Annotated in this window: 102 protein-coding genes, 3 tRNA genes and 1 pseudogene (2 of these 106 running past the window's edge); 53 read left to right on the plus strand and 53 right to left on the minus strand. The window is 69.9% G+C overall.

Features of this window, described 5'->3' with window-relative positions; translation table 11 throughout:
• On the minus strand, positions 1-38 hold the 5' end (the start) of the coding sequence (locus tag IEY79_RS06275) for a hypothetical protein (RefSeq protein ID WP_189106292.1). It extends 337 nt beyond the left edge of the window; the window shows 38 of its 375 coding nt (coding positions 1-38); it begins with the start codon at positions 36-38; its stop codon lies off the left edge, out of view.
• Between the two features lie 137 nt (positions 39-175).
• Between IEY79_RS06275 and IEY79_RS06280 the strand changes: the two genes are divergently transcribed.
• Together IEY79_RS06280 and IEY79_RS06285 are read left to right on the plus strand one after the other, a co-directional pair.
• Positions 176-571 carry a hypothetical protein gene (locus tag IEY79_RS06280; RefSeq protein WP_189106293.1) on the plus strand — a complete coding sequence of 132 codons (396 nt, stop codon included), beginning with the start codon at positions 176-178 and terminating at the stop codon, positions 569-571.
• 271 nt (positions 572-842) lie between these two features.
• Positions 843-1,199 (plus strand): hypothetical protein, encoded by a 357-nt coding sequence (locus tag IEY79_RS06285; protein WP_189106294.1) that lies wholly within the window; start codon positions 843-845, stop codon positions 1,197-1,199.
• 182 nt (positions 1,200-1,381) lie between these two features.
• Here IEY79_RS06285 and IEY79_RS06290 read toward each other — a convergent pair whose 3' ends face one another.
• On the minus strand, positions 1,382-2,137 hold the full coding sequence (locus IEY79_RS06290; protein WP_189106295.1) for a 2-phosphosulfolactate phosphatase: 756 nt from the start codon (positions 2,135-2,137) through the stop codon (positions 1,382-1,384).
• A 102-nt stretch (positions 2,138-2,239) separates the two neighbouring features.
• Here IEY79_RS06290 and IEY79_RS06295 point away from each other — a divergent pair, with 102 nt between their 5' ends.
• Positions 2,240-2,767, plus strand: coding sequence for a GNAT family N-acetyltransferase (locus IEY79_RS06295; RefSeq protein WP_189106296.1), 528 nt, complete (start codon positions 2,240-2,242; stop codon positions 2,765-2,767).
• Between the two features lie 36 nt (positions 2,768-2,803).
• Here IEY79_RS06295 and IEY79_RS06300 read toward each other — a convergent pair whose 3' ends face one another.
• The 3 genes from IEY79_RS06300 to IEY79_RS06310 form a co-directional block, all read right to left on the minus strand.
• The gene (locus IEY79_RS06300; RefSeq protein WP_189106297.1) at positions 2,804-3,811 is read right to left on the minus strand and encodes a phosphotransferase; all 1,008 of its coding nucleotides are present in this window, start codon (positions 3,809-3,811) and stop codon (positions 2,804-2,806) included.
• Positions 3,812-3,840: 29 nt separating this feature from the next.
• Positions 3,841-4,461: a TIGR04222 domain-containing membrane protein gene (locus IEY79_RS06305; RefSeq protein WP_189106298.1), complete on the minus strand. Its 621-nt coding sequence runs from the start codon at positions 4,459-4,461 to the stop codon at positions 3,841-3,843.
• Positions 4,462-4,595: 134 nt separating this feature from the next.
• Complete coding sequence (locus tag IEY79_RS06310) at positions 4,596-5,918, minus strand: DUF418 domain-containing protein (RefSeq protein ID WP_189106299.1); 1,323 nt, start codon at positions 5,916-5,918, stop codon at positions 4,596-4,598.
• 188 nt (positions 5,919-6,106) lie between these two features.
• Between IEY79_RS06310 and IEY79_RS06315 the strand changes: the two genes are divergently transcribed.
• Positions 6,107-7,483 carry a serine hydrolase domain-containing protein gene (locus IEY79_RS06315; RefSeq protein ID WP_189106300.1) on the plus strand — a complete coding sequence of 459 codons (1,377 nt, stop codon included), beginning with the start codon at positions 6,107-6,109 and terminating at the stop codon, positions 7,481-7,483.
• Positions 7,484-7,733: 250 nt separating this feature from the next.
• Here IEY79_RS06315 and IEY79_RS06320 read toward each other — a convergent pair whose 3' ends face one another.
• Together IEY79_RS06320 and IEY79_RS06325 are read right to left on the minus strand one after the other, a co-directional pair.
• Positions 7,734-8,234, minus strand: coding sequence for a GNAT family N-acetyltransferase (locus tag IEY79_RS06320; protein ID WP_189106301.1), 501 nt, complete (start codon positions 8,232-8,234; stop codon positions 7,734-7,736).
• A 10-nt stretch (positions 8,235-8,244) separates the two neighbouring features.
• Positions 8,245-8,718 (minus strand): MarR family winged helix-turn-helix transcriptional regulator, encoded by a 474-nt coding sequence (locus IEY79_RS06325; protein ID WP_189106302.1) that lies wholly within the window; start codon positions 8,716-8,718, stop codon positions 8,245-8,247.
• A gap of 175 nt (positions 8,719-8,893) precedes the next feature.
• Between IEY79_RS06325 and IEY79_RS06330 the strand changes: the two genes are divergently transcribed.
• Positions 8,894-10,090: an MFS transporter gene (locus IEY79_RS06330; RefSeq protein WP_189106303.1), complete on the plus strand. Its 1,197-nt coding sequence runs from the start codon at positions 8,894-8,896 to the stop codon at positions 10,088-10,090.
• A 14-nt stretch (positions 10,091-10,104) separates the two neighbouring features.
• Here the strand turns inward: IEY79_RS06330 and IEY79_RS06335 are convergent, their stop codons facing one another.
• On the minus strand, positions 10,105-10,644 hold the full coding sequence (locus tag IEY79_RS06335) for a DUF2269 domain-containing protein (RefSeq protein ID WP_189106304.1): 540 nt from the start codon (positions 10,642-10,644) through the stop codon (positions 10,105-10,107).
• Between the two features lie 76 nt (positions 10,645-10,720).
• On the opposite strand from IEY79_RS06335, the gene IEY79_RS06340 reads away from it, so the two are divergent.
• Positions 10,721-11,401, plus strand: coding sequence for an HAD family hydrolase (locus IEY79_RS06340; protein WP_189106305.1), 681 nt, complete (start codon positions 10,721-10,723; stop codon positions 11,399-11,401).
• 73 nt (positions 11,402-11,474) lie between these two features.
• Here IEY79_RS06340 and IEY79_RS06345 read toward each other — a convergent pair whose 3' ends face one another.
• From IEY79_RS06345 to IEY79_RS06360, 4 genes are all read right to left on the minus strand, one after another.
• Entirely contained in the window at positions 11,475-11,954 is a 480-nt protein-coding gene (locus IEY79_RS06345) for an NUDIX domain-containing protein (RefSeq protein WP_189106306.1), read from the minus strand.
• 52 nt (positions 11,955-12,006) lie between these two features.
• Positions 12,007-12,900 carry a LysR family transcriptional regulator gene (locus tag IEY79_RS06350; RefSeq protein ID WP_189106307.1) on the minus strand — a complete coding sequence of 298 codons (894 nt, stop codon included), beginning with the start codon at positions 12,898-12,900 and terminating at the stop codon, positions 12,007-12,009.
• A gap of 221 nt (positions 12,901-13,121) precedes the next feature.
• On the minus strand, positions 13,122-14,279 hold the full coding sequence (locus IEY79_RS06355; RefSeq protein ID WP_189106308.1) for a cystathionine gamma-lyase: 1,158 nt from the start codon (positions 14,277-14,279) through the stop codon (positions 13,122-13,124).
• Between the two features lie 6 nt (positions 14,280-14,285).
• On the minus strand, positions 14,286-14,666 hold the full coding sequence (locus IEY79_RS06360) for a phage holin family protein (protein ID WP_189106309.1): 381 nt from the start codon (positions 14,664-14,666) through the stop codon (positions 14,286-14,288).
• A gap of 14 nt (positions 14,667-14,680) precedes the next feature.
• On the opposite strand from IEY79_RS06360, the gene IEY79_RS06365 reads away from it, so the two are divergent.
• From IEY79_RS06365 to IEY79_RS06380, 4 genes are all read left to right on the plus strand, one after another.
• Entirely contained in the window at positions 14,681-14,998 is a 318-nt protein-coding gene (locus IEY79_RS06365; RefSeq protein ID WP_189106310.1) for a cupin domain-containing protein, read from the plus strand.
• A gap of 219 nt (positions 14,999-15,217) precedes the next feature.
• A complete protein-coding gene (locus IEY79_RS06370; RefSeq protein ID WP_189106311.1) occupies positions 15,218-15,436 on the plus strand; it encodes a DUF5326 family protein in 219 nt (72 codons plus the stop codon).
• 195 nt (positions 15,437-15,631) lie between these two features.
• Positions 15,632-16,408 carry an IclR family transcriptional regulator gene (locus tag IEY79_RS06375; RefSeq protein ID WP_189106312.1) on the plus strand — a complete coding sequence of 259 codons (777 nt, stop codon included), beginning with the start codon at positions 15,632-15,634 and terminating at the stop codon, positions 16,406-16,408.
• 152 nt (positions 16,409-16,560) lie between these two features.
• Positions 16,561-16,995: an SsgA family sporulation/cell division regulator gene (locus IEY79_RS06380; RefSeq protein WP_189106313.1), complete on the plus strand. Its 435-nt coding sequence runs from the start codon at positions 16,561-16,563 to the stop codon at positions 16,993-16,995.
• A 58-nt stretch (positions 16,996-17,053) separates the two neighbouring features.
• On the opposite strand, the gene IEY79_RS06385 is transcribed toward IEY79_RS06380, so the two are convergent.
• Positions 17,054-18,358, minus strand: coding sequence for a YibE/F family protein (locus tag IEY79_RS06385; protein ID WP_189106314.1), 1,305 nt, complete (start codon positions 18,356-18,358; stop codon positions 17,054-17,056).
• Between the two features lie 207 nt (positions 18,359-18,565).
• Here IEY79_RS06385 and thiC point away from each other — a divergent pair, with 207 nt between their 5' ends.
• From thiC to IEY79_RS06430, 9 genes are all read left to right on the plus strand, one after another.
• Entirely contained in the window at positions 18,566-20,365 is a 1,800-nt protein-coding gene (gene thiC, locus IEY79_RS06390; RefSeq protein WP_229700689.1) for a phosphomethylpyrimidine synthase ThiC, read from the plus strand.
• A 246-nt stretch (positions 20,366-20,611) separates the two neighbouring features.
• Positions 20,612-22,075, plus strand: a complete 1,464-nt coding sequence (locus IEY79_RS06395) for an MFS transporter (RefSeq protein ID WP_189106315.1) — start codon at positions 20,612-20,614, stop codon at positions 22,073-22,075.
• Between the two features lie 24 nt (positions 22,076-22,099).
• Entirely contained in the window at positions 22,100-23,356 is a 1,257-nt protein-coding gene (locus IEY79_RS06400; RefSeq protein ID WP_189106316.1) for a ferritin-like domain-containing protein, read from the plus strand.
• Between the two features lie 78 nt (positions 23,357-23,434).
• A complete protein-coding gene (locus IEY79_RS06405; protein WP_189106317.1) occupies positions 23,435-23,953 on the plus strand; it encodes a PaaI family thioesterase in 519 nt (172 codons plus the stop codon).
• Between the two features lie 6 nt (positions 23,954-23,959).
• Positions 23,960-24,313, plus strand: a complete 354-nt coding sequence (locus tag IEY79_RS06410) for a phosphopantetheine-binding protein (RefSeq protein WP_189106318.1) — start codon at positions 23,960-23,962, stop codon at positions 24,311-24,313.
• Positions 24,289-26,022: a fatty acyl-AMP ligase gene (locus IEY79_RS06415; protein ID WP_229700690.1), complete on the plus strand. Its 1,734-nt coding sequence runs from the start codon at positions 24,289-24,291 to the stop codon at positions 26,020-26,022. Before IEY79_RS06410 ends, IEY79_RS06415 begins: the two co-directional genes overlap by 25 nt.
• Positions 26,019-26,621 carry a hypothetical protein gene (locus IEY79_RS06420; RefSeq protein ID WP_189106319.1) on the plus strand — a complete coding sequence of 201 codons (603 nt, stop codon included), beginning with the start codon at positions 26,019-26,021 and terminating at the stop codon, positions 26,619-26,621. Before IEY79_RS06415 ends, IEY79_RS06420 begins: the two co-directional genes overlap by 4 nt.
• A 157-nt stretch (positions 26,622-26,778) precedes the next feature.
• Complete coding sequence (locus tag IEY79_RS06425; RefSeq protein WP_189106320.1) at positions 26,779-27,876, plus strand: sensor histidine kinase; 1,098 nt, start codon at positions 26,779-26,781, stop codon at positions 27,874-27,876.
• Entirely contained in the window at positions 27,869-28,540 is a 672-nt protein-coding gene (locus IEY79_RS06430; protein ID WP_189106321.1) for a response regulator transcription factor, read from the plus strand. The genes IEY79_RS06425 and IEY79_RS06430 overlap by 8 nt, the downstream gene beginning before the upstream one ends.
• A 49-nt stretch (positions 28,541-28,589) precedes the next feature.
• Here IEY79_RS06430 and IEY79_RS06435 read toward each other — a convergent pair whose 3' ends face one another.
• The 3 genes from IEY79_RS06435 to IEY79_RS06445 form a co-directional block, all read right to left on the minus strand.
• Positions 28,590-29,408 (minus strand): hypothetical protein, encoded by an 819-nt coding sequence (locus IEY79_RS06435; protein ID WP_189106322.1) that lies wholly within the window; start codon positions 29,406-29,408, stop codon positions 28,590-28,592.
• A 147-nt stretch (positions 29,409-29,555) separates the two neighbouring features.
• Complete coding sequence (locus IEY79_RS06440) at positions 29,556-30,977, minus strand: metallophosphoesterase (RefSeq protein WP_229700691.1); 1,422 nt, start codon at positions 30,975-30,977, stop codon at positions 29,556-29,558.
• A 229-nt stretch (positions 30,978-31,206) separates the two neighbouring features.
• Positions 31,207-32,319: a LacI family DNA-binding transcriptional regulator gene (locus tag IEY79_RS06445; RefSeq protein WP_189106323.1), complete on the minus strand. Its 1,113-nt coding sequence runs from the start codon at positions 32,317-32,319 to the stop codon at positions 31,207-31,209.
• A 485-nt stretch (positions 32,320-32,804) separates the two neighbouring features.
• Between IEY79_RS06445 and hisC the strand changes: the two genes are divergently transcribed.
• The 5 genes from hisC to IEY79_RS06470 all read left to right on the plus strand — a co-directional run bounded on the left by hisC (position 32,805) and on the right by IEY79_RS06470 (position 42,099).
• Positions 32,805-33,884, plus strand: a complete 1,080-nt coding sequence (gene hisC, locus IEY79_RS06450; RefSeq protein WP_189106324.1) for a histidinol-phosphate transaminase — start codon at positions 32,805-32,807, stop codon at positions 33,882-33,884.
• A 211-nt stretch (positions 33,885-34,095) separates the two neighbouring features.
• Positions 34,096-35,625: a cytochrome ubiquinol oxidase subunit I gene (locus tag IEY79_RS06455; RefSeq protein WP_189106325.1), complete on the plus strand. Its 1,530-nt coding sequence runs from the start codon at positions 34,096-34,098 to the stop codon at positions 35,623-35,625.
• Between the two features lie 16 nt (positions 35,626-35,641).
• Positions 35,642-36,643: a cytochrome d ubiquinol oxidase subunit II gene (gene cydB / locus IEY79_RS06460; protein ID WP_189106326.1), complete on the plus strand. Its 1,002-nt coding sequence runs from the start codon at positions 35,642-35,644 to the stop codon at positions 36,641-36,643.
• Positions 36,644-36,734: 91 nt separating this feature from the next.
• Complete coding sequence (gene cydD / locus IEY79_RS06465) at positions 36,735-40,292, plus strand: thiol reductant ABC exporter subunit CydD (protein ID WP_189106327.1); 3,558 nt, start codon at positions 36,735-36,737, stop codon at positions 40,290-40,292.
• A gap of 10 nt (positions 40,293-40,302) precedes the next feature.
• Positions 40,303-42,099 (plus strand): sensor histidine kinase, encoded by a 1,797-nt coding sequence (locus IEY79_RS06470; RefSeq protein WP_189106328.1) that lies wholly within the window; start codon positions 40,303-40,305, stop codon positions 42,097-42,099.
• Here the strand turns inward: IEY79_RS06470 and IEY79_RS06475 are convergent.
• The 7 genes from IEY79_RS06475 to IEY79_RS06505 all read right to left on the minus strand — a co-directional run bounded on the left by IEY79_RS06475 (position 42,096) and on the right by IEY79_RS06505 (position 49,505).
• Complete coding sequence (locus IEY79_RS06475; RefSeq protein ID WP_189106329.1) at positions 42,096-42,965, minus strand: Cof-type HAD-IIB family hydrolase; 870 nt, start codon at positions 42,963-42,965, stop codon at positions 42,096-42,098. The two genes, IEY79_RS06470 and IEY79_RS06475, sit on opposite strands and share 4 nt — an antisense overlap.
• A gap of 91 nt (positions 42,966-43,056) precedes the next feature.
• On the minus strand, positions 43,057-43,962 hold the full coding sequence (locus tag IEY79_RS06480; RefSeq protein WP_189106330.1) for an LLM class flavin-dependent oxidoreductase: 906 nt from the start codon (positions 43,960-43,962) through the stop codon (positions 43,057-43,059).
• Positions 43,963-44,016: 54 nt separating this feature from the next.
• On the minus strand, positions 44,017-44,592 hold the full coding sequence (locus tag IEY79_RS06485; RefSeq protein WP_189106331.1) for an RNA 2'-phosphotransferase: 576 nt from the start codon (positions 44,590-44,592) through the stop codon (positions 44,017-44,019).
• A 163-nt stretch (positions 44,593-44,755) separates the two neighbouring features.
• Positions 44,756-45,718, minus strand: a complete 963-nt coding sequence (locus IEY79_RS06490; protein WP_189106332.1) for a MerR family transcriptional regulator — start codon at positions 45,716-45,718, stop codon at positions 44,756-44,758.
• Positions 45,719-45,748: 30 nt separating this feature from the next.
• Complete coding sequence (locus tag IEY79_RS06495) at positions 45,749-46,636, minus strand: metal-dependent hydrolase (protein WP_189106443.1); 888 nt, start codon at positions 46,634-46,636, stop codon at positions 45,749-45,751.
• 83 nt (positions 46,637-46,719) lie between these two features.
• The gene (locus IEY79_RS06500; protein WP_189106333.1) at positions 46,720-48,663 is read right to left on the minus strand and encodes an SDR family oxidoreductase; all 1,944 of its coding nucleotides are present in this window, start codon (positions 48,661-48,663) and stop codon (positions 46,720-46,722) included.
• On the minus strand, positions 48,663-49,505 hold the full coding sequence (locus IEY79_RS06505) for a M24 family metallopeptidase (RefSeq protein WP_189106334.1): 843 nt from the start codon (positions 49,503-49,505) through the stop codon (positions 48,663-48,665). Before IEY79_RS06505 ends, IEY79_RS06500 begins: the two co-directional genes overlap by 1 nt.
• A gap of 287 nt (positions 49,506-49,792) precedes the next feature.
• Here IEY79_RS06505 and IEY79_RS06510 point away from each other — a divergent pair, with 287 nt between their 5' ends.
• The 5 genes from IEY79_RS06510 to IEY79_RS06530 all read left to right on the plus strand — a co-directional run bounded on the left by IEY79_RS06510 (position 49,793) and on the right by IEY79_RS06530 (position 54,353).
• Positions 49,793-50,848, plus strand: coding sequence for an ABC transporter ATP-binding protein (locus IEY79_RS06510; protein WP_189106335.1), 1,056 nt, complete (start codon positions 49,793-49,795; stop codon positions 50,846-50,848).
• The gene (locus IEY79_RS06515; RefSeq protein WP_189106336.1) at positions 50,838-51,719 is read left to right on the plus strand and encodes an ABC transporter permease; all 882 of its coding nucleotides are present in this window, start codon (positions 50,838-50,840) and stop codon (positions 51,717-51,719) included. Before IEY79_RS06510 ends, IEY79_RS06515 begins: the two co-directional genes overlap by 11 nt.
• Positions 51,716-52,627 carry an ABC transporter ATP-binding protein gene (locus tag IEY79_RS06520; RefSeq protein WP_189106337.1) on the plus strand — a complete coding sequence of 304 codons (912 nt, stop codon included), beginning with the start codon at positions 51,716-51,718 and terminating at the stop codon, positions 52,625-52,627. Before IEY79_RS06515 ends, IEY79_RS06520 begins: the two co-directional genes overlap by 4 nt.
• Positions 52,628-52,656: 29 nt before the next feature.
• Positions 52,657-53,376, plus strand: coding sequence for an ABC transporter permease subunit (locus IEY79_RS06525; RefSeq protein WP_189106338.1), 720 nt, complete (start codon positions 52,657-52,659; stop codon positions 53,374-53,376).
• A 281-nt stretch (positions 53,377-53,657) separates the two neighbouring features.
• Positions 53,658-54,353, plus strand: a complete 696-nt coding sequence (locus IEY79_RS06530; RefSeq protein ID WP_189106339.1) for a hypothetical protein — start codon at positions 53,658-53,660, stop codon at positions 54,351-54,353.
• Positions 54,354-54,675: 322 nt separating this feature from the next.
• Here IEY79_RS06530 and IEY79_RS06535 read toward each other — a convergent pair whose 3' ends face one another.
• The 9 genes from IEY79_RS06535 to IEY79_RS06575 all read right to left on the minus strand — a co-directional run bounded on the left by IEY79_RS06535 (position 54,676) and on the right by IEY79_RS06575 (position 64,783).
• Positions 54,676-55,530 (minus strand): HAD family hydrolase, encoded by an 855-nt coding sequence (locus IEY79_RS06535; RefSeq protein WP_189106340.1) that lies wholly within the window; start codon positions 55,528-55,530, stop codon positions 54,676-54,678.
• Complete coding sequence (gene serS / locus IEY79_RS06540; protein WP_189106341.1) at positions 55,527-56,816, minus strand: serine--tRNA ligase; 1,290 nt, start codon at positions 56,814-56,816, stop codon at positions 55,527-55,529. Before serS ends, IEY79_RS06535 begins: the two co-directional genes overlap by 4 nt.
• 559 nt (positions 56,817-57,375) lie before the next feature.
• Positions 57,376-58,311: a prephenate dehydratase gene (gene pheA / locus IEY79_RS06545; protein WP_189106342.1), complete on the minus strand. Its 936-nt coding sequence runs from the start codon at positions 58,309-58,311 to the stop codon at positions 57,376-57,378.
• Positions 58,312-58,379: 68 nt separating this feature from the next.
• Positions 58,380-59,606, minus strand: coding sequence for an iron uptake transporter deferrochelatase/peroxidase subunit (efeB, locus tag IEY79_RS06550; RefSeq protein WP_229700716.1), 1,227 nt, complete (start codon positions 59,604-59,606; stop codon positions 58,380-58,382).
• A gap of 82 nt (positions 59,607-59,688) precedes the next feature.
• On the minus strand, positions 59,689-61,701 hold the full coding sequence (locus IEY79_RS06555) for a copper resistance CopC/CopD family protein (protein ID WP_189106344.1): 2,013 nt from the start codon (positions 61,699-61,701) through the stop codon (positions 59,689-59,691).
• A gap of 14 nt (positions 61,702-61,715) precedes the next feature.
• Positions 61,716-62,159, minus strand: coding sequence for a copper chaperone PCu(A)C (locus IEY79_RS06560; protein ID WP_229700692.1), 444 nt, complete (start codon positions 62,157-62,159; stop codon positions 61,716-61,718).
• Between the two features lie 59 nt (positions 62,160-62,218).
• Positions 62,219-62,881 (minus strand): SCO family protein, encoded by a 663-nt coding sequence (locus IEY79_RS06565; protein ID WP_189106345.1) that lies wholly within the window; start codon positions 62,879-62,881, stop codon positions 62,219-62,221.
• Positions 62,882-62,951: 70 nt separating this feature from the next.
• Positions 62,952-63,809 (minus strand): YcnI family copper-binding membrane protein, encoded by an 858-nt coding sequence (locus IEY79_RS06570; RefSeq protein ID WP_189106346.1) that lies wholly within the window; start codon positions 63,807-63,809, stop codon positions 62,952-62,954.
• Between the two features lie 107 nt (positions 63,810-63,916).
• Positions 63,917-64,783: a hypothetical protein gene (locus tag IEY79_RS06575; RefSeq protein WP_189106347.1), complete on the minus strand. Its 867-nt coding sequence runs from the start codon at positions 64,781-64,783 to the stop codon at positions 63,917-63,919.
• Between the two features lie 192 nt (positions 64,784-64,975).
• Here IEY79_RS06575 and IEY79_RS06580 point away from each other — a divergent pair, with 192 nt between their 5' ends.
• On the plus strand, positions 64,976-65,461 hold the full coding sequence (locus IEY79_RS06580; RefSeq protein WP_189106348.1) for an ATP-binding protein: 486 nt from the start codon (positions 64,976-64,978) through the stop codon (positions 65,459-65,461).
• A gap of 149 nt (positions 65,462-65,610) precedes the next feature.
• On the opposite strand, the gene IEY79_RS06585 is transcribed toward IEY79_RS06580, so the two are convergent.
• Together IEY79_RS06585 and IEY79_RS06590 are read right to left on the minus strand one after the other, a co-directional pair.
• The gene (locus tag IEY79_RS06585) at positions 65,611-67,134 is read right to left on the minus strand and encodes an aminopeptidase P family protein (RefSeq protein ID WP_189106349.1); all 1,524 of its coding nucleotides are present in this window, start codon (positions 67,132-67,134) and stop codon (positions 65,611-65,613) included.
• A gap of 145 nt (positions 67,135-67,279) precedes the next feature.
• Entirely contained in the window at positions 67,280-68,791 is a 1,512-nt protein-coding gene (locus tag IEY79_RS06590) for a PP2C family protein-serine/threonine phosphatase (RefSeq protein WP_189106350.1), read from the minus strand.
• Between the two features lie 521 nt (positions 68,792-69,312).
• Between IEY79_RS06590 and IEY79_RS06595 the strand changes: the two genes are divergently transcribed.
• Entirely contained in the window at positions 69,313-69,996 is a 684-nt protein-coding gene (locus IEY79_RS06595) for a bifunctional DNA primase/polymerase (protein WP_189106351.1), read from the plus strand.
• Positions 69,997-70,193: 197 nt separating this feature from the next.
• Positions 70,194-70,706 (plus strand): hypothetical protein, encoded by a 513-nt coding sequence (locus IEY79_RS06600; RefSeq protein ID WP_189106352.1) that lies wholly within the window; start codon positions 70,194-70,196, stop codon positions 70,704-70,706.
• Between the two features lie 272 nt (positions 70,707-70,978).
• Here the strand turns inward: IEY79_RS06600 and IEY79_RS06605 are convergent, their stop codons facing one another.
• The 3 genes from IEY79_RS06605 to IEY79_RS06615 all read right to left on the minus strand — a co-directional run bounded on the left by IEY79_RS06605 (position 70,979) and on the right by IEY79_RS06615 (position 73,687).
• Positions 70,979-71,959 (minus strand): DUF5926 family protein, encoded by a 981-nt coding sequence (locus IEY79_RS06605; protein WP_189106353.1) that lies wholly within the window; start codon positions 71,957-71,959, stop codon positions 70,979-70,981.
• Positions 71,960-72,199: 240 nt separating this feature from the next.
• Entirely contained in the window at positions 72,200-72,802 is a 603-nt protein-coding gene (locus IEY79_RS06610) for an ATP-binding protein (RefSeq protein WP_189106354.1), read from the minus strand.
• A 75-nt stretch (positions 72,803-72,877) separates the two neighbouring features.
• A complete protein-coding gene (locus IEY79_RS06615) occupies positions 72,878-73,687 on the minus strand; it encodes a glycerophosphodiester phosphodiesterase (RefSeq protein ID WP_189106355.1) in 810 nt (269 codons plus the stop codon).
• Positions 73,688-73,956: 269 nt separating this feature from the next.
• On the opposite strand from IEY79_RS06615, the gene IEY79_RS06620 reads away from it, so the two are divergent.
• On the plus strand, positions 73,957-75,456 hold the full coding sequence (locus tag IEY79_RS06620) for a S1C family serine protease (protein WP_189106356.1): 1,500 nt from the start codon (positions 73,957-73,959) through the stop codon (positions 75,454-75,456).
• Positions 75,457-75,696: 240 nt separating this feature from the next.
• Positions 75,697-76,815, plus strand: a complete 1,119-nt coding sequence (locus IEY79_RS06625; protein WP_189106357.1) for an asparaginase — start codon at positions 75,697-75,699, stop codon at positions 76,813-76,815.
• Positions 76,816-76,854: 39 nt separating this feature from the next.
• On the opposite strand, the gene IEY79_RS06630 is transcribed toward IEY79_RS06625, so the two are convergent.
• The 4 genes from IEY79_RS06630 to IEY79_RS06645 all read right to left on the minus strand — a co-directional run bounded on the left by IEY79_RS06630 (position 76,855) and on the right by IEY79_RS06645 (position 81,282).
• Complete coding sequence (locus tag IEY79_RS06630) at positions 76,855-78,180, minus strand: RNA polymerase sigma factor (RefSeq protein WP_308426651.1); 1,326 nt, start codon at positions 78,178-78,180, stop codon at positions 76,855-76,857.
• The gene (locus IEY79_RS06635; protein WP_189106358.1) at positions 78,177-78,515 is read right to left on the minus strand and encodes a YciI family protein; all 339 of its coding nucleotides are present in this window, start codon (positions 78,513-78,515) and stop codon (positions 78,177-78,179) included. Before IEY79_RS06635 ends, IEY79_RS06630 begins: the two co-directional genes overlap by 4 nt.
• A gap of 25 nt (positions 78,516-78,540) precedes the next feature.
• On the minus strand, positions 78,541-79,179 hold the full coding sequence (locus tag IEY79_RS06640; RefSeq protein ID WP_189106359.1) for a dihydrofolate reductase family protein: 639 nt from the start codon (positions 79,177-79,179) through the stop codon (positions 78,541-78,543).
• Positions 79,180-79,503: 324 nt separating this feature from the next.
• Positions 79,504-81,282: a hydrogenase maturation protein gene (locus IEY79_RS06645; protein WP_189106360.1), complete on the minus strand. Its 1,779-nt coding sequence runs from the start codon at positions 81,280-81,282 to the stop codon at positions 79,504-79,506.
• Between the two features lie 351 nt (positions 81,283-81,633).
• Here IEY79_RS06645 and qcrB point away from each other — a divergent pair, with 351 nt between their 5' ends.
• Positions 81,634-83,262, plus strand: coding sequence for a cytochrome bc1 complex cytochrome b subunit (qcrB, locus tag IEY79_RS06650; RefSeq protein WP_189106361.1), 1,629 nt, complete (start codon positions 81,634-81,636; stop codon positions 83,260-83,262).
• Positions 83,263-83,301: 39 nt separating this feature from the next.
• Here qcrB and IEY79_RS06655 read toward each other — a convergent pair whose 3' ends face one another.
• A complete protein-coding gene (locus IEY79_RS06655; protein WP_229700693.1) occupies positions 83,302-84,804 on the minus strand; it encodes a family 43 glycosylhydrolase in 1,503 nt (500 codons plus the stop codon).
• Between the two features lie 874 nt (positions 84,805-85,678).
• Here IEY79_RS06655 and IEY79_RS06660 point away from each other — a divergent pair.
• Positions 85,679-85,870, plus strand: coding sequence for a DUF397 domain-containing protein (locus IEY79_RS06660; RefSeq protein WP_189106362.1), 192 nt, complete (start codon positions 85,679-85,681; stop codon positions 85,868-85,870).
• 101 nt (positions 85,871-85,971) lie between these two features.
• Here the strand turns inward: IEY79_RS06660 and IEY79_RS06665 are convergent, their stop codons facing one another.
• Positions 85,972-86,856, minus strand: a complete 885-nt coding sequence (locus tag IEY79_RS06665) for a helix-turn-helix domain-containing protein (RefSeq protein ID WP_189106363.1) — start codon at positions 86,854-86,856, stop codon at positions 85,972-85,974.
• A 1,024-nt stretch (positions 86,857-87,880) separates the two neighbouring features.
• Here IEY79_RS06665 and IEY79_RS06670 point away from each other — a divergent pair.
• Positions 87,881-87,967: transfer RNA gene (locus IEY79_RS06670), tRNA-Ser, on the plus strand.
• Between the two features lie 339 nt (positions 87,968-88,306).
• Here the strand turns inward: IEY79_RS06670 and IEY79_RS06675 are convergent.
• Complete coding sequence (locus IEY79_RS06675) at positions 88,307-88,447, minus strand: hypothetical protein (protein WP_189106364.1); 141 nt, start codon at positions 88,445-88,447, stop codon at positions 88,307-88,309.
• Positions 88,448-89,496: 1,049 nt separating this feature from the next.
• Here IEY79_RS06675 and IEY79_RS06680 point away from each other — a divergent pair.
• Complete coding sequence (locus tag IEY79_RS06680; RefSeq protein ID WP_229700695.1) at positions 89,497-90,117, plus strand: hypothetical protein; 621 nt, start codon at positions 89,497-89,499, stop codon at positions 90,115-90,117.
• Positions 90,114-90,947 (plus strand): scabin-related ADP-ribosyltransferase, encoded by an 834-nt coding sequence (locus IEY79_RS06685; RefSeq protein ID WP_189106366.1) that lies wholly within the window; start codon positions 90,114-90,116, stop codon positions 90,945-90,947. The genes IEY79_RS06680 and IEY79_RS06685 overlap by 4 nt, the downstream gene beginning before the upstream one ends.
• Positions 90,948-91,159: 212 nt before the next feature.
• Here IEY79_RS06685 and IEY79_RS06690 read toward each other — a convergent pair whose 3' ends face one another.
• Positions 91,160-91,627, minus strand: a complete 468-nt coding sequence (locus tag IEY79_RS06690) for a hypothetical protein (protein ID WP_189106367.1) — start codon at positions 91,625-91,627, stop codon at positions 91,160-91,162.
• 477 nt (positions 91,628-92,104) lie between these two features.
• Between IEY79_RS06690 and IEY79_RS06695 the strand changes: the two genes are divergently transcribed.
• Together IEY79_RS06695 and IEY79_RS06700 are read left to right on the plus strand one after the other, a co-directional pair.
• Complete coding sequence (locus tag IEY79_RS06695) at positions 92,105-92,560, plus strand: lamin tail domain-containing protein (RefSeq protein ID WP_189106368.1); 456 nt, start codon at positions 92,105-92,107, stop codon at positions 92,558-92,560.
• Between the two features lie 181 nt (positions 92,561-92,741).
• Complete coding sequence (locus tag IEY79_RS06700; protein WP_189106369.1) at positions 92,742-93,677, plus strand: COG1361 family protein; 936 nt, start codon at positions 92,742-92,744, stop codon at positions 93,675-93,677.
• A gap of 75 nt (positions 93,678-93,752) precedes the next feature.
• Here IEY79_RS06700 and IEY79_RS06705 read toward each other — a convergent pair whose 3' ends face one another.
• Entirely contained in the window at positions 93,753-94,697 is a 945-nt protein-coding gene (locus IEY79_RS06705) for a bifunctional DNA primase/polymerase (protein WP_189106370.1), read from the minus strand.
• Positions 94,698-95,026: 329 nt separating this feature from the next.
• Here IEY79_RS06705 and IEY79_RS06710 point away from each other — a divergent pair, with 329 nt between their 5' ends.
• The 3 genes from IEY79_RS06710 to IEY79_RS06720 all read left to right on the plus strand — a co-directional run bounded on the left by IEY79_RS06710 (position 95,027) and on the right by IEY79_RS06720 (position 98,265).
• Positions 95,027-95,332: a hypothetical protein gene (locus IEY79_RS06710; protein ID WP_189106371.1), complete on the plus strand. Its 306-nt coding sequence runs from the start codon at positions 95,027-95,029 to the stop codon at positions 95,330-95,332.
• A 471-nt stretch (positions 95,333-95,803) separates the two neighbouring features.
• Complete coding sequence (locus tag IEY79_RS06715) at positions 95,804-96,412, plus strand: SigE family RNA polymerase sigma factor (RefSeq protein WP_189106372.1); 609 nt, start codon at positions 95,804-95,806, stop codon at positions 96,410-96,412.
• Positions 96,413-96,606: 194 nt separating this feature from the next.
• On the plus strand, positions 96,607-98,265 hold the full coding sequence (locus IEY79_RS06720; RefSeq protein ID WP_189106447.1) for a long-chain fatty acid--CoA ligase: 1,659 nt from the start codon (positions 96,607-96,609) through the stop codon (positions 98,263-98,265).
• 72 nt (positions 98,266-98,337) lie between these two features.
• Here IEY79_RS06720 and IEY79_RS06725 read toward each other — a convergent pair whose 3' ends face one another.
• Both IEY79_RS06725 and IEY79_RS06730 read right to left on the minus strand, forming a co-directional pair.
• Positions 98,338-102,567 (minus strand): hybrid sensor histidine kinase/response regulator, encoded by a 4,230-nt coding sequence (locus IEY79_RS06725; protein WP_189106373.1) that lies wholly within the window; start codon positions 102,565-102,567, stop codon positions 98,338-98,340.
• A gap of 218 nt (positions 102,568-102,785) precedes the next feature.
• On the minus strand, positions 102,786-103,271 hold the full coding sequence (locus IEY79_RS06730; RefSeq protein WP_229700696.1) for an SSI family serine proteinase inhibitor: 486 nt from the start codon (positions 103,269-103,271) through the stop codon (positions 102,786-102,788).
• A gap of 216 nt (positions 103,272-103,487) precedes the next feature.
• On the opposite strand from IEY79_RS06730, the gene IEY79_RS06735 reads away from it, so the two are divergent.
• Together IEY79_RS06735 and IEY79_RS06740 are read left to right on the plus strand one after the other, a co-directional pair.
• Positions 103,488-103,578, plus strand: a tRNA-Ser gene (locus tag IEY79_RS06735).
• Between the two features lie 174 nt (positions 103,579-103,752).
• Positions 103,753-103,825, plus strand: a tRNA-Arg gene (locus IEY79_RS06740).
• Positions 103,826-103,913: 88 nt separating this feature from the next.
• Here the strand turns inward: IEY79_RS06740 and IEY79_RS06745 are convergent.
• The 4 genes and pseudogenes from IEY79_RS06745 to IEY79_RS06760 all read right to left on the minus strand — a co-directional run.
• Positions 103,914-104,096 (minus strand): annotated as a pseudogene (locus IEY79_RS06745) (site-specific integrase); the annotation flags it as partial.
• Positions 104,097-105,230: 1,134 nt separating this feature from the next.
• Positions 105,231-105,473, minus strand: a complete 243-nt coding sequence (locus IEY79_RS06750; protein ID WP_189106375.1) for a hypothetical protein — start codon at positions 105,471-105,473, stop codon at positions 105,231-105,233.
• A gap of 192 nt (positions 105,474-105,665) precedes the next feature.
• Positions 105,666-105,875, minus strand: coding sequence for a hypothetical protein (locus IEY79_RS37255; protein ID WP_229700697.1), 210 nt, complete (start codon positions 105,873-105,875; stop codon positions 105,666-105,668).
• An 828-nt stretch (positions 105,876-106,703) separates the two neighbouring features.
• Entirely contained in the window at positions 106,704-107,930 is a 1,227-nt protein-coding gene (locus tag IEY79_RS06760; RefSeq protein WP_229700698.1) for a TerD family protein, read from the minus strand.
• Positions 107,931-108,321: 391 nt separating this feature from the next.
• Between IEY79_RS06760 and IEY79_RS06765 the strand changes: the two genes are divergently transcribed.
• The 4 genes from IEY79_RS06765 (at position 108,322) to IEY79_RS06780 (ending at position 112,382) form a co-directional block, all read left to right on the plus strand.
• A complete protein-coding gene (locus IEY79_RS06765) occupies positions 108,322-109,518 on the plus strand; it encodes an outer membrane protein assembly factor BamB family protein (RefSeq protein WP_229700699.1) in 1,197 nt (398 codons plus the stop codon).
• Between the two features lie 311 nt (positions 109,519-109,829).
• A complete protein-coding gene (locus IEY79_RS06770) occupies positions 109,830-110,945 on the plus strand; it encodes a glycosyltransferase family 39 protein (RefSeq protein ID WP_229700700.1) in 1,116 nt (371 codons plus the stop codon).
• 117 nt (positions 110,946-111,062) lie between these two features.
• On the plus strand, positions 111,063-111,626 hold the full coding sequence (locus tag IEY79_RS06775) for a dihydrofolate reductase family protein (RefSeq protein WP_189106377.1): 564 nt from the start codon (positions 111,063-111,065) through the stop codon (positions 111,624-111,626).
• 102 nt (positions 111,627-111,728) lie between these two features.
• Positions 111,729-112,382 carry a DUF6461 domain-containing protein gene (locus IEY79_RS06780; RefSeq protein ID WP_189106378.1) on the plus strand — a complete coding sequence of 218 codons (654 nt, stop codon included), beginning with the start codon at positions 111,729-111,731 and terminating at the stop codon, positions 112,380-112,382.
• Positions 112,383-112,421: 39 nt separating this feature from the next.
• Here the strand turns inward: IEY79_RS06780 and IEY79_RS06785 are convergent, their stop codons facing one another.
• Complete coding sequence (locus tag IEY79_RS06785) at positions 112,422-112,601, minus strand: hypothetical protein (protein ID WP_189106379.1); 180 nt, start codon at positions 112,599-112,601, stop codon at positions 112,422-112,424.
• 66 nt (positions 112,602-112,667) lie between these two features.
• On the opposite strand from IEY79_RS06785, the gene IEY79_RS06790 reads away from it, so the two are divergent.
• The 3 genes from IEY79_RS06790 to IEY79_RS06800 form a co-directional block, all read left to right on the plus strand.
• Positions 112,668-113,261: an isochorismatase family protein gene (locus tag IEY79_RS06790; RefSeq protein ID WP_189106380.1), complete on the plus strand. Its 594-nt coding sequence runs from the start codon at positions 112,668-112,670 to the stop codon at positions 113,259-113,261.
• 38 nt (positions 113,262-113,299) lie between these two features.
• On the plus strand, positions 113,300-114,205 hold the full coding sequence (locus tag IEY79_RS06795) for a DUF2797 domain-containing protein (RefSeq protein ID WP_189106381.1): 906 nt from the start codon (positions 113,300-113,302) through the stop codon (positions 114,203-114,205).
• Between the two features lie 69 nt (positions 114,206-114,274).
• Positions 114,275-114,315, plus strand: partial view of an amidohydrolase family protein gene (locus tag IEY79_RS06800; RefSeq protein WP_189106382.1) — the 5' end (the start) only. It continues 871 nt past the right edge of the window; the window shows 41 of its 912 coding nt (coding positions 1-41); its start codon is at positions 114,275-114,277; its stop codon lies beyond the right edge, outside the window.

Raw genomic sequence — 114,315 nt, forward strand, 5'->3', positions numbered from 1 at the left:
CCTCGCTCGATCGCTTCAGACGATGTGCTGTGGCTCATCGCGCGAGTGTCCCTGGTCGGAGCATCCATCTCAACCGAGATCCTCTGCCGCACTGCTGTCCGCGGTCAGAGCCGGGGACATTCGTCCGTACGCAACTGGGGAGGTTCGTATGCCGACACCGCGGAGGGTTCTTGGCATGACCCCGACCCTTCCCCGCACCGTCCGAGCCGTCGACACTGCTCAGCTCCTGGACCTGGCCCAGGAGGCCGCCGTGCATAGCTTCAGCCAGCGGCTCCCGGTCGACTGGCTACGAGAGCACCTCGCCGCAGAAGCGACGCACTACCTGTTCCCGACACTCGTGCAGCGGCTCACGCACCGTCCCGAGGTGCCGCTGCAGTGGAGGTGCCAGCAACTGCTGACCGTCAGCACCGGCGAGCAGATCTGGGGTCTCCTCGACGTCCTTCCCCACACCTTCGACAAGATCCCGGAGACCTTGGACACGGCGTCCAAGAAGGAGATCGTCAACCGCATCGAGCAAGCAGTGAAGGTGCGGGAGTGGATGGAACGGACGGCCGCCGATGCAGGTTCATGAGGTCCGGCGCAGCCGGCTGGGCAGTCTGAGGAAATGACATCGATCTGAGACAGCCGCTTGCCGACACGTCGTGAGACTGGAGGGGAACGTCCAGGTCATAGCGTCGGCGCCTGACACCGAAAGTGAGAACCTACAGGATGAAGCTCTATCGAGACCTGGCCTCTGGTGCAGCTCGGGTTGTTGGGACCTTCAGGGTGGGAGAGCAGCACGGTCACTGGTCGCGAAACCCGTTACCAGCACTCAGCTCTGCAGCGGCTGCCACCATGCTGGGATGGCCCACGGCATCGTGTTCTTCCTCGCTCCGGACGACGAGAGTGCCGCTGCTACGCGCCGACGGGGGCCTGGCCGGATGTTTGAGTCTGTGACCTGCCACTTCATAGAGCCCGATAGTGCCATCGCGGAGTGGGACATGTACTTCGAGGAGCCCTCTGCCGAAACCCCGCCGATCGAGCGGCTCCTTGCGTGGCCGTGGCCGGAGTGGGTCACTGCCCCCTTGAACGATGGCGTCGAGGTGTTCGCTCTGCCGCCGCGGTTGATCCGGGCATTGGCCGACGCCACTCCGTTGAGCTGGAGGAGCTGGCAGAGCGCTGGACCGCGAGGCTCAGGTCCGCCGACGGGGACGAAATGACCGACGATGATCTGCTGGCGGTCCTGCAGGGAGTGTCCCGGCTTGCGGCGTCTGCGGTGACCACGGGCCGCGGCCTCTACAGCTGGAGCTTCTGACCGTCCGGTGAACCTCGACGCAGTCCAGGGTCTCGCCGATGTCCTGCCTGAGCTGCGGAGCGGGGAAGGCCGGGTGACGATTCCCGCCTAGTCAGCGGCAACGAACGCTCCGCCGACGAGGACGGGGACGACCTCGCAAGCGTCCAGCTCTGTCGCGATGGCGACATCGTCCGCATAGCCGCTGTTGATGAGCTCGTGGCCCGATGCACAGGCCGCGACAGTGGCGCCCACGTCTGTCACGCCGTCGAAGGCCGCGGCCGCGACTGCCGCCTCCGGCGAGAGGTCGCTCCGGCCGGCTCGGCGCAGCGCGGCGATCACGGATCCGGCGCCGAGGAGATCTTCGAGCGCGGGCCTGAGGCTGCCGTCGGGCCAGCGCTCACCCGAGGCAATCACCAGTACAGGCTTCTCGGCCGTTCCATAGCCCCGATCCGCCAGCCATCGGCCGACAGCGGTCGCGTTCCTCAGTGCCCCGGCAACCACCATCGCCTCCCCCGCCACGGCGGCGATGGTGGATCCGTTGGGCGAAGGGAGCACCAGCCGCGAAGCGAAGGGAGCACGTCGCAGTGCGGCTGGAGACAACGACCACGGCGACGTCTCGCCGGCCATGCTCCGCCCCATGGCCAGCTGGGCCCCCACCTCGTCAGCGAAGGTCCCAGCGGTCTCGTCACGCCAGCGATAAGGGAACACCTGAGTCCCCGCCTCGACCGCGACCGTCACCGACGTCGTGAACGACAACACGTCGACGACGACAAGGCAGGCGGTGTCCTGCGCGAGAAGCTCCGCGCCGACTGGTCCCCACTCGAACCGCACCCCATGGCAAGCCTGCATGAACCAATCACCCATGAACGGAGATCATGGCAAAGACTCCCGAGTGGACTCCCCGATCGTCGACCGTCTCCGCTTATTGGTTTGCCGCCGGTCGGCCAGGTCGGATAGGAAGCCCGCATGCTACGAGGAAGCAAGGTCGGGCTCAGGGCCCGGCACCAAGAGGACATTCCGATCCTGGAGGCCGAACTCTACGACGACGTGGTCAACGCCTCGCGGGCGGAAGGCCGGCCGTGGCGGCCGATCACGCCCGGCTCGAAGGACTCGCGTGCCGCGGTGGACGACAAGGAGGAGGGGCACGCCCCGTTCTCCGTGGTGGCCTTGGACGGCGGCGCGCTGGTCGGCATCGCGAGCCTGTGGGACATCGACACCCACAACCGCTCCGCTCACGTCGGGCTGGGGCTGCTGCCGTCCGCGCGCGGCCGGGGGTACGGCACCGACGTGGTCGCGGTGCTGTGCCACTACGGCTTCGCCGTGCGCAGCCTGCACCGGTTGCAGATCGAGACGCTCTCGGACAACGTGGCGATGCTGCGCTCCGCCGAGCGCAACGGCTTCGTCCGCGAGGGTGTGCTGCGCTCTTCGGCGTGGGTGATGGGGGAGTTCCTGGACGAGGTGCTGCTCGGACTCCTGGTCGAGGACTGGAAGTAGTCGGGTCTCCCGAAGGCGCACCACGCGCGTCTGCCGCTACAGAGGTGGTTCGGCGAAGAGTTCAACCAGCCAGTGGGCACTCTCCGCGTCTTCCGGGGCTTCCGCGCTGTCGGATGTCCCGGGGAAGAGACGGCCCCATGAGCAGGCCCGGCCGATCGCCCCGAGCCGCCAGGCCAGGGTGACGGCGCGTCGCAGTTCCGCTGGTGCCTGGCCGGACCCTGTCCAGGGCTCCAGGTAAGCGTCCCGAAGTCGCGGCAGTACGTCGGAGCCGTACCGTGCGCGGGCCGCGAGGGCGGGGACCAGCAGGCTGCAGAAGGGGTGTGACACCGCCGCGTCGCCCCAGTCGAAGAAGGTGAAACGGCCCGGCTCGGGGGCGAAGAGCTGACCTTCGTGCAGATCGGAATGGTCGAGCGAATCGGCGATGCCGATTCCGGCCAGTTCCTCGCACCAGTCAACGAGGCGCGGACGTGAGGCGCGCAAGGTCCTGCGGTCGGCCGGCTCCAGCTTGGTGTTCCTGTCGACGACGCTGTCGAAGATCTCGGGGAGGTGGGCGGGGCGGGCGTTGGGTACGCCGAGCAATTCGATCTTCTCGGTGTACGGACGCAGGGCCAGCTGCATCTCGGCGTACTGGCGCAGCAGTTGCTCCCAGGCCCGTGGGCCGCCGGAACCACGGGCCAGTACGTCCCTGAAGAGCGGTCCGCCGTCCGGAAGCAGCGACCATCCACGCGCGGTGTCGACGGCGAGGGGCTTCAGTACGTGCTCGGGGACCCAGCCGGCCAACGCCTCGGTCAGTCCGCCTTCGAAGGCGCTGCCGGGCGGGTTGGCCTTGAACCACACGGTGTCATGTTCTTCGACGGGAATCCGCACCAGCACGGACCAGGGCCGCAGCCGTACCGTCCACCGTCCTGCTTCGCGCAGCCCATGGGCCGCGAGCTGCCGCTCCACCCAGCCGAGGGCTGCTTCCCGCCAACCGTCCTGTTCCCAGGGCGTCACCGCGTCCGGGTACTGCCCCCGGTCCGGGACCACCGAAGCATCGCGTCGCATCGGCCCATTCCATCAGTGTTCCCGGCGCCCTAGTCGCCGCCTCCACCGCCGCCCCCACCGCTCCCGCAGCTGAAGCCGCCCGGTTCCGAGGACGAGTGCGTGTCGGAGAAGTCCGGGTCGTGGGTGTAGTCGTAGTCGTTGTCCGGATCGGTCGCCCTGCCCATGCGTATCAGGGTGCGGCCCAGGCCGGACGGGAGTGAGGTACCCGCGACGAGGCGGCGCAGGCGTCGGTCCGGGTGGGCGGCGGGGCCGTCGAAGAGGTACGTGGGGAGCGTGGCGGCCTTCCTGGCCGTCGCCAACTGGCGCCTGCCCGCCGGGGTGAGCCGGTGGCGGCTCCGGGCGACGAGGCCGAGGGCCACCAGCTCGCGCTTGATCGCCGCGACGTCCGGGCCGCCCCGTACGGCGTTCGCGACGATCTTCAGGCTCCTCCCGCGCGGGCAACTCGCGAGGACCGCCCGTTCGACGGGGTGCTCGGCGAGCCGGTCGTCCTCCTCGACCGCGCGTACCCGGGGGCCGACGATCGTGACGGCCCCCCGGTCACGCAGCGCGAAGAGCGCGGCTTCCAGGACGCGTTGAGGTCCACCGGCCAGATAGGCCACTTCGTACGCTTCGAGTCGTCGCTCGGCCGCCGAGACGCGCCGCCGGTTCATGGTCCGCACAGGAGCCCCCGTCCCTGATGTCGTACCTGATGTCGTCTTTCGCCAGTATGGCCGCGATGCCGGGAACGGGGGTCGGCGCGGCGGCAGTTCAGAGGAAGACTTGAGGTACGGCCGTACGGCCCCGCTCAGGACGAGGCCCGGTACATCAGCCGCCGTAGCAGGGCCTCGACGGGCCCGCGGCGGCCGGCGCGTTCCAGGGCGTACGCCCCCGCCACCGTGATCAGCCAGACTCCGACCGCGACGAGTGCCATCGTGGCGCTCGTCAGGTGTTCGCCGAGCCCGAGGCCCCATGCCGCCAGAAGCGGGGCGAAGACGAGCGAGTGCGTGAGGTAGCAGGACAGGGAGCGTTTGCCGACCGCGGACACCGCCTCGACGGCTCGCGCGCCCCGGCGGGCCGGCCTCCGTGTCCACCAGTGCGCGAAGAGCGCGACGGCGGCGACGTAACCGAACCCGGCCGCGTTGCCGGTGACCTCCCTGATCGTGTAGAGGATCCCCGAATCGCTCTGCGCGTCGTCCGGGACGGTGATGGCGCCGATGTGCGCCAGCGCGGCGGGCAGGCCGCCGAGCCAGCCGACGGAGATACCGATGACGGCGGTACGGCGCAGCAGCTTCAGGTGCTGTCCTGGCTCTTCCAGGATCCGGCGCCGCGCCGCCCAGAAGCCGAGCAGGAAGATGACGTAGGCGCCCCCGATCAGGGATGCGGGGGCGGCGGCGAAGGTGACGAACAGTCCGGTGGTCACGCGGGTGCCGGCCGCGGTGAGCCAGTTCGCCTCGCCCGCCGCGTACGCGTCGGCGCCCGGCTCCACGCCGGCGTCACCCACGGCGCCGAGATCGCCCTGGAGCAGCACCGTCACGATCGGCTGTGCGGCGCTGACCGCCATCACCGTCGTCCCGATCCAGATCCACCACATGAGCGCGCGATCGCCGCGTCTGAGGAAGAGCCGGCCGAGTGCGAGGCTCAACAGGCCGTAGAAACCGACGATGTCGCCGGCCATCAGCAGGGTGGAGTGCAGCAGGCCGAGGACGATCAGCAGGACGCTGCGCCTGCGCAGGAGCTTGACGGCGTCGCGCTCGGCGTCGCGCTCGGCATCCCGCTCGGCGGTGCCCGAGGACTTCTGGCGCAGGAACAGCTGCGTCATCCCGTAGCCGAAGAGGAAGGCGAAGAGCGGATAGACCCGCAGGTCCAGGGTGGTGATCATGCTGAACTGCACGGCGCGGTCGAGCCATCCCCCGTCCACGGGCTGCCAGCCCGACGGCCCGTGCCGCGCCGCCCACAGATGGAACGCGGTGTTCGACAGCACGATGAACAGCAGCATGAGCCCGCGTGCGAGGTCGGGCGCGAGCGCCCGCTCCGAGGCCCGTACGGCCCCCCGCGCGGGCACCGGCACCGGCGCGGACCCGACCCCGGCGGCGACCGGCCCGCTGTCTTTCGTCGTCTCGGCTGTCATGCCCCAAACGCTAGGAACGGCGTCCGGGATCGGTAACCCGCCTTCTGTACAGCCTTGTCGGTCCAAGGTATGCCTCTCGGTCGACCCCGGCCGACGAAAGTACGCGCGGGGCACCGACCGGTGACCGGGCATCCCCGGCCCGCTGAAATGAGGTCGACGGACGGGGGCCCTACCGGTAGATGTGGACCATGACCTCACCTTTCGAAGACCTCCTCCCCGGTACCCGGCGGTCCCTGCTGCACCGCATCGCCACCGCGCAGTCCGAGGGCCGCGCACCCTCCCTCGTGGGCGCGGTCGCACGCGACGGCCGCACCGTCTGGTCGGGCGGGCGCAGTTGTGTGGACGGGCACGAGCCGGACGCGGACACCCAGTACCGGATCGGCTCGATCACCAAGTGCTTCACCGCGGTTCTCGTGCTGCGGCTCCGTGACGAGGGCCTGCTCGATCTGGCGGACCCGCTGGAGAAGCACCTTCCCGGCACCGGCGTCGGCGCGGTCACCATCGCCCAACTGCTCGGTCATGGGGCGGGGCTCGCGGCCGAGGCGCCGGCTCCCTGGTGGGAGCGCACACCGGGTACGACCCGCCCCGAGCTGGCCGATGTCCTCGGCGAGCATCCCGTGCTGCACCCCGCCGGCCGGCTGCACCACTACTCCAACCCCGGCTACACCCTGCTCGGTTCGCTGATCGAGGCGGTGCGTGGCGCGTCCTGGGAGGAGGTCCTGCGGCGGGAGGTTCTGGAGCCGCTGTCGCTGCACCGTACGACCACGCAGCCCGTCGCCCCGGCGGCGGGCGGCTGGGCCGTGCATCCCTGGGCCGACGCGATCCTGCCCGAACCCGCGGAGGATCTCGGGCTGATGGCCCCCGCCGGCCAGCTCTGGTCGACGGCCGAGGACCTGTGCCGCTTCGGCAGGTTCCTCGCCGAGGGCGACGACCGCGTTCTGAGCGCCGCGTCCCTGCGGGAGGCGCGGACACCCGCCACGCCGCCCGAGGGCGGGGAGTGGGACGGCGGTTACGGGCTGGGGGTGCAGCTCGCCCGCCGCGACGGCCGCACGCTCGCCGGACACACCGGCTCCCTGCCGGGCTTCGTCGCCGCGCTGTGGGTGAGTGTCGAGGACGGACTGGTGGCGGTCGCTCTCGCCAACGCCACCTCGGGACCGCTCACCGGCGCCGTCGCCGCCGACCTGATCGGCATCGTGGCGGACGCGGAGCCCCGTATCCCCGGGCCATGGCGCCCGTTGCCCGAGGTCGACCCGGCGCTGCTGGAGCTCACGGGGCCCTGGTACTGGGGCGCCACTCCGTTCGTACTGCGCCTGACGGCGGACGGCGGGCTGGACTTCCGGCCGCTGCGCGCGGCGGGCCGCCGCTCCCGGTTCACGGCGCGACCGGACGGGACATGGAAGGGCCTCGACGGTTACTACACGGGGGAGACGCTGCGGGTCGTCCGGCGCCCGGACGGCCGGGTGAGCCATCTCGACCTGGGCTCCTTCGTCTACACCCGCGAGCCGTACGAGCCGGGGGACGCGGTCCCGGGCGGGGTGGACGAGCAGGGCTGGCGCGGCCTGTGATGTTTCACGTGAAACCGGACCACAGCGCCCCCGGGCTGATCCCCGAGGCTCCGCCGGACGGGCCCTGGGTCCTGTCTTCAAGGTCCCGCCTGGCCCGCGACGCCCGGCACGGCACCTCGACGCGTTGGCAGCTTCCTCGAAGGCATCCGAGTACGCCCGGTACGAGGACGATCCTCCGCCTCGCGATGCACCGCGCCAGCCGCCGCGGGCCCCGCCCTGCGGGCGGACGGCGCTACTTCGAAGACACGGCCTAGACCCCGGACTCCAGGCTCAGCTTCAGTCCGACATGGGACGCCGTGAAGCCGAGCCGCTCGTAGAAGCGCAGGGCGTCCGTACGCGACGCGTCCGACGTCAGCTGGACCAGCTGGCAGCCCTGGCGCCCGGATTCGTCGATGGCCCACTGGATCAGCAGGGTGCCGAGGCCGGAGCCGCGCTCGTCGGAGTGCACCCGTACGCCTTCGATGACCGAACGCGTGGCGCCCCGGCGGGAGATCCCGGCGATGATCGTCAGCTGCAGTGTCCCGACGACTCGTCCGTCGCGCTCGGCGACGACCTGGTACTGATTCGGGTCGTCGGCGAGCCGCTCGAACGCCCTGCGGTACGGGGTGAGGTCGTCCGGCGACTCGCGCGCCGCGCCCAGCGGGTCGTCGGCGAGCATGGCGACGATCGCCGGGAGGTCGGCGGCGTCGGCCGGCCGTATGTGCAGGTCGCTGTGCGGATCGGTGTGCGGATCGGTGTGCGGAACGGTCATGGACGGCAGATTACGCCGGTGCCGACCGGGCCGGCACACGCAGCTCTTCCACGGCCTTGACCAGCGGCGCGAGCTCGGGATTCGCCGCCGCCGCGGTCAGCGCCTCGCGCAGCGCGGTGTCGTTCGTCGGCCGCGCCTCGGCCAGCAGCCGCAGGCCGGACTCGCTCACGTCCGTGTAGATCCCGCGCCGGTCGGTGGGGCAGAGATAACGGGTCAGGAGCCCGCGGTCCTCAAGCCGGGTGACCAGACGGGTGGTCGCGCTCTGGCTGAGGACCACCGCGTCGGCGACCTGCTTCATCTGGAGGTGACCGCCCTCGCCGTCGTGCTGGCGGCTGAGGACGTCGAGCAGTGAGTACTCGCGGACGCTGAGGTCGTGCCCGCTCTGCAGAGCCCGCTCGATGTGCGACTCGATCCTTCCGTGCAGCAGGGAGAGGGCCACCCAGCCCTGGGCGAGGGCGGTGAGTGCGGGGTCCGTGGCAGTCATGGCGTCGTCTTCCTCCGTCGTCTCCGCCGTCTCCATCGACCGGAGCTTCCTCGGCCCAGGATAGGGCACGTCTGCAATATAGCGCGCTTGCAATTAAACGGCGCCTGCAAGTATTGTCCACGCTCGTAAAGCGCCCACACAAGCGCTCTGTGTACTTCCGGGAAAGGCCACATCCATGCCACTCGCGCTCCTCGCCCTGGCCATCGGGGCGTTCGGGATCGGGACCACCGAATTCGTGATCATGGGGCTGCTCCCCGAGGTCGCCTCCGAGTACGGCGTCACCATCCCCACCGCGGGCCACCTGGTCAGCGGTTACGCCCTCGGAGTCGTACTCGGCGCGCCGGTCATGACCGTCCTGGGCACCCGCGTCAGCCGCAAGCGCATGCTGATGCTGCTGATGGGCCTGTTCATCGCGGGCAACGTGGTGTCCGCCCTCGCCCCCACCTTCGGTCTCATGCTCACCGGCCGCGTCGTCGCCTCGCTCGCCCACGGCGCGTTCTTCGGCATCGGGTCGGTCGTCGCCGCGGGGCTCGTCGCGCCGCACAAGCGGGCCGGCGCCATCGCGATGATGTTCACCGGTCTCACGCTCGCCAATGTCGTCGGCGTCCCGTTGGGTACGTATGTGGGCCAGACCACCGGCTGGCGCGCGACCTTCCTCCTTGTCGCGGGTCTGGGGGTCGTCGGTCTCGCCGGTGTCGCCAGGCTCGTACCGGAGCAGCCGCGCCCGAAGGGCGTACGGATACGCCACGAGGTGGCGGCGTTCCGCAATGTCCAGGTCCTGCTCGCCATGGGGATGACGGTCCTCGGCTTCGGCGGTGTCTTCGCCGCGATCACCTACATCACCCCGATGATGACGCGGACCGCCGGCTTCGCCGACTCCTCCGTCACCTGGCTCCTGGTCCTTCTCGGCCTCGGCATGGTCGTCGGCAACCTCGTCGGCGGCCGGTACGCCGACCGCCACCTCATGGCCATGCTGTACGTGTCGCTCGGCGCCCTGTCCGTGGTCCTGGCGCTGTTCACCCTCACCGCGCACGACAAGACCGCCGCGGCCGTCACCCTCTTCCTGATCGGCGCCCTCGGCTTCGCGACCGTACCGCCGCTCCAGAAGCGCGTCCTCGACCAGGCGTCGGGCGCCCCCACACTCGCCTCCGCCGTCAACATCGGCGCGTTCAACCTGGGCAACGCCCTCGCCGCCTGGCTCGGCGGCCTGGTCATCGGCGCCGGACTCGGCTACACCGCGCCCAACTGGGTCGGCGCCGCACTCGCCGCCTCCGCGCTGCTGCTCGCCGTGCTCTCGCACACCCTGGAACGCCGGGACGCCCGTGGCAGCGACGTGGCCACCACGGACACCACCACACCGACCCTGGTCTGACCGCCTCGCCCTCCTCAGGCGGCCGGGCTGAGGCGCTTCCCCGGCCCCGTCCCTCCGGTACGGGTGGCGCGTACGGCGTCCCGGTGCCGCCGCCCCCGGCGCGTCAGCCCCCACGGCTTCAGCACCGAGATGACGGTCATGAAGAGATACGCGCTGGTCGCCACCGTCGGCGCCGCGACCAGGCTGATGTCGGGCACACCGCCGCTGTCGGCGGCCCGCCCGATCCCCGGCCGCAGCGCGAAGACCGTCGCCGCGCCGGTGACGAGCGTGATCCAGAACTTGATCCAGACCCAGTGGTGCCGGGCCAGCCCCCAGGGCGTACCCAGCGAGAGCACCAGACCACTGACGAGCGTCACCACGACGATGGGCGCGAGCAGCCGGTCGGCGAAGACGTCCATCGCGCGGTAGGAGGCGTCGGTGAGAGTGGAGTCGCCGGTGGTGTAGGCGGTGACACCAAGCGTGAGCAGGCCGAGGGTGAGGCCCAGCCAGCTCACGGAGACGGCGACATGGACGACGAGGAGTGCCCGGCGGGCGGGCCGCTTGAGGGGTTTCACGTGGAACACGGTGTCGCGATTCACGCCGGAGGGCGTCTGACGGCGGGAGTAACCGCCCGTACTAACCTCGGCGTACATGGACAGCCCCGGGAAGCACATCGGCGACCGCCCCCGCACCCTGCACCTCTTCGACCTCGACGGCACGCTGATCCGGGGATCGGCCGCCGCGGTCGAGATATCCCGGCAGCTCGGGGTGAGTGCCGAGATCGCGGAGCTGGAGCGTGAGTTCCTGACCGCGGGACTGGCCCCGGACGAGTTCGCCGTAAGGGCCAGGGAGCTCTGGTCGGAGCTGACCGCCGCACAGGTGGAGGCGGCCTTCGAGGGAGCACCGTGGCTGGCCGGGATCCGGGAGGTCTGGGAGACCATCCGCGGCCGGGGCGACTACTGCGCCGTGATCACGCTCTCGCCGGACTTCTTCGTGGAGCGTCTGCTGCCGTGGGGCGCGCACGCCACGCACGGCTCGCGCTGGCCGGCTCTGCCCTTCACCGGGCCGGTGGACCGGGCGGGGATCCTCGACACGGCGGCCAAGGTCCGGATCGCCCAGGAGCTGTGCGCGCGGTTCGGGGTCCGGCCGGCGGACTGCGTCGCCTTCGGGGACTCGATGTCCGACGCGGCGATCTTCGCGTCCGTACCGCGTGCGGTGGCGGTGAACGCGGACCACCATCTGGCCGGGCTCGCCACGCACACGTACACGGGCGGCGACCTGCGGGAGGCGTTCGCGCTTCTCGACGCTCCGCTCGACGGTCCGCGAGCCTAGGTCGTGTCCTCAAAGTCCCGCCCGGCCCGCGACGCCCGGCACGGCACCTCGCCGCGTTGCCCTCTTTCCGGCGTCAGCCCAGGTCGGGCGCGTGCATCGCCCGTACGCCCTCGATGTTGCCGTCCAGATAGTGCCGCAGCGACAGCGGTACGAGATGGACGGCGGCGATCCCGACCCGGCTGAACGGCACCCGTACGATCTCGTACTCCCCGGACGGCTCGTCGATCTCCGGCCCGTGCCGCAGCGACGGATCCATCGATTCGAGCCGGCAGACGAAGAAGTGCTGCACCTTCACTCCGGTGACGCCGCCGTCCGCGATGTGCTCCACGGTGTCGACGAAACAGGGCACCACGTCGGTGACCTTGGCGCCCAGTTCCTCGTCGACCTCACGGTGGAGTGCCGCGACGACGGTGGCGTCGTCCGGCTCGACGCCGCCGCCGGGAGTCAGCCAGTACGGATCGACTCCCGGCTTGATGCGCTTGATGAGGACGAGATGATCGCCGTCGAGCAGGATGGCGCGTGCGGTGCGCTTGACCACGGGCCGTTCGGTCATGGGAAGAGCGTGGCCCGATACGGCCGGGTCGAAACTCCCCCGGGCCCGGCGGTCACCAGTCGACCGAAGCACGCAGCAGCCATTCGTGCGCCCGCGCGATGTGCGGCAGGGCGAGCGTGCCGGTGCGTACGACGAGGAAGTACGTGCGCAGCGGCGGCACCGGCGGGTCGTAGAGGGCGACGACCTCACCGCGTTCCAGCGCGGCTTCGCACAGATAGCGGGGCAGTACGGCCAGTCCGGCGCCCGCCGCCGCGCTCTCCAGGACGGCGCGCAGGTCGGGTGCGATGACGGCGCCCGCGGCGGCCGGCCGTGAGTCGAAGACCGAGCCCCAGTAGCGGGAGACGAGCGGCAGGGATTCGTGGACCTCCACCACCGGCAGCTGCTCCAGGACGACATGGCCCTTGCGCAGTACGTCGTGGCCCAGCCGCGCGGCCCAGCGGGGCGAGGCGACCAGGACGTGCTCCTCGTCGCAGAGCGGTGTCGAGGTGAGCAGCCCGCCGCGGGGCCGGGCGGTCGCGATGGCGAGGTCGTGGTGCCCGGCGGCGAGGCCGTCCAGGGTCTCCTCGGCGTTGCCGAAGAAGGAGGCGCGGAGCGCGAGGCCCTGGCTGATCAGCGGGGTGAGCGCGGGCAGGGCGCGTACGGAGGTGAACTCCGGCGGCCCGGCGAGATGGAGCGTCCGGACGCCCGACTCGTCGTCGAGCCCGGTCTCGGTGATCTCGACCAGGGCGTCGAGGTGGGGCGCGGCACGGTGGGCGAGTTCGTCGCCGATGGTGGTGGGGGTGACGCCCCGGGCCTGGCGCAGGAAGAGCGGGCGGCCCAACTGGCGTTCCAGGGTGCGTATCTGGCCGGTGACCGCGGGCTGGGAGAGTCCGAGCAGGGCGGCGGCGCGGGTGAAGGAGCCGGCCCGGTGGACGGTGACGAAGGTACGCAGCAGGGCCAGGTCCATGACAGCCCTCCTCAACTTCCGGCCCCACGCGGACCCGTCCCGGGATCCGTCGACGGAGCGTCCAACTATAAATAAGTCGATAGGCAGCTGTCGCTACTGTGATTGGACACTGACTCAGAGTCAACTAGCCTTGTGGACGTGGTTCTTCACGCGTGGAACCCAAGGGCGGTCCGAGCCACGAGGGGGGAGGCTCGGACCGCCCGTTCCGTTTCCGGACCGGGTCAGGCCGCCGCCTCCGTCAGTGCGCGCAGTACGTCGGCGATGAGGTCGTCGGGGTCCTCGGCGCCCACGGAGAACCGTACGAAGCCCTCCGGTACGGCGTCGCCGCCCCACCGCCCCCGGCGTTCGGCGGTCGAGCGCACCCCGCCGAAGCTCGTCGCGTCGTCCACCAGCCGCAGCCCGTCCAGGAAGCGCTCGGCGTGGTCCCGGTCGGGCAGGACGAAGGACACGACGCAGCCGTAGCGCCGCATCTGCGTGGTCGCGACGGCGTGCGAGGGATCGTCCGGCAGCCCGAGGTAGCGCAGCCCGCTCACGTCGGCCCGGCCGCTCAGCGCCCGCGCGAGCAGCAGCGCGTTCGCGCACTGCCGGTCGACACGCAGTTGGAGCGTGGCCAGTGAGCGGTGGGCGAGCCAGGCCTCCATCGGCCCGGGGATGGCGCCGGCGATCTTGCGCCAGCCCCGCACTCCCGCGGCCAGTTCGGGATCTTCGCAGGTCACATGGCCCAGGAGAATATCGCCGTGGCCCGTCATTCCCTTGGTGTCGCTGGCCACGGAGAAGTCCGCGCCGAGCTCCAGGGGCCGCTGGCCCAGCGGGGTCGCGAGCGTGTTGTCGACGGCGACGAGCGTGCCCTGCTCGTGTGCCGCCCGCGCCAGCCGGCGGATGTCGCAGACGTCGAGTCCGGGGTTGGACGGGGTCTCGATCCACAGCAGCCGGGCGCCCGCCAGGACGTCGAGCTGCGCGTCGCGGGCGGTGGGCGCGGTCCGCACCTCGATTCCGAATGCCGTGAGCTGCTCCCGTACCAGCGGCAGCGCCTGATACCCGTCGTCCGGCAGCACGACCGCGTCGCCGACGCGCAGCTGGGAGAAGAGGACCGCCGAGATCGCGGCCATGCCGGAGGCGAAGGCGACCGTCTCGACGTCCCGGCCGGGGGCCTCCAGCTCGCCGATGGCCCGTTCCAGATGGGTCCAGGTGGGGTTGGTGTCACGGCCGTAGGTGTACGGGCCGGTGGGCTCGCCCGGCAGATGGAAGTGAGCGGCGAACACCGGACCCGGCATGGTCGGCTCGTATTTGACCGGGTCGGGCAGCCCGGCCCGTACGGCACGCGTGCCGTCCCCGATCTCGTGGTGCGGACCCGGTCCGGCGGCTGTCCCGTGCTCCATGTGTGATCAGTCCTTGTCGTCGGGGAGCACGACGTTCAGCGCCCACGACACGATCGAGATGATGAGCCCGCCGAGCACGGCCGTCCAGAAGCCCTCGACATGGAAGCTCAGGTCGAGCTTGTCGGCGAACCAGGAGGTCAGCAGCAGCATCAGCGCGTTCACGATCAGCGTGAACAGGCCCAGGGTGACGATGAACAGCGGCAGCGTGAGCAGCTGGACGACCGGCTTGACGAGGAAATTGACCAGCCCGAAGATCAGCGCCACGACCACCAGCGCGAGGGCCTTCTTACCGGTGCTGTCACCGGTAAGGGTTATGTCATTGATCAACCAGATCGCCACGGCCAGCGCACCCGCGTTGGCGATCGTCTTGACTACGAAATTTCTCATGGTGTGATCGTGGCATGAAGGCATTCCGACTGGACGAGCTGGAGGCGGAACGTGCCGCCAACGACGGGGCGTATCTGCAGTTTGTACGGGAACGGAACATGTCCGTCGGCCTGTACGCGCTGGACGCCGGCACCATCGACCCGCAGCAGCCGCACCGCCAGGACGAGGTCTACCTGGTCATGAGCGGTCGCGCGTCGATCACCGTGGGCATGGAGACGACGCAGGTGGGGCGCGGCAGCGTCATCTACGTACCGGCCGGTGTGCCGCACAAGTTCCACCACATCACCGAGGACCTGCGGGTGATGGTCGTCTTCTCCCCGCCGGAGGGCTGAGCCGGGCGCGGAGCGGCCGGGCTGCCGGGCGCCGGGCGCACCCGGAGGGAACCGGAGGCCGACCCCCACCGATTTCGTCAGGGTCGGATCAGGGGAGTTCCAGGGCTCCGGGACCTCCGCTTCGGCCCGCGCCGCTCTAGCATCGGAGGAAGCGGGAACGTATCTCACGTATTCACGCTATCCGTATGCTTCAGGTACTCACGGAACGAGGTAAGGACGATGGCGGTACGGGAGATTGTCGCGGGAATGCCCTGGTGGGTGAAGTGGATCGCGTTGCCCGTGGTCGTTCTCGTGGTGTTCGGCGGGCTGATCGCGAGCATCGTCGGATTTGTGATCGCGCTGCTCTTCAAGGTGCTGATCCTGGTGGCCCTGGTCGGCGGACTCGTCTACGGCGTAAGGAAGTTCACGTCCTCCTCGTCCTCGCGTGGCGACTGGTAGAACCGCCGCCGCCCCTCACCGGGGCGGCCACGCACCCCCGCCGTTAGCCCGCGCGGGGGAATGACGGAGACGAAACCACGCCCGGCTCTGAGGCTGCCATTAGAGTGGCGAGCCTCCGCTACATCCTGCGAAAACAGCGTCGATGGTCGCTTTGACCAGCGCATTCTGCGAGTTCTCGGCGCCTGGGGGTGACCTTTGGCCACAGCGACCACGTCAGCTGCCCCTACCCTCATCGGTTCGGTGCGGCGTGCGCTGCGCCTGCTGGAGTCGGCCGGCACCCATCCGAACGGCGCGCCGGCGAAACAGCTGGCCCGTGAGGCCGGGCTCCCCCTCCCCACCGCCTATCACCTGCTGCGCACCCTGACCCACGAGGGATATCTGCGCCGGGAGAAGGGCGTGTTCTTCCTCGGTGACGCGGTGGGCCGCCTGGTGAGCGGCGAGTTCCCGGGGGCCGGCCGGGCCGGGCGCACGATGGCCGAGTCGATGCGGCACTGCCACGATCTGATCGGGGCGCCGGTGTATTTCGCGATCTACCGCGAGGGTGAGATCGAGATCGTCGCGGTGGCCGAGAGCCCCGCGGCGCCCGCCGTCGCCGAGTGGGCCGCCTTCCGCGAGACCGCGCACGCGCACGCGATCGGGCAGTGTCTGCTGAGCCAGCTCGACGAGGACGCCCGCCGGGACCATCTGGACCGGCACCCCGTGGGTCCGCTCACTCCCTACTCGGTCGCCGACCGGCGCACACTGCTCGCGCGCCTCGGCGCCATGGGGCGTACGGGACCGGTGCTGGAGCGCCAGGAGTACGCGCTCGGCCACGTCTGCGCCGCCGTACCGATCAGGGCGGGGGCGACGGTCGCGACCCTCGCGACGTCCGTGCCGCTGCACCAGGAGGAGAGACTGCTTCCGGCTGTCGAACTGCTGTCCAAGGAGATCGGAAGCATGATCGGCTCGCTGGAATTCTCTATCAGTATCTGAAATATCACTCCTTGTGATCCGCTGGAGCGTGCTGGACGATTAAGAAGAGGATCAAGGGGCATCAATACCGGACGTTTCACCCATCAAACCTTCGAAATCCCTCTGAATTTCTTACTCTCCGTAACTTTCCGTCATCCACTGCGGGGTACCTGATGCGCGAGTTGGTTCAGGCAGAAGTCCTGATGAGTTTCCTTGTCTCCGAAGAGCTCTCATTCCGAATTCCGGTGGAACTGCGTTACGAGACGGCGGACCCCTACGCGGTGCGGATGACGTTCCATCTGCCCGGCGACGCCCCGGTCACCTGGGCCTTCGGCCGTGAGCTGCTGATCGACGGCATCAACGAGCCCAGCGGCGACGGCGACGTGTACATCTCACCGACCGAGCCCGAGGAGCTCTCCGACGTCCACATCAGGCTCCAGGTGGGCGCGGAGCGCGCGCTGTTCCGGGCCAGCGCCCCGCCGCTGGTGGCCTTCCTCGACCGTACGGACCGGCTGGTCCCGCTCGGCCAGGAGATGGCGCTGGGGGACTTCGAGACCAACCTGGAGGAGACGCTGGGCCGTATCCTCGCCGAGGAGAACGCGGGCTGAGCGCCGCGCCCGCGCCGCGCCCGCCCCTCGCCCCAGCTGCCTCGCCCCCGCGCCGCGGCTACGCCTTCCGGCGCCGTCCCCCGCGGCGGCCCGCGCGCGGCTCCGACGACCCCGGCCGGTCCGCCGAGACCACCAGCGCCGCCAGCGCCGTGGTCACCGGCACCGACGCGACCAGACCGATCGACCCCACCAGGGTCCGTACGATCTCCTCGGCCACCAGCTCGCTGTTGGCCACCGTCCCCACGCTCGACTCCGCGATCGAGAAGAGCAGCAGCAGCGGCAGAGCCGCGCCCGCGTAGGCCAGTACGAGCGTGTTGACCACCGACGCGATGTGGTCGCGTCCGATCCGGATACCGGCCCGGTAAAGCGCGCGGGGCCCCATGTCGGGGTCCGCCTGACGCAGCTCCCACACCGCCGACGTCTGGGTGACCGTCACATCGTCCAGCACACCCAGCGATCCGATGATCACGCCGGCCAGCAGCAGACCGCTCATGTCGATCTCCGGAAACAGCCCGTGGATCAGCCCGGTGTTGTCGTCCGTGTTGCCCGTCAGACTCGCCCAGCCGATGAACAGCGAGCCCAGCAGCCCGATCAGCAGCAGGGAGATCAGCGTGCCGAGTACGGCGACGGAGGTACGGGCCGTCAGACCGTGGCACAGATACAGCGCGATCAGCATGATCGCGCTCGCGCCGACGACCGCGACGATCAGCGGGTTCGAGCCCTGGAGAATCGCCGGCAGGATGAACATCGTCAGCACGGCGAACGAGATGACGAGCGCGACCAGTGCCATCAGCCCGCGCAGCCGCCCCACCACGATCACCGCGAGAGCGAAGAGCCCGGCCAGCAACGCCATCGGCACCGTGCGGTCCACGTCCGTGACCGAGTACTGGAGATCCTTCGGCGCGTCGGGCGCGTAGGCCACCACGACGTCCTGATTCACATGAAACTGCCGGGGCGCGTCCGGCTGGACGACCTCGACGAACCTGCGCCCCTTGTCCTTGCCGCTCTTCACCTCCACCGTCGCCTTCTCGCAGTCCCCGTTCCGCGCGCGCTCCGCCTCCCGCCCCTGCGGCGCCGACGTGTCGCCCGTCGACGGGACTTGAGCGGCGTTCACATCACCGCAGTCGACCTGCTCGATCTTCACCACCTGGCCCTGCTGGGTCTGCCGGTCGAAGCCGACACCGGTGCGTTCATGGGCCGGGGTGCCGCCGGGCCAGAGCACGATCAGACCGACAACGACGGCTGTCGCGAAGGGAATCAGGACCGCGGCGATGACCTTGCGCAGGTGTCGGGAGACCGGCGCGGCCGGTCCATGACTGTGCGAGTGGCCGTGCGGATCGGGTGTCTGCGGGGATGGGGTCACCGACCGATCATCGCAAGAACGGTGGAGGCCCCCTGTTCAGCACGCCCGATGGGGAGTTAGCGTGGTAGTGCCTTTACACACGCGGGAGCTCGGAGCACCGGGCTGAGAGGACGCTGACTGTGGAGTCCGGGGTTTCCCCGGATCCCTGAGCTGCGTCGACCGCCGAACCTGTTACCGGGTAATGCCGGCGTAGGGAGTAGGTCTCACATGACCGTTCAGGACACACGCACGTCTGCCTCCAACAGCTCCAACGGCTCCAACGGCTCGGAGGACTCCGAGAGCTCCAGGGCCATCGGCTGGCACAAGGGATACGTCGAGGGCTCACGCCCCGATCTCCGGGTGCCGGTCCGGCAGGTGCATCTCACCAACGGCGACGACGTGACGCTGTACGACACGTCGGGGCCGTACACCGACCCCACCGTCGAAACCGACGTACGGCGCGGGCTCGCACCGCTCCGGGAGAACTGGATCATCGGCCGCGGCGACACCGAGGAGTACGCGGGCCGCCCCGTCCGCCCCGAGGACGACGGGCTCAAGCACACCTCGCCGCGCGGCGGGCTGCGCAATCTTGACGCGGTCTTCCCCGGCCGCCCGCGCCAGCCGCGCCGGGGCCGCGACGGGCAGGCGGTGACCCAACTCGCGTACGCCCGGCGCGGCGACATCACCCCGGAGATGGAGTACGTGGCGATCAGGGAGAACGTTGCGCCCGAGGTCGTACGGGACGAGATCGCGGCCGGCCGCGCCGTACTGCCGGCCAACGTCAACCATCCCGAGATCGAGCCGATGATCATCGGCAAGCGGTTCCTCGTGAAGGTCAACGCCAACATCGGCAACTCCGCGGTCACTTCCTCCATCGAGGAGGAGGTGGACAAGATGACCTGGGCCACCAAGTGGGGCGCCGACACGGTCATGGACCTCTCCACCGGCCGCAACATCCACACCACCCGCGAGTGGGTGCTGCGCAACTCCCCGGTCCCCATCGGCACCGTGCCGCTCTACCAGGCGCTGGAGAAGGTCGACGGCAAGGCCGAGGAGCTGACCTGGGAGATCTACAAGGACACGGTCGTCGAACAGGCCGAGCAGGGCGTCGACTACATGACCGTCCACGCGGGCGTGCTGCTGCGTTACGTGCCGCTGACGGCCCGCCGCAAGACCGGCATCGTCTCGCGCGGCGGCTCGATCATGGCGGCCTGGTGCCTGGCGCACCACAAGGAGTCGTTCCTGTACGAGAACTTCGAGGAGCTGTGCTCCATCCTCGCCTCGTACGACGTGACGTACTCCCTCGGCGACGGACTGCGGCCCGGCTCCATCGCCGACGCCAACGACGAGGCGCAGTTCGCCGAGTTGCGGACGCTGGGCGAGCTGAACACCATCGCCAAGCGGCACAACGTGCAGACCATGATCGAGGGTCCGGGCCATGTCCCGATGCACAAGATCAAGGAGAACATCGACCTCCAGCAGGAGATCTGCGAGGAGGCGCCCTTCTACACGCTCGGCCCGCTCACGACGGACGTCGCCCCGGCGTACGACCACATCACCTCCGGCATCGGCGCGGCGATGATCGCCTGGTGGGGCACGGCGATGCTCTGCTACGTGACCCCCAAGGAGCACCTGGGTCTGCCGAACCGCGACGACGTGAAGACCGGTGTCATCACGTACAAGATCGCGGCGCACGCGGCGGATCTGGCCAAGGGGCATCCGGGGGCGCAGGAGTGGGACGACGCGCTGTCGGACGCGCGGTTCGAGTTCCGCTGGGAGGACCAGTTCAATCTGGCGCTCGACCCCGACACGGCGCGGGAGTTCCACGACGAGACGCTGCCCGCCGAGCCGGCGAAGACCGCGCATTTCTGCTCGATGTGCGGGCCCAAGTTCTGCTCGATGCGGATCTCGCACGACATCCGGCGTGACCACGGAGGTTCGCAGGACGAGATCGAGGCGGGCATGGCGGCCAAGTCGAAGGAGTTCGCGGCGAGCGGCAACCGGGTCTATCTGCCGCTGGCGGAGTGACCGTCAGCCCCTGACGACGGATGCCCCCGACCGGAGGACCGGTCGGGGGCATCCGCCGTTCCGGCCGGCGGGGCTCCGTAGGTCGTAGCGGGGACTCCCACCAAAGTGGTGGTTGAGGCCGCGAAAGGTGGGGACGGGGCGGAATCCCTTGTACCGGGGAGTGGCCAACGTATCGGATGAGTCCTGCAGTCGGCAGGCGGCAGAGCGCATCACCGACAGCCCCAACGTCCCGGGGGACAGACCTGCATGGCCACAGAAGCCGGTACCGGACAAGCGACACCGACGCCCGACCCGACACCGAATCCCCTCTCACCGGCATCGGCACCGCCGCCGCACTCCGGACTCCTGCTCGGAATCCTGTCGTTGGCCGCCTTCATGGCCGGCCTCGATCTCTTCATCGTCAACGTCGGCTTCGACGCCATCGGCCGTGAATTCGACGGCGCCTCCCTCGCGGACCTCTCGTGGGTCCTCAACGCCTACGCCATCGTCTTCGCCGCACTGCTGGTGCCCCTGGGCCGGCTCTCCGACCGCTACGGCCGCAGGGCCGGATTCCTGCTCGGCGTCGCCCTGTTCACCGCGGCGTCCGCGGCCTGCGCCGTATCGACATCGCTCTGGCAGCTGGTCCTCTTCCGGGTGCTCCAGGCGGTCGGCGCCGCGGCGCTGACGCCCGCCAGTCTCGGTCTGCTGCTCTCGGCGTTCCCGCCGGAGCGCCGGGCCGGTGCCGTACGGATCTGGTCGGCGAGCGGCGCGCTGGCGGCGGCGGCCGGGCCGGTCTTCGGCGGTCTGCTGGTCAGCGCGTCATGGCGGTGGATCTTCCTGGTGAACATCCCCATCGGTGTCCTCGCGCTGGTCGTGGCCGTCCGTATCGTCCCCGACTCCAAGGAAGCGGCGATGACCCGGCTGCCCGATCTGCCGGGAGCCGCGCTGCTGACGGGTTCGATCGGGCTGCTGGCACTCGGCCTGGTGAAGATCAACGACTGGTCCGCGGTCCGGACGTCCGCCGTGCTGGCCGGTGCGGTCCTCGGGATCGCGGTGTTCTGGTTCCGGTCGCGGCGCCACGCCTCCCCGGTGATCGAACCGGCGCTGCTCCGGGTGCGGGCCTTCGTCTGGTCGAACCTGACGGCGATCGCCTTCAGCGCGGCGTTCGCCGCGAACCTGCTCACCGCGATCCTGTGGATGCAGCAGGTCTGGCACTACTCCGCACTGCGTACGGGACTCGGGATCGCCCCGGGCCCGCTGATGGTCCCGCTGGCCGCGATCGTCGCCGCGAAGCTGGCGGCACGCGTCCCGGCGTCCCGGATGGTCGCCGCCGGATGTCTGCTGTGCACCGTCGGTGTGCTGCTGATGGCGGCGAGCATGGGGCAGAGCCCGCACTACGCGAGCGAGTTGCTGCCCGGCTGGCTGGTCGGCGGGGCCGGGGTGGGCCTCGCGCTCCCCACGATCCTCGCGACGGCCACGACCGAACTGCCGGCGGCCCGGTTCTCCACGGGCAGCGCGGTGGTCAACATGAGCCGGCAGATCGGCAGCGTGCTGGGGATCAGCCTGCTGGTCGCGATCCTCGGCACCCCCCTCACCTACGACGCGACCCACGAGGCGTTCGTCAACGCCTGGATCGCGATCGGGATCTTCATGATGCTCGGCGCCGCGACCGCGTTCGGTATGACCTCGCGTCCTGCCGCCCTCGGATCCCGGGCGCCGGCGAGCACGTAACCATCTCCTTCGAGAGGAAACGTCATGACCACAGGCATCAACCTGGGCAGCGGCACCGACCTCGCCGCCGGCACCGACGGTGTGAGCACGAGCAAGACGCGCGTCGTCTTCGTCGACTGTCTGCCCGCGCTCACCCTCGGCCCGCAGCTCTCGCTGGCCCGCTTCGGTGAGATCGGCCTCGACCGGTCCACCCCCGACACCTTCGAGCGCTACCTGCACGACCTCGAACCGGGCACCGAACTGGCCGTCGCCTTCATCGGAGGCAGCGGTTCCTCGGCACCGGCGGCGGTACGGAGCCTGCGCGGTATGCGCGGCTTCGCCAAGACCCGGGTGTACGTCGTGGGCGACGGCGCCGGCGGCGCCGTACCCGGCTGGGCCGAGGTGCACGACGTCGAGGACATCATCGCCCCCGCGGCCTTCGACGGCTTCGGCTTCGCCGACACCGTCGAGATAGGCATGCGGGCCCACGGCTCGCTGATCCTCGACCCGCTGTACACCGACTTCTACCTCGACATGACGTGGAACAAGATCTTCGACTGGTTCGAGACCACCCGCTGGGACTGGCGTGAGCTGGACCTCGACAAGCTCAACCCCGAGCTGATGAGCGCCGAGGAGGTCGACTTCCTCACCGAGGCGGCGATCATCGAGTTCGGCACCCTGCCGGGCGCGCACAACTTCCTGCGCGAGTGGGAGGGCGAGACCAGCTTCTCGTCCTGGGCGCTCAGCTGGGGCGCGGAGGAGGCGCGGCACTCGCTCGTGCAGGCCCGCTGCCTCGACAAGCTGGGCGTCAAGGTCCGTTCCAAGCACGCGCTCTACAAGCGCGAGCCGTACCCGATCGGCGACACCCGCGTCGGCACCCTGATGATGAACATCATCTCCGAGGCCCGCGCCGCCGAGCTCTACCGCGCGCTCGCCGCCGAGACCAAGGAGCCCGTGGTCAGGGGCATCTGGAAGCTCCTCGGCCGCGACGAGTCCCGGCACGCCCGCGCGTTCTACGTCTTCACCCAGGAGCTGTGCGACGGCAACCGGGAGAGCCAGATCGCCGCGCTCAAGATGGCGTACGTCTGGCTGGCGGACCGCAGCGACGGCCTCAAGCACCCGGCCGGGCACTTCTACCCGCACTCGACCTCCGCGAAGGGTGTGCGGCGCATCGAGACGATCCAGGACGGCGCCACCGACGCCGCCGACGGCAAGGTCCTCTCCATGGTGCGACGGCTGGTCGAGGACGACTCCATCGAGTCGTCGAGGGACCTCAAGCGCAAGCTCCGCTCGCTCATCTGACCCGGCGTCGCCGCCGGTGCGAGCCGGCGGCCGGCGATCGGACAGCAGCCGACGACCGACGACCTGAGGAGCGGGGTTTTGCCCGAGTCAGCGTTCAACGACAGCGCCACCGGGGCGGCGGCCGACACGGCCAACTGCTTCGGCTGCGCTCCGCACAATCCCATCGGGCTGCGGCTGGTCTTCGAGGAGGAGGGCAACGGATTCGGTACCCGGATCAAGCTCGGCGCCGATTACGAGTCGTTCCCCGGCGTCATCCACGGCGGCATCGTCGCCGCGATCCTGGACGAGACGCTGGCCCAGGCCGTGTACCGGTCCGACCGGATCTCCGCCTTCACCACCGGTCTGCGCATTCGCTACGGCAGGCCCATGGAGACCGGAGCCGAGTACACGGCCCATGCCGAGATCACCAAGCGCGACGCCCTGTCGGTACGTGCCTCCGGGGAGATCCGGCTGCCGGGCGGCGATCTCGTGGCCGCCGCCGACGGCACGTTCCACCTGCTCACGGACGAAGTCCTCGGTACGTACGACAAGCGCCTGCCGACCGGACTCGTCGACGCGCTCCGCGCATCCAACAGAACCGTCACCCAGGGGGATTGACCACATATGGACACCACGGACATCGTCACCGCGACCGACGTCACCGAGACCGCAGTCACCGAGACTCCTGTCACCGAGGCCGCCGGCACCGAGGCCGCCGGCACCGGCGCCGAAGCCATTCGCGAGAAGATCTGTCAGATCATCGGCGACGAACTCGACACCCCGGCCGCCGGCCTGACGCCCGACCAGCACTTCCGCTCGCTCCCCAACGTCGACTCGATGCGCGTCCTCCAGATCGTCCTCAACACCGAGAAGGCGTTCGACATCGAGATAGAGGACGAGGTCACCTTCCGGGTCCAGACGATCGGGGAGTTCCAGGGCGTGGTGGAGGACCTGTGCCGGCAGAAGAACTCGGCATGAGCACGGGCGGCGGCGAGGGCGGGGGCGGGAGCCTGGTCGACGCGCTCGCCGCCGTCGCCGCCCGCGGCTCGGGCCACGGTATGCGGCTGTTCCGCGGGGACGAGGAGGCCGAGCGCGTCACGTTCGGCCAGTTGCACGCCGGGGCCGGGGAACTGGCCTGCGGGCTGCTGGAGCGCGGGGTCGTACGGGGGGAGCGGGTCGCGATCGCGCTCCCCACCTCGATCGACTTCGCCAGGGCGTTCTTCGGCGTGCTCGCCGCCGGTGCGGTGCCGGTGCCGGTGCCGCCGCCGGTGCGTTTCGCCTCGCTCGACATCCATCTGAAGCGGATCGCGCTCGTGATGCGCCAGTCGAAGGTACGCGTCGTGCTCTCGGACAAGGTGCTGGGCGGGCTCCTGGAGCCGACGCTCGGCGGCGCCGGCGGGGAGTTCCAGATCCTCGACGTGGCCATGACGCGCGCGCCGTCGGCGGTGTACGTGGACGTGGCGGCGGATGATCCGGCGCTCGTGCAGTACACCTCGGGGACCAGCGCGAGCCCGAAGGGCGTCGTGCTGACGCACGCCAATCTCCTCGCGAACGTCGATGCGATTGCCGGGGGGCTCGGCATCGACGACACCGATGTGAGCTGCAACTGGCTGCCGCTCTTCCACGACATGGGTCTGATCGGCGCGTTCCTCTCACCGGCGCTGAACGACGCCGAGACGTATCTGCTGCCCCCGGAGGACTTCCTCCGGGATCCCGGCAGGTGGCTGCGGATCATCAGCCGCTACGGGGTGACCGCGACGACGGCGCCCAACTCCGGCTATCTGTACGCCCTGCGGCGTACCCCGGCCGAGCGCGTACCCGAACTGGACCTGTCCCGCTGGCGGTTCGCGCTCAACGGGGCGGAGCTGATCGACCCCGACACGCTGCGCCGGTTCTCGGCGCACTTCGCGCCGGCCGGCTTCCGCGCCGACGCGTTCCTGCCGGTGTACGGCCTGGCGGAGGGCAGCCTCGCGGTGACCTTCGCGCCGACCGGCAGGGCGGTGCGCAGTACATGGGTACGGCGTGAGCCGCTCTCCCGGGGCAGGGTGGAGACGGCCCCCGCCGGAGCTGGTGGCGAGGGCACCGAGACAGGCCGGGAGATCGTCTCGGTCGGCGTCCCGGTGGCGAACACCGAGGTCAGGCTGGTCGGCGAGGACGGTGCGGAGCTGACCGACCCCTCGTGGGTCGGCGAGATCCAGATCCGCGGCGACTCGGTGATGCGCCGCTACGAGGACAACGAACCGGCGACCCGGGCCACCGTCCGGGCCGGCGGCTGGGTCTCCACCGGCGATCTGGGCTTCCGGCAGGACGGCGAACTCTTCATCGCCGGCCGGAAGAAGGAGGTGATCATCGTCTTCGGCCAGAACTACTACGCGAGCGACATCGAGTCCGTCGCGGGCAGGATCACCGGGGTCTCGAACGGCGCGGTCCTCGCGGCGGGAATGACGTTCCCCGACGGCGAGGGGCTGGTACTCGTCGCGGAGACGAAGGAGTCCGATGCCGCGGCCCGCGAGGAGCTCATCGCCCGGCTGCGGTTCGCCGTGTCGGACTCGCTCGGCCTCACACCGCGGGACATCGTTCTCGTACGCAGGGGGCGACTCCCGCGCACCTCCAGCGGGAAGCTTCAACGGCACGGGGTGGAAGAGGTGTTGGCGGAGGCCGGCACCGACCCCGTACGACCCGTATGACGACCGACGAAGAGAAGGTGACCCACCTCATGAGCGCGGACCCCACTCCGGCCACTCCCACGCGGGCGACCGGCACCCCGGCGACCGGCCCCACTCCGGAACTCACGGCGACGCAGCGCGAGGAGCTGCTGCGCCGCTCCTGGATGGCCACCGACGGGCTCTGGTACTACCAGACCGCGATGTCGGGCGGCATCGACGGCGCCAACGAGGCCAACATCGCGGTGGTGCGCGAGTTCGGGCGCCAGGAGATGGTCCGGCTCATGCGCGGTCTCGGCATCGAGAAGGTCGAGACCGTCGAGCAGTACCGCCGGCTGTTCCAGGCGGCCGTGGATCTCTATCTCGGCTCGCTGTTCGAGGCGGAGGAGTCGTTCGACGACGGCACGCACGACCTCAAGGTCATCACGTGTTTCGCCTACAAGGGCGTCAAGAAGGCGGGAATCGACAAGGTCTACCACTGCGGTCCGGGCGAGCGGCTGACCGGCTGGCTCAAGGCGATGGAGCTGCCGGACGACATCGATCCGGATGTCGGGCTCTGTCAGATGGCGCACACCGGGTCCTGCGGTTACCGGCTCAAAGTCGACCTGCCGCACGAATCGTGAGATCCCAGAACTTGACCTAACTCATAACAGAGTTTTACTACGGAATGTAGCTGTTTGGCGGAATTGTGGTGAATATTGTTTCTTGAAAGCCCCGCTTGGCCACGTATACTCCCTAAATATCACGTGGGAGGCTGCGGGATAATGGCGGGGGGCTGCCGTGGCGATCGATCCGGAAGGGCATGCCGGGAATTCCGGGCTGCCGAACAATGTTCGCGCGAACATTGTTGAGCCATTCTTCCAGCGATTGCGGGCGATGAACAGCCCGCTGCTCGAAGAACCTGAAATAAGTGCGTTACTTGTTAATCAAGTTGAATTACTCCTGGACGACATAGCGCGAGGTGCGCGGAACGGTTTTCGCACCAGAACGGCGCCGAGCCAGGAATCCCTTCGGGGGGCGGCCGAATTCAGCAGGACCCGGGCGTCGCGCGGCATCCATCCGACCGAGACCGTCCGCGCCGCCGAGCTGTTCTACGAGACGGCACTTCCCGTCGTCGTACGCGAGTTCCTGCCCGCCACACCCTCTCCGGACGAGTTCCTGGACACCGCGCTCACACTGAACGACGCGGTGATGACACAGATCGCGCTCGGCTGTGTCGGCTACATCAAATTCCTTCGCGAGAAACTGCACAGTTCCCATCTCGACGAACGTCACAGGCTGGCCAGGGACCTCCACGACCGGGTCGCCCACGAAGTCCTGGTGGCCATGCTCGAACTGGAGCTGTGCGAACCGCTGATCCAGAGCGAGAGCGCGGTCGTACGGTCGAAGCTGAAATCGGCCGAGGAAGCGCTCAAGGTGGCGCTGCGGGAAATCGGTGATCTCTCCGGCGAGCTGCGGGAATCGGTATCCGACACCAATCTTGAGCGTGCCCTCACCAAATTCATCGACTCGACGGTCCCGGACGGTGTCAGGGCCGAATTGACCGTCACCGGAAATGTCGACCAAATACCGGCGGCAGCGGCGGAAGAGCTCTACTTCATCATTCGTGAGGCGGCCAGAAACGCTCTGCGTCACTCCGACCCCGACGAGCTGTGGATCACGATCAGGGTCACGGAGACGCTGGTCCAGGCGTCCGTGATCGACGACGGCGCAGGCTTCGAGGTGGCCACCCTCGCCAAGACCCGGCGCGGTGGCCTGATCTCGATCCGCGAGCGGACCGAACTGCTCGGCGGAAACCCCAGCATCCACAGTTCGGTCGGTGGCGGGACGACGGTCAACGTCTCCATCCCGCTGATCAATTGGCGCCGGCATGGCTGACGCCGAGGGGCCCGCGAGAGCCGACGTCACCAGCGTCGTCGTGGCCGACGACCACACCCTCTTCCGGGAGCTGCTGGCCGATCTGCTCTCCCTGGAGGACTGGCTGGAAGTCGTCGCCCAGGGCGCGAGCGGCACCGAGGCCGTGGAGCTGGTCCGCAGACACCGGCCGGGCATCGCCGTACTCGACGTACAGATGCCGGGCCCGGGAATCCGGGAGACCGTACGGGAGATCGGCAGGCACTGCCCCGACACCCGCTGCATCGTGCTGACGATGCACGACGACCCCGTGCTGCTCAGGGACGTACTGGACGACGGCGCCACCGCGTACCTGCTGAAGTCGGTCTCCAGCCGGGAGCTGGTCACCTCGATCCACTCCGTGATCCGCGAGCCGGAGAGGATCCACTTCTCGGTCTCCCGGAACATGATCAAGGAGTTCGGCGGACCGGTCGCCGACCGGCTTCTCTCGGCGCGAGAGGTCGAGGTCCTGACGTACGTCGCACAGGCGCGCAGCAACGCGGAGATCGCCGCCGCGCTGTTCCTGGCCGAGACCACCGTCAAGCGGCATCTGACGAACGCCTACCGGAAGCTCGGCGCGGTGTCGCGGGTGGACGCGATCCGCCGGGCGATGGACGCCGGGATCATCGCCCCGTACCAGCTCCCGTGACTGGCTCCGGCCGTGACTCGCTCCCGGCGTGTCCCACGCCGGCCGTGACTCACTCCGGCCGGTGGTCCGGTCCGCCGAAGTCGGGGCTGGAGAAGTCCGGGCTGGAGTACGTGGGGCGCTGGCCGGTCGTCGCGCCGTCGTCCGGGCTGGAGAAGTCCGGGCGGCTGTAGCCCATCTTCGGCAGATGCCGCGCCGGGCGGACCTTCGGCGCCGGCTCCACGCCGGGCGCGGCCAGGGCCTCCCGCAGGAACGGCAGGATCCCCCGTTCCAGCAGGGCGGTGCGCCACGCCTCACGGGCCCGTGACACCTCGTCGGGCCACCCGCCGTCCGTCTGGCCGGCCGGGACCTGGGTCGGGCCGTTGCGCAGGGCCGTGATGAGCAGCCCGGCCCCGCCGGCGGCCAGGCCGACGGCCGTGACGGCACAGAAGAACAGGCCGACGGTCACCAGGGTGTCGGAGAACGCGGGCACCGGGCTGAGCACTCTCAGCATGAAGCCGACCAGCAGGAAGACAACCGCCGCCGCGCCCCCGAGAGCCGGGACCAGGACGGCGACGACGGCGGCCAGACCCGCGCCGGTCTCGCCGGCCCCCTGCACGGCCGGGCTCAGTACGGAGTTGCCCACCGGCGAGGCGGCCGCGGTACGGAATTCGTCGCGGACCTTCGCGTAATGCTCGTACTCGACTGCCGCGGCCGCGGTTATCAGAGACGTCGCGCCCAGAGCCATGGTGCGCAGTTGTTCGGTGTTGAGGCGCTGCCCGACAGCGGCCAGATCCGGACGGTCGTGCGCATGGCGCAGCGTCTCGTCGAGAATCCGCTCGTAATCGGCGCGATCCTCGTTCAGCAGATGCGGAGCGCTGTTCATGTGCATCCCCCGATGCTCCGTAGGGCCGGATTGTCCGCACGGCGCGGACGATTGGCGAAAACGGAGGAGAGCCTGCTACGGATGAGCCGATGGTAGAGCGGTTAAGGCACGGGGTGACAGGGGGTTCACCGAAAACACCTGCCCCCACTCTGTTCAGTTATGCAGGGGGAGCCGTACGACCAGAAGCTTTCCGGCCATGGTCACTCCGCCGTCCATGGCGATGGCGAGCCCGTCCGCGTACACATGCGGCCCGTCGACCACGGGCCCCGCGTTCTCCTCGCCGTCCGACGCGTCCTCCGTGCCGACTTCGCCGAGCAGATAGGGGATCGGGCTGTGGCCGTGGACGATGCGCCGCCCGCCGTACGCGGCCATCAGCTCCCTGGCCGCGTCCGAACCGCCGTTGTCGCGGAACGCGAAACGCTTGGTGAGCTTGCGGAAGATGTCCCAGCACTCGTCCGCGTCGTTGCGCGTGAGGATGGCGCGGACGTTGTCGTTGACGTCCTCGATGCTGGCGCCGTAGTCGAGATACGCGGTCGTGTCGGAGTGCATCAGCAGATGCCCGTCCTCCTCCACGAGGGCGTCGAGCCGGGACATCCACTGGAGATGGACGTCCTGGAGGCGTTCCATGTCGGTCTTCTGGCCGCCGTTCAGCAGCCAGGCGGCCTGGAAGGTGGCGGTGCCGGCACCGGAGTTGACGGGGGTGTCGCCGAAGCGGCGGGCGCCGAGCAGCAGCAGTTCGTGATTGCCCATCAGGGCCTTGCAGTAGCCGCCCGCGGCCGCCGCCTCGGCGGAGAGCCGCATGACGAGGTCGATGACGCCGACGCCGTCGGGGCCCCGGTCGGTGAAGTCGCCGAGGAACCAGAGGCGGGTGTTGCCCGCGGCCCAGCTGCCCTCGCTGTCGATGATGCCCTGTTCGGCGAGGGCGGCGACGAGTTCGTCGAGATAGCCGTGGACGTCGCCGACGACGAAGAGCGGGCCGAGGCCGTCCGCGGTGCCGGGGCCCTCGACCGGTTCGACGGTCACCTGGACGGTGTCACCGCGGTTGATCACCGGGAGGTCGCGCTCGGTGGGGGTGTAGCCCTCGGGGAGCTCGTCGCGGGGGACGGCGTTGCCGGGATGGTCGGTGGGGGTGACGTCGGCGACGGGCGCGGCGGGTGTCACGGCGGGTGGGGCTGCGGGCGCGGGGGGCGCCACGGCGGCCGTGGCGGGCCCGGCAGGGGCCGCGGGGGGCGTGCCTACGAGGCTGCGCGGATCGGGGTGTGACGGGCCGTCAGAAACCTTCGTGGCCACCGGCGTCGGCCCGGAGCCGGGCTCCGTCGCGTCGGGCGTTGGGAACGTGACGCCGCGTGGGTCCGTACGCGGCGCGATGCCGAGCCCCGCCGAAACGGCCGCGTCCGAGGTCGTCCGCGGCGCGGACTCGTCCGACTGACCGGACTCCCCGGCCGGTGCCGTCTCCTCGGGAAGCGCGGGCTGCCCCGGCCGCACGGGAACCTGCGTGTACGGCGGCACCCGGAAATCGCGCAGCGTCGCCGTGCGCACCACGGGTCCCTGACCGGTCCCGGCCCCCTGAGTCATCGACCCCTCCACCACCGTCGCGCCGCCGTACACCTCTCGGGTCCGCCTGTTCGGGCGGGACATCCCCACCGGAGGTAGGGAAAGGTCCGCGGTGTCGTGCGCCCATCATAGGAATGCAGCCACCCCTGTGTGACGCACCAGGGGTGGTCAATCCGATTCCACCCACGTTTCATCGCCTGTTTTCACGCGGATCGCCCGAATTGTGTGATGCGGAGCGTGTCCGTCCGCGTCAGTCCCGGGCGGGAGACCTCGGAGCGCTGACCGTGGTACGGGGCGGGCGCCGCTGGGACGAGGTCCGGACGATCAGCTCCGTCGGTATCACCTGTTCGACGGGACGCCCGGTGTCGATCCCCTCGATGGCGTCGATGAGCAGCTGGACGACGGCGGTGCCGATACGGCGCGGCTTGAGCGAGAGCGTCGTGACGGGCGGTTCGGTGGTCGCGTACACGGTGGACTCGCTGCAGCAGACCAGCAGCAGGTCCTCGGGCACCCGCAGGCCGTAGCGCCGCGCGGCGGCCAGCAGATCGGTGCCGTTGGGGTCGAAGAGCCCGTAGACCGCGTCGGGCCGGTCGGGCCGGGCGAGCAGCCGGTCGGCGGCGACGGCCCCGGCGCAGGGGTCGTGCGCGGGGTAGGACTCGTAGACGGGGTCCTGTCCGACCCGCTCGCACCAGCGCAGATACGCGGTGGTGGAGAGCCGGGTGTACGTGTCGGTGGTGGTCCCGGTGAGCAGCCCGATCCGGCGGGCACCGGCGGCGGCGAGATGGTCGAGCAGATCGAGTACGGCGGCCTCGTGGTCGTTGTCGACCCAGGCGGTGACGGGGAGGGTGCCGGCCGGGCGGCCGTCCGAGACGACGGGCAGGCCCTGGCGGACGAGCTCGGTGACGACCGGGTCGTGGTCGGAGGGGTCGATGACGACGGTGCCGTCGAGTGCGACGTTCGACCAGACGTCGTGGCGTGAGGTGGCGGGGAGGATGACGAGGGCGTAGCCGCGGGCGAGCGCCGCGGAGGTCGCGGCCCGTGCCATCTCGGCGAAGTAGGCGAATTCGGTGAAGGTGAAAGGTTCTTCCCCGTACGTGGTGACGGTCAGGCCGATCAGCCCTGACTTGCCGGTACGGAGGGTTCGGGCCGCGGCGGACGGGCGGTAGCCCAGCCGCTCGGCGACTTCTCGGACATGTCGGCGTGTGGCGTCGGGTAACCGCCCCTTGCCGTTGAGCGCGTCGGAGACGGTCGTGATGGAGACACCGGCTGCGGCGGCCACGTCCCGGATGCCCGCCCGACCTTGCCGGCTGCCCCGGCGGGATGTGTCCGTCCGGCTCACCTGGTGTTTCCCTGCTGGTGTCATGGCGAGCCGATAGTAGGTCTCATCAAGGGGGTGGGGTCGGTCGCACATTAACCTCCCAAGAGTCACGTTTCTGCATGATCAACAACGCTCAAAGGACGTGGAAATCAAGGTCGTTGAGCGATTCGGTTGTTGTCTGTCAAGCGTGGAGCTGGATGGGCCTGGCGACTGTCCGATGTTTCGAAGAGGTCTCAACTCACCCCCACGGGTGACGCGCGCCACGGAGTGAGCCACCGGCGCGCGTCAGGTCCGCGTGCGCTCCCCCCGTCGGAGCCCGGTCTCCCCGGGCCCGGCGCGGCCTCCGGGTCGGTTCCGGTCCCGGTCCGGGGCCCGGTTCCCGGGGCGGCGGGACGGCCGCCGGGGAGCCCGCTGACCGGAGGGGTATTCGCAGAGCCCGTCAATCCTCTTAAGGTGAGCAGTATTGGTACATCCGCATGAGATGGGCCGATCATGTGTACGGACCCCAGAGCGCCCGAGGAGGACCCGCGGTGAGCGACACGAGCCCGAAGCTGCGCGCCGAGCTTGACGGCATCCCGACCTACAAGCCCGGCAGGCCGGCCGCGGTGGGTGAGGCTGTCTCGTACAAGCTCTCGTCGAACGAGAACCCCTACCCGCCGCTGCCCGGCGTGATGGAGTCGGTGCTGGCCTCGGCCGGGGCGTTCAACCGCTACCCCGACATGGCGTGCACGGGGCTCACCAGCGAGCTGGCCGACCGCTTCGAGGTGCCTGTCTCGCACGTCGCGACGGGCACGGGCTCCGTCGGTGTCGCCCAGCAGCTGCTCCAGGCCACCTCGGGCCCCGGCGACGAGGTGATCTACGCGTGGCGTTCCTTCGAGGCGTACCCGATCATCACGCAGATCTCGGGCGCCGCGTCGGTGAAGGTGCCGCTGGACGCGGACGCGGTGCACGACCTGGACGCGATGGTGGACGCGATCACCGACCGGACTCGGATGATCTTCGTCTGCAACCCCAACAACCCCACCGGCACCGTGGTCCGCCGGGCCGAGCTGGAGCGGTTCCTCGACCGGGTGCCGACGGACATCCTGGTGGTGCTGGACGAGGCCTACCGCGAGTTCATCCGCGACACCGAGGTCCCCGACGGCGTCGAGATCTACCGGGAGCGCCCGAACGTGGCGGTGCTCCGTACCTTCTCCAAGGCGTACGGCCTGGCGGGTCTGCGGGTCGGTTTCGCCATCGCCCACGAGCGGGTGGCCGCCGCCCTGCGCAAGACCGCGGTGCCCTTCGGTGTGAGCCAGATCGCACAGGACGCGGCCGTCGCCTCGCTGCGCGCCGAGGAGGAGCTGCTGGAGCGGGTCGCGGAGCTGGTCGGTGAGCGCGCCCGGGTCTGTGAGGCGCTGCGCGGCCAGGGCTGGACCGTGCCCGATACGCACGCCAACTTCGTCTGGCTGGGGCTGGGGGAGCGTACGGCCGACTTCGCGGTGGAGTGCGAGCGGTCTGGTGTGACGGTCCGGCCGTTCGTGGGCGAGGGCGTACGGGTCACGATCGGCGAGTACAAGGCGAACGACCTGTTCCTGCGGACGGCCGAGTCCTTCCGCGAGGAGATCTGAGCGGGTCCCACGGCGCGCGGTCACGGCTGGATGTTCGAAGGGGACCCCCCCTTGAAGATCCGGTCGGGCCGTGCGCCATACTTTTGCTTGTGAATGTGAACGCGTTCACAAGCACGCTCGATGCTTCCTGTTTCGTCCAGTTCCTACCGGGACTTTCGGGACAGGCCGCAGCCCCCGGCGCGGGGCCCGTAAGGAGAAGGAGAGAGACGACGTGGACATCGCACTGGCCCCCGAGACTCTCGCGCGATGGCAGTTCGGCATCACCACCGTCTACCACTTCCTCTTCGTCCCCCTCACGATCTCGCTGGCCGCGCTGACCGCCGGCCTGGAGACCGCCTGGGTGCGGACGTCGAACCCGAAGTACCTCAGGGCGACGAAGTTCTGGGGCAAGCTCTTCCTGATCAACATAGCCATGGGCGTCGTCACCGGCATCGTGCAGGAGTTCCAGTTCGGCATGAACTGGTCGGACTACTCCCGCTTCGTCGGTGACGTGTTCGGCGCCCCGCTCGCCTTCGAGGCACTGATCGCCTTCTTCTTCGAGTCCACCTTCATCGGCCTGTGGATCTTCGGCTGGGACAAGCTCCCCAAGAAGATCCATCTGGCCTGCATATGGATGGTCTCGATCGGCACGATCCTCTCCGCCTACTTCATCCTGGCGGCCAACTCCTGGATGCAGCACCCGGTCGGCTACCGCATCAACGAGGAGCGCGGCCGGGCCGAGCTGACCGACTTCTGGGCCGTACTGACGCAGAACACCGCGCTCGCCCAGTTCTTCCACACCATGACGGCGGCCTTCATGGTCGGCGGCGCGTTCATGGTCGGCATCTCCGCCTTCCACCTCGCACGCCGTAAGCGCGAGGGCCACCGGAAGAACATCCCGGTGATGCGGACCTCGCTACGGCTCGGCCTGGTCACCCTGGTCACGGCCGGTCTGCTCACCGCCGTCAGCGGTGACACCCTCGGCAAGATCATGTACGAGCAGCAGCCGATGAAGATGGCCGCCGCCGAGGCCCTCTGGGACGGCGAGGCGCCCGCGCCCTTCTCGATCTTCGCGTACGGGGACGTGGACGAGGGCCACAACAAGGTCGCCATCGAACTCCCCGGCCTGCTGTCCTTCCTCGCCCACAGCGACTTCGACTCCTTCGTGCCCGGCATCAACGACGTGCAGAAGGCCGAGCAGGAGAAGTACGGTCCCGGCGACTACCGGCCCAACATCCCCGTCGCGTACTGGGGCTTCCGCTGGATGATCGGCTTCGGCATGGCGTCCCTGGGCATCGGCCTCTTCGGGCTCTGGCTGACCCGGCGGAAGTTCCTGCTGCCGAAGGCGATGCGGACCGGCGAGGACGAGGTGCCGAATCTCGTGCTCTTCCGGAACAAGGCGCTGAGCCCCCGGTTCGCCCATCTGTACTGGCTGGTCGCCCTGTGGACGATGCTCTTCCCGCTGATCGCCAACTCCTGGGGCTGGATCTTCACCGAGACCGGCCGGCAGCCCTGGGTCGTCTACGGGGTGCTGCGCACCGCCGACGCCGTCTCCCCCGGCACGTCGCAGGGTGAGGTGCTCACCTCGATGATCGTCTTCACCCTGCTCTACGCGGTGCTCGCCGTCGTCGAGGTCAAGCTGCTCGTGAAGTACGTCAAGGCGGGACCGCCCGACCTCACCGACGAGGACCTCGACCCACCCACGAAGATCGGCGGCCACGACTCGAAGGACGCCGACCGCCCGATGGCCTTCTCGTACTGAGGAGTTGAACCGAATCATGGAACTCCACGACGTCTGGTTCGCAGCGATCGCCGTCCTGTGGACCGGCTACTTCTTCCTTGAGGGCTTCGACTTCGGGATCGGCGTCCTGACGAAGCTGCTCGCGAAGGACCGCAAGGAGCGAAGGGTCCTGATCAACACCATCGGGCCCGTCTGGGACGGCAACGAGGTGTGGCTGCTGTCGGCGGGCGGCGCGACCTTCGCCGCGTTCCCCGAGTGGTACGCCACCCTTTTCTCCGGCTTCTATCTGCCCCTGCTGGTCATCCTGGTCTGCCTCATCGTGCGCGGTGTCGCCTTCGAGTACCGCGCCAAGCGGCCCGAGGAGCGCTGGCAGCGCAACTGGGAGCACGCGATCTTCTGGACCTCGCTGCTGCCGGCGGTGCTGTGGGGCGTGGCCTTCGGGAACATCGTGCGCGGCGTGAAGATCGACGCGGACATGGAGTACGTGGGCGACCTGGCCGATCTCCTCAACCCGTACGCGCTCCTCGGCGGGCTGGTGACGCTGACCCTCTTCACCTTCCACGGCGCGGTGTTCGCCGCGCTCAAGACGGTGGGGGACATCCGGGCGCGGGCGCGGAAGCTGGCGTTCGGGCTCGGGCTGGTCGCGGCCGTGCTGGCGCTCGGGTTCCTCGGCTGGACGCAGCTCGACAGCGGTGACGGCGGGAGCCTGGCCGCGATGGTCGTCGCCGTGCTCGCGCTGGCCGGTGCGGTCGTGGCCATCAGGGCGGGGCGTGAGGGGTGGTCGTTCGCGCTGTCCGGTCTGACGATCGTGGCCGCCGTCGCGATGCTCTTCCTGACGCTCTTCCCGAACGTCATGCCGTCCTCGCTCAACGCCGAGTGGAGCCTGACGGTGACGAACGCGTCGTCCACGCCGTACACCCTGAAGATCATGACCTGGTGCGCGGGCATCGCGACGCCGCTGGTCCTGCTCTATCAGGGCTGGACGTACTGGGTCTTCCGCAAGCGCATCGGTACGCATCACATCGCGGACGCGCACTAGGGCCTGTCCGGCGGATCTCCGGGCCCCCGGAGATCCGCCGGACAGGGCCTAGGGCCCCGGTGGCTCTCGAACTGGTGGGTGGGTGTTTCACGTGAAACCAATCGATCCGCGTCTGCTGCGGTACGCACGGGCCACCCGGCGCTTCCTGGTGGCGGTGGTGGTCCTCGGACTGGCCGGTGCGGGGCTGGTCGTGGCCCAGGCGATGATCATCGCCGAGGTGGTGGTGGGGGCTTTCGAGGACGGCCTCGACGTCTCCGGGCTCCGTACGCCTCTCCTTCTGCTGGGCGCGGTCGCCGTCGGGCGCGGCCTGGTCGCCTGGCTGACGGAGCTGGCCGCGCACCGCGCGAGTGCGGCGGTCAAGTCCGAGCTGCGGGGGCGGCTGCTGGAGCGGGCCGCGGAGCTGGGGCCGGGGTGGCTGAGCGGGCAGCGCACCGGTTCGCTCGTCGCGCTGGCGACGCGGGGCGTCGACGCACTGGACGACTACTTCGCGCGCTATCTGCCGCAGCTCGGGCTCGCGGTGGTGGTGCCGGTGGCGGTACTGGCGCGGATCGTCACCGACGACTGGGTGTCGGCGGGCGTCATCGTGCTGACCCTGCCGCTGATTCCGCTCTTCATGGTGCTCATCGGGTGGGCCACCCAGTCCCGGATGGACCGTCAGTGGCAGCTGCTGTCGCGCCTGTCGGGCCACTTCCTGGACGTGGTCGCCGGGCTGCCGACGCTGAAGGTCTTCGGGCGGGCGAAGGCGCAGGCGGAGTCGGTGCGGGAGATCACCTCCGAGTACCGGCGGGCCACCCTCCGTACGCTGCGCATCGCCTTCCTGTCGTCCTTTGCGCTGGAGCTGCTGTCGACCCTGTCGGTGGCGCTGGTCGCCGTGGGGATCGGGATGCGGCTGGTCCACGGGGACCTGGACCTCTACACGGGCCTGGTGGTGCTGATCCTGGCGCCGGAGGCGTATCTGCCGCTGCGGCAGGTGGGCGCGCAGTACCACGCGGCGGCGGAGGGGCTGGCGGCGGCGGAGGAGATCTTCGCGGTGCTGGAGACGGGGCCGTCGGGTACCGGCGGGGGCGCCGGCATACCGGGCTCGCCGCGGCTGGAGCTGGAAGGCGTGACGGTCCGCCACGAAGGCCGTACGGAACCGTCGTTGGACGCCGCGACGCTGGTGGTCGAGCCGGGGGAGACGGTCGCGCTGGTCGGACCCAGCGGTGCCGGCAAGACGACTCTGCTGAACGTGCTGCTCGGCTTCACCGCACCGACCGAGGGCCGCGTACGCGTGGGCGGCACCGACCTGTCGTCCCTGGACCTCGACCGGTGGCGCGAACAGATCGCCTGGGTGCCGCAGCACCCGTACCTCTTCGCGGGGACGATCGCCGAGAACGTACGCCTGGCCCGCCCGGACGCGGACGACGCCGCCGTACGCGACGCGCTGCGGGACGCGGGGGCGTACGACTTCGTGGCGGCGCTCCCCCAGGGTGTGGACACCGCGCTGGGCGAGGACGGTACGGGCCTGTCGGCCGGGCAGCGCCAACGTCTCGCCCTGGCCCGCGCGTTCCTCGCCGACCGCCCGCTGCTTCTGCTCGACGAGCCGACTGCGGCGCTGGACGGCGAGACGGAGGCGGGCATCGTGGAGGCGGTCCGCCGGCTGGCGGTGGGCCGCACCGTGGTGCTGGTGATCCACCGGCCCGCGCTGCTGTCGCTGGCGGACAAGGTGATCGAGCTGGGAGGAAGGGCGGCGGACGCGGGCGCGGAGTCCGTCGCGGCTGCCCGTCCGGATGGTGCGGCAGGCGGCTCGGCTCCTGGGGGACCGCGTGGGGGACTTGGCGAGGGCGCCGGTGACTCCGGGGCCGGGGCGGAGACGGGGACCCCGGCCGGGAGGCATCCCCTCGCCCGTATGCGCGCCGCCGTCGGCGCCCTGCGCGGGCGGTTCGTGCTGGCCCTGGTGCTGGGGAGCCTGGCCCTCGGGTCCGCCGTCGGGCTCATGGCCGTGTCCGGGTGGCTCATCTCACGGGCGTCCGAGCAGCCGCCCGTCCTGTATCTGATGGTCGCCGTGACCGCGACCCGCGCCTTCGGGATCGGGCGCGCCGTCTTCCGGTACGCCGAACGCCTCGTCTCCCACGACGCGGTGCTGCGGATGCTCGCCGACCTGCGGGTCTCCGTCTACCGGCGGCTCGAACGCCTGGCTCCGGCCGGGCTGCGCGAGGCCCGGCGCGGCGACCTGCTCTCCCGGCTCGTCGCCGACGTCGACGCCCTCCAGGACTACTGGCTCCGCTGGCTGCTGCCGGTCGGCTCCGCCCTGCTCGTCGGCGCGGGCGCCGTCGCATTCACCGGCTGGCTGCTCCCCGAGGCCGGCGCGGTACTGGCCGTCGGCCTGCTCGCCGCGGGCGTCGGCGTGCCCCTGGTCAGCGGCGCCCGCGCGCGCCGCGCCGAGCGGCGACTCGCCCCCGCGCGCGGCCTGCTCGCGACCCGGGTCGCCGAACTTCTCGACGGCTGCGCCGAACTGACCGTCGCCGGCGCCCTTCGGAGCCGTATCGCCGCGGCCCGAGACGCCGACACGGTGCTCACGGCCATCGCCTCGCGCGGGGCGACCGCCACCGCGCTCGGCGGCGGTCTGTCCGCGCTGATCTGTGGTCTGACGGTGGCGGCCGCCGCCTGCGCGGGTGCGGGCGCCGTGCACGACGGGCGGCTCGCGGGTGTCGCGCTGGCCGTCGTCGTTCTGACCCCGCTCGCCGCGTTCGAGGCGGTCGCCGGTCTGCCGCTCGCGGTGCAGTACCGGCAGCGGGCCGCGCGCGGCGCCGAGCGGGTGTACGAGGTGCTGGACGCACCCGTCCCCGTACGGGAGCCCGAGCGTCCGGCCGCCGCTCCCTCGACGCCGTTCCCGCTGGAGGTGCGGGGGCTCTCGGCCCGCTACGCGGGGCAGGAGGACGACGCGCTGACCGGCATCGACCTGACACTGACCGCCGGGAAGCGGGTCGCCGTCGTGGGCCCGTCCGGCGCCGGCAAGACGACCCTCGCGCAGGTGCTGTTGCGCTTCCTGGACGCGCGCGAGGGCGGCGTACGGCTCGGTGGGGCGGACGCGGCGGCGCTGGACGGCGACACGGTGCGGCGTTTCGTCGGGCTGTGCGCGCAGGACGCGCACCTCTTCGACAGTTCCGTACGCGAGAACCTCGCCCTCGCCCGCAGGGACGCGACCGAGGACGACCTGCGCGACGCCCTGCGCCGCGCCCGCCTGCTGGAGTGGGTCGACGCACTGCCCGCCGGGCTGGACACGCACGTCGGCGAGCACGGCGCGCGGCTCTCCGGAGGCCAGCGGCAGCGCCTGGCGCTGGCCCGCGCGCTCCTGGCCGACTTCCCCGTCCTTGTACTGGACGAGCCGGCCGAACACCTCGACCTGCCGACGGCCGACGCCTTGACGGCGGACCTGCTGGCGGTGACGGAAGGGCGTACGACGCTGCTGATCACCCACCGGCTCCAGGGTCTCGACGCGGTCGACGAGGTGATCGTGCTCGACGCGGGGCGGGTGGTGCAGCGCGGGCCGTACGCCGAGCTGGTGGCGGTGGAGGGGCCGCTGCGGAGAATGCGGGAACGTGAGCGGGGGCCGGCGGGACTGGTCGGCCACCGTCCCCGACTTTCCACCCTAAATGGGACTAACTAGTGTCGAGGGTATGAAGGCGCCCGAACCACAGGACTTCCCCGAGGACTTTCCTCAGGACGACCCCGACGACGGGACCGCCCCCCATGACAGCGGCACCGACACCGAGCGCCGGCTCCAGAGCAGATCCACCGAGCTCACCGCCCGCGTCCCGCAGCTGCTCGAAGCCATGCGCTCCGTCGGTACCGGCCTCGAACTGCACTCCACCCTCGACCGGATCTGCGAGACGGCGGCCCGCCTCGTCGGCGCCCGCTACGCGGCGCTCGGCGTCGTCGACGCGGCGGGCGGCCCGCTCACCGACTTCGTCACGTACGGCGCGGACGCGGATGCCGCGCGGCGGATCGGCCGCCGCCCCGACGGCCACAGCGGACTGCTCGGCGAGCTGATCCGCCACCCCGAACCCATCCGGCTCGCCGACCTCACCGCCGATCCGCGCGCGGTCGGATTTCCGCCGCACCATCCGCCGATGCGGACGTTTCTCGGTGTTCCCATCCGCGTCCAGGGCGAGGTCCTCGGGAATCTCTATGCCACCGAGAAGCACGACGGTGCCGAATTCACCGAACACGACCAGCACATGATGCGCGTGCTCGCGACCGAGGCCGGCCTCGCCATCGGCAACGCGCGGCTGTACGAGGCGGCGCGCCAGCGCGAGCGCTGGATCGACGGTTCGGTGGCCGTCACGACGGCCCTGCTGTCGGGAAAGGCGGCCGAGCCCCCGGACGGCACCGAGCACACCGACTACACCGAGCATGCCCACCACGCGCTCACCGTCGTCGCCGAACAGGCCCGCCGGCTCGCCGACTCGGCGGCGGGCTTCGTCCTGCTGCCCACGCCCGAGGGGGGACTGGAGGTCGTCGCCGTCTCGGCCGACGACCCGGAGGATTTCATCGGCGCCCGGATCCCGGGCAACAGCCCCGTCGTCGCCCGACTGCTCGCCGGCGAGGCGGTGTACGTGGTGGACCCCGGCACCGACCCGCGGCTGGTCTCCCCGCTGTCCGCCCGTTTCGGCCCGGCCATGCTGCTGCCGCTGCACAGCGACGGCCGGGTGCTCGGCGTACTGGTCACCCCTCGCGCGATCGGCGCCCGCCCCTACACCGAGGCGGAACGCACCCTCGGGACCCAGTTCGCCTCGCAGGCCGCTCTCGCGCTGATGATGGCCGAGGCGCAGCGCGACCGGGAACGGCTCGCGGTGTTCGAGGACCGCGACCGCATCGCCCGCGACCTCCACGACCTGGTCATCCAGCGACTGTTCGCCGCCGGGATGATGCTGGAGACCGCGCAGCGGCAGTCGGACGTGCCCGAGGTGCGATCCGGTGTGGGCAGGGCCGTCGACGAACTGGACGTCACCATCCAGGAGATCCGTACGGCCATCTTCGCCCTCCAACAGGGCCCGGCCGAGGCGCCGTCCGGGCTGCGCACCCGGGTACTTCGCGAGATCAACATGGCGGCCGTACCGCTCGGCTTCAGACCCACCCACCGCTTCGTGGGCGCGGTCGACTCGGCCGTCGGAGAACTCACCGGCAAGAACCTCATCGCGGCCCTCCGCGAAGCCCTGTCCAACACCTTCCGGCACGCGCGCGCGTCACGTATCCACATCACGCTCGACGCGAACGCCGAACTGCCCGACGGCACCCCCGCCGTACGCCTGTCGGTCGCCGACGACGGCGTGGGCATCCCGGAGGGCGGCAGGCGCAGCGGCCTGCGCAATCTGCGGCGGCGCGCCGAGTCGCTGGGCGGATCGAGCGAGGTCGGCCCGGGCCTGGGCGAGAACGGCGCGGGCACGACGGTGCTCTGGCAGGCCCCGCTCTAGGACGCGTCAGGCCTCTGCGCCCGTACGCGCGCGATCAGCCGCTCGATGATGACGGCGACGCCGTCCTCGTTGTTCGCCACGGTGCGGCCCGAGGCCGCGGCGATCACATCCGGATGCGCGTTGCCCATCGCGTACGACGTACCGGCCCACTCCAGCATCTCCACGTCGTTCGGCATGTCCCCGAAGGCCACGACCTCGTCGGAGGAGATGCCGCGCTCGGCGCAGCAGAGCGCGAGCGTGCTCGCCTTGCTGACCCCGAGGCCGCTGACTTCGAGCAGTGCGGTGGGGCTGGAACGCGTGAAGGAGGCCAGATGCCCGGCGGTGGTACGGGCCAGGGTGAGGAAACCGTCGGGCGTCAGGGTCGGGTGGAACGCCAGGAGCTTCACCACCGCGTCGCCGGCACCGTCCCCCGCCTCTTGGAGCAGCTTCTCGGCGGGGGCCACGTGTGCGCCCGGGTCGTCGATGAAGGGTGGGTACTCCGGCTCGTAGTTGAAGCTGCCCGTCGTCTCGACGGCGAAGACCGTGCCGGGCGCCGCGTCCCGCAGGGCCTGTACGACATCGAGCGCGGCGCCCCGGTCCAGCCCGCGAACCTTGACCAGCTCCCCACCGCCGTGCAGATCGACGACGACGGCCCCGTTCGCACAGATGGCGAGCCCGTGACGGTGCACATGGTCACTGACGACCCCCATCCAGCGGGCCGGCCGCCCGGTGACGAAGAACACCTCGATCCCGGCTTCCTCGGCATCGGCGAGCGCGGCGACGGTGCGCTCGGACACGGTCTTGTCGTCGCGCAGCAACGTTCCGTCAAGATCGGTGGCGATCAGCCGGGGGCGGGCGGGGAGCGAGGACTCGCTAGCTGAGGTCACCTGTCCATACTCCCGCACAGGTGTGCACGGGAGTGCGGAGGGGCGCACATCTGAGACCTACATCAGCCCCCTCCTGCTGTGCGCCGGGCGGTCAGCCGCCGAGCTGGGCGGGAGCCTCGGTGGCGATCTTCTCGAAGACGGCCTGGTCGGCTGCGAAGTCCGAATCGGGGATGGGCCAGTGGACGACCAGCTCCGTGAACCCGAGATCCTGGTGCCGGCCCGCGAAGTCGACGAACCGGTCCAGGGACTCCAGCGGGCGGGCGCGGTCCGGGGTGAAGCCGGTGAGCAGGATCTTGTCCAGCCCGGCGACATCCCGCCCGGCCTCCGCGCACGCGTTGCCGAGCTTCTCGATCTGGCCGCGGACGGCTTCCACCGACTGGGCCGGGGTGCCCTGCTCGTACAGACTCGGGTCGCCGGTGGTCACCCACGCCTGCCCGTAGCGTGCGGCGAGCCTCAGCCCGCGCGGGCCGGTCGCGGCGACGGCGAAGGGGAGCCGGGGGCGCTGCACGCAGCCGGGGATGTTCCGGGCCTCGACGGCGGAGTAGTGGGTGCCCTGACGGGTGACCGCGTCCTCGGTGAGCAACTGGTCGAGAAGTGGCAGAAACTCTCCGAACCGGTCGGCCCGCTCACGTGGACTCCATGCCTCCTGGCCCAGGGCGGTGGCATCGAACCCGCTGCCACCCGCGCCGATGCCCAGGGTGAACCGGCCGCCCGAGACGTCGTCGAGCGAGATCAGCTCCTTGGCGAGGGTCACCGGATGCCGGAAGTTGGGCGAGGTGACGAGGGTCCCCAGCCGAAGCCGCTCCGTGACGACCGCGGCGGCCGTGAGCGTGGGCAGTGCGCCGAACCAGGGGCCGTCACGGAAGGTCCGCCAGGAGAGATGGTCGTACGTGTAGGCGGCGTGGAGACCCAGCTCCTCGGCACGCTGCCACTTCGCGCGGCCTCCCTGCTGCCAGCGGTCGACAGGAAGGATCACGGTACTCAGACGCAGACTCATGCTCCGAGCGTACGTCCGCCTTTCCGGCGGCCGGGCGCCGGTCTCCCCGCCGGCTCAGGCGCTGAAGCGGAGGTAGCGCGGGGGTACGGCGTCGGCCAGCCAGACGCCGTTGGCGCTCACCCGGAAGACGTGGCCGTCGCGGTGCATCGCCGCCGCGTCCACGGGCAGGACGATCGGGCGGCCGCGCCGTGCGCCGACGCGCGTCGCTGTCTCGCGGTCGGGGGAGAGATGGACGTGGTGGCGGTTCATGGGGCGCAGGCCCTCGGCGCGGATCGCGTCGAGGCTGTGGGCGACCGTGCCGTGGTAGAGGTACGCGGGCGGTTCGGCCGGTGGCAGGTCCAGGTCGACCTCGACCGTGTGGCCCTGGTTGGCGCGGATCCTGGTGCCTTCGATCGTGAAGCGCCGTTTGTCGTTGACGGCCACGACGTGGTCGAGCTCGGCGCGGGTGATGGGGAAGCGGTGGTCGGCCGTCGCGCGGAGCAGGGCGTCGACCTCCACCCAGCCGTTCGCGTCGAGCGTGAGGCCGATGCGTTCGGGCTGGTGGCGCAGGTGTTTCGAGAGGTATTTCGACACCTTCACGGTGCGTCGTTCGTCGGGCGTTCCCGCGCCCGGGGTGTGTGTTCGGGTCATTCGCCCAGCGTGCCCGGTGGCGTCGGGCGGGCGCCACTTATTTCGGTCCGGTCCGACGCGCATCGATCCGATCGAAAACGATCACTCCGCAAATGTTTGATCCACAGTCAACTCAGGTTATCCACAGGTCAATTGATCAATCTGTGGACAACGGGAGCCCGGATTAGGTCTTTTGGTCAAGTTGCGTGTTCTGTCTGTGGGTTGTGGTGAGCAGGTCCAACGTCCGTGCCCGCAGCTCCCGTTCGGTGGCCGCCGCGATGAACGCCGGGATGCTCTCCTCCCCAACGAGCCCCTGGACAGCGTCGACCGTCCCGGCCGGGAGGGCCACGGAACGGGTCCCGTCTCCCGACTGCTCCTGCTCCCCCGACAGCAGGTGCCTCCTAAGACGCCGGGTCGCGAACAGCCGCATGGCACGCGCCAGTTCGGCATCGACGGTCTGCCGGGCGAGCGGGCGCAGGCGTCGTACGAGCGTCGCCGCTTCGGCCGCGTCCGTGTCCGTCGACGGGCGATGTCCCAGATACCGCGCGAAGACATGCTCGGTCGTGAACTCCAGGAAACGCGCGGCGATGTGCTCGACCTGCCCGCGAAGTTCCCGCAGATGGGCGGAGATCGCGGACAGCGGCACCCCGGCCGCGTACAACTCGGCCGCCACCGCCAGCTCTTGAGGGCTCGGTACGAGGAACTCGTCGTCCCGCCCGGGGACCCGCTCCAGCACCCCCAGCTCCACCGCCTCGGCGAGCGCCGCCTCGTCGGGGGAGCCGCCGAACCGCTCGTCCAGCTCCGCGCGGCTGATCCGGGTGGCCCGCTCGTCCGTCCACGGTCCGTGCACCTCGGCGACCAGGCCCAGCACCCCGCCCAGACCCCGCCCGGTGTCCCAGGCCTCCAGCAACTCCTTGATGGACGCCAGCGTGTAGCCCCGGTCGAGAAGGTCCGCGATCTGCCGCAGCCGGGCCAGGTGCGGGTCCCCGTACACATTCGCCCTGCCCTGCCGCTCCGGGGCGGGGAGCAGCCCGCGGTCCTGGTAGCCCCGGATGGTCCGGACGGTGGCGCCGCTCGCGTGCGCCAGGTCCTCGATCCGGTACCGGCCCCCGGCCCGGGGCCGCGACGTCCCCGAATCCTCCGACACGCTCACTCCTCCCACGGCCCCGGCACGCCGCTATCCCAGCGCCGTGCGGCCGACCGCCCCGGCAGCCGCGCGGGCCGCGGGCGAGGTCGCGAGATAGTCGACGGCCCTGCGGAGCGAGCCTTCCTGCGAGGGATGGTACGACCGCCGCAAGTACCGGGGCACCGCCGCGCCCAGCTCGCTCCACGTCGGCAACAGGCCCTTGGCCACGGCGCGGTTGTGCTCGCGCAGCGAGTAGCGCGGCCGGCCGGCGAGCCGCGGGTCGTGCCGGATCAGATACGCCGCCCCGCGCGCCCAGAACCAGAGCATCACCGGCGCCGCGACGACCATCGTTTCCACCCGGCGGGCGTAACGCACCGGATCGGGGCCGCCGCAGTGCTGGTACATGTCGAAGGCCACCGACCGGTGTTCGACCTCCTCGGCGCCGTGCCAGCGCAGCAGGTCGAGCATGACCTCGTCCGCCCCCGCGTGGTCCAGCGCGTCCGCGCGCAGCACCCAGTCCCCCAGGACCGCCGTGAACTGCTCGATCGCGGCGACGATCCCCAGTCTGAAGCGCAGCCAGCTCCCCGGCGGCCACGGCGGCCCGAACGGCGGCTTCTCGCCGAGGAGGATCTCGAAGAGATGGTCGACGTGCCGGGTGTACGGCTCGGTGTCCAGCCGCTGCTCCGCGAGATGCTTCAGCACATACGCGTGCTGCGCGCTGTGCGTCGCCTCCTGGCCCATGAACCCCTTGACGTCCTTCAGCAGCACCGGGTCCCGGACCAGCGGCAGGGCTTCCTTGAAGACCCTGACGAACCAGCGCTCGCCGGCCGGGAGCAGCAGATGCAGCACGTTGATGACGTGCGTGGCGGTGGGTTCGTCCGGTATCCAGTGCAGCGGCGTCTCGCGCCAGTCGAACGACACCCGCCGGGGAGCGATCACATACGGCCCGTCGGCCGCGCTCCCGTCGGGGGCCGGGGAGTCGCGGGCGTCTCCGTCCGGCGTCGCGGGCTCTGCTTCCCGGTTCACAGCGGGGGCTCCACACGGGCTATCGCGCGCAGTGCCCTGGGTGCGAGGCGGGACAGCAGCCGGGCGCCCCGGGCCTCCGGCGTGACCGGTACGACGGCCTCGTTGCGGACGACGGCCCGCAGGATCGCGTCGGCGACCTTCTCCGGCGGGTAGTTGCGCAGCCCGTACAGCCTGGCGGTCCGCTTCCGCCGTCGTTTCTCCTCCTCCGCCGAGACTCCGGTGAACCGCGCGGTTGCCGTGATGTTGGTGTTCACGAAGCCGGGACAGATCACGGAGACCCCGATGTCCTGTCCGGCGAGCTCGGCGCGCAGGCACTCGCTGAGCATCAGCACCGCCGCCTTGGAGGTGCTGTAGGCGGGCAGCGCGCGCGACGGCTGATAGGCCGCCGCCGACGCGGTGTTGACGATGTGCCCGCCCTCGCCGCGCGCCGCCATCTGCCCGCCGAATATCCGGCAGCCGTGGATGACGCCCCAGAGATTGACGTCCAGGACCCTCTTCCAGTCCTCGCTCGTGGTGTCCAGGAACGGCCCGGAGAGCCCGACCCCCGCGTTGTTCACCAGCACGTCCACCGTGCCGTACTCGGCGGCGACCTTCTGGGCCAGCTTCTCCATCGCCTCCTCGTCGCCGACATCGACGGTCTCGGCCCAGGCCTGCGGGGCGCCGATCAGCCGGGCCATCTCGGCGGTCCTGGCGACCCCTTCGGCGTCGCGGTCGACCGCGACGACCCGGGCGCCCGACTCGGCGAACGCGAACGCGGTCGCCCGCCCGATGCCGCTCGCCGCCCCGGTCACCAGGACCAGCTGCCCGCCGAACCGCTCTCCGTAGGGCCCGCTCGCCACCAGGTCCCGTGCCCGGCGGGCCCGGTTCTCCCGGCGGGCCTTCTCCGCCGGCCCGAGCGCCACACCCGCCGGTGCCACGCCCCCGAGCGCGGCCCTCTCCGCCCCGGTTTCCGGTTCCGGCTCGTGGGCCGTGACGAAGTCCGTGATCCAGGAGGCCAGCTGGTCCGGTCGCGTACGCGGCACCCAGTGCTTGGCCGGGAGCGTACGGCGCACCAGCTGCGGCACCCACCGCTCCAGATCGTCGTAGAGCCGCTCGGAGAGGAAGGCGTCCCCGGTCGGGGTGATCAGCTGGACGGGCGCGTGCGCGTGCGCGTCGGCGCGCGGTCTGCTCAGCCGGGCGTGGATGTTGTCCCGGTAGAGCCAGGCGCCGTGGGCGGCGTCGTCCGGCAGCGAGGCCGTCGGATAAGCGTCGGGCCGGTGCCCACTCGCGGACTCCGTCCCGCCGCCCGGTGCCTGGGGCCCCCGGCCCGACGGCACCTTCTCGAAGCGCTCGAGAAGTCTCGGCCACTGCCTCCCCAGCGGCCCGCGCCACGCGAGTTCGGGCAGGACCGGCGTATGCAGCAGATACACGTACCAGGACTTGGCGCCCTGGCCCAGCAGTTGGCCCAGCGCGCGCGGCGTCGGCCGGGTCAACCGCCGCTTGATCCAGTGTCCGAAGTGGTCCAGCGAAGGCCCCGACATCGAGGTGAAGGAGGCGATACGGCCCGATGTGCGCCGTACGGTCACGAACTCCCAGCCCTGCACGGACCCCCAGTCGTGCCCCACCAGATGGACCGGCCGGTGCGGGCTCACCGCGTCGGCGACCGCCAGGAAGTCGTCCGTCAGCTTCTCCAGGGTGAAGCCGCCGCGCAGCGGCTTCGGCGCCGTCGAGCCGCCGTGCCCCCGGACGTCGTACAGCACCACATGGAACCGCCCTGCGAGCCGCCCCGCGACCTGGGACCAGACCTCCTTGCTGTCCGGATAGCCGTGCACGAGCAGGACCGTCGGCCGCGCGGGGTCACCGAGCTCGGCCACGCACAGATCGATCCCGCCGGTGCGCACCCGGCGCTCACGTACCGCCACGAGCCCGCCCGACGGCGACGGAACAGACTGAAACGACATCACGCACCCTTCCCCCAACGCCGCACATGCGGCAGATCGTCATCCAGCCAGAACGCGCTCTCGGCCGGGTCCCTGGAGTCGGTGACCACCAGGATCTCCTCGAACTTGGCGCCCGTACCCCGGAATCCGAGGTGCGGCTCGACCGCCCACAGCCCGGGTCTCGGCGGGTGGTCGGAGAATCTGTACGGGCTCCACAGCGGCGACCAGCCGTCCCGGTGTCCGTGCAGCGCGTCGCTCGCAAGGCCCTTGAGCGCCTGCGTACCGAAGCCGAGAACACGCGGTGACCAGCGCCGGTCCTTCACGCGGTCGATCTTGTGGGCGATCACCCCGAAGGGGTAGGCCCGGTGTCTGTTCTCGTATCCCTGCCGGACCATCAGCCGGTCCACGTCCTCGTAGATCTCCCGCAGCGACCGCCGCTCCCGCACCTCGCGCAGCAGCAGCTCACGGTGCGCCCGGAGATCCGCGAGCAGTTTGTCGTGCAGCGGATTGGCACCCAGACAACCCGAGTAGCCGACGTCGGCGGTGAAACCCCCGTGGACCGGCGCCATGTCGAGGATGAACGGCATGCCCTCGGCCAGCGCGCGGTTGGTGGGGAAGAACTGGAGCGGGATCCGGAACCCCGTGAACGCCGTGCGGTCCCCGAACCAGGCGAAGGGCAGATGGAACCAGTCGCGCACCCCGCGCGCCCGCAGCCAGTCGCGCTGCATCCGGGCGGCCTCGCGCTCCGTGACACCCGGCCGCAGGCGCGCGGCCACCGCTTCGGCGCACTCGTAGGCCAGCCGCTGCACGGATCTGAATCCCCGCAGCTCCGTGGCCTGTTCGGCCGTCACCGCTGAAGCCATGCCACCCCTCCGTGCCGATCGCGGACGCGACGCCGGTCACGCCCGGTCACACCGCCCGATCACTCCGGGACGAATGCGGTACGCGTCCGTAACGTGACACAGATGAATGTGACAATGTCCGGCGGCTGCGTCAAGGGGCTCTCCCCGCCTGTGGAAAACCTCCCCGACCCGGAACCTTCGGCTTAACTTTTTATGCTGCCCTTACGGGTCCGTACGCCTCAAGGGGGACCCCGAGACAGCCGCCAGGGCTGACGTCCGCTGTGGTGTGCGCCACTACCGTCGTCAACGTGACTGTGATCGCCACTGAAGCCCTGAGTAAGCGGTTCCCCCGGGTAACCGCGCTTGACCGGCTCTCCTTGGACATCGGACCGGGCGTGACCGGTCTGGTGGGTGCCAACGGAGCCGGCAAGTCCACCATGATCAAGATCCTGCTGGGGCTGTCCCCCGCCACGGAAGGCCGGGCCGCCGTGCTCGGGTTCGACGTCGCCACCGACGGCGCCGCCATCCGCGAGAGCGTCGGATACATGCCCGAGCACGACTGCCTGCCGCCCGATGTCTCGGCGACCGAACTCGTCGTCCACATGGCGCGCATGTCCGGCCTCCCTCCGACCGCCGCCCGCGAACGCACCGCGGACACGCTGCGCCACGTCGGCCTGTACGAGGAGCGGTACCGCCCCATCGGCGGCTACTCGACCGGTATGAAACAGCGCGTCAAGCTCGCGCAGGCGCTGGTCCACGACCCCAAACTCGTCCTCCTCGACGAGCCGACGAACGGCCTCGACCCCGTCGGCCGCGACGAGATGCTCAACCTGATCCGGCGCGTGTACACGGAGTTCGGCATCTCCGTCCTCGTGACCTCGCACCTCCTCGGCGAGCTCGAACGCACCTGTGACCACGTCGTCGTCATCGACGGCGGCAAGCTGCTGCGCTCCAGCTCCACGAGTGACTTCACACAGAACACGGCGACGCTCGCGGTCGAGGTCACCGACACCGACACCCACCCGGACGGCACCCGCGCCCTGCGCGAGGCCCTCACCGCGGCCGGGCTCTCGCTCCACGTGGGTGAGGAGGACGGGCTGCCCGGCGCCGGCCACATCCTGCTCATCGAGGCGACGGGCGAGGAGACGTACGACGTCGTACGCGACACCGTCGCCGAACTCGGGCTCGGCCTCGTACGGATGGAACAGCGCCGTCACCACATCGCGGAGGTCTTCCGCGCCAAGGACGCCGAGCGGGAAGCCGCGCGGGACGCCCTGACGGCCGGTGACGGACAGGCCGTACCGGCACAGCCGGGCACCGCGGAATTCGCACTTCAGAAGGGAGGCGGCAGCGATGAGCGCTGATCTCACCCAGATCCACAACATCGGCTACCGCAACTACGACGGTCCGCGGCTCGGCCGCGCCTACGCCCGCCGCTCCCTCTACTCGCAGTCCCTGCGCGGCTCCTACGGCCTCGGCCGGTCCGCCAAGTCCAAGATCCTGCCGATGATCCTTTTCGCCGTGATGTGCGTGCCCGCGGCCATCATGGTGGCCGTCGCCGTCGCCACCAAGTCGAACGACCTGCCCGTCGAGTACACGCGGTACGCGATCTTCACCCAGGCCCTCATCGCGCTCTACCTCGCCGCCCAGGCGCCCCAGTCCGTCTCGCGCGACCTGCGCTTCAAGACGGTGCCGCTGTACTTCTCGCGCCCGATCGAGCGCTTCGACTACGTCGTCGCCAAGTACGGCGCGATGGCCTCGGCCCTCTTCATCCTGACCGCCGCGCCGCTGCTGGTCCTCTACATCGGCTCACTGCTCGCCAAGATGGACTTCGCCGACCAGACGAAGGGCTTCGGACAGGGACTCGTCTCCGTGGCGCTTCTCTCGCTGCTCTTCGGCGGACTCGGCCTGGTGATGGCCGCCCTCACCCCGCGCCGCGGCTTCGGTGTCGCCGCGGTGATCGCCACACTGACCATCACCTACGGCGCGGTCTCCACCGTCCAGGCGATCGCCTTCGAGACCGGATCCTCCGGCGCCGTCCAGTGGCTCGGCCTCTTCTCGCCCATCACGCTCATCGACGGCGTACAGACCGCGTTCCTCGGCGCCACCACGTCGTTCCCCGGCTCGGCCGGTCCCTCGGCCGGTGTCGGAGTCGTCTATCTGCTGGTCGTTCTGGCGCTCATCCTCGGCTCGTACGCCGTCCTCATGCGCCGTTACCGGAAGGTCGGGCTGTGACCACCATCAACATCGAGCACGCGTCGCGCTGGTTCGGCAACGTGGTCGCCGTCAACGACGTCACGATGACCGTCGGCCCCGGCGTCACCGGACTGCTCGGACCGAACGGCGCGGGCAAGTCCACGCTCATCAACATGATGGCCGGCTTCCTGGCGCCCTCCAACGGAAGCGTCACCCTCGACGGCGACACCATCTGGCGCAACGAGTCCATCTACCGCCAGGTCGGCATCGTCCCCGAACGCGAGGGGATGTACGACTTCCTCACCGGGCTCGACTTCGTCGTCGCCAACGCGGAACTGCACGGCCTCGGTAAGAAGGCGGCCCAGAAGGCGCTCGCGACCGTGGAGATGGAGTACGCGCAGGACCGCAAGATCGCGACGTACAGCAAGGGCATGCGGCAGCGCGTGAAGATGGCGTCCGCCCTCGTCCACGAACCGTCCGTGCTGCTCCTCGACGAGCCCTTCAACGGCATGGACCCGCGCCAGCGCATGCAACTGATGGAGCTGTTGCGGCGGATGGGCGACTCCGGCCGCACGGTCCTGTTCTCCTCGCACATCCTTGAGGAGGTCGAGCAACTGGCCTCGCACATCGAGGTGATCGTCGCGGGCCGGCACGCCGCGTCCGGCGACTTCCGCAAGATCCGCAGGCTGATGACCGACCGGCCGCACCGCTATCTCGTACGGTCCAGCGACGACCGCGTCCTCGCCGCCGCGCTGATCGCCGACCCCTCGACGGCCGGCATCGAGGTCGACGTCACCGAGGGCGCGCTGCGCATCCAGGCCGTCGACTTCGGGCGCTTCACCGAGCTGCTGCCGAGGGTCGCCCGTGAGCACTCCATCCGGCTGCTCACGGTCTCGCCGTCCGACGAGTCCCTCGAATCGGTCTTCTCGTACCTCGTAGCGGCCTGAGCGGCCTTGACAAGGAGCTGTGACGTCCCATGTACCACCCCACAGTCGCCCGGCTCACCTACCGGGCCCTGCTCGGCCGGCGCCGGGCCGCCGTCCTACTGATCCTGCCGGCGCTGCTGATCCTCATCGCCATGGCCGTACGGGCCTTCAACGGCGTGGACGACCAGATCGCCTCGGACGTCCTGGGCGGCTTCGCCCTCGCGACGATGATCCCGCTGATCGGTGTGATCGCCGGAACGGGCGCGATCGGTCCCGAGATCGACGACGGATCGATCGTCTACCTGCTGGCGAAGCCGGTCACCCGGCCGTCGATCATCTTCACCAAGCTGATCGTCGCGATCTCCGTGACCATGGTGTTCTCCGCGGTCCCCACCTTCATCGCCGGAATGATCCTCAACGGCAACGGCCAGCAGATCGCGGTGTCGTACACCATCGCCGCGCTGGTCGCCTCCATCGCCTACAGCGCGCTGTTCCTGCTGCTCGGCACGGTCAGCCGGCACGCGGTCGTCATCGGCCTCGTCTACGCGCTGGTGTGGGAGACGCTGTTCGGCAGCCTGGTCGCGGGCGCGCGGACGCTCAGCGTCCAGCAGTGGTCCCTGGCGGTCGCCGAGAAGACCAGCGGCGAGGGCATGATCGCCTCGGACGTCGGACTGCCGGCGGCCGTCGTGCTGCTGGTCGGCGTGACGGTGGCCGCGACCTGGTACGCGGGGCGGAAGCTGCGCACGCTGACGCTCGCGGGCGAGGAGTGAGCGAGGGTTTCCCACCGCCGTACATGATCGTGCGCGACGCCGCGACCCCCTCCCTCCGGGTGGGGGTTGCCGCGTAACTGTACGTTTATCGGCTCGTTGTTCCGTGTGCGTGGAGGCAACTGGAGTCCGTGACGTCGAGCGTTCGTGAAACTGGGGATTGCCGGTGCCGGATCGAAAGCCGCACCGGTCATTGAGTGAGTAGCCACCGTGAGCCGACCTCCGCCCCTGAAGCCCGGGGTTGAGGGCAGTCCATCACCGGTTCACGAATGGAAGGCACACTCATGCCATCGGAAGTCACCCTGCTCGAATCGCGCACCATGCGCGTCGAGCATCTGGGGCGCGTCGAAGCGCTCGACAAGGTGAAGGCCTTGGTCATGCTGCCGGACGGTATGCACATGCGTACAGAGGACGCGTCTCGGTACTTCGAAGTATCCACAGACGCCATCAGGCAGCTGGTCGCACGTCATCGCGCTGAGCTCACGGAGAATGGGATGCGCGTGCTGCGAGGCTCTGACCTGCGGCGATTTCATAGTGACATCTTGTCACTATGGGGCGCGGACCAGGGAGAAAGTTATCCACAGGCGGTCACTCAGCTCACGCTCTACACCCGCCGGGCCGTCCTCAACATCGCGATGCTTCTCCGCGACAGCGACATCGCCCGACGCGTCCGTACGTATCTCCTCGATGCCGAAGAAGGCTGGCGCGAGGGGTACGCGTCGCTCGACCGGCGCGTCACCGACGTGGAGTCCTGCCTCGGTGGTGTCGGCGTCGCGCTCCAGGAGCTGGGGCCGGTTCTGAACCGGATGTCGTACCGGCTCGACAGCCTGGACCGGCGGCTCGACGCCACCAACCAGGTCGTCGCGGCGATCAGCAACCGGCTCTGCCAGATGTCCGAGGACATCAACCGCGTGGATGCCAGGGTGGACGATGTCGTCCATCAGCTGAAGGATCTCCGCCGCGGCCGTAAGCGCCGCTGACCCGCTCCGGCAGGCTCGCGTCCGTCCGTGGCACTCTCACGGGCGGACGCGGGCCGTACACGGACCACCGCGGCCGGTCACGGATAACCGGTGGCGCCGAACTCCCGCCCCGGTGCACAGTGGTGGTGGCAGGTACCACTGGACCGGGAGCGGAGCGCGGCGATGACGAGTAGTTCCCGTCCGTCGAGTTCCCGACAGGGCAGTCCCGACCCGGCACCGGAGTAACCACTTCCGCTCCGTGCAGCCGACGGTGACCCGCCCAAGGGGGCGGTCGCTTCGAGCGCGCGTTCGCGCGGACCGCCCCCTCCCAGCCCGCTCGGCCTCAGCCCTGCTGAAGCAGCCTCTCCAGCACCACCGCGATGCCGTCGTCGTCGTTCGACGCCGTCACCTCGTCCGCCACGGCCTTCAGCGACTCGTGCGCGTTGGCCATCGCCACGCCGTGCCGCGCCCAGCCGAACATCGGGATGTCGTTGGGCATGTCGCCGAAGGCGATCGTGTCGGCCGCCGTCACACCGAGCCGCCGCGCGGCCAGCGAGAGCCCCGTCGCCTTGCTCAGACCCAACGGCAGGATCTCCACGACGCCCGGCCCCGCCATCACCACGGCGACCATGTTCCCGACGGTCTCCTGCGCGACCCTCGCCAACTCGTCGTCGCTCAGCCGCGGATGCTGGATGTAGACCTTGTTGATCGGCGCGGTCCACATCTCGGCGGGATCGTCCAGGAAGAGCGCGGGCAGCGGGCCGTCCTGCACCCGGTATCCGGGGCCGATCAGTACGTCGCCGTCGAGACCGTCACGGCTCGCGGCCAACGCCAGCGGGCCGACCTCCGCCTCGATCTTCGACAGCGCGAGGACGGCCACCTGACGGTCGAGAGTCACCGACGTCAGCAGTCTGTGCTCACCGGCGTGGTAAACCTGCGCGCCCTGGCCACAGACCGCCAGCCCGTCGTACCCGAGATCGTCGAGGATGGCCCGCGTCCACGGCACCGCCCGCCCGGTGACGATGATGTGCGCCGCGCCGGCCTCCGTGGCGGCGGCCAGCGCCTCACGCGTCCGTGCGGAGACCTCGTGGTCCTCGCGCAGCAGCGTGCCGTCGAGGTCGGTCGCGACGAGCTTGTACGGGAAGGCGGAGGCGGAGGCGGGAGCTGCCGCCGAGCCGGCCGCGGGGGCGGAGCTCACTTGGCGATCGGCTCCAGCGTCTCGCGCCCGCCCAGATACGGACGCAGCACCTCCGGCACCCACACAGAACCGTCCGCCTGCTGGTGGTTCTCCAGCAGCGCCACGATGGTACGCGTGACGGCGCAGAGCGTGCCGTTCAGCGTCGCGAGCGGCTTCACGTGCTGCTTGCCGTCCTGCGCGGCACGCATCCGTACGGAGAGCCGGCGGGCCTGGAAACCGTCGCAGTTGGACGCCGACGTCAGCTCGCGGTACTTGCCCTGCGTCGGGATCCACGCCTCGCAGTCGAACTTGCGCGAGGCCGACGCACCCAGGTCGCCCGTCGCCACGTCGATCACCTGGAAGGGCAGCCCGAGGCCGCTGAGCCACTGCTTCTCCCACTCCAGCAGCCGCGCGTGCTCGGACTCGGCGTCCGCGGGGTCGACGTACGAGAACATCTCGACCTTGTCGAACTGGTGCACCCGGAAGATGCCCCGGGTGTCCTTGCCGTACGTCCCCGCCTCACGGCGGAAGCACGGCGAGAAGCCCGCGTACCGCAGGGGCAGCTTGTCGGCGTCGATGATCTCGTCCATGTGGTACGCGGCGAGGGGCACCTCCGACGTACCGACCAGGTAGAAGTCGTCCTTCTCCAGGTGATACACGTTCTCCGCGGCCTGGCCGAGGAAGCCCGTGCCCTCCATCGCGCGCGGGCGCACCAGCGCGGGGGTCATCATCGGGATGAAGCCGGCCTCGGTGGCCTGCGCGATCGCCGCGTTCACCAGGGCGAGTTCGAGCAGCGCGCCGACGCCCGTCAGGTAGTAGAAGCGCGAGCCGGAGACCTTCGCGCCGCGCTCCATGTCGATGGCGCCGAGCGCCTCGCCGAGCTCCAGGTGGTCCTTGGGCTCGAAGCCCTCGGCGGCGAAGTCGCGCGGCGTGCCGACCGTCTCCAGGACGACGAAGTCCTCCTCGCCGCCCACGGGTACGTCAGGGTGCACGATGTTGCCCAGCTGGAGGAGCAGCCGTCTGGCCTCCTCGTCGGCCTCGTGCTGTACGACGTCGGCCGCCTTCACGGCCGCGGACAGCTCGCGCGTGCGGGCGAGCAGCTCGGACTTCTCGTCGCCGCTGGCCTTGGACACGAGTTTGCCGAGCGTCTTCTGCTCGGATCGCAGCTCGTCGAAGCGGACGCCGGAGGCCCTTCGCCGCTCGTCGGCGGAGAGCAGGGCGTCGACGACGCCGACGTCCTCTCCACGGGCGCGCTGCGAGGCGCGGACACGGTCGGGGTCGTCTCGGAGCAGGCGAAGGTCAATCACCCCACCAGGCTACCGGTGCGCGGTTCCGCCACCCCACCCCCTTTTCGAGTGCATGGCAGTTTGTCCGGATTGCCGCAATTGGGAACGGTGGGGAAAGAGCGAAAAGGAGGGGTCGCTTACGTCAATGGGAGGTTGCCAATTCCCCGGAAAGAGGCGCCGCCCGTGTGCCGTTGACTCATTTCCCTTGCGGCGCACGGCACTTGAGGTGGCGTTGTCCACAGAGGGGCGGACGCCCGGAAAGTTATCCACAGGCTGTGTGGGGGATCTGTGGATCGCGAGCGATATCGCGGTGAAGGCCCAAGTGGGGCCGAGGGGATTCTTCTCCTGAACCCGCCTCGCGCGCTCATTCGGGTGGGACTTGGTCCCTCTAACGAGTTGGGCAATGAAATGGGGGTGACGCAGGGCACTTCTATGTCCTGTGGATGGAAGAACGGTCGCTGAGGAGATTTGTCGACCGAGTCGGCCGGCGCTGTCGACTTGTCCCCAGGGGGAAGGGTCAGCCTGTGGATAACTTTGGGGACAACGGGGGCCGACCGCGTCCCCCACCGCCCCCGGCGGCTCAGATCCGGCCGTCCTGGCTCCGCGCCAGCCAGTCGGCGGCGTCCATGAACTCCGCGTCCGACGTCCCCGCGCGCAGCCGTCGCACGTCCTGCGGAGCCACACCCGCCCTCGGGTACGAGCCGAGGAAGCGCACCTTCGGGCTGATCCGCTTCAACCCCATCAGCGCCTCGCCCATCCGACGGTCCGCGATATGACCCTCGGCGTCCACGGCGAAGCAGTAGTTACCGATGCCCGCGCCCGTCGGACGCGACTGGATCAGCATCAGGTTGACCCCGCGCACGGCGAACTCCTGGAGCAGTTCCAGCAGCGCGCCCGGATGGTCGTCCCCGAGCCAGACCACGACCGATGTCTTGTCCGCGCCGGTCGGCGCCGACGGCCGCGCGGGCCGGCCCACCAGGACGAAGCGCGTCTCCGCGTTCTCGGCGTCGTGGATCTCGGTGACCAGGGCTTCGAGCCCGTACGTCGCCGCCGCGAACTCACCCGCGAAGGCGGCGTCGAACCGGCCCTCCTGGACCAGTCGCGCGCCGTCCGCGTTCGACGCGGCCGACTCCCACAGCGCGTTCGGCAGATTGGCCCGCAGCCAGTTGCGCACCTGCGGTTGCGCCACCGGGTGCCCGGTCACCGTCTTGATGTCGGTCAGCGACGTCCCGGGCCTGACGAGGAGCGCGAAGGCGATCGGCAGCACCACCTCGCGGTAGATCATCAGCTGCTCGCCCGACGCGAGTTCGTCGAGGGTCGCTGTGACACCGCCCTCCACCGAGTTCTCGATGGGTACGAGGGCGGCCGCGGCGTCCCCGTGCCGTACGGCGTCGAGGGCCGCGGGCACCGAGACCATCGGGATCAGCTCCCGGGTGGCGGCTTCCGGCAGGGTGCGGAGGGCGGCTTCGGTGAAGGTGCCCTCGGGGCCGAGGTACGTATAGCGCGTGGCCGACATGTGGTCACTTTAGTCCGACCGGCGGACAGCGCAGGACTCCGGCTCAAAGCCCCACCCCGCCCCCCGGCTCAGGACTCCAGCAGACGTTGCCCCACGTACTCGCCCTCGCGCGGTCCGCCCGGCACCGCGTACAGGCCGCTCGCCTCGTGCCGTACGAACGCCGACAGCGCGTCGCCCCGGTCGAGCTTGCGCTGCACGGGCACGAAGCCCTTCAGCGGATCGGCCTGCCAGCAGATGAACAGCAGGCCCGCGTCGGGCGTGCCGTCCGCGGCGATCCCGTCGTGGAAGGAGAACGGGCGGCGCAGCATCGCGGCCCCGCCGTTCTGCTCCGGCGCCGAGATCCGCGCGTGCGCGTTGTCCGGGATGACGAGCTTGCCGTCCGGACCGGTCTTGTCGAGGTCGAGCGCGGTCGTCTCCGTACCGCCGGTGAGCGGGGCGCCGTCGGACTTGCGGCGGCCGATGACAAGCTCCTGGCGGTCGACCGGCAGGGCCTCCCACTCGTCGAGCAGCATGCGGATGCGGCGTACGACGGCGTACGAGCCGCCCGCCATCCAGTCGGGTGTCCCGGTCGGCGGCTTCGCGGGGACGAAGATCCGCCGGTCGAAGTCGGGCTCCGCCGGTCTGGGGTTGTTGGTGCCGTCGACCTGGCCCATCAGATTGCGGGCCGTCATGGGACGGGCGGTGGCGCCGGGCGAACGGTTGAAGCCGTTCATCTGCCACCGCACGTGCGCCGCGTCGCCCGCCTCCTTGAGAAGCGTGCGCAGTGCGTGGAAGGCGACGAGCGCGTCGTCCGAACCGATCTGCACCCACAGATCGCCGTCGCTGCGGCGGGCGTCGAGGTGGTCCGACGAGAAGGCCGGCAGCGGGTCCAGCGCGGAGGGGCGCCGGGCGGCCAGCTTCGTACGGTCGAAGAACGTACGGCCGAAGCCGAAGGTGACCGTCAGCGCGGACGGCCCCGCGTCCAGGGCGACTCCTGTGTCGCGCTCGCCGGCCGGTTCGCCCGCCATGAGCCGCCGCGCGGTCTCCGACCAGCGGCGCAGCAGCGCGGCGGCCTCTCTGCGGCCCGCGCCCGGTGCGAGGTCGAGGGCGACCAGATGGCCGCGGGCCTGCATGGGCGTGGTGATACCGGCCTGGTGGGCGCCGTGGAAGGCGACGGAGGCCGAGCCGACGGTGGCGAGCGCGGTCGGCTCGTCGGGCCGGGTGGCGGCGTACGCGGCGCTCCCGCCGGCCGCTCCGGCGACGAGGCCCGCGGCGCCGGCCGCACCGGCCGTACCGATCAGCCGCCGCCGCGAGATCGCGCGGGTGGGGTCAGCTCCGCCGCCCCCGGTGCCGGTGCCGGAGGCGGCGTCGCTGGTCGTACGGGTGTCGCTCACGGGGTCAACCGATCTTCACGTTCTTCTCGATGGTGGTCTGGTCGATGTCCGAGGTCCGCACGGTCACCTGGAGATGCCAGTCGCCGGGCATCGGGATCTGTACGTTGCCGGAGCTCCAGTGTCCCGCCGCCAAGCGCTCCGGCACGACGGGGAGGGGGCCGATCTGCTCGGACCTGAGGGTGTACGAGACCTTCACCTCGGGCACGTCCATCGGCTTGCCGTCCGGGCCGTCGACCCAGACGTGCATGAGGTTGGCGCCGGGGCTCGCGGGGTCGAGGGTGAGCCGCAGGGTGCCCTTGCCCTTCACGCCGCCGGTGTCGAACGGCTCGGTGAGGCTGATGGGACCGGCGGGTGCCGCGGGCGCGGATGCCTGGGTGCCCGAGCGGCCGACCTCCTTCGCCTCCGTACGTCCGGGCTCGGTGCCCGTCAGCGCGGTCGTGACGGCGAGCACCACGAGGGCGATGCACGCCTCCGTAAGTACGGAGCGGCGCAGCCCGGACCGCTCGGTGTCGGCGTCGCGGACGCGCTTCTTGCGGGCGGTGGCCAACGCGGTTTGCTGGCGGGCGAGTTGAGCGGCACGCTCGGGGTCGGGCCCGGTCTCGGTTTCGGTCTCGGCCTCGGCGTCGTCCTCCGCATCGGCTTCCGCTTCGGTCTCGACGCCGGCCTCGGCCGCCGCCTCGACGCCTGCCTCCGCCTCGGTCCTCGCGCGCTCGCCGAGCAACCCCGTCCAGCGCCGCGAGAACCAGGCGGCACCGAGCAGTACGGCGATCAGCGCGACCTTGACCAGCAGGAGCTTCCCGTACGACGTGTCGGTCAGCGCCGACCACGAGCCGACCTGCCGCCACGCCTGGTAGAGCCCGGTCACGGCCAGGACGACGACGCTGCCGAAGGCGATCCGCGAGAAGCGCTGCACGGCGGCGCGTTCGATGTCCGGTGTCCGGTAGAGGGCGATCAGCAGCGACACGAGGCCCCCGAGCCAGGTGGCCACGGCCAGCAGATGCAGTACGTCGAGCGGCATGGCGAGACCGGTCTGGATCCCGGTCGACGCGTGTTCGGACAGCGCCCACGTCCCGGCGATGCCGGCGGCGACGACCGTGCCGCCCAGCCCCAGCCCGAAGGTGAGGTCGGCCTTCGCCTTGCCCGCATCGGCCCCCGTCCCGGCAGCGTCCCCGGACTCAGTTCCCGCTTCCGTTCCCGCTTCCGCTTCCGTGACGCGCTTCGCGTACGCGCCGAACAGCACGGCGATGAAGAGCGCGGCCGCGCCGAGCAGCAGCAGCCGCGAGACGAGCGCGGCGCCCGTCTTGGTGTCCAGCACGTCCGTCAGTCCGCCCAGGTCGAACGCGTCGCCGAGCTTGCCGGACCCGGTGTACGGCGTCCTCAGTAGGAGGAGGACGAGTGTCGCGGCGGTCAGCGTGACCCAGCCACCGACGACGAGCCGCTGCAACGGCCGCACGGACGCGCCGCGTTGCCAGCAGGCGAGGACGAACGCCGCACCGCCGACGAGGGCCACGAACCCGGCGTACGAGATGTAGCGCACCGTGTCGTACAGCAGGCCGACCACTCCGCCCCCGGCCTCCTGGTCGGGCACGGTGGCCGTCGTCTTCGACGGTGCTCCTACGGAGAAGGTGAACGCCCCCGACACGGGATGGCTGTCGGCGGAGACCGCCTGCCAGGCGACGGTGTACGTGCCGTCCGGCAGCCCGGTCTTGAGGTCGACGGCGTAGCGGACGGTGCCGCCCTCGCTCAGATCGCGCATCTTCGCGACGTCGACGCGCTTGCTGGTGGGGTCGAGGACCCGGATGGAGTCGTCGCCCATGGCGATCTGTTCGGAGAAGGTGAGTGTGACGTCCTTCGGAGCGACATCGACCACCGCCCCGTCCTTCGGGTCGCTGCCCGTCAGCGCCGCGTGCGCCGACGCCGTACCGGAGAGCGCGCCGAGGAGACCGACGATCAGTACGCCGGTGACGAGCAGCAGCCGTATGAGCCGTGTTCCGAAGCGGGGGGCGGTGGCCGTCATGGTGAGTCAGTCCCTCAGTGCTGCGTGGGGTTGTAGGTGGTCTCCTTCACGGGAAGGTCGACCTTGATCGGGTCGGTCTTCTCGAAGTGCAGTTCCACGGCGATCCGTTGGCCCTGTTCCGGCTTCTTCTTCAGGCCCATGAACATCAGATGGTTGCCGCCGCGGGCCAGATTCAGCTCGCCGCCGGCCGGGATGTCGAAGGACTTCACCTGCCGCATCTTCTGGTCCTTGGTCTCGTGGATCGTGACGTCGTCCGAGATGTCGCTGGTGACGGAGGTGAGTCTGTCCGCCGCGCCACCGCTGTTGGCGACCGTGAGGAAGCCGGACGCCATGTCGCTGACGGGCTGGGGCATGAAGGCCCCGCTGACCTTCAACCGAGGCTCGTCCTCGGAGGCGTCCGCCGACGAGCACCCGGCGAGCGAGACCAGTGACGCCAGTGACGCCGCGGACACCAGCACCGCCCGGGCGGCCGTGAGACGACTCGCCCCTCGGCGTACGGGACGGCCGCCGCACGCCCTCACGGGGTCTCGCCCTTGATGAGTTTCGGCAGGTCCTTCGTGTAGTCGTCGGCCGTCGTGTCCTCGCCGTACAGGACGTAACCGCCGTCGGTCTTCGGCGAGAACGCGATGACCTGCGCCCCGTGCATGGAGACGACGCTGCCGTCCTTCTCCTTCGTGGCCGGCTCGATGCCGATGCCGACCTGGCGCGCGCCGGCCTGGATGGTCGGGAAGTCGCCGGTGAGGCCGACGAAGGACGGGTCGCCCGCGCTCGGCAGCCACTTGGCGAGTTCGGCGGAGGTGTCCCGCTCGGGGTCGGTGGTGATGAACACGACCTGGAGCTTGTCCTGGTCGGCCTTGGGGAGCGCCTTCCTGGCGATGGCGATGTTGCTCATCGTCAGCGGGCAGACGTCGGGGCAGTGCGTGTAGCCGAAGTAGATCAGCGTCGGCTTGCCCTTGGTCTCCTCACGGAAGTCGTACGTCTTGCCCTTGGTGTCCTTCAGGACGAGGTTCGGCTTCTCGAAGGGCTTGTCGAGGACGGTCGCCGCCTTCGTCTTCGGCTGGGCGGAGACGTCCGCCACGGGCTTCGACGCGGTGTCGTCGTCGCCGCTTCCGCAGGCGGACAGGGTGAGTGCCGCGACCGCCGCGAGCGCGGCGGCGGTGAGCACGGTCTTCTTGTGCATGGAGGTAGTTCCCATTGGTGGAGTACGGGCTCCGGGCGCGGGGCCCGGCGAGGGGCCCCGCGCCCGCTGATCAGCTGGCGGGGGTGCCGGTGGACGAGGTGCGGCGGCGTCCGGCCAGGACGCCGTAGGCGACACCGGCGACGCCGATGACGATGCCGGCGATGCCGAGGCCACGGGCCGTGCCGTCGCTGCTGTCGGAGGCGGCGGCGTTCTCGCCGTCCCCGTCGTCACTCTCGGCCGATGCCTGGTCGGTCCCGGCCTTGGCGTCGTCGCCCGCCTTGTCCTCGCCCGCCTTGTCGTCGGCAGCCGCGCCGTGACCGTCCTCGGAGGCGGCGGTCAGGGTCAGCACCGGCGCCGGGCTCTCGGGCTCGGCGCCCTCGGTCGGGGCGTCGATCCAGCGCACGACCTCGTCGTTGTCGTACGTCTGGAGGGTCTTGAAGACCAGCTGGTCGGCGTCCTCGGGCAACTGGCCGACGGAGAGCGGGAACTGCTGGAAGTAGCCGGGCGCGACCCCGCCGCCCTTCGCGGCGGTCCAGGTGACCTTCGAGACGGCTTCGGTGATCTGCTTGCCGTGCATCTCGATCGGCTTGGCGAGCTTGCTCTTGGTGACGGCGATCTTCCAGCCGGGCACGGACTGCGGGGCCACCGAGGCCAGGGGGTGCTCGGTCGGGAAGTTCACTTCGAGCTTGACGGTCGAGGCGTCGTCGCGCTCGTTGGGCACCTTGAAGTTGACGGTCGCGTAACCGCCCTTGGCGGCCTCGCCGACCGGCTGCACGCTGACGTGCGCGAGGGCGGGACCGGCGAGCAGCACGACGGCCGACGCGGCGACGCCGCCGACGACTGCCACACGGCGCGTGATGCGGGTACGGCCGGTGGTGGACGCCCGCGAGACAGCGTGACGAGACGTGTTCGTACGAGAGGCGTTCATGACAGAAGACACTCCACGGTGTGGGGGAGACGATGGGCCGCGCGCGGATACGCGTCGGCATCGCGACGTCACCGCCCTACGTACTCCGTACGGAAGGTGTCGTCGCGTCAGGCGGCGAGAGTGAGTACGGCCGGCGGGCCGCGCCTGATCACCGAATGCTGGAGCGTCTCCCCCGTGTACGAGGGCGGAGCGTCGGGGCGCGGGCCGGGCGCGGCGGCCGGCCCGGGGGCGGGCGTGAGCGGCAGTCCGGCGCTCAGGGCGCGTACGAGGCCGAGGGCGGCCCGCAGGGCCCGCAGCCGCGCGTTGTCGGCGACGACTTCACCGAAGCCGTCGCCGAGGCTCTGGGAGGAAAGTGTGGCGAGCCGGGCGAGCGCGAGGTCGCCGCGGCGCATGAGCCAGCCGGTCGCGAGGGCCGCCAGCAGATGCGCGAGGAACATGGGCAGGGTCGGCAGTTCGGGCAGCAGCCCGGCGGTGCCACCGGCCCCTCCGGTTCCACCGGCCGCCGCCTGCGCGGCTGTTCCCGCCGCCGAGCCGTGCAGGTGACCGCCCTGCGCGAGCCCGCCGCCGACCGTGGCGGGGTCGATCCCGGCGTCGGTCACGATGCGGCGCGCGTCCCCCGCGCTCAGCGACGCCGGGCCGGCGCCGCAGATCAGCTTCGCCGCCATGCGGATCAGTACGTCGTCGGCGCCGCCGCGCATCGTGAGGTGGTGCTGGCTCATCCCGAACAGGGAGTGCAGCGCGAGCTGTCCACCGGTCAGCGCGAGTGCGATGGCGGGCAGTGAACGGGCGCGTCCGGCGAGCGGCGCGGCAACGGCGAACACACCGGCGAAACCGACGACGAGCGTCCACCAGGGGACGGCCTGACAGGCCGCGATCACATGTCCCGTCCCGGACAGCACGACACAGACCGCGGTGAACACCGCGGCCCTCAGGAGCCGCAGACCGGCTCCGGTGTGTGCGACACGATCCGGCATGGCCGGGTCATCATCGCACTGCGACCGGCGGCTTCGTACGGCAGGTCCGGAAGATCAGCTTCTGTCCCCTACAACGGCAGACATCTTATGCGCGTCCGCCGAATGAGTTCTTTCACGCGGACGATGTGCTTACGACTCACCTGCAAGGGCAATACGTATCGGTATGTCGAGCTGTGGCCAGGAGGCTGGAGCATGAGCATCTGGTGGTCCCTCCATTTGCGGCGCGAAGCCGCGAGCGTCCCGCTCGCACGCCGTCTTCTGATCGGCACGATGGAGACCGCGGGCGTCGACCCGGACATTTCCTTCGATCTGTCCATCGCACTGACCGAAGCATGCGCGAACGCCGTCGAGCACGGCGGCGACGACCTGCCCGGTGATCCGTCCCAGGCGTCGGCGGCATATCGGGTCACGGCCTATCTGGACGGCGAGAAGTGCCGTATCGAAGTGTCCGACTCCGGGCCCGGATTCCCTTCCCGCCGCTCCGTCCACCGGACCGCGGCCGTGGCCGCCCTCACCGCCGAGAACGGCCGGGGGCTCTCCCTGATCGAGCAGTTGTCCGACCACGTCCACTTCCGCAACCGGCCGGGGCGGGGAGCGGTGATCAGCTTCGACAAGATACTGAAGTGGCGCGAGGAGACCCCGCTGGTGGCCCTGGGCGGCACGACCGCCGGAGTCTGACCCGGTCTCACACACGCGCCCCACGCACGCGCCCCACGCACGTGCCTCATGAACCCGCATCATCCGCCTCATGGACGCGCCGGCCCGGCCGCGCGTGAGGCGCGGCCGGGCCGGCGACTGTCCGGAGCGGGGACCTGGACGTCCCCGGGTCAGCCCTGCTTGACGGCCGCCATCCATGTCTCCACGTCCGCGGACGTACGGGGCAGTCCCGCCGACAGATTCCGGTTGCCGTCCTCCGTGACCAGGATGTCGTCCTCGATCCGGACCCCGATGCCCCGGTACTCCTCCGGCACCGTGAGGTCGTCCGCCTGGAAGTACAGACCCGGCTCGACCGTCAGGCACATTCCGGGCTCCAGCGTGCCGTCCACATACGCCTCCGTGCGCGCCGCCGCGCAGTCGTGGACGTCCAGGCCGAGCATGTGCCCCGTGCCGTGCAGCGTCCAGCGGCGCTGGAGGCCCAGCTCCAGGACCCGTTCGACCGGGCCTTCGAGCAGACCCCACTCGACGAGCCTCTCGGCGAGCACACGCTGGGACGCGTCGTGGAAGTCCCGGTACTTCGCGCCCGGCTTCACCGCGGCGATACCGGCCTCCTGCGACTCGTACACCGCGTCGTAGATCTTGCGCTGGAGCTCGTCGAACCGGCCGTTGATCGGCAGCGTGCGTGTGACGTCGGCCGTGTAGAGGGTGTGGGTCTCCACGCCGGCGTCGAGCAGGAGCAGATCGCCGGGGCGTACGTCTCCGTCGTTGCGCACCCAGTGCAGGGTGGTGGCGTGCGGTCCTGCGGCGCAGATCGAGCCGTAGCCGATGTCGTTGCCCTCCACCCGGGCACGCAGGAAGAACGTTCCCTCGATGTAGCGCTCGCTGGTCGCCTCGGCCTTGTCGAGGATCCGTACGACGTCCTCGAAACCGCGGACGGTCGAGTCGACGGCCTTCTGGAGCTCGCCGACCTCGAAGTCGTCCTTCACCGCGCGCGCCTCGGACAGATAGACCCGCAACTCGTCGTCGCGCTCCGCCGTGACCTTGTCGGCCAGCGCGGCCTCGATGGACGAGTCGTGCCCGCGGACGACCCGCACCGGGCCCGTCGCCTCGCGCAGGGCCGCGGCCAGCTCCCGGACGTCCTTCGCGGGCAGGCCGAGCAACTGCTCGGCCTCGGCGAGCGAGTGCCGGCGGCCGACCCACAACTCGCCCTGGCGGCCGTCGAGCCAGAATTCGCCGTTCTCCCGGTTGGAGCGCGGGGTGAGATAGATCGTGGCCCGGTGGCCGTCGCCGCCGGGTGCCGGCTCCAGGACGAGGACGCCGTCCTCGGTCTGGTCGCCGGTGAGATACGCGTACTCGGTGGAGGGACGGAAGCTGTACTCCGTGTCGTTCGACCGGGTCTTCAGGCCGCCCGCGGGGATCACCAGGCGGTCGCCCGGGAATCGCGCGGACAGCGCGGCACGGCGGTCCGCCGCGTAGGGCGCCTGTGCGACGGGCTCCAGGTCGCGGAGCTCGGTGTCGGCCCAGCCCGACTTCATGTTCTCGGCCAGCTCGTCGGACACGCTCACATAGAGGCCGTTCTTGCGCTGCTTCACGGGCTTGCCGGCCGACGCCTCGTCGGCGTCGTCGAGCACTGTGTCCTGGTCTCCCAGCGTTTCCGGGGTCTCCGGTGTTTCCGGGATGAGCTCCTCGGCCACGGTCTGCCTCCTCTGTACGACATTGGACCTTTCGGGTCCCGGCACCATCGTATGTCTGTACGGGCGGCCGGCCAGGGGGCCTGTGGACAACTCCTCGGACGGCTGGACCACAGGGGCTCGTCGGACCGGAGAGGGCCGCTCCGGTTCAGTCGAAGCGGACGGCGAGAATCACGACGTCCTCCGCGCTCCCGCGCGCGCCGGGGCCGGACACGTCCGCCCCGCCGGGCAGCACCAGCCTCAGCACGTGGTCGGCGATCGCCCCCGGGTCGTCCCGGAGGCTCCTGGGCACGCTCGCGGCCGCCGCGTGCAGCCGGGCGAAGGCCCGGTCCATCGGGTCGCCGGTGCGGCGCAGCAGGCCGTCGGTGTACAGCAGCACCGTTTCTCCTTGCGCGGGCGACACCGCCACGCTCGGCGCCTCCCAGCAGGACAGCATCCCCAGCGGCGCCGACAGGCTCGTCTCGACGAACTCCGTACGCCGCTCCCCCACGATCAGCGGCGGCGCGTGCCCGGCACCCGCGAGCACGATCCTGCGCGACGCGGGTTCGGTGTGGGCGAAGAGCACGGTGGCGGTACGAGCCGGTTCGGTCAGCCGCAGCAGCAGTTCGAGGTCGGACAGTACGGCGACGGGGTCCTCGCCCTCCATCACCGCGTACGCCCGCAGGGAGGCCCGCAGCCGTCCCATCGCGGCCAGAGCGCTCGGCCCCGACCCGCTCACCGAGCCGACGGCCAGCCCCAGAGCGCCGTCGGGCAGCGGCAACGCGTCGTACCAGTCGCCGCCGTCGCCGCCCGCGCGGTGCCGTACCGCGAGCCGTACGCCGGGGACGCGGGGGAGCCGGCCGGGCAGCAGCTCGTCGGCGATCGTGCTCTCACGCGCGCGGGTCGACTCCAGCTCCAGGAGGCGCGCCAGATGCTCGGCGGCGTAGCGGGCGTAGAGACCCACCAGATGGCGCTGCCTTTCGACCGGTTCGGCGGGTTCGTCGTAAAACCAGCTCGCGGCGCCGATCCGGCCCGCCGTCTCGGCGGTGAGGGAGACCGCGTACGTGGCGCTGTAGCCGAGCCGGACGGCCACTTCACGGTGGCGCGGGTCCAGGCCCGGGTCGCCGAGTACGTCTCCCACGGACTCGGCGGCGGTCGCGGGCTCCGTGGTCTCGTCGAGGAGCCTTCCGTAGGAGGTCGCGGCGCGCGGCACGGTCTCCAGCTGTCCGAGGTCCCCGTGGCTGAAACCGAGTCCTACCGTCGTACGGGGAATGTGCTCGTCCGCGCGGGACGCCGGTTCGAGGACGACCAGACCGCGCGAGGAGCCGACGAGGGCCGCGCCCGCCCGGACGACCTCGTTGAGTGCCGCGTCCATCGAACCCGTCTTGGCCAGGCGTTCGGTGAGCTCGTGGAGGGTGGTCAGATCGGAGACCCAGCCGGCCAGCCGGTCCTGGATCATCACCACCGGCGCGCCGGGGGGCTCGTGGAGGGCCGCGACAGTGTGCGCGGGAGCCGGAAGTGCTGAATCGATTCCAGCCACTTTCGGCATGTGCGGAGCGCTCATGGCAACCGGCTTTCTGACTGGTGCGTTTCGCGCAATAGCATCGCAAACCACCAGATGATTCTGCGCCACTATCAGTGCATCCACATGTACACGCACAACTGAGGCGATGTCCAGCATTGTCCTGGCGGAACTACTGGTGTCTGTGCGACGGTCAACTTGGCCCGAAAATGACCCCGGCGCAGTATTCTGCGATCGACTGAGGGAACTCGACAGGGGCCTCCCCGGTGAAGCGCAGGCGACATCGAGGAGGAGCGTCATTCCGCACGTGATGGGTACGTGAACGGTGACGGACAGGGGCAGTTGGGACGGCCCCGGAACCTGACGGACGGCTCCGGCGTCTTAACCGCCGTAGCCCGCGCGCCATCCCGGAGTGGCGGGGCTGTCACAGCGGGACGACAGACCATTGAGTGCGCCACCCATCGCCACGCGTTTAATGAAGTACAGACTGCGTTCGGCCCAGGAGCGGCGAGTCCTGCCGCAGGTTGACGAAGTCCGACTGTGCCCCGTCCAAAGGGGCGGCGGAGCGTCGACGACACACGTCGACTGTACGCACAGCGATACGCACAGTGAAGCCATGCACACAGATTTACCGGTGTGGCATGTGGACCTCGGCGTTCAACGGAAAGGAACGAGCGCTCATGCGCGAGATCCTCGGAAGGCGACGCAGGCTCCTGTTCAGGCGCAAGGGGATGCCTGCCCCACTCGAAGCGGCGCTGACATGCGCCACGGCATGGCAGTGGCCCGTACTTCCCGGAGTCGGCCTCAAGACGTCCGGCGGACGGGGCGACCGCGGCCACGGCTGCGCCTGCCCGGATCCCGAGTGCGCCGTACCCGGCGCGCACCCCTTCGACCCAGGCCTGCTGGCCGCGACGACAGACGAACGCATGGTGCGCTGGTGGTGGGCCAACCGGCCCACGGCGCCGATCGTGCTCGCCAACGGAGACACCGCGCCGTGCGCGGTGAGTCTGCCCGCCGCCGCCGCGGAGCGTGCGCTGGTGGCACTGGACGAGATGGGTATGCGCCTCGGCCCGGTCGTGGCGACCCCCACCCGCTGGTCGCTGCTGGTGGCCCCGTACACCCTGGAACGGCTCGGCGAGCTGCTCTTCGCCAAGGACTGGGTGCCCAGTTCGCTCCGCTTCCACGGCGAGGGCGGCTATCTGGTGCTCCCGCCGTCCGAGGCGGCCGGCGGTCAGGTCCGCTGGGAGCGGGCGCCACTGCCCGGCTCGGCGTCGCCGTGGCTGCCCGACGTGGAGGCTGTCGTGGACGCGCTGGTCGAGGCGAGCACGAGCGCGCCGGACGGCGGCAGCAGGCTCGCTTACTGAACACCGGGTGCGTAGGCACCGACATTCCGGGCCGTGCCTGCCGAGGCGCGGCCCGGTTTCTGTTCCCTCCGTCACTCGTACGGGTGCGAGGTGGACCGGGTTGTACGGGAAATGGGCGCGCGGCGTGCCGGGCGCCCCGATCGCGCCGCTATCTTCGGCCGAGGTCAAGGATCTTCCCGGCAGCGGCAGGTGGGCCCATGAATCCTCGTGTGATCGGGCTCGCCACCGTGGTGGTGTTCACCGCCCTGCTGCCACTGGCCGCCTCGGCGGGGCCCGCGGGCGGCCCCACAGCGCGCTCCGCGCCCCCTGCCGCGCTCCAGGAGCCTCAGAAGCTCCACGAACCGGAGAACGGCGGGGCGCCCTCCGGCGAGCGCTGCGGCCCGGCGCTCACGTCGCGTGACGGGATCGAGGCCCAGACCTGCGTTCTGACCGAGAACGGGGACACCTGGGGCCGTACGTACTACCGGAATGCGTCAGGTGAGGAATTGCGTTCCGTGCTCAGCCTGATGGCACCCGAGGGGCGGACCGTTCAGTCCCACTGCGTGGTCGAAGACGGCGACGAGCCGGGTTCTTGTGAAACTCCGCGTGAACGTACGGCGGGAAAACCCGAGCGGTACTGGGCGGTGACGGAGTTCGCGGGAAGTGGTGACGGGACCGGGCCGCTGTTGCTCAGGTCCGGCAGCAACTCGGCAGCTCGGTCGGCCAGTTGAGGGGTCGCGTCCGCTTCGCGGTAGCGACGGCCGAGAGGCATCACAACGCCGCGACAACTCTGCAGTCTTCACTCCGGAAATTGCAGGAAGGGCGCCGGGGAACGAAGGCGCCCGGTCGCTGGCGACGGGGGATGCACCAGCGACCGGGCTTCTAGAACGGTAACAAGAGATCGGCGGTTAGCAAATTCGATCTGATGTATTCGGACAAGAAATTACTTGCCGGTACGGGCAGTTGTGACCACTGTCACTGTGAGCGACGAATTTCGTCACGCTCAGCTGAGGGTCACTTGGCGGTTGGTGAGCCCGCCCCTCGCGCGCCGCTCGTCCCCGGTCAGCGGAGCGTCCACCGCGAGGGCCGCCGCCAGCCGCTCCTGGAGCTCCGCGGCGGGCTTCTCGCAGTCCTCCGCGCGCATCGCGCTCGGCAGGTCCCAGACCGGGACCGTCAGCCCGTGCGCCCGGAAGGAGCCGACCAGCCGCGTCCCCTCGCCGAGACTCGACGTGCCGGCGGCGTGCAGCCGGGCGAGCGCGTCGAGCAGCTTCTCCTCGGGGTGCGGCATGACCCACCGCAGATGGTTCTTGTCGGGCGTCTCGCACCAGTACGCGGCGTCCGTGCCGGTGAGCTTCACCGTCGGGATCGCCGCGGCGTTGGCGCGCTCCAGCGACGCCGTCACCTCGGGGGTCGCGTTCTCGGCGTCCGGCACCCAGAACTCGAAGCCGGAGTGCACGACCGGCGCGAAATCGCCCTCCGGGTCCAGCAGGTCCTGCAGGCGCGGCCCGTCGGCCGGAACGCGCTGCGCGGCGACCGGGTTGCCGGGCTCGGCGGTCAGCGCCCGCTGGAGCGTGTCGGCGAGGTCGCGGCTGAGGTCGCCGGACGACGTGTCGTTCTGGAGGGCGAGCAGGACGGAGCCGTCGTCGCGGCGCAGCGCGGGCCAGGCCATCGGCAGGACGGTCGCGAGCGTCACGGACGGTACGCCGTCGGGCAGGCCGCCCTTGAGGGTCAGCTCGGCGGTCGCGGCGGGCACCAGCTCGCGCAGCGCGATCCAGTCGCACTCGCCGGCCAGCCCGTCGAAGGGGCGCTGGACCAGCTCGGTGACGGCATGGGCGGCGGCCCGGCCGTGACAGGCCTTGTAGCGGCGGCCCGAGCCGCACGGGCAGGGCTCGCGTGCGCCCACGACCGGAATGGGCCCGTCAGTGAGCTGAGCCTTGGCGGACTGAGCCTTCGCGGCCTTGGTCTGGGGGCGCTTCTTGGCCATGGTGGCTTCTCCCGATAGCGGCAGTGCGGTGTCGGCGCGAGCCTAGCCGTACCGCGTATTGCCGTGGGCGCAACGCCCCATCGGGGGAGGGTGGGTGGCGGCGCGTACGGGGCTCGTACGGACCCGGTGCGCACCGCTCCGCGTACGCGGCGGGCCGCCGGTATGTCGGCGGTGGGCCGGCTTCCGGTCCTGCCCGGCGAGGGCGCTCCTTCCGGCCCGCGCCGCGGTCCGCCCGTCAGATCAGTCGTCGGCCGGGTCGAACGCGTCGGCGAAGCCCAGATCAGAGACATCGACGCGCGTAGCGAAATCGTCGTGGTGGCGTCCTTCGGTGACGATGACCCAGACGGTCACCTCGCCGGCGGAGCCGTCCCGTACGCCCCAGTCCTGGGCGAGCGAGCTGATGATGTTGAGACCGCGGCCGCCGCGCGCGGTCACCGAGGGTGTGGCCGGAACCGGTCGCGTCGGCCCGCCGCCGTCCGTCACCTCGACGGTCAGCCGGCCCGCTCCGTCGACCTCCCAGGCCGCGCGTACGTCGCCGTCACCGATCTCTGCCCGGCCCAGCGGCCTGCCGTGCCGGCAGGCGTTGCTGAGAAGCTCGGAGAGGATCAGTACGGCGTCGTCGACGACCGCGTCCGACATTCCTCGGCGGCGCAACTGCTCGCGCATCCGATGCCTTGCCTGTCCCACGCCCGCAGGGCCATGGGGAACGGCCATGCTCGACGACGTGGGCACTTCCTGTGCCACCACAAACGCCACCCCCGAGACCTCCTTTGCCCCACGCCACGGTGTGAATGCCCCAATGGCCTGGACCGGAAACCGGCCAAGGTGAGACCAGTGACGCACTCAACAGGCTCGAACACTTACCGAACGCGCCGGTGCACTCCAAGTCACCCTCCGTGCACCCCAATTCCTGGCAAATCAGGCAAGGCGCCCCAGTTGGGACAGCACCTGTTTGGGGCGGTTGGTGATGATTGCCTCCACTCCGAGACTCACGCAGAGTTCGACGTCTTCCGGTTCGTTCACCGTCCACACGTGGACACGGTGGCCCGCTTTGTGCAGCCGTTCCACATAGCCCGGCTGATTGCGCACGATGCGGATGCCGGGCCCCGCGATCCGGGCTCCCGCCGGCAGCCGGCCGTCGCGCAGCCGGGGTGAGACGAACTGCATCAGATAGACCGTCGGCAGTTGCGGCGCCGCGTCGGCGATGCGGTGCAGCGAGCGGGCCGAGAAGCTCATGATGCGTACGGGCGACTCCCCGGGGGCCGGACCGTCGAGTCCGAAGCGCGCCAGCATCTGGAGCAGCCGCTCCTCCACCTGTCCGGCCCAGCGGGTGGGATGTTTGGTCTCGATGGCGAGCTCGATGCGCCGGTCGGTGTCGGCGATGAGTTCGAGCAGCCGCTCAAGCGTCAGTACGGAGGTGAGGGAGCGGTCCTTCCAGTCCGGGCTCTCCTCGCTGTCCATGGTCTCCATCCAGGAGCCGAAGTCGAGGGTGGCCAGATCGGCGAGCTCCAGGGCGGAGACGGCGCCGCGTCCGTTGGAGGTGCGGTTCACGCGACGGTCGTGTACGCACACGAGGTGCCCGTCGGCGGTCAGCCGTACATCGCATTCCAGTGCGTCGGCGCCGTCCTCGATGGCCTTCTTGTATGCGGCCAGAGTGTGTTCAGGGGCGTCCTCGGAGGCTCCTCGGTGGGCGACGACCTGGATGCTGGGCTGCCGTGCTTGAGTCACCCCGCCATGGTGTCACCGAGACGGGGTAAGCGTGCGGCGGTCCCCCTGCTGGGCCGAGCTGCGGATGCGTCCCGTTTGTCCAGTAATAAAGGATGGCGGGGAGACACACAGGTCCTGCTTACCGTGGCCTGACGTGCTGTGGGAAAAGCTGAGGGCAGAGACGTACGAGAGACATGTCCATGCCGAAGGGGTGTGCCGACACCTGAACGCGGCGGAAAACAGCGGAACTCTTGCCGAAGAATGATGCGGAACCTGAGGAGTAAAAGACTGTGAGCACCGAGAACGAGGGCACAGCGGTCCCGTCCGCCCCGTCCGTACCTCCCGTGCCGGTTGCCGCTCCCGAGGGCACGCCCGCGTCCGCTCCGAGGGAGTTCACCCACGAGCGGCAGCACGCGGGCCAGGGGGGCTACGCGAGTCACGGGGGTGACCCCGATCAGCCGGGGCGGCCCGGTGAGCCCGGTCACGGCTCCGAGCCCACCACGCAGTTGCCCGGAGCCGTACCGGCGTACCACCCCGGCTCGACGGGACCCAGGGGCTCGGCCCCCAACGCCGGATGGCCGCCGCCCCCGCCCCCGCCGAACCAGCCTCATTACGGAGGCGGTGGCGGATGGGGCGAGCCGCCCGCGTCCGGCCCCCAGCCGTCGCGTAAGCGGCCCGGCGGGCTGATCGCCGCGGTCCTCGCGTCGGCGCTGGTCGCCGGTGTGGTCGGCGGCGGGATCGGCTTCTGGGCGGCGGACAACAGTGACGACAGCGTCGGCGGCGGATCGTCCACGATCTCCGCGGCCGACCCCGCCCTCAAACGCGAGGCGGGCAGCACGGCCGCGGTGGCCGGCGAGGCGCTCCCGAGCGTGGTCACCATCACCGCGCAGGCGCAGGGCGGCGACGGCGGTACGGGCACGGGCTTCATCTACGACAAGCAGGGCCACATCCTCACGAACAACCACGTCGTGGCGTCGGCCGCCGACGGCGGAGACCTGACGGCGACGTTCTCCAACGGCAAGGAGTACGCGGCCGAGGTCGTCGGCCGCGCCGAGGGTTACGACGTCGCCGTGATGAAGCTGAAGGACCCGCCGTCCGGGCTGAAGCCGCTGGCGCTGGGCAATTCGGACAAGGTGGCCGTAGGTGATTCGACGATCGCGATCGGCGCGCCGTTCGGCCTCTCCAACACCGTCACCACGGGCATCATCAGCGCCAAGAACCGCCCGGTGGCCTCCGGCGACGGCACCAGCGACAAGAACTCGTACATGAGCGCCCTCCAGACCGACGCCTCGATCAACCCCGGCAACTCCGGCGGTCCGCTGCTGGACGCGCGCGGGGCCGTGATCGGCATGAACTCTGCCATCCAGCCCACGGGCGGTGGCGGTGGCGGTGGAGGCGCCCAGTCGGGCTCGGTCGGCCTCGGGTTCGCCATCCCGATCAACCAGGCGCGGACCGTCGCGGGGGAGCTCATCAAGACCGGCCAGCCCGTCTACCCGGTCATCGGCGCGACGGTCTCCATGACGGAGGGCGGCGACGGCGCGACGATCTCGGGCGACGACGCGGGCGGCACCCCGGCGGTGACGCCGGACGGGCCGGCCGCGAAGGCGGGGCTCAAGTCCGGTGACGTCATCACGAAGTTCAACAACGTGCAGATCGACAGCGGTCCGACGCTGATCAGCGAGATCTGGACACACAAGCCGGGCGACAAGATCAAGATCACGTATACGCGCGACGGCAAGGAGTCGCAGGTCGACGTCACCTTGGGCGAGCGCAAGGGCGACACCCGGTAGGGGCGACACGCAGGGGAGCGGGGGAAGGGCAGACGGACGGGGCGCCGGATGGGGGTTCGGCGCCCCGTCCGTCTGCCGGTCCGTCCGTCTGTCACAAGTGCCCGTCTGTCACGTGCGGCCGGTCGTCGTCGCCCGTCAGGTGCGAAACGCTGATTTAACCGTGACGGCCGGGCCGTGAAATATGCCTCGGACACCTTTCTCCCAGATCTGACGTGATGACCCGTCCGGGAGAGGTACGGCATGCGAGGAATCCTGCGTCGAACCGCGTTGCTGACGGCGGTCGTTGCCCTGACCGCCGGCACAGCCACCGCCGCCGAACAGCACAAGTCCCCAGCCAAGCGCCCCAAGGTGGCGGTCATCGGCACCGGAGGAACGATCGCCGGGGTGAGCGACAGCAGGGTGGACTTCCAGGACTACCAGTCCGGCAAGATCCCCGTCTCCGAGCTTGTCGGTGACCTCAAGCCCGAGGTGAACGAGATAGCCGACGTGTCCACCGTGCAGTTCGGCAACAAGGGCTCCGGCAGCTACTCCATAGCCGACTTCCGCGAGTTGACCCTGGCGGTCGACAAAGCCCTCCGTACGAATGACGCGGCCGTCGTCACCACCGGCACGGACACGATGGAGGAGTTCGCCTACTGGCTCGATCTGACGGTCCGCAGCGACAAGCCGGTGATTCTCACCGGGGCCATGCGCCCGTGGACCGTCCTCGGTACGGACGGCCCCGCGAACCTGTACAACGCGATCCAGCTCGCTGCCGGCGGGAAGACCACCTGCTTCGGCAGCGTCATCATGCTCAACGACGAGATCCAGGCCGCGCGTGAGGTGCGCAAGACGGACGCGCTGCGCATGGACACCTTCAACAGCGGCGCGAGCGGGTCGCTGGGCGTCGTTGACCAGGACCGCGTCCGGATCAACAGGGCGCCCGCACGCATCGAGAAGTGCGGGAAGCCGAGCTGGCGCACCCCCTTCGACGTCGGCCGCATCGCGGAGAAGGACCTGCCGAAGGTCGAGATCGCGTACAGCTACCAGGGCGCGGGCGGCGAGGCGGTGAAGGCGTTCGCCGACGCGGGCGCGGACGGTGTCGTCACAGCGGGTACGGGCGCGGGCGGCATCTCGTCCTCGATGTCGGCGGCCCGCACCGATGCCACCAAGCAGGGCGTGGTGTTCGCGTCCACCACCCGTACGGGCAACGGCGCCGTCTACGACGGAGGTGACGGCGCGGTGGTCGGGGCGGCCGACCTCAGCCCGCAGAAGGCCCGCATCCTGCTGCTGCTCTCGCTGGCGAAGACGGACGATGTGGAGAAGATCCGCGGGTGGTTCACGACCCTGGGGACGGCGGAGTTCAACAGCCACGGGTAGGTGACAGGGGCCGGGGCCGCGGTCGGCGAGGGGCGGGCGTCAGCGCGGGCGGTCGACCTCGGCGAGACGATCGCGGAGGAAGGCGCGCTCGGCGTCGTTGTCGGACAGCGCGATGGCCCGCTCGTACGCGACTGCGGCGTCCCCGGTCCGCCCCAGCCGCCGCAGCAGATCGGCCTTGACGGCGGGCAGATAGCGGTAGCCGGCCAGGCGTTGATCCTGTTCGAGGGCCTCGACCTCGGCGAGCGCGGTGGCCGGCCCGTCGACCATGGCGACGACGACCGCCCGGTTGAGCGCGACGACCGGCGACGACCACACCGTCAGCAGCGCGTCGTACAGGACCAGGATCTGTTCCCAGTCCGTCGCGGCGTACGTCGGCGCGGACGCGTGCAGCGCGGCGATGGCCGCCTGGAGTCCGTATCGGCCGGGCGCGCCGCCCCGGAGCGCGCCGATCACCAGTTCGTGCGCCTCGGCGATGGCCTCCTGGTCCCAGGCCGTACGGTCCTGCTCCTCCAGCCTCGACGGGCGCCCGTCCTCGGTCGTACGGGTGGCCCGGCGGGCGTGGTTGGCGAGGAGCAGCGCCAGGAGCCCCCGCACCTCCCGCTCGTCCGGCAGGAGTTCGTGCAGCATCCGGGCGAGGTCGAGCGCGTGCCCGGCGATGTCGTCCCTGGTCAGGGCGGTGCCTGCGGGTGCGATGTGGCCGGTGGTGAAGAGGAGATGGATGGTGGCGAGGGCGGAGTCGAGGCGGTCCGGCAGCTCGGCCGGGGTGGGCATACGGAAGGGGATGCGCGCGGCCACGATCTTCTTCTTCGCGCGGGTGATGCGGGCCGCCATGGTGGGCTCGGAGACGAGGAACGCCGTCGCGATGTCGGGGGTCGGCACGCCGCAGACGAGGCGCAGGGTGAGGGCGATCTGGGCGCCGGGGGTGAGGGCGGGGTGGCAGCAGAGGAAGACGAGCCGGAGGCGGTCGTCGGGAAGGGACCTCGGCTCGGGCCCGGCCTCCGATTCCGCGGCCTCCGGTTCCGCGGCCTCCGGCTCCGGCTCGACCAGCAGATGAAGCTTCGACCGGAGGGTCCGGGCCCGGCGCAGGGCGTCGAGCGCGTTGTGCCGGGCGGCGGTCGTCAACCAGGCGCCGGGCCTGTCCGGTACTCCGCCGCGAGCCCAGTCGACGAGGGCGGCTGCGTACGCGTCCTGGACGCACTCCTCCGCCAGGTCGAGGTCGCGGGTGACGCGTACCGTCGCGGCGAGCACCGTGGCCCACTCACGACGGTGCGCGTCCTCGACCGCGACCTGGACCGCGTCCTTGCCCGCCACCCGGATCCGAGCCGGGTCCGGGGCCCCGTACGCGTCGTCCGGGCCCGCTGTCACCCGGCGGGGAGCAGCGGCCGTACCTCGACGGCGCCATCCATGATCGGGAGCAACTTGCCGATGGCGAGCGCCGTTTCGAAGTCCTCGGTCTCCACCACGAAGAACCCGGCGATCACTTCCCTGCTCTCGATGAACGGCCCGTCGGTGACCAGCCCGTCCTTGTGGATCGTCCGCGTGGCCGTGCTGGGTTCGAGCCCCTGCTCATGGACGACGCGCGCGCCCATCGCGGCGACCTGCTCCCCGACGCGCATGTTGGCCTCCATGACGTCGGGCGGGATGTCCGCGACGCCGCCCGGGGTCTCCTTCTCGTAGATCAGAATCGCGTACTGCGGCATGCCACTCGCCCTCCGGTCCGCCCACTCACAGTTCGGTCCGCCAGTTGTCCGTCTCCGGGCCCATCGCCCCGTACTCGACCTTGCCACCCCGCGCGTACGTGCTGACGACGACTCCGCTCTCGGACTTGGTGGTGTCGATGAGCTTCAGCCCGGCCGGGACGGTGCCCTTCCCGAAGAGCCGCTTGCCGGAGCCGATGAGTACCGGGAAGAACAGCAGGTGGTACTCGTCCACGAGGTCGTGCTCGATCAGTGTCTGAAGCAGATCACAGCTGCCGTGCACCTGGATCTCCCCGCCGTCGCCCTCCTTGAGCGCGGCGACGGCCTCGGCGACGTCGCCGGTCAGCAGCGTCGAGTTCTGCCACGACACGGAGTCCAGTCTCCTCGACGCGACGTACTTCGGCATGGTGTTCAGCTTCGACCCGATCGGATCGTCGTCGGCGGCGAGCGGCCAGGCCTCCGCGAAGATCTCGTACGTCCTGCGCCCGAGAAGCAGGGCGTCGGCGCGCCCGATCACCTCGGCCATCCGATCGAGGAGATCCATCCGGAAGAGCGGCGCGGACCAACCCCCGTGCTCGAATCCGCCGTCACGATCCTCGTCCGTGCCACCGGGGGCCTGCATGACCCCGTCGAGGGAGAGGAATGTGGTCACCATCAGCTTTCGCATGCGCGTTTCCTTCGCTCGTAAGCTCGCAAGCTCTTCAGTTCGTACGCTTGTGCCGCTCCGGTACCGGCGGCCTCACTGACAACGGCGAACGGGATTGCCGCAATCGACAGGGCGAGAGAAACAAATATTCAGGCGCGGACACGAGGTGTACGGCGCCGCCCGAGCGACACCAGGAGATGACCGGCCGAATCCCCCCGTCAGCGGCAGAAGACGTACGGAGCGCCTCCTACCGAGGACGCGTACCGAAGACCGCGTACGGAGCCCCTCCTACAGAAGACATCGCACGGAGGACCTCCTACGGAAGGCAGCCTCTTACGGCCGTCCTCAGCCCCGGCGCGACACCCCGGCCCGGAGATGGTCCGGCGTTGACGAGGGCTTCGTCTTCCGTACGAAGGCGGACCGCAGGGCGTGGTACGGCGCGCCGGGATCGAAGAACGTCTCCCGCATCTCGGCCAGTTCCGCCTCCCGGTACGAGCTCAGCGGCGCGACGGCCTCGTCCCGTTCGCGCGCCGCCTTCTTCTCGCTGACGCGCCGCTGCGTCCCCGGCGCCGACGCGAGCCGCGAGGCGTGGCGCGCGACCGCGGAGCCGAAGCCCTGGGGCGTGCTGTCGATGACCACGTCCACCAGGCCGATCTCCCGCGCGCGGGCCGCCGTCACCGGAAGGGCGCGCCGCGTCAGACGCTCGGCCTCCTCGTTCCCCACCCGGCGGGGCAGCGTGTACGTCCAGTACTCCGACCCGTACAGCCCCATCAGCCGGTAGTGCGGGTTGAGTACGGCTCCGGCCCGGCACCAGACCTCGTCCGCCGCCAGGGCCAGCATGGCGCCGCCCGCCGCCGCGTTGCCGCCGAGCGCGCTCACGAGCAGCCGGTCCGTCGTGGTCAGCAGGGCCTCCACGAGGTCGTCCATGGCGTTGATGTTGTCCCAGGACTCCCGCGCGGGGTCGGCGGACCCCTCGATGACATTCAGCTGGATGCCGTTGGAGAAGAAGTCCCGGCCCCCGCCGAGGACCAGCACCGTGGCCGGCCGCGTGCGGGCGAACTCGTACGCCCGGAGCAGGCGCCGGCACTGCCCCGTGCTCATCGCACCGCCCGCGAAGGCGAACGACAGGAAGCCGACCGGCCCCTCCTCGCGGTAGCGGATGTCACTCCACGTCCGCCGCCCGGCGGGCAGTTCCCAGGGGACGTCGGCCTCGGGCAGCACCGGCATCCGGTCGCCGAGGGCCATGACCGCGGGCAGTTTGAAGGTGGCCGGGCCGCCGGCCTTCCGCCGGGCCCGCAGCTCCGGGATCCACACCGCACCGTCCACGGTCGCCCGGCAGATCGCACCCGACCTGGTGGCGAGCAGCTCTCCGGGCTTCCCGCGCAGGGTGTCCTCGGGGTGGCCGCCGTGCAGGTACCACTCCTCTTCGAGGAGTACGTCCAGCACGCCTGGCTGCGAGTCCGCGCCGCGCAGCTTGCGTACGACGGTCTCGGTCGGGTCCGACGCCCAGTCGACGCGCCGGAGACTCTGCCCGAAGTACGGCCGAGTGCGAACCGCTCCGGCGCGCACCGCCGCCGTGCCCACCGCGGTGCCCTCGGCCGTGCCCGTCGCGGTGTCCTTGGCCGCTCCCGCAGGGCCGGTGTCCTGCGGCCGAGGTACGTAGGTCCCGGAGGCGAAGCGCTCCACCGCGAGCAGCACGGCTTCGAGGGCGGCGTCGGACACCTCGTTGCGGTAGAGGTCGCTCTTCCCGATCGCCGCCGGCACGTCACACCGGGCCGAGGCCCACACGTCCCCGCCGTCCATCTCCGCGGCGGCTTGCAGGACGGTGACGCCCCATTCGGCGGCGCCCGTGTGAACAGCCCAGTCCAGGGAGGACGGCCCGCGGTCGCCGACCGGTCCCGGATGGACGATCAGACAGACGTGCGCGGACCAGATGTCGGCCGGGATCGCGGTCTTGAGCATGGGGGCGATGACGAGATCGGGGGTGGTACGTCGTACGGCTTCGCGCAAGGGCTCGTCACCCAGGGCCAGTTCGACGCGGACGGTGTGCCCGCGGTCCCCGAGTTCGGCGAATACACGCTGGGTCAGACTGTTGAACGCACTCGCGACCAGCAGGATGTCCACGACAAGCTCCCTCACGCCGATCGGCCGAGGCGGCCCGTACGCCACCCGCCGCCGATCATGACGCACCCGGCCCGCCGGGCCGGGGAGCCCCGCCCGGACGGTCGCGCCCCGTCCGATCCGCCGCCGATCCGCCGCCAGCCCGCCGCCGGCCCGCCGCCGGCCCGCCGCCGACCCGCCAAACGGCGGAGTGCGGCGCCTTCAGCGCGACCGCCAGGTCTTGTCCCCGCCGCGGAATGTGCCCCGTACTGGTGAAAGAGGCCCCGGCACCCATTGGTCGCAGCCGTACGCGGTATTGATCTCCCGGGCGAGGACCGCATCGAGTACCCCCCACCGCAAGAGGGGTAGAAGCAGATGAGTACAGATCACGGACCGGCCGAGCCCCGGCAAGCTCGTCAAGACCATCACGAGCGCCAAGAGCCCACAAAACGTACGGGCGAGAAACTCGCGGACTGGGCGGACGGCCGACTCGGCTTCCACAAAGTCGTCAGGGCCACGATGCGGAAGGCTTTCCCGGATCACTGGTCCTTCATGCTGGGTGAGATCTGTCTCTACAGCTTCGTCGTCATCGTCCTCACGGGTGTGTATCTGACGTTCTACTTCCATCCGTCATCCGCACAGATGACGTACGACGGCAGTTATGCGCCTCTGCGCGGGCAACTGGTCTCGGAGGCATACGCCTCGGCGCTGGACATCTCCTTCGACGTCCGCGGCGGCCTGCTCATCCGGCAGGCCCACCACTGGGCGGCGCTGGTGTTCGTCGCCGCCGTGCTGGTGCACATGATGCGCGTCTTCTTCACCGGCGCGTTCCGCAAGCCCCGCGAGGTCAACTGGCTTCTCGGATTCGCACTGCTGATCCTCGCCATGTTCGCGGGGCTGACCGGATACGACCTGCCGGACGATCAACTGTCCGGGACCGGGCTCGCGATCGTCAACGGAACGCTTCTCTCCACGCCGATCGTCGGCTCGTACTTGTCGATGTTCCTCTTCGGCGGGGATTTCCCGGGGAACGATCTGATCGCGCGCTTCAACACCATCCATATCCTTGTGCTCCCGGGCCTCATGGCGGCACTCCTGGTCGGCCATCTGGCGCTGTTGCTCTATCACAAGCACACGCAGTACGCCGGACCGGGCCGCACGAAGAACAATGTGGTCGGTCTGCCCGTTCAGGTATACGTCGCGAAGACGGCCGGGTATTTCTTCATGGTCACCGGCGTGATCTTCATCGTCGCGGCCATCGCGCAGATCAACCCCATCTGGGCTTACGGCCCTTACCGGCCCGACCAGGTTTCGGCGGGGTCGCAGCCCGACTGGTACATGGGTGTGGCGGACGGCTTTCTCCGTGTGATGCCCGGCTGGGAGATCAATCTCTGGGGCCACACCCTGGCCATCGACAACTTTCTCCCCCTGCTGGTCGGCGTCGGCCTCTTCCTGGCCATGGGCGTCTACCCCTTCATCGAAGCCTGGGTCACCGGCGACGACCGGGAACAGAACCTCCTCGACAGACCCCGCGACCGCCCGGTCCGCACCGGGCTGGGGGTCGCGTGGCTGAGCGTGTACCTGGTGGCACTGCTCGGCGCCGCGAACGACCTGATCGCCACGCACTTCCATCTCTCCGTCAACACGGTGACGTGGGCGGTCCGGTTCGGCCTCTTCGCGGTCCCGCTGGTCGCCTACGTGGTCGCGAAGCGCTGCGCCCTGGGCCTCCAGCGCCGCGACCGCGAGAAGGTGCTGCACGGTCGCGAGACGGGCGTCATCAAGCGCCTCTCGTACGGCGAGTTCGTCGAGGTGCACGAACGACTCACCCCGGAACAGCTGCACGCGCTCACGGCCCACGAACAGTACGAGCCCCTCCCCCCGGGCAACGATCGCGCCTGGACCCAGCGCCTGCGCGTCAGACTCAGCCGCGGCTACTACGGCGCCGACGCGCAGATCGCCAAACCCACGGCCCGCGAATACGAGGAGATCACTCGCGGGCACTGATACGGCAGAGGGCGGGGCAGGGCAGAGCGGGTCTGCGGCTCAGCCGGCCTTGTCGACGGAGACGTTGTCGAAGTCCGCGGCGGTGTTGAAGACCCGTACGCCGTTGGCCCCGCTGCCGTAGGTGGCATCGGTCACCGAGATCTTCGGCCTGGCCATGTCGTCGACGTACACCTTGATCTCGGAGCCGACGGCGGAGATTCGCACGTGGTGGGACGGGCCGGCGGGGCGGGAGATCTTGGCGGACCCCAACTGAGTCCAGGAGTCGTTCACCCGGCCGAGTACCACCGTGCCGGCCGGGCTGACGCCCGCGTAGTAGCCGGTGTAGCTGTCGACGCCGACCGCCGGGCGTGTGGCGCGGAAGATCAGCCCCGCGTCACCGCGCCCCGAGGTGACCTTGACGTCGGCGTCGTAGGTGAAGTCGGCGAAGTTCGTGTCGAGTAGCGCCTTGCCGCCTGGGGAAGCGGCTGCTCGATAGCGTCCGCCGTCGACCGACCACGAGCCTCCGTAGGTCTTCCACCCCAGCGCGTTGCCGTCGGCGAAGTTGTCCTCGACCTCCATCGTGACGGGCTCGATCGTGCCGTCCGCGTTGAAGTACATACGGTCGTAGGCCAGTTGGCGGTTGTTTCCGGCGGTCTCGCTCAGTGGCCTGCGGTGATAGACGATGTACCAGATGTCCGTGCCGGGCACATTGACCACGGAGTTGTGGCCGGAGCCCTTGGCCACGGCGGGGTCCTGGGCGAGTACCTTCTCGATCTTGGCGAAGGGGCCGGTCGGTGAGTCGGACATGGCGTAGGAGACCGAGTAGTTCGGGCCGGTCCAGCCTCCCTCGGACCACATCAGGTAGTACTTGCCGTCGCGCTTGAACATCTGCGAGCCCTCGACATAGTCCGCGGGCGTGATCTCCTTGTACGTACTGCCGTCGGGGAACGTGCCGAGGCTGGTCATGTCGTCATTGAGTTTGACGACGTTCGCGTGTCCCCAGCCTCCGTAGTACATGTAGGCCTGACCGTCGTCGTCGATGAAGACGTCCTGGTCGATGGGCTGGGCGCCGTTGTGGAACTGTCCGATCAGCGGGTGGCCGAGGGCGTCGGCGTACGGGCCCTCAGGCTTGTCCGCGACGGCGACGCCGATACCGCCGAGGCTGTCGTTGTCCTGGATGTCGTTGGCCGCGAAGAACAGGTAGTACTTGCCGTCGCGCTCGACCGGCGCCGGCGCCCACACGGCGTACTCGGCCCAGGAGATGTCGGCGGTGGTCAGCACCTTCTCGTGCTTGGTCCAGTTGACCATGTCGGTCGAGGAGAAGGCGTCGAGGTAGGTCTGCTCCGCGTACGTCTTCGACGTGGTCGGATACACCCAGTAGGTGTCGTCGTACACGACAGTGTCCGGATCCGCGTACCAGCCGTCGACGAACGGATTGCCCGCCCCGACGACTTGCCGCGCGGGCACCGCGACGGCGGCACCGGGCGAGAACATGGCGACCAGGCAGCCCACGAGCAGTGCGGCTACGGCCTTTGCGTGGAGTCTGAGCACTCGAGCGTCCATCGTCGGCAGCTCCGCATGTGGGGGTGGGCAGCACGAACACCGGTCTCGGCAGAACATTCCCGCACAGTAAGTAACAGGACCGTACACGTTCCACCAATGCTGCCCGCCCACCTGAGCGGCCGTCAATACCCGCGCGACCGTGCCGCGGGCGCACCCCGGGCGTCCGCATCGCCAACAGCGGAGGCCTTGATCAGGCCTCCGCTGCGTCATACGGGATCCGCTACCTCATGAAGTGGGGCAGTACGACCGTCCCGGCGAATTCGACGGCTTCTGGTGCTGTAGCGGCTACTACAGCGATCAGTGTGCACAGCCGTAACGTTTTTCCCCAGCTCTGCAGAGCCGTAGTCAGGATATTGCCGGCACTACTACGTCTCACTTCAACCTCCTCTCCTGTGATCGCGCATCGTCGCTGCTGCGCTCAGCCGTGATCCTGGCACGGGAGCCGGGACAAGTCAGGGGCGCACACAGGGCGATCAAAGGCAGAGCGCGAGGTGCCCCATTCAGGCCATATGACCCGGGAATGAAGAACCTCGCGCTCTTGTCCTTGGTAGCCGCCAAGGACGTGCTGCCCCTACCACAGCAGGCAGCGGATCCAACGACAAGTATGGGACCGACCGGGCAACTTGCCAAGCGGCGGAAAGCGTGCAGTCATGACTATCCCCGCTCGCTACCGGCTGTGACCGACTCCGGCCGGTTGTCGGGGACGGGGACCAGGTCGTGACATCGAAAGCTCGGGGCAATTTCATCGCTGATCGAGCTTCTCGGGGACATCTGTTGTGAAAGGATCACCGAGGGGATGGCTCTGATGTTCATCCGCGCTCAACAGGTCTCACCGTGGGCGATGAAGTCCCGTCAGAAAGTAGTATAAGTAAGAATGTCGGATCTGTATGTAGCTCGCTGGAAGAAAAGCTCTTTCAGTGAAGAAGAAAACTGTGTTGAAATCGCTACGGGGAGTACTGTCCTGGTTCGTGACAGTAAGCGTGCTGTGATGGATTCACATCTCTCTTTTGATTATGGCGCGTGGCGAGCATTCGTTGGGCTCTGTAAAGCAGGAGATCAAAGCTAGTCGCTGTTCGGTGTGACAGTCGTCTGATTTACGGGCGCCCGCCCGGCTTCGCTCGGTTCGCGTAGATTCTGGTGAAGTCGGGCGGGCGCCCGCGGTCAACTTCAGAAGTCACGCATGGCGTTCTGTAGCAATTTGGTCGTGGATTCCTTGCTGACGTCCTGTTCGAGCCCCCAGAAGGCTTCCAAGAAATAACTGGGAGTCTCGTCGTGAGGCGCGGAATCCAAGTCTTCTCTTGTGATGAAGGACATCCCTGAACTGCGCTCTATGTACAGAGCGTTACCATTCTTCCCGCCGTCAGGGAATTCGAAGATGACGTAAGACTTATTGAACAGACGGTAGGCTGCGCGAGAGAACGGCACGACGCGGATCTTCACTCTCTGGTCATCCATGAGGTCCAGTAGGTGGCGGAGTTGTCGACGCATGGTCGAGCGCAGCTCCGCGGCACGGCAGATGACACTCTGGTCAAGAATGAAGTGCAATTCTTTTTCGGGAAGCTCGAGCACCCTGGCCTGACGTTCCGCCCGCAGGTCCAGAAGTGCCTTCTCCCTCTTCGGGTCGTTCTCCAGGAAAAGATTGCGAGAGATCTCTCTCGTGTAGTCCTCGATCTGCAACAGGCCGGGCACGACCCTGGGCTCGTAGTTCCTTATCAGGGTTGCGGAGTTTTCGTAGCTCAAGAAGGTGCGGAACTGGGGCGTGGTGAACTCCCTGTACTCCTCCCACCACGCGTGACTCTTCATTCGCGCCAGCCGGGCCAACTGCACAAAATCCGCCACGGTCCCAGGATCGGATATACCGTAAAGTGGAAGCAGGGCGCGGATGTCGTTGACCGCTATCCCGACCCTCCCGGCTTCGATCCTAATGATTTTCGATGTGGACCATTCCATCTCCTCCGCCACCTCACGCTGTGTCAATCCGGAGGCTTCTCTGGCCGACCTCAACCTGTCCCTCAGGCGTCCCCTGGTAAATAGCGGCTCCCGAGACGACATGATTAACTCCAGGTGGCAGCGGTCACATCATTAACCAGCGCATCAGCGGCGTAAACTATCTGCCGCGTGGCCTAAAGCGTCGTTGCAAGTGGCCGCGTGGCAGTTGGCCGTGAAAATCTGAGTGTCTAGCATATAAAGGCGCTCGGCAATAGACCCGCGGCGGAGCACATATGCCAGCTGAAGCGGTGAGGGCGCGCGGTGGCACCAGGCAATGAAGTTGTGCGCCTGCTGCATAGATCGCGGGCGCCAGAAGGATCCCGAGAAGTAATCGATCTCGCACAGAGCTGCACGAATTACGGTCTCCGCTGTCGCGACAAGGCTTGACGCGTCGCCGTAGTACGTCGCCCGCACGGGTGCGACGAGTGGACCTGGCCTGCGCGCCGATCGCGGCCGGGCGGAACCCGGTCGCGAGGACGTTGGCCTGAGTCGTGGCGCTTCTCCACGGCATGGTGGTCCCGCTGCTCCTTCTTGTCGGGCTGACCGCCGTCCTCGCCCTTGCCGGCTACGGATTCGGGGGACTCGGCCGGGTTGGCTTCCGTCATGCCGACGCCGCGGTGTGGCTGTCGCCGGCGCGGTCGTCCAGGCGGAGGACGGCGGCACCAATTCGCCACCCGCTCCGCCCTGCCGGTGGTCGCCCAAGGCGGAGCGTGTCATCGCCTGCACGGTGGACTCCGGTTCGTCCGCGAGACGACGGAACCCGGAGGGTTCAATCCGGCCGCGCTGGGCTTCGCCCTCGCGTCCGCCCTGTGCGCTGCCGCGTTGGCTCTCGGATCGGTCCCGGACTGATTTCGGAGCCGTCAGCCGACCCGACCTGTAGTACGTCCGGCGGACACGCGGGACGAGTGCGCTGTACCCGCAGGAGCGTTTCGCTGACCACGCTTTGACCGTGCTGCCGTTAGCGCCATCAATGAGTTCGACGAGGGTCCTCGTGGTGACCCTACGGACCCCCAGGGAGGGACCAACGCCACGGGCCCGGCCGCAGCCGGTAGGCTGTAGCCGCTCCGTCGCTGGTGGGCGGGGCGTGGGTGGGTTGCCCGAGCGGCCTAAGGGAACGGTCTTGAAAACCGTCGTGGCAGCGATGTCACCGTGGGTTCAAATCCCACACCCACCGCGCAGGTGAAACGGCCTCTGACCAGGTGACACGGTCGGGGGCCGTTCCCGTGTCCGGCCCCGCGACCGACCGTCATTTCCCCCTTGGCTTTCCAGCCGAGTCGGCACGCCAGGGACACGGCAGTAGGTCAGATGGCGGCCGAAGCCCCAGATGCGTCCTGCGGCGGCGTCGCCACCCGGCCGATGTCTCCCAACGCGGATCCTGGTCAAACATGACGAGCCCAGATCGGGCCAGATCCGCCGTCGCTGCGGCGGCCCAGATTCTGAAGACGGCCGACCCCGCTTGGCGGGGGTGGCCACCCGGTGTGAGGCGGTTCAACTCCCGGAGCAACACCGTCAGTTACGTACCGGTGCCAGCGCTCGACGGTGAGACGTAGCCGTTGTTCTGGTACTGCCCGCCCTCGCGCTCCGAGCGCTTCGTCCAACCGGCGATCCTGCGCAACGCGGCTGCCTCGCTGTTCGTCCACCCGATGTCGTTCAACGAAGGGGATAGGACCTGAGGCCCGTGGTGGGCCCGATGTGGGCCCGACGTGGGTCCGGGGGCCCTGCGGATTGGGTCCGGCGACTACATAGCGTGGCGGCATACGCGTCACGGCTGGACCGGGGGAGCCTGACTTATTCAGTGGGTTGTTGGAAAGGTTTCTCTGTTGTCCGATTCACAGGGCCTGGCGTTCCAGGGCGGCCTACCGCAGCGCCGCTGGGAGTTGCCGCGATCGCTCGCCGGGACCCGAATTCTGTTGTATCTGATGTTCGCTCTCACGCTGCTGGGCGCCGTCGATGTACTCAACTCGCTGCTGGAGCTCGGCACCCGAATCACGCTGACGCTCAGTCTGGCGGCCGTGTACGCGATCGCGCCGGGAATCGCCGCTGTGATCCTGGCGCGTCGTCTGTGGACGGGTGGGAAGGTCGTCTGGTTCGCGTTGATCGCGCTTCAGGCGTGGTTGCTGGTCGGCAGCGTTGTCAATCTGTACGCGGGTTCGGCGCGCGGGGTCAGCCAGCTGCTGCTGCCAGGTGTGCTGTTGGCGCTGGTCAGTGTGGGTGCGAGCCGGGCTTGGTTCGAGCTGCCGGCGGAGCAGCGTGCTGTACGGCCGCGTTGGACGCGTGAGCGGGTGCGTCGGGCGATCCCGTCCATTCCGCGGATGATCGGGTGGCGCAGGAGCGGCGGTCAGTCGACGGTCGAGTACGCGGGCATGGTGGGTCTGGTTGCCCTGATCATTGGCACGCTTCTTTTCGGCGGCGTGGGAACCCAGCTGGCGGGCGGTCTCCAGACCGCGGTCTGCAACATCCTCGGCGGCGACTGCGAGAGCGACACGGTCGCCGGGGACGGGGGTGACTCGGGCGGTAGTGGATCTGTCGGTGGAGGGTCTGTCGGTGGTGGTTCTGACGGTGGCGGGTCCAACGGCGGGTCCAACGGCGGGTTCGACAGCGGTGGTTCGGACGGTGGTGGTTCGGACGGTGGCGGTTCGGACGGGGGTGGTTCGGACGGCGGTGGGGTGAACGGCGGGTCTGACGGCGGTGGGTCCGACAGCGGTGGTTCTGTCGGTGGCGGGTCTGACGGCGGCGCGGAACACGGTGGTTCTGTCGGTGGCGGGTCTGATACCGGTGGGGCGAACGGCGGGTCTGACGGTGGTGGAGCGGTCGCAGGTGGTGCGGCGGCTGCGGCTGGCGGGGCGGTTGCTGGTGGCGCTGCGGCTGGTGGCTCGGCTGCGGCCGGTGGTGCTGCAGCTAGTGGTGGTGCTGCGGCCGGTGGAGCGGTCGCTGGCGGGGCGGTTGTTGGTGGTGCTGCGGCTGGTGGCTCGGCTGCGGCTGGTGGTGCTGCAGCTAGTGGTGGTGCTGCCGCTGCCGGTGGTGCGGCTGGTGGCTCGGCTGCGGCTGGCGGCGCTGCCGCCGCTGGTGGTGCGGCTGCAGCCGGTGGAGCGGTTGCCGGTGGCGCTGCAGCCAGTGGTGGTGCTGCTGCCGCTGGTGGTGCGGCCGGTGGCTCTGCTGCTGCCGGCGGTGGCGCCGCTGCCGGTGGGGGGTCCAGCAGTGGTGGGTCGGACGGGGGTGCGTCCGATGGCGGTTCGGAGGGTGACACCGAAGACAGCGACGTCCCCGAAGACAGCGAGACGGAATGCCCGAACGCCTCCAACGTCGCCTTCTTCGGCAGTGTGACCACCGGCGGGCCAGGCAGCGGGCGCTACACGCTCGCCTCGGCCGAGGCCCGGCGGGTTTACCTCAGCGGCGCTGCGCTCGCAGCCGCTCCCGGTGCCCCGAACGCCATGGCTCTGGCGCGGTCGGTATCGGGGGCCTCGCTTCCTGGCGTCGGTACGTTCCAAGACGTCAAGCACAAATTCGTCGTCGCTATTGGACTCAGCGAGCCGGCTCCGCCGACCAGGCCGGATCCGGAGCCCGATCCGGAGCCAGAGCCCCAGCCGGAGCCGGAGCCCGATCCCCAGCCGGAACCCGAGCCGGAACCCCAGCCCGGGTCCGAAATCGAGCAGGGGCAGACAGACTGCTCGGTCGCCAACCCCGGGAAGAACCCTCATCCGGAAGTCGCGGTCACGGACGTTGACACGTCTGGCCTGCCGAAGGATGTGAAGTGGCGTGACTCGGACGAGCCTCTGTACCGCTTCGACGACCGTCCCCCGAGCGAGATCTTCGTGGAGGACTTCGAGCCGAAGAATCCGGACAACTCGAACCTGTGGGACTTCACCAGGAGCAACACCGATTCGGCGTTCGTCTCGACGACAACGAGCGATGAACCGGATGATTTCTACACGACGAAGTACCGCTACGACATCGATCCGCCGGGTGGCATCGACATCAACGAGACCCTCGGGGACGAAAGCCGGTATCCACACGAGAAGGAGATCGCCTTCCCCGGCGGGATCCAGTCGAAGTACATCAAGGGCGCCTGGGAGCTCGACTCGAACGGCAAACCTACGGGTGAGTTCATAGAGAACCCGTATTACGAGACACCGGAGGAGCGGCTGGAGGACTGACGGCCGCCGCGGCGCGGTACCGGCTACCGCTCACCACCGGGTCGTGGGATTCCCACGGCCCGGTGGTCCGTTTTCCGCCCCGGAGTGCGTCGGGCGATGACGAGACAGGTCAGGCCCTGGGTCTTCTGAGGTTCCTGAGGCAGGTTGCCTTCGCCGCGGCAACCACAGGGTCCGCTCCCGGTGCGACCTCAACGAGGCGCGGGGGCTGGCCCTTAGCCCGCCAGGAGCAGGTAGGCGACGACGCAGGCCATGATGCCCTGCCCCGCGACGGTCAGCCGCAGCCCCCAGATGTACTCACCGCTGTGGTATTTCCAGACGCCCGCGCTGCCTGCCCACAATTCGCGGGCGTGCCGAGCATTCGCTGAGGCCAGGCATCTGACCAGTGCCATCCGAGCCCTATGTATGGCTTGCACATACCTGAAAAAGAGTGCGGCTCCGCTCAGCGCTATCCCGACGCCGAGGACCAGGATGATCCGAAGGGCGAGCGGTAGCCCGAGCAGCTTGGAGAACGGGAGTTGCGTCAACGTCACCAATATGGACGTGAGCGAGACAGTCACGTACATATTGACGTGCTTGGCATCTTCACCGGCGATTTCTACCAGCGCCGTTATGTACTGCAACTTCCGTTCTTCCGGCCCCTCAAGATCTGAGTGATCTGTGGGAAATGAGTGAACTGCCACGGCGCCCCCCGGGTATGGCTGTTGGGTGAGAATGCCCGGAGCCGTGGTGGCGCACACCAGCGACTGTGGGGAGAGTCGGTCGGACGGCGTGAGATGGGCGTGGATCCGCAGGATGACCCCTAGGTCGGCTCGGCCGTCTGAGCATGGGGTTCCTCCCGGAGGGTTGGCGTTCACCTGCTCGGCGTCCCGCATCCGCCGGGGGGATTAGGGGGGGACAGCCTTCGACGCACGCCGGCCGGAGCGCTCCCAGCAGCCTCGGCACGTTCTTTCCGATCGTGATCAGGAGTAGTACTCGGGCAGAGTCGCGAAGCTGGCCTCGCCCCAGTCGCGAAATGGGCTTCACGGTACGGCAGTTGGTTCCTCTACCGGTCAGTATGTCCTTGTTCTCGAAAAGGCAACCGGTTCTGGACGCTTGGTCATAATCTGGGCGCCTGCCGGGCCCTTTGGGGGGTGCCCGGCCTCGATCAGAGGACGCACATGCGCTATTCCCGCACGCTTTCCACCGTCGCCGCCACGGCGGCGGTGGTCGCCGGAACGGTCCTGCTGCCTACGCAGGCCCAGGCCGTCGGGTCGGTTCATCTGTACAAGATCCACTACGACAGTCCCGGCACGGACAGCCGCTCCAACGCCAGTCTCAACGGTGAGTACGTGCAGATCCGCAACACCACCACCAGGGCCGTCAGTCTGACGGGCTGGACGGTCGTCGACGGTGCGAGTCACAAGTACACCTTCGGCAGTTACTCGCTCGCCCGGGGCAAGACGGTGACCGTACGCACGGGTTCGGGAACGAACACCGCCGCGAACCGCTACCAGCGGCGTGCCGCGTACATCTGGAACAACGACCGGGACAAGGCCACGCTCAAGGAGTCGACCGGGGCCTTGGTGGACACCTGCTCGTACAACTCGACTCGCGTCGACTACAAGATCTGCTGACCGTCCGGCCGTGAACGTCGGCGCCCGTCCTCGCGTCCCGTACGTCGCGGGGGAGGGCGGGCGCCGGCCCCGGTCATCGTTCCTCCACATCGGTGAGCACAACCAGGCGTGGAATTTCGGTGTCTAGCAGGTGACCAACGGGACGCGTAGTCCCGTCTCCGCATGTTCGAGGAGACCCACCGTGCACCACCACAAGCGCCTCTCGCGCCTCTCGCGCCTGACATCAACAGCCGTGGCGGCAGCCGCGGTTGCCACGGCTCTGCCGATCGCGCTCGCGCCCGGCGCGTACGCGGACGAGCCCATCGCGCCGGAGCTGACCGTGTCTGAGCTGTCGGGGAATCAGCTCAGGCCCGGCGAGGTCCGCACCGACTCCGTCACCCTCACCAACAACGGCACGGCCGCCACCGACGGTGTCACCTTCCGGCTGCGGCTCACGCGCGGGCTGGCCTTCACCGAGCCCGTCGACGGCTGCACGTACTCGACGGTCGGGGACAAGATCAAGCAGGCGCTGTGCGAGCTCGACGTCGGCATCGCGCCGGGCGAGAGCTACACCGTGCCGGTGACGTACAAGGTGCTGAAGACGGCGCTGATGGAGGTTGTCGAGTACGGCACGGGCCGTACCGGCGAGGCCCCGGGCGAGGGTTACGACGAGGCCCACCGCCGGCTCGCGCTGAACACGGACAGCTCGGCCGATCTCGTCGCGACGGGGGACGAGGCCGCGGGGAAGCCCGGCGGCAAGGTCGTCGTCACACCCTCGATCCGCAACGACGGACCGGGCTGGATCCAGAACAACGAGAGCGACGACCACCCCGCGCTCCTCGTGAACATCCCCAAGGGCACGACGGCCGTCGAAGTCCCCGAGGAGTGCAAGCCGTTCGGGATCGACGGGCCGACCGGGCCGTCGGAGCCGGGGCATCCGAAGTACGTCTGCCAGGAGGACGACTACACCCTGGAGGTCGGTGAGATCGAGGCGTTCGCCATCGTTCTGAAGATCGACAAGGGGCGGCGGGCCGATACCTCCGGTGAGGTCAAGGCCACGTCGAACTACGACATCGAGCCCGTCTACGACACCGACAAGTCCAACAACAAGGCCGCGTTGAGCATCGACGTGCGGTAGCCATCAGCGAGGTGGAGGGGCGTTCACCCGTTCGATGCCGTTGAGCGCCCCTCTTCTGTCTTTGTGCGTACGGCGCTACGCGGGCCCGGCCGTCAGGCGTGACGCCGAGGCGATCGTCGCGCGCGCCTCGTGTTCGGCGAGGCCCGTGCGCACGGCGGCGTCGACCAGTGACTCCACGAGCGCCTCGCCGAAGCCGTGCTCGTACGCCCGGCACGCCGCCCAGAACAGCCGGGTGTTGCGCTGGCCCGCGTGCGCGGCGAGTACGAACTGCACCAGGCCGTGGCCCTGCGCCGGGCGGCCCCGGCGTCCGCCCGGTCCCGCGTGGCGGACGCGCTCGGGGGGCGTGAGCAGGCGCAGCAGGGCGCGTGGGCAAGGCGCGGGGGTGAGTCCGGCCGAGCCGGGGGCCAGCCGGTACGCGCCACGGGCGGAGACGGAGCCGGGCCCGACGAGATAGCCGCCCGCGCCCCGTACGTCGATACCGGGCGCCAGGCGGCCGGCCGAGTTGGGGACCGTGACTCCGGCCGGGCCCGACAGCCAGATGTGCCGGCCGCCGCTCGGGGTGAGCACGACGACGGTCTCGGGCAGCGTGAACAGATGCTGGAAGGCGAGCTGCTGGAGCGCGGCCACCGAGTCCGGCGTGGCGTCGACGCCCATGCCCTCGCCCAAGCCCGGCCCCGCGCCCACCCCCGCCGTCGCGGTCGTCGGCGTGACGTCCAGGTCGATGCCGACCAGATGGTGCGGCGCCCGTCCGCAGGCGATGCCGTAACCCGTCGCCCAGGGCGCGGCGGCGAACAGTGCCCGTACGGCGGCCGGGTCGGTCGTGGCGTCGTGCACGCCGTGACCAGGGAGGCCGCACTCACCGCGGCAGGGGCCGGAGCCGGAGCCGGGCCGGTCCCGATGCGGTGAGCGCAGGGCGGGGAGCTTGCTGGGGGACAGCGGGATGACGGGGAACCCGCTTTCGGCTGCTGAGAGCGCGTACGCGAGGGCCAGGGTGGTCGAGTGCGGGGCAGTGATGGCCATGGATCCATGTTCGCACTGTTGTTCGAAGAACGGGAGTGGGAAAGATTGGCCGAAAGTGTGCCGAAACGCTTCACCTCTTGCCTGAACCGGGCCCTGACGCGCTCCGTACGGGTGCATACCGACCGAACTGGCCCGTTGATGTCGTGAAGGGGGTTTATCGATATGTCCTCACGCTTGCGAGGGAATAACCCGCTCAGGGCTGGTTCGCGGGGGATTCGGTGGGCAACTCTTGATCCGCGACGTCGAGAACAGCGTCGGGGCGGTCGGCCAACTGCCCTGGCAAGAGCCGTACTTCTCGTTCAGAAGATCTCGTTCCTGGAGGAACTGACATGGCAAGCTTCCGTACCGCCCGCGTCTTCGCCGCCGTCGCAGCTCTGCCGCTCGCCGCGGCACTGTTCACCGGCTCGGCAACGGCCGACGACTTCGCGGACGACGGATCGAACGCCAGCGTGGCCACGATCGTCGGCAGTGGTGTGGGCGACGACAACTCCGGCAACTCGACGACCACACAGCAGACGGCGACCGGCGCGGGCGCGTCGAATCAGAACAACACCGCCAACGTCAACGGCTCCGGCTTCACCGTGATCGACCAGTCCAACGAGAACATCGCGGTGAACTTCTTCGACCTCTTCTAGCGCGCGGCCCGACGGGGGTGTGACTGAGGGGTGAGCGGCGGTCCGCACGACGGCACTTGGGTGTCACCGTGCGGACCGCCCTCGTTTTCCCGCTGCCCGCTGCCCGCTGCCCGCTGCCCGCTGCCCCAGCCCGCCCCTCCCCCTCAGTCCCTGGCCGCCCCCGGGACGACACGCCGCGGCGTGTCCCACCCTCATCACCCAGGTGTACGGCTCCGACACCCCCGCCCTCGCGTGCGTGGCCCGCACCGCTCCCACCTGCGGATTCAGTCCCCCCAAGCCCTCGGGGCCACCCCACGGCACCGCGCCGAAGATCCACAGCGATCCCCCGTCTCCGGGGCCGACCCTGACGAGAGTGATCCCCTCCTCCATCTTCAGGAGGTGTGGTCGGCACCACTTCTACTCCCTGAGGCGGACGTACCTTCGGGACCTGGGGCCGATCCCCTGCGAGGGGCCCGCTCCTAGCGTGGAGCCATGACCACGCCTGTCTGCACGAGCGCCTCCAAGGCCGTCTCGTATTCGCCGTACCACCCGAACTCGCATCCACCCGCTCACACCCACCCGCACCAGCAGTCCCACCCGCACACGCCGTACAAGTCCTTCTCGTCGTACGTACGGGCGCGGGGGCCCGTGCTGCTGCGTACCGCGCGCTCGCTCACCGCGAATCCGAGCGACGCCGAGGACCTTCTGCAGACGGCCCTCACCAAGACGTACGTCGCCTGGGACCGGATCGAGGACCATCGCGCCCTCGACGGCTATGTCCGCCGGGCCCTCGTCAACACCCGCACCTCGCAGTGGCGCAAGCGCAAGGTCGACGAGTTCGCCTGCGAGGAGCTGCCCGAACCGGCCGGTCTTCCCGCGCCCGACCCGGCCGACGAGCAGGTGCTCCACGACGCGATGTGGCGCGCCGTGATGAAGCTGCCGGACAGACAGCGCGCGATGGTGGTGCTCCGTTATTACGAGGATCTGAGCGAGGTCCAGACCGCCGAGGTGCTCGGGGTCTCCGTCGGCACGGTGAAGAGCGCGGTGTCGCGTGCGCTCGGGAAGCTGCGCGAGGACCCGGAGCTGACGCCCGTCCGCTGACTCACCACCGTTGAACCGCAGCCGCAGGGAAAACCCCGGCGGACAAGCCCGGCGCATGCCGGGTCCCGCTCCGCGGACTGTTTTGTACTCCCGGGTAGTGACATACCGAGTGGTATGTGAGCAGAATCTCCGCAAACCTTTTCTGCCACACCGCGCCGCTGTCGCCTGGCGCCAGCGCCCACCGGGAGGACGCCGTGCTGAGCACCATGCAGGACGTACCGCTGACTGTGACCCGCATCCTGCACCACGGGATGACCATCCACGCGAAGTCGCAGGTCACCACCTGGACCGGGGAGAGTGAGCCGCAGCGCCGCAGTTTCGCCGAGATCGGCGCACGCGCGGCACAGCTCGCCGGCGCCCTGCGCGACGAGCTCGGTGTCAGCGGCGACGACCGGGTCGCGACTCTCATGTGGAACAACTCTGAACATGTCGAGGCATACTTCGCGATTCCCTCGATGGGGGCCGTCCTCCACACGCTCAACCTGCGCCTGCCCCCGGAGCAGTTGGTCTGGATCGTCCGGCACGCGGCCGACCGCGTCGTCCTGGTGAACGGTTCCCTGCTGCCGCTCCTCGCGCCGCTCCTTCCCCATCTGACGACCGTCGAGCACGTCGTCGTGTCCGGTCCCGGCGACCGGGGCCCGCTGACGGAGGCCGCCGCGGGCAGCGCTGTCCAGGTGCACGAGTACGAGGACCTGATCGCCGGGCGGCCCACCACGTACGACTGGCCCGAGCTGGACGAACGCACCGCCGCCGCCATGTGTTACACCTCCGGCACCACCGGTGAGCCGAAGGGTGTCGTCTACTCGCACCGTTCGATCTATCTGCACTCGATGCAGATCAACCTGGCCGAGTCGATGGGGCTGACCGACAAGGACACGACCCTCATCGTCGTACCGCAGTTCCACGTCAACGCCTGGGGCCTGCCGCACGCGACCTTCATGACCGGCGTCGGCATGCTCATGCCCGACCGCTTCCTCCAGCCCGCGCCGCTCGCCGACATGATCGAGAGCGAGAAGCCCTCGCACGCCGCTGCCGTGCCGACGATCTGGCAGGGCCTCCTCGCCGAAGTCCTCGCCAAGCCGCGCGATCTGACCTCCATGGCCCGCGTCACCATCGGCGGCGCGGCCTGTCCGCCCGCGCTGATGGAGGCGTACGACAAGCTCGGCGTACGGCTCTGCCATGCCTGGGGTATGACGGAGACCTCGCCGCTCGGTACGACGTCCAACCCGCCCGCCGGTCTCACCGCCGAGGAGGAGTGGCCGTACCGCATCACCCAGGGCCGTTTCCCCGTCGGCGTCGAGGCGCGGCTGACCGGTCCCGACGGCGACACGCTGCCGTGGGACAACGAGTCGGCCGGTGAGCTGGAGGTGCGCGGGCCCTGGATCGCGACCTCCTACTACGGCGGCGCCGGCGCCGAACCGCTCAGGCCCGAGGACAAGTTCAGCGAGGACGGCTGGCTGAAGACGGGCGACGTCGGCGTCATAAGCCCCGACGGCTATCTCACCCTCACCGACCGCGCGAAGGACGTCATCAAGTCCGGTGGCGAGTGGATCTCCAGCGTGGCGCTGGAGAACGCGCTGATGGCGCATCCGGACATCGCCGAGGCCGCCGTCGTTGCCGTGCCCGACGAGAAGTGGGGCGAACGGCCGCTCGCGACCGTCGTGTTGAAGGAGGGCGCGAGCGCCGACTACGAGTCGCTGAAGGCCTTCCTCGCCGAGAAGGTCGCCAAGTGGCAGCTGCCGGAGCGGTGGTCGGTGGTGGAGTCGGTGCCGAAGACGAGCGTCGGGAAGTTCGACAAGAAGGTGATCCGCAAGCAGTACGCGGACGGGGAGCTGGACGTCACCGAGGTGTAGGTCCACGGGCCGCGGGCCCTGCCGTTCACGGCGCCGCGCGCCTTGCCGGTACCAACTGGCCCCGCAGGAGGGTCAGTTGGTACCGATCTTCGCGAGCAGGTCCACGATCCGCGCCTGCACGTCCTCGCTCGTGGACCGCTCGGCGAGGAACAGCACGGTCTCCCCGGCGGACAGCTGCGGCAGTTCGGCACGGTTGATGCCGGTGGAGGTGTAGACGACCAGCGGCGTACGGTTCAACTGGCCGTTCGCGCGCAGCCAGTCGATGATCCCCGCGCGCCGGCGCCGTACCTGCATCAGGTCCATGACCACCAGATTCGGCCGCATCTGACCCGCGAGCGTCACCGCTTCGCTGTCCGTCCCCGCGCGCGCCACCTGCATGCCACGGCGCTCCAGCGTCGCCGTCAGCGCGAGCGCGATCTCCTCGCTCTCCTCGATCAACAGAACGCGCGGCGGGTGCTGTTCGCTGTCGCGCGGCGCCAGAGCCTTGAGGAGTACGGCGGGGTCCGCCCCGTACGCCGCCTCGCGCGTCGCCTGCCCGAGCCCGGCCGTCACCAGCACCGGGACCTCGGCGGCGACCGCCGCTTGGCGCAGCGACTGGAGCGCGGTGCGGGTGATCGGGCCGGTCAGCGGGTCCACGAACAGCGCCGCGGGGAAGGCCGCGATCTGCGCGTCGACCTCCTCGCGGGAGTGGACGATCACCGGGCGGTAGCCGCGGTCGCTCAGGGCCTGCTGGGTGGAGACGTCGGGGGCGGGCCAGACCAGCAGCCGACGCGGGTTGTCCAGCGGCTCGGGGGGCAGTTCGTCGTCGACGGGCCGGGGCTGGGGACGGTTCGCGACCTCGACCGCGCCGCCGGGGCCGTCGAGCGGCTGGGGGCCTTCGGCGCCCTCGTCGGGGGCTCCTATGGCGTAGGCGCGGCCCTCGGAGTGGGGGCCGTGGCCGAGGGATCCGCCCTGGCCGCCGTGGGAGGGGCCGGAGGCGGTGGAGCCGGTGCCGGTGCCGGTGTCCTCGGAGTCGTGCGGGTCGTGCGGGGAGGAGAGCCTGCGGCGGCGGCCGGAGCCGAGGCTCTGGTTCTGCTGCTTGGTGATCTGCTGCGAGAAGGGCACGCCCTGGCCGAGCGTACGGACGCTGAACGCCCGGCTCTGCGTGGAGTCCGCCGGCATCGGCTCCTCCTCGGGGAGCAGCTGGGCGGGGGGCAACGGCTGTGCGGCGCGGGGGTCCTGGTGGGTGGCGCCGGTGCGGTCGCCGTTCGCCGCCGGGGCGTTGCCGGGGCCGCGGTTACCGGTGCTCGCGGTGCTCCCGGTACTCCCGGTGCCGTCGGTGCCATCGGTGTCGTCGTCCGAGTGCTTGTGCTGCTCGGGCGCCGGTACGGCGCCGGGTACCGGCCACGAGGGCTGACCAGGACTGCCTTGGCCGGGTGCCGCCGAACCGGGCGCGCCGGGCATCACGCCGACGCCCGAGGCGGTGGGCATCGCGGGCGCCCAGCTGTTGGGGTCCGCGGCGGGCGCGCCGTTGTCGCCGGGCTCCGGCGCGAGCGCCCGGCGGGGGTCCTTCGTACGTTGGTCCTTCGTACGCGGGTCGGTCCTGCGGGGGTCGTTGGGGCGTACGGGGGCATCCGTGAGCCCTCCGCGCCGGGGGCCGGTCGGGGCCGCGACGGGGTGCGGCTTCAGCGGTGTGTGGTCCGCGCGGGGGTCCGCCCCCACGGCGTCGTGGCGCCCCGGCAGCGAGGCGTCGGGCACGCCCTGGGTACCGGGCGCCGACGCGCGGTCCGCATCGGCCGGGGGGAGCGCGAACTGCGCGCGGGCGGGCGCGGCGTCGCCACCGGGCGCGGGCGCGGGCGCCGGTGCGGGCTCGGGCCGCTGCTGCGTAGGCGCCAGCGCGCGCCGGGGGCGCCGGACGGCCGGTTGCTGCTGTGCCGGAACGGGGTGCGGCGCCGCCTGCTGCTGAGCCGGAACTTGTCGCGGGGTCTGCTGCGGGGTCTGTTGCGGTACCGGTCGCGGGGTCTGCCGCGAAACCTGCCGGGGCGCCTGTTCCGGTGCAGGCGACGGACCCGAGGGCAGGGCCGGGAGGGCGTTCTGGCCACCGTGCCGGGCACGGCGCCCCGCACCGGCCGCCGCGGCCTCCTGCTGTGCGCCCTGCGGGACGCCCTGCGGCGGGACGGCCTGGCCGAAGGCCGCGCGCCCGTTCGGATGCGCCCCCTCGGCGGCCGTCACGACCGATCCCTCGGAAGCGGCGGCCGACAGTGCGGGGGGAGCGGGCGAAGCGGGGGGCGTGGGAGGAGCCTGCGGGCCCGACAGCGCGAGCTCGGCGCCGGGCGCGGCACCGGCCGCGTTCTCCGCCGGGCTCGGCCGGCCACGCCGGCGGCCCGTACCCCCGCCGCCGCTCTCCCCGGTGTCCTGCGCCGGTACCGACACCGGCCCCGGCCCCGAGTCCGCGCCCGGGGCCGCCTCCGTACGAGCCCTGCGCCGCCCCGTGGGCTCGCCTGCGGGCTCCTCGCCAGGGGCCCCGAGGAACGCGTCCGTCGAAGCCCGCCGCGCACGCCGTCGCCCACCGCCGCCGGGCCGGCCGGAGTCACCCGTCGACCCGGGCGCCGGCTCCTGCTGCACCGGCTGCGCCGGCGCCTGGCTCTCGTCGGGCGCCGGCGGGTGGTACGTCCCCGCCCCCTCCCCCAGGGGCACTTCGAGGACATACGCGCTGCCGCCCATGCCCGGCATCTCGTGCGTCTGCAACACCCCGCCGTGTGCCCGCACGATCCCGCGCACGATCGGCTCGTGCACCGGATCGCCGCCCGCGAACGGCCCGCGTACCTCGATCCGTACGACATCCCCGCGCTGCGCCGCCGCCACCACGATCGTGGAGTCGACGTAACCGCCGCCCGGCACCACCCGCGTACGCCCCGTGGAGTCGACCCCGGCCACGTCCGCCGTGAGATGCGCGAGCGCCGTCGCGAGCCGTACTGGGTCGACCTCCGCCTCGATCGGCGGCGCGTGCACGGCGAACTGGGCCCGGCCCGGACCGATCAGCTCGATCGCGCCCTCGACACCGGCCGCCACGACCCCGTCGAGCAGCACGTTCACCTTGGTCAGCCGCTCCAGGCCCTCGTCGAGCCGCTGGTAGCCGAGAACGTTGTCCACCAGCGTCGTCATCCGCGCGTAGCCGGCCGACAGATGGTGCAGCATCTGGTTGGCCTCGGGCCACAGTTGCCCGGCCGGGTCGGCGGCGAGCGTCGCCAGCTCCCCGCGCAGCTCCTCCAGCGGACCGCGCAGCGCGCCGCCCAGGACGGCGGTCAGCTGGTGGTGCCGGCGGGCGGTGTTGTCGTACCGCTCCGCGAGCTCCTCGATCTCGGCCGCGTACCGGTCACTTCGGTCGGCGAGTTCGGCGGTGTGCCGCTCGATCGCCTCGTCGAGTTCGGCCGTATGGCGCGCGATGGTCTCCGCGAGCTCCGCCGCGTGCCGCTCGGCCGTCTCGGTGGCCTCGTTCGCGTGCGCCTCGACCAGCTCTTCGTAAGGACGCCGGTCGGTGAAGGTCATCACCGCGCCGACCAGTTGCTCCCCGTCCCGTACGGGCGCGGTGGTCAGGTCGACGGGCACCTGCTTGCCGTTCTTCGCCCACAGCACCTGCCCGCGCACCCGGTGCTTGCGCCCCGACTTGAGGGTGTCGGCGAGGGGCGAGTCCTCGTACGGGAACGGCTCCCCGTCCCCGCGCGAGTGCAGGATCAGCGGATGCAGCTCCTGGCCGCCCAGATCGCTGGCCCGGAAGCCGAGGATCTGCGCGGCGGCGGGGTTGACGAGGACGACGCGGCCGTCGGTGTCCGTACCGACCACGCCCTCGGCGGCGGCCCGCAGGATCATCTCGGTCTGGCGCTGCGAACGCGCCAGCTCCGCCTCGGTGTCGACGGTGCCCGAGAGATCGCGGACGACGAGCATCAGCAGCTCGTCGCCGGTGTAGTTGTGCAGGTCGTTGTAGGCCTGCTGGCCGTCCTCCAGATTGGCGCTGGTGACCTCGACGGGGAACTCGCTGCCGTCCGTGCGGCGGGCGATCATCCGGGTCGGCTTCGTACGGCCCCGCTCGTCGGAGGCCTCGGGCCGGCGCATCGAACCGGGGATCAGGCGCGGGTCGAACTGCGGCAGCAGATCGAGCAGACCGCGCCCAACCAGGGCCGTACCAGGGGTTTCGAAGGTTTCGAGGGCGATGGTGTTGGCGTTGACGACGGTGCCGTTGCTGTTGACGAGCACCAGTCCGTCGGGAAGCGCGTCAAGTATCGCCGCGAGGCGAGCAGCGCCTCGGGATGGCCTGCTGCTCACGACGACGCTTCCTCCCTGACCCACTGCACCTTGCGGACGGCCGGTCCCATCTTGCCCCTCGGAGTCTCAGCCTGTCACTGGAGGGAGTCTAAGGGCTGGGGGCGGGGCGGGGCGGCGGATGAGGGGGAGCTCTCACCAAGGTTGTGTGCGGACCCGGTACGCACGCCCTCTCCGCGCTCCCCCGCCCGCCCTGCCCGCGCCCGCGTGCGACGTCTGGCTCAGCCCCGGGCGGCGGGAAGTACGGGGACGAGGTTCTGCCAGCGGGAGATCTCGCAGCCGTTCTTACGGCTGAACGTCGCGTCCACGCTCCGGCCCTGCCACGTCCCGGTGACCCGCGCGGTGGCGGGCCCGCCCATCTGCATGGTGCACATCTGGCCCTTGGGCACCGGCGTGAACGGGTCCTTGCCGTCGGCGGCGATCTCGTCCAGCCGCGCACACGCGGAGGCCGCCTCGGGGTGCGTACCGGCGGCGGGCCCGCAGCGCAGCTCGTACGTACCGTCGGCGCGGGTGATGTTGGTGTCGACGACGGTCACCGTGAGCCGGTCCTGCTCCCGCGCCTGTCCCTGCTCCTGGAACAGCGACTGAAGCGGCAGCGGCGCGAGGTCGAACGGGCCGACGGCGGCCGCGGCGGGCGCGGCGGCCCCCACGGCGGCGAGCGAGGCGGCGACGCCGGCGGTGACGGTGAGGGAGAAACGACGCGACACGGGAACTCCAGACGGCAGACGATTCCGAAGGGCCCGCCGGAGCGCGCCCGGCATCACTAACGCGCGTGGGGCCCAGTCGTTGCGCACGGACCGGGGGCGCGAAGAAGTGCTTTGCCCTGCGGGCTTCCCGCCTAGTACCGTGGGCGGCGATTGGTGACACCGCGCTCGGCTGTGTCATCATCTGACACGCACCATCCGCGCCCGCGCGGGTGTGCTGGAGGCGTCGCCTAGTCCGGTCTATGGCGCCGCACTGCTAATGCGGTTTGGGTCTTAAAGCCCATCGAGGGTTCAAATCCCTCCGCCTCCGCGCATCGATCACCGAAGCCCCGTCCACCAGGCCGGGGCTTCGGCCGTTCGGGGCGCCTGTTCGGGTCGTTTCCGCAGCTCAGGCGGGGTGCGGCTAATGGATTTCACGTGACGCCGCAGGTCATGTAATGTTGTTCTCGCAACGCGGAGGGGCCCAAAAAGCCCAGCACGGCACGCACTCGTAGCTTAACGGATAGAGCATCTGACTACGGATCAGAAGGTTGCAGGTTCGAATCCTGCCGAGTGCACAGCAGCCCAGAGGCCCCGGACGATGAGTCCGGGGCCTCTGGCGTTGGGCGGTACTGCGGCGAAGTACAGCAACCGCGTCAACCGCTGTCAGCCAATACCGCCCATGGCGTCCGACAGCTTCCCGATCGCGGCGCGTACTTGTTCCTCGCTCGCCTCGGTGTAGACCTCCATCGTCATCGCGATCTGTGAGTGCCGGAGGATGCGTTCAGCAATCTTCGGGTGCACCGTGAGAGCGACCAGGAGCGAGTTGCACGTGTGCCGGGTGTTCCGTTGGGTTGAGCTCGGCTCTGCCGAGTCTCGTCCTGTTCCTCTCCGCCGCCGTAGGCCTCAAGTACGTGGCAGCCGCTCTATCTGGCCCCGCAAACGATGAGACCGACTTGGAGGGAGACCGCATGAGTGCAACCGGAAGCACGATGAAGAGTTGGGCGGCAACCGCTCTCGATGTCATCGCAGACCTGATGGTTGGCTACGCGGGAGGAGCAGCGCCGAGCTGAACCCGACGGCGTTTCCCCTGCCACTACCGCGCCAGATGGGGCGGGGAACTCACAGGGCACTGCGGCTGCTAGCGAGGGCTAAAGCTCGACAGCGCTGACGTCGACTTCTTGCAGGCCAGACTTCGACTGCCCCCACCTAGCTCCTGAAGCGGTGGTCGGTGGCGGTCCCGTGCCCTTCGCGTGCCCATCATTCCGGGCCGATCACCGAGGACGGCAGCCGCACGGGCCCACGCGGCCCTCGTTGTGGGGGCACTTCGAGCAGAGTCTCTGAAGATTGACGCCGACCCGAACGCTGCGCTGCCTCGCCTGGGCGCCAGCGACGATCTTCGCCCGTGGCTGATCGCCGGTTGCTCGGTGTTGGCCGCGATTTTCGTGGGCGGCTGGCATCGGGTAGGCAGGTTCTGGAACTGCTGCCGGGCAGGTGACTTCACCTGGGTGCGCAGTGCCCACCGTTCCGCGACCTCGTTAGCGCAGCACCGCGGCTGGTCCATGTCCCGAGTGAGTGTCTGACCGCGTGACAACGCCCACGAACAGCTTTGAACATGGGCGAATTCCTGCGGACCGTCAGCGCAGGCGAGCGATGCACTCGCCTAAGCAGCGCCCCCGCCCAAGGTGCTTCGGGACGAAGAGGTCGTGGGTTCAAATCCCGCCGCCCTGACTGCGTCCCCCAAGGACATTCCAGCCGTCGGGCTCTGACCTGCGGTTACTACCTGACAGTGACCGATGGGGCGCCTCCCGCGTACCTCTCACTCCTTCAAGATCACACCCAGTTCACACCCACGATCGGCAGAAGTACGTGAGACATATCCGCAGGTCAGGGAGCGTGCAACATGACGGCCTACACCCCGCCCGCCTTCGCGACGCCTGGCACGCGCGCTTCGCTGTCGGAGCCCCGCCGGGAACGCTCTGACTACTCGTCGCGGGCGTTACCGGTGTCGCGGGGGCCGAGGCCTCTGCCGGGGTCCCCGGCGTTGCCGGTCTTGTCGGCGTCCCCGGCGTTGCGGGCGTTACCGGTGTCGCCGGCGTTGGGGCCGCTACCGGTGTCGCCGGCGTTGCTGGTCCTTTCGGCGACCCCGGCGTTTTCGCCCCTCTTCTTCTTCGCCTGGTCGGCGAGCGCCCGCGACTTTTCCTTGAACCGATCGGCGAGACCCATGGGATGCCACTCCTCGAAGTCTGGTGAAGCCCGTGGAGAAGTCCCGGGCCCCGGAACTTACACGCCCCGACATTGAGGCTATTACAACCGATTTTACCCCGTATGCTCCCGCTCGTCAGGCGCCTCACCCGCCCTCAGGAGCCCCCGGGGGTCGACGCCCGAACTGGGTGCCGTACCCGAAACCGAGAGCACCTACAGGCCCCCACCCAGGACGTGAGCCAGCGTCGCCGCCCGCTCCGCCATCGACCGCTTCCACTCCGCATCGTCCTCGTCGGCGATCTCCCGCCACAGGGCCGCGGTAGCCAGACCGAACGCGCCCAGGACTTCGGGCGCCGCACTGCGCCACGACGGGAAGCGGGCCACGAAGGCGAGGGCCGAGTCCACCGGGTGGCCGACATCCATGAGGCGCAGCGCCAGGGCGCCCGGTCGGCCGGGGCCGTGACCCCTTGCAGCTCGGCGAGAGCCGCTTCCACGAGCGGCACGTCCGGCGACCCGGGCGCGTAGTCGGCGTGCCACGGCCCTCGACTACCTCGTAGCCCAGCAGGCTCCAGCCGTCCAGCTCCAGGTGCCAGTACAGGCGAGGGCAGGACGTTGGCAGGTGCGGGGCCACGGCGGCCTCGCGGCGCTGTGCGCCGACCTGCGGGTGGTCGACCGGGATGCCCTTCACGAAGACGCTACCGCTGTCAGTCTCCAGGACCGAGGCGATGCCGGAGTTCATGCCGCCGCTCGCGGTCACCGCCTGATGCACGGCGCCGATCTTGTCGGCGACGGCCTGGCGGACGTCGTCGGGAACCTGCTCGAAGGGGATACGGGACATGGACACGCGCCGCGGTCGACGTGGCACGCATGCGCGAGGTGCTGCCGCACATCCTGGCGTACGGGCGTCCAGGTGCGTACCCGAGGCTGATCAACCTGTAGCGAGTACAGCAGCGCCGTACAGCAACCCCAGCAACCGAGCCCGACCGGTGGCACCCTCGAAGAGCCGCGTCGGGACCGGTATGACCACCAACAGCCGCTCCGCATAGAGCTACGGACCAGAAGGTTGCAGGTTCGAATCCTGCCGAGTGCACAGCAGGCGAGAGGCCCCGGACGGAGAGTCCGGGGCCTCTCGCCTATGCCGTGGCGGAAGTGCCTGACTCCGATAACTCGCAGTGCGTCGCCTACGCCCCCGAGCCCCCACACGGCTAAAGGCGACGAGCCAGGTGGGTTCTGCCCTCGTATCGTCGCCGGCTACCCGGTCTTGAATTCGATCCGTCCAGTTCCCATCAAGAAGCTTCCGTTCGAGTACAGCGTGGGACGGGCCTCCTCGTGGTCGTCGCTGTACTTCTCCACGTGCCGGATCTGGGCGCCGCCGGGCACGGTGAAGTCGATGAGGGCAATGGCAACCCAGTAGGACAAGTTGCGGTCGTTGAACAGCGGCACCGTCACCGTGGAGCCCCGCCCGTCGGTGATCACTGCCCGTGCCCCGTACGACTTGAACGAACCCGTGCCGTTCTCCACGGCGCTGTAGGCACACAGAAGCACGTAGCCCTGGAGGTCGGGCCGTCGGATGGTGATGGTCTCGCGGCCTGGCACCTGGGAGTCGCCGTCCAGGGCGATGTAGGGCGGACGAGAGACTGATCCGAGATGCCGGTAGTAGACGACCTCGTCCGACTTGTTGGGGCGCTCGCCGTGTGGAGTGACAGAACTTCCGGGGATGTACAGGCCGTACAGGTCCAGGTCCGCGCCGGCTTGTTGTCTGGCAGCGCTTCCACCGTTCCACTCAAGTGCGGCCGTCACGACGAGACTTGTGTCGTCCTTGCGCATGTCGATGGTCGCTTGGCCTGCCTTGGCGAGGGCGACCTTGCCGAGCGGGACGAGGGGGCGCGGCGGCCTGGTGGGCGAGTGCTGGGCTTGTGCCGCCGGCGACGCGGGCGGAGTCTTGGCCGCCGACGGCCCGGGGTCGTCCACAACGATGCCGAAGTCGGACGCGAGACCTGCGAGTCCGGTGTCCCATCCCTGACCAACAGCCCGTGCTTTCCAGTCGCCTGCACGTCGGTAGAGCTCGATCAGGATGGCCACCGTCTCCCGATGTGCGAGCGGAGGTGGAGTGAACGTGATTCGTGACCTCCCGCACTCGATGACCGCGTGGGGGGTGTTGTCCGCGTCGAAGTGGGTTGCCCGCAGCTCTGGGTCGATGCTGGCGACAACCGCGATGCGGTCGACCGTGGCGGGCACTGTGGCCAGATCCGCGACGATCGTCTGCCCTTTCAGCGCGACCCCGTCCTGCGACGGATGGTTGTAGAAGACGAGCCCGTCGTCACTCCGTACCTTGCCGTTCTGTCCGAGCAGGACGGCGGAGACGTCGATGCCCGTGGTGGGTGAAGTGAGGGTGACGCGGCAGACCGCCGCGGACAAGGCTGTATTGCCGCCTTTGGTAAGAGCTGTAGTCATGTATGGCCTCTCACGGTGGTACATCCATCGTGGCGCTTCTGACTAGCTCATGTATGACAAACGCGGATTCATGCGATTAAGTCCTGCCGCCTGAGCGGCGTGCGCCGTGTCGCGAGCCTTGTGGAGTCTGCGGTGCCATCAGGTGGCCGTGCTCTCGCCGCGGGCGGATCTGGACGGCATCGGACACCAGGACGCCGGGTCGTCGATTCCCACCCCCAACTCGCGGCCATATGGCGGGGTGACCGCACTCGATGGGGATCGCGGGCGCCCGCTCACGACCGACAACTAACCGCGCAGAGAGGGCAGTTGCGAGGTCCTTCGAGGACTACGGGCCTCGAAGTGGGGCACCGGAGCGGGGAACTTGTTCGGGCTGGGTGCATCGCCTTCGCGGTGCTCGATGATGAGGGATCCTTGAGTGAAACTTCGAAGAACCGTCGCCTCCCTGTTCGATGCGGTGTTCTCGGTCGTCGTGCTCGTGACGCCCGCCGGGGCGCGACCGGTGGAGCCGAGTCAGACCGGCGTCTCGACCACCTACCAGATCAACGCACGGCACGACGGCAGTCTCCTCGACTCCGCCGTGGGCGCGCCGCCCCTCAGTCAGAAGTGGTCACGCGACCTGGGCGGGAACGTCTCCTACCCGATCGTCGCCGGCGGGCGCGTCTTCGCCACCGCGGCCTCGCCGAACGGGTACGGCACCGTCCTCCACGCCATCGACGCGGCCACCGGCGACAATGCCTGGGAGCCCGTTGACCTCGGTGGCACCTACCGGTGGTCCGCGCTCGCCTATGGGGGCGGCCGGCTCTACGCGCAGAACTACGACGGCGTGCTCACGGCGTTCAACCCGGCCACAGGGGCGGAGATCTGGACCGTCAAGCTGCCCGACCAGTACGCCTTCACCTCGCCGCCCACTTTCGCCGGCGGTGTGGTGTACACGGGCGGCGCCGGCTCGGGCGGCACGCTGTACGCGGTGAACGCCGCCAGCGGCGCGGTGCTCTGGACCCGGCCCGTCGCGAACGGGGACAACAGCTCGCCCGCCGTCACTGCCGACGGGGTCTACGTGTCGTACGCCTGCGAGCAGACCTACGCCTTCGACCCCAAGTCGGGCGAACCGATCTGGCACCACGAGACGGGCTGTGGCGGCGGCGGTGGCCGTACCCCTGTTCTCGCGGACGGCGGTGTCTGGGTACGCGACGATGCCGGGATGACTCCCGCGGTCCTCAATGTCGCCGACGGGAAGGTCCGCGGCACTTACGAGGCGACCGACGGGGCGCCCGCACCGGCCTTCGACGGCCGGCAGGGCTACTTCGTCGATGAGGGTGTCCTTCAGGAGCGACACAGCCGCACGCTGGACACACGCTGGAAGTTCGAGGGCGACGGCCAGATCAGTACGGCGCCGATCGTCGTCAACGGCTACGTCTACGTCGGCTCCCTGACCGGTCGGCTGTGGGCGCTCAACGGCGCCACCGGTCAGTCGGTGTGGTCCACCGACGTCGGCGCGCCGATCAACAAGCCCGACGAGCACAACGTGTCCGAGCCACTGACCGGCCTCGGCGCCGGCGGCGGGCTCGTGGTGGTTCCGGCCACCAACTCGCTGGTCGCGTACGGGAAGTGAGCCGCGGGGATGGTGGTCGGTCCCGACGACCACCCCTTGGCCGCCCGGCGACCGTTGACCATGGGCCTGAGCGCCGACGGACGATTCCTGGCCGCCACGGGCGAGGTGATCCTGCCGTACCGGCTTACTGGGGTGTCCGGCGCCCTCCCTATCATGCTGAGGGCTTGCGGCTCATCTTCTCCAGAGGACGTCGGCCGGACAGGTCACCTCATGAGTAGAGTCGGATGAAATCAGGTCGGATGTCGATGCGGTCGGCTGAGGGCGGTCAGGTCTCAGTTACGAGGGGATTCGTCGCGCGGGCTTCTGGCGCGATGAACCGCGAAATGCCGCGCGTCGTCGCGGTGTTCTGCGCGGTGCGCCTCTTCTGCCTTCTGGTGCTGGGGATCTGGTCGCGAGCCGCCGGGGCGAGCACGCATGAATTGCTCTCCCAGCGGTGGGACTCCCTCTGGTACGAACGCGTAGCCCGGCATGGATACGACTTCTCGCTGGTCGCGCCCGATGGGCGGCATCTGTCGAGTACGGCGTTCTTTCCCATGCTGCCGTGGCTTGAGAAAGGAGTTTCGGCGGCTTCCGGTACGGACCTCGCGGATGCGGGGCTGGTGATCAGTGCCGTCGCGTCCGTCTTCGCGGCCTGTGGGATCTATCTGATCGCGGAACATCTCTACAGCAAGCCCGTTGCCCTGATTTCGGTCTGTCTTTGGGCCGCTCTTCCGGTCAGCATCGTGCAGTCCATGGCCTACAGCGAGTCGCTGTTCGTGGCCTTGGCCGCGTGGGCGCTGTACTCGGTCATGCGGGGCAGGTGGTTGTCCGCGGGGTTCCTTGCCTGCGCCGCTGGGCTGACGCGGCCGGTGGGGCTCGCGGTGGCCGCGGCCGTTGTTTTCGCCGGGGTGCGGGAGGTTCTGCGCCGGAGGAGGGAACCTGCCGCCGGGGGAGCGGAGTTGTGGCGCGTCGTGGTGGCTGGGGTCGTGGCGCCCCTGGGAGCCGTTGGGTTTGTTCTCTGGGTGGGTGTTCGGCAAGGCGATGTGTTCGGGTACCTCGATGTCCAGGCCCAGTGGGGCAACGGATTCGACGGCGGGGTCTCCTTCTCGCGCTTCGTGGCGTCAGGCGTTGGTGTCGAGGGAGTCTGGCCGCTGTTGCTGGTGGCGATGATTGTTGCTGTCTTCTCTGTCCATCGAATAATTCTCAGGCAGTCGCGGTCCCACTTGTTGGTCATTTACTCGGCCATTGTGGTCGCGATGGCGATCGGTGCCTCCGGGTATTTCGGATCGAAGCCGAGACTGCTCATGCCCGCCTTCCCGTTGCTGCTTCCGTTGGCTGCGGCGATGGTCAAGGCCAAACCGCTTCTCGTCTACGTGATAGTGGGTGGGGAGATACTTGTCGCGGCTCTTTACGGCGCGTTCTGGCTCAACGGGTCGGGGCCGCCCTAACTCCGGACGAGGTGCCGCGGGGTGAACGGTCGTGGCCGCTGTCGAGAAGTCCGGTGTGGCTCCGACGTCTTCTGTGTGGGTGGGGTCGTCCACCCCCAGGAGCTTTGAGGAGCAGCTGTGCGGACACTGACTGTCGATATCTTCGTCTCGGTCGACGGATGGGCCGGCGGGGAGAACTCCCCCGGTTACTTCGGCTACCACGGCCCCGACCTGGAGGAGTGGATCACCACAGAGGCTGCCGAGCCGCAGCTGGTCGTCTTCGGGCGGCGGACGTACGAGGCGCTGGCGGGGCTGCCCGAGGAGGCGCGGGACGAGTCGTGGCAGCGGATGAGTGATCTGAACGCGGTGGTGTTCTCCAGGACGCTGGAGACGGTCTCGTGGCCGAACACCCGCGTCTGCCGTGACGACCTCGTCGGCGAGATCGGCCGGCTCAAGGCGGAGAGCGACGTACCGCTGCGCACCATGGGAAGTCTCTCCGTCGCCCGGCAGCTTCTCGACGCGGGCCTGGTCGACCGGCTGCGGCTGATGACGTTCCCCCTGCTCGTGGGGTCATCGGGCCGCGAACCGTTCTTCGCGGGCGTGGCGGCGGCGGAGCTGGAACTGGTCGGCCGGCGGGTCCTGGACGGCCGGGTGCTGCTGGTCGAGTACCGGCAGACCGGGCGGGACATTCCGCGGGCGTGAGCGCGCGGGGGAGCCGTCACCGCTGCCCGCCACGTGCGCGGAGCCGTCACCGCTGCCCTGCGCGCCGGTCGACCGCCCGGAGCCCGTAGAGTGCGCCGCTCGATGGCGGAAGTGCTCGACTCCAGGGACCAGGGAGACGTCGCGGTGTGGGAAGACCTCGTTGCTCGGTACGCGTGGGCCGATTCGGAGACGCCGGAGGCGTACACCTTCTCCGTGGTCGCCGGGAAGTCCGAGGACGAGGTGATCCGGGCGTTCGGCGGCGATCCCGGGGAATCACGGCTCATGACGTTCGCCGAGGCCGCCGACGAACAGGCGGACCATCTCTACGAGGACTACGAGCTGCTTCGCGTGGTCACCGCCAAGGAGCACGTCGTCGCCATCGAGTGGGGGTATCACGGCAGCCTTCCGGAGATCGGCCGGCGGGCTTCGGCGGGAGACGGCGAGTTCTTCAGCTTCCACGTGGACGTCAACGCCCGCTATCAGCTCCTGCGCGCGGTCGACGGCCGGGTGGACGGCGCCTTCGACCCCTCCGAGATGGAGGACGCGGACTGGCTGGACCCCCGGCCGGAGGTCCCCGCGTGGGCGGAGGACGTCGCCTTTCACATGGGCCGCCTCTGCGCGGAGTCCCTCGCGCTCATGGAACGTACGACGGGCCTCGCCTTCGATCCGGCCTGGATCGGGACTCCGCTCCGCACGGTGCGCCTCGCCGCCCCCGGGGAGCTGTTCGGCGGCCCCGACAGCACGTGGCTCCAATGACCGCGTAGGGCGGTTTCGTCGACAGTGGGCAGTACGCGGTCAGTAGTTGGACAACGCGACGGCGATGCCGCCCGGTACCACAAGAAGCCCCGGCGCCGGCACCGCGACGGCGAGCAGCACCGCGAGGATCTTCATTGCCGTCCAGCCGGAACGAGTCGCACGTTCCGCGCGGGCCGGCGCCTCGTGGTACGTGTCGTCGTCCCGGTCGCGCTCCGTCATGGCATCTTCCCTGTTGGGGAACTTAACCGTTTGTGAGGACCGGCCGCGGGCGGCGATCATCGCTGGATGAGTGACGACGCGGGAGTGCGGGCACTGGTTGTGGTCGATGTGCAGAGTGCCTTCTTCACCGGGGAGGGGGCCGTCCCCGCGGCCCGGCCCGTGCGGGAAGCGATCGAGGGGTTGCTGCGGCGGGCGCGGGAGCGTGGGGTGCTCGTCGTGCATCTGCAGAACGACGGGCCCGCCGGGGCCGACGACGAAGTCGGCACCCCGGGCTGGGAGCTCGCTCTGCCCGTGGTCGAGGGGGAGCGCGAGGTGGTCGTGCGGAAGAGGCGGGACGACGGGTTCGAAGGGACGCCGCTCGGCGGGCTGCTGGTGGCGGCCGGGGCGAGGGGGATCGTCGTGTGCGGGGTGATGTCCGAGATGTGCGTATCGGCCACCGCGCGGACCGCGCTGGCGCGGGGGTACCGGGTCGTCCTGCCGCACGACGCCCACGCTACGTACGACGCCCCCGCCGCCGAGGGCATCAGCGACGTCGTCCCGGCGGCGACGGTGTCACGGGTCGCCGAGTGGGCGCTCGGGGACGAGGTGGAGGTCGTCGCGCGGGCGGCCGATGTCTCCTTCGAGCCGGTCGTCGAGGCCGCGCACGGCGCGGCCGGCTGACACCCTGGGTCGGCCGACACCCAGAGCGAGGAGTGCGTATGGCCTGGCGGTGCCAGGGGCTGCGGTGGAGTCCCGGCGGAGGTGAGCTCGTGTGGCGGGACGGTGCGCGGGAGCGGCGCAGTGCGCTCGTGTACGGGCGGGAGCTCGGGTTCCGGGTCGTCGGAGAGCGGCGCTGTGCCGGGGTACGGGGGATGGAGTGCCCGCTCGGGGCCGTCGTGGGCGGGCGGAGTACCGGGGGGCAGTGCGCCGACTGCGCGCGGCTCGACCGGTCGCGGTCCGTGGCCGCCGACACCGTCGCCGACGACCCCCAGCCGTACACCGTCTACCTGGCGTGGTTCGGGCCCGGCATGGTCAAGGTCGGGATCACCGCCGAGGCGCGCGGGGCCGCCCGGCTGCTCGAACAGGGCGCCGTCGTGTTCACCCGGCTCGGGCGCGGGCCGCTGATGGCCGCGCGGCGGACCGAGGAGCTGCTGCGGACGGCGCTGGGGGTGCCGGACCGCGTTCCGTACGCCGCGAAGCGCGCCGTACGCGCCGCCCTGCCCACCGTCCCCGCCGAACGCGCCCAGGAGGTGAGGGAGTTGTACGAGCGGGCTGTCGCCCTCACCGGGTGGCCCGAGTCGTTGGAGCGCGCCGCTCTCGAACCCGTCGACCATGTCGGTGTCTTCGGCCTGGCAGGGACCCCGCCCGTCACCGGTGTGATCGGCGAACTGGTCGACGGCGGGCGTGTCGCCGGGCGGCTCGTGGCCGCCGCCGGGCCCGATCTGCATCTGGAGTGCGGGGAGGGCGCGCTGCTCGTCCTCGACACCCGGCTCCTGCGGGGCTGGGAGCTCACCGGAGCCGCCACCGGAGCCGCCACCGGAGCCGGCGACGGCGGCGTCTCCGTGACCGTGCCCGTACGCGACGTGGCCGGCGCCGACCCCGTCGTACAGGACGGGCTCTTCTGACCGCTCCACCCACCGCGGCGACAACGACGGCTGCTGGACAGCACGCCCTCCGGGTCGGAGGCTGGAGGGATGGATGATCAAGCAGCCGCGGAGATCGAGGCCGTGCGGGA

Origin of the sequence: Streptomyces camponoticapitis (assembly GCF_014646115.1) — a bacterium.
GTDB classification, from domain to species: domain Bacteria; phylum Actinomycetota; class Actinomycetes; order Streptomycetales; family Streptomycetaceae; genus Streptomyces; species Streptomyces camponoticapitis.

Excerpts from the sequence above, each read along its gene's own strand:
- IEY79_RS06280 (WP_189106293.1), top strand. The coding sequence starts at position 176 with ATGACCCCGACCCTTCCCCGCACCGTCCGAGCCGTCGACACTGCTCAG.
- IEY79_RS06285 (WP_189106294.1), top strand. The coding sequence starts at position 843 with ATGGCCCACGGCATCGTGTTCTTCCTCGCTCCGGACGACGAGAGTGCC.
- IEY79_RS06290 (WP_189106295.1), bottom strand. The coding sequence starts at position 2,137 with ATGGGTGATTGGTTCATGCAGGCTTGCCATGGGGTGCGGTTCGAGTGG.
- IEY79_RS06295 (WP_189106296.1), top strand. The coding sequence starts at position 2,240 with ATGCTACGAGGAAGCAAGGTCGGGCTCAGGGCCCGGCACCAAGAGGAC.
- IEY79_RS06300 (WP_189106297.1), bottom strand. The coding sequence starts at position 3,811 with ATGCGACGCGATGCTTCGGTGGTCCCGGACCGGGGGCAGTACCCGGAC.
- IEY79_RS06305 (WP_189106298.1), bottom strand. The coding sequence starts at position 4,461 with ATGAACCGGCGGCGCGTCTCGGCGGCCGAGCGACGACTCGAAGCGTAC.
- IEY79_RS06310 (WP_189106299.1), bottom strand. The coding sequence starts at position 5,918 with ATGACAGCCGAGACGACGAAAGACAGCGGGCCGGTCGCCGCCGGGGTC.
- IEY79_RS06315 (WP_189106300.1), top strand. The coding sequence starts at position 6,107 with ATGACCTCACCTTTCGAAGACCTCCTCCCCGGTACCCGGCGGTCCCTG.
- IEY79_RS06320 (WP_189106301.1), bottom strand. The coding sequence starts at position 8,234 with ATGACCGTTCCGCACACCGATCCGCACACCGATCCGCACAGCGACCTG.
- IEY79_RS06325 (WP_189106302.1), bottom strand. The coding sequence starts at position 8,718 with ATGACTGCCACGGACCCCGCACTCACCGCCCTCGCCCAGGGCTGGGTG.
- IEY79_RS06330 (WP_189106303.1), top strand. The coding sequence starts at position 8,894 with ATGCCACTCGCGCTCCTCGCCCTGGCCATCGGGGCGTTCGGGATCGGG.
- IEY79_RS06340 (WP_189106305.1), top strand. The coding sequence starts at position 10,721 with ATGGACAGCCCCGGGAAGCACATCGGCGACCGCCCCCGCACCCTGCAC.
- IEY79_RS06345 (WP_189106306.1), bottom strand. The coding sequence starts at position 11,954 with ATGACCGAACGGCCCGTGGTCAAGCGCACCGCACGCGCCATCCTGCTC.
- IEY79_RS06350 (WP_189106307.1), bottom strand. The coding sequence starts at position 12,900 with ATGGACCTGGCCCTGCTGCGTACCTTCGTCACCGTCCACCGGGCCGGC.
- IEY79_RS06355 (WP_189106308.1), bottom strand. The coding sequence starts at position 14,279 with ATGGAGCACGGGACAGCCGCCGGACCGGGTCCGCACCACGAGATCGGG.
- IEY79_RS06360 (WP_189106309.1), bottom strand. The coding sequence starts at position 14,666 with ATGAGAAATTTCGTAGTCAAGACGATCGCCAACGCGGGTGCGCTGGCC.
- IEY79_RS06365 (WP_189106310.1), top strand. The coding sequence starts at position 14,681 with ATGAAGGCATTCCGACTGGACGAGCTGGAGGCGGAACGTGCCGCCAAC.
- IEY79_RS06370 (WP_189106311.1), top strand. The coding sequence starts at position 15,218 with ATGGCGGTACGGGAGATTGTCGCGGGAATGCCCTGGTGGGTGAAGTGG.
- IEY79_RS06380 (WP_189106313.1), top strand. The coding sequence starts at position 16,561 with ATGCGCGAGTTGGTTCAGGCAGAAGTCCTGATGAGTTTCCTTGTCTCC.
- thiC (WP_229700689.1), top strand. The coding sequence starts at position 18,566 with ATGACCGTTCAGGACACACGCACGTCTGCCTCCAACAGCTCCAACGGC.
- IEY79_RS06395 (WP_189106315.1), top strand. The coding sequence starts at position 20,612 with ATGGCCACAGAAGCCGGTACCGGACAAGCGACACCGACGCCCGACCCG.
- IEY79_RS06400 (WP_189106316.1), top strand. The coding sequence starts at position 22,100 with ATGACCACAGGCATCAACCTGGGCAGCGGCACCGACCTCGCCGCCGGC.
- IEY79_RS06410 (WP_189106318.1), top strand. The coding sequence starts at position 23,960 with ATGGACACCACGGACATCGTCACCGCGACCGACGTCACCGAGACCGCA.
- IEY79_RS06420 (WP_189106319.1), top strand. The coding sequence starts at position 26,019 with ATGACGACCGACGAAGAGAAGGTGACCCACCTCATGAGCGCGGACCCC.
- IEY79_RS06430 (WP_189106321.1), top strand. The coding sequence starts at position 27,869 with ATGGCTGACGCCGAGGGGCCCGCGAGAGCCGACGTCACCAGCGTCGTC.
- IEY79_RS06435 (WP_189106322.1), bottom strand. The coding sequence starts at position 29,408 with ATGCACATGAACAGCGCTCCGCATCTGCTGAACGAGGATCGCGCCGAT.
- IEY79_RS06440 (WP_229700691.1), bottom strand. The coding sequence starts at position 30,977 with ATGACTCAGGGGGCCGGGACCGGTCAGGGACCCGTGGTGCGCACGGCG.
- IEY79_RS06445 (WP_189106323.1), bottom strand. The coding sequence starts at position 32,319 with ATGACACCAGCAGGGAAACACCAGGTGAGCCGGACGGACACATCCCGC.
- cydB (WP_189106326.1), top strand. The coding sequence starts at position 35,642 with ATGGAACTCCACGACGTCTGGTTCGCAGCGATCGCCGTCCTGTGGACC.
- IEY79_RS06470 (WP_189106328.1), top strand. The coding sequence starts at position 40,303 with ATGAAGGCGCCCGAACCACAGGACTTCCCCGAGGACTTTCCTCAGGAC.
- IEY79_RS06480 (WP_189106330.1), bottom strand. The coding sequence starts at position 43,962 with ATGAGTCTGCGTCTGAGTACCGTGATCCTTCCTGTCGACCGCTGGCAG.
- IEY79_RS06485 (WP_189106331.1), bottom strand. The coding sequence starts at position 44,592 with ATGACCCGAACACACACCCCGGGCGCGGGAACGCCCGACGAACGACGC.
- IEY79_RS06500 (WP_189106333.1), bottom strand. The coding sequence starts at position 48,663 with ATGTCGTTTCAGTCTGTTCCGTCGCCGTCGGGCGGGCTCGTGGCGGTA.
- IEY79_RS06505 (WP_189106334.1), bottom strand. The coding sequence starts at position 49,505 with ATGGCTTCAGCGGTGACGGCCGAACAGGCCACGGAGCTGCGGGGATTC.
- IEY79_RS06515 (WP_189106336.1), top strand. The coding sequence starts at position 50,838 with ATGAGCGCTGATCTCACCCAGATCCACAACATCGGCTACCGCAACTAC.
- IEY79_RS06525 (WP_189106338.1), top strand. The coding sequence starts at position 52,657 with ATGTACCACCCCACAGTCGCCCGGCTCACCTACCGGGCCCTGCTCGGC.
- IEY79_RS06530 (WP_189106339.1), top strand. The coding sequence starts at position 53,658 with ATGCCATCGGAAGTCACCCTGCTCGAATCGCGCACCATGCGCGTCGAG.
- pheA (WP_189106342.1), bottom strand. The coding sequence starts at position 58,311 with ATGTCGGCCACGCGCTATACGTACCTCGGCCCCGAGGGCACCTTCACC.
- IEY79_RS06555 (WP_189106344.1), bottom strand. The coding sequence starts at position 61,701 with ATGACGGCCACCGCCCCCCGCTTCGGAACACGGCTCATACGGCTGCTG.
- IEY79_RS06565 (WP_189106345.1), bottom strand. The coding sequence starts at position 62,881 with ATGCACAAGAAGACCGTGCTCACCGCCGCCGCGCTCGCGGCGGTCGCG.
- IEY79_RS06570 (WP_189106346.1), bottom strand. The coding sequence starts at position 63,809 with ATGAACGCCTCTCGTACGAACACGTCTCGTCACGCTGTCTCGCGGGCG.
- IEY79_RS06575 (WP_189106347.1), bottom strand. The coding sequence starts at position 64,783 with ATGCCGGATCGTGTCGCACACACCGGAGCCGGTCTGCGGCTCCTGAGG.
- IEY79_RS06580 (WP_189106348.1), top strand. The coding sequence starts at position 64,976 with ATGAGCATCTGGTGGTCCCTCCATTTGCGGCGCGAAGCCGCGAGCGTC.
- IEY79_RS06590 (WP_189106350.1), bottom strand. The coding sequence starts at position 68,791 with ATGCTGGACATCGCCTCAGTTGTGCGTGTACATGTGGATGCACTGATA.
- IEY79_RS06595 (WP_189106351.1), top strand. The coding sequence starts at position 69,313 with ATGCGCGAGATCCTCGGAAGGCGACGCAGGCTCCTGTTCAGGCGCAAG.
- IEY79_RS06600 (WP_189106352.1), top strand. The coding sequence starts at position 70,194 with ATGAATCCTCGTGTGATCGGGCTCGCCACCGTGGTGGTGTTCACCGCC.
- IEY79_RS06605 (WP_189106353.1), bottom strand. The coding sequence starts at position 71,959 with ATGGCCAAGAAGCGCCCCCAGACCAAGGCCGCGAAGGCTCAGTCCGCC.
- IEY79_RS06625 (WP_189106357.1), top strand. The coding sequence starts at position 75,697 with ATGCGAGGAATCCTGCGTCGAACCGCGTTGCTGACGGCGGTCGTTGCC.
- IEY79_RS06635 (WP_189106358.1), bottom strand. The coding sequence starts at position 78,515 with ATGCCGCAGTACGCGATTCTGATCTACGAGAAGGAGACCCCGGGCGGC.
- IEY79_RS06640 (WP_189106359.1), bottom strand. The coding sequence starts at position 79,179 with ATGCGAAAGCTGATGGTGACCACATTCCTCTCCCTCGACGGGGTCATG.
- qcrB (WP_189106361.1), top strand. The coding sequence starts at position 81,634 with ATGAGTACAGATCACGGACCGGCCGAGCCCCGGCAAGCTCGTCAAGAC.
- IEY79_RS06655 (WP_229700693.1), bottom strand. The coding sequence starts at position 84,804 with ATGGACGCTCGAGTGCTCAGACTCCACGCAAAGGCCGTAGCCGCACTG.
- IEY79_RS06660 (WP_189106362.1), top strand. The coding sequence starts at position 85,679 with ATGTCGGATCTGTATGTAGCTCGCTGGAAGAAAAGCTCTTTCAGTGAA.
- IEY79_RS06665 (WP_189106363.1), bottom strand. The coding sequence starts at position 86,856 with ATGTCGTCTCGGGAGCCGCTATTTACCAGGGGACGCCTGAGGGACAGG.
- IEY79_RS06695 (WP_189106368.1), top strand. The coding sequence starts at position 92,105 with ATGCGCTATTCCCGCACGCTTTCCACCGTCGCCGCCACGGCGGCGGTG.
- IEY79_RS06705 (WP_189106370.1), bottom strand. The coding sequence starts at position 94,697 with ATGGCCATCACTGCCCCGCACTCGACCACCCTGGCCCTCGCGTACGCG.
- IEY79_RS06710 (WP_189106371.1), top strand. The coding sequence starts at position 95,027 with ATGGCAAGCTTCCGTACCGCCCGCGTCTTCGCCGCCGTCGCAGCTCTG.
- IEY79_RS06715 (WP_189106372.1), top strand. The coding sequence starts at position 95,804 with ATGACCACGCCTGTCTGCACGAGCGCCTCCAAGGCCGTCTCGTATTCG.
- IEY79_RS06750 (WP_189106375.1), bottom strand. The coding sequence starts at position 105,473 with ATGGGTCTCGCCGATCGGTTCAAGGAAAAGTCGCGGGCGCTCGCCGAC.
- IEY79_RS37255 (WP_229700697.1), bottom strand. The coding sequence starts at position 105,875 with ATGGATGTCGGCCACCCGGTGGACTCGGCCCTCGCCTTCGTGGCCCGC.
- IEY79_RS06760 (WP_229700698.1), bottom strand. The coding sequence starts at position 107,930 with ATGTACCACCGTGAGAGGCCATACATGACTACAGCTCTTACCAAAGGC.
- IEY79_RS06770 (WP_229700700.1), top strand. The coding sequence starts at position 109,830 with ATGAACCGCGAAATGCCGCGCGTCGTCGCGGTGTTCTGCGCGGTGCGC.
- IEY79_RS06780 (WP_189106378.1), top strand. The coding sequence starts at position 111,729 with ATGGCGGAAGTGCTCGACTCCAGGGACCAGGGAGACGTCGCGGTGTGG.
- IEY79_RS06785 (WP_189106379.1), bottom strand. The coding sequence starts at position 112,601 with ATGACGGAGCGCGACCGGGACGACGACACGTACCACGAGGCGCCGGCC.
- IEY79_RS06790 (WP_189106380.1), top strand. The coding sequence starts at position 112,668 with ATGAGTGACGACGCGGGAGTGCGGGCACTGGTTGTGGTCGATGTGCAG.
- IEY79_RS06795 (WP_189106381.1), top strand. The coding sequence starts at position 113,300 with ATGGCCTGGCGGTGCCAGGGGCTGCGGTGGAGTCCCGGCGGAGGTGAG.